The 115,343-nt window shown below is 70.5% G+C and carries 89 protein-coding genes (1 of these 89 running past the window's edge); 47 read left to right on the top strand and 42 right to left on the bottom strand.

The features are described from left to right. Positions 1 to 202, top strand: the 3' portion of a protein-coding gene (gene hutU, locus ACI3EY_RS13375; protein ID WP_405040720.1) for a urocanate hydratase. The gene continues 1,457 nt to the left of window position 1, outside the view; the window shows 202 of its 1,659 coding nt (coding positions 1,458-1,659); the start codon falls outside the window, past its left edge; the stop codon is at positions 200 to 202. A 1-nt stretch (position 203) separates the two neighbouring features. Then, positions 204 to 1,556, top strand: coding sequence for a YjiH family protein (locus ACI3EY_RS13370; protein WP_405040719.1), 1,353 nt, complete (start codon positions 204 to 206; stop codon positions 1,554 to 1,556). 79 nt (positions 1,557 to 1,635) lie between these two features. Here the strand turns inward: ACI3EY_RS13370 and ACI3EY_RS13365 are convergent, their stop codons facing one another. After that, the gene (locus ACI3EY_RS13365; RefSeq protein WP_405040718.1) at positions 1,636 to 2,130 is read right to left on the bottom strand and encodes an aminoacyl-tRNA deacylase; all 495 of its coding nucleotides are present in this window, start codon (positions 2,128 to 2,130) and stop codon (positions 1,636 to 1,638) included. A 177-nt stretch (positions 2,131 to 2,307) separates the two neighbouring features. After that, positions 2,308 to 3,252, bottom strand: coding sequence for a helix-turn-helix transcriptional regulator (locus ACI3EY_RS13360; RefSeq protein WP_405040717.1), 945 nt, complete (start codon positions 3,250 to 3,252; stop codon positions 2,308 to 2,310). A 106-nt stretch (positions 3,253 to 3,358) separates the two neighbouring features. Here ACI3EY_RS13360 and ACI3EY_RS13355 point away from each other — a divergent pair, with 106 nt between their 5' ends. The 7 genes from ACI3EY_RS13355 (at position 3,359) to ACI3EY_RS13325 (ending at position 11,592) form a co-directional block, all read left to right on the top strand. Continuing rightward, on the top strand, positions 3,359 to 4,375 hold the full coding sequence (locus ACI3EY_RS13355) for an ATP-binding cassette domain-containing protein (protein ID WP_405040716.1): 1,017 nt from the start codon (positions 3,359 to 3,361) through the stop codon (positions 4,373 to 4,375). Next, on the top strand, positions 4,372 to 5,208 hold the full coding sequence (locus ACI3EY_RS13350) for an ABC transporter permease (protein WP_405040715.1): 837 nt from the start codon (positions 4,372 to 4,374) through the stop codon (positions 5,206 to 5,208). The genes ACI3EY_RS13355 and ACI3EY_RS13350 overlap by 4 nt, the downstream gene beginning before the upstream one ends. A 256-nt stretch (positions 5,209 to 5,464) precedes the next feature. Next, on the top strand, positions 5,465 to 6,880 hold the full coding sequence (locus ACI3EY_RS13345) for an allantoate amidohydrolase (RefSeq protein ID WP_405040714.1): 1,416 nt from the start codon (positions 5,465 to 5,467) through the stop codon (positions 6,878 to 6,880). After that, positions 6,877 to 8,271, top strand: coding sequence for a formimidoylglutamate deiminase (locus ACI3EY_RS13340; protein WP_405040713.1), 1,395 nt, complete (start codon positions 6,877 to 6,879; stop codon positions 8,269 to 8,271). The genes ACI3EY_RS13345 and ACI3EY_RS13340 overlap by 4 nt, the downstream gene beginning before the upstream one ends. Then, a complete protein-coding gene (hutI, locus tag ACI3EY_RS13335; RefSeq protein ID WP_405040712.1) occupies positions 8,268 to 9,494 on the top strand; it encodes an imidazolonepropionase in 1,227 nt (408 codons plus the stop codon). Before ACI3EY_RS13340 ends, hutI begins: the two co-directional genes overlap by 4 nt. Before the next feature lie 77 nt (positions 9,495 to 9,571). Continuing rightward, entirely contained in the window at positions 9,572 to 10,882 is a 1,311-nt protein-coding gene (locus tag ACI3EY_RS13330) for a sensor histidine kinase (protein ID WP_405040711.1), read from the top strand. Beyond that, positions 10,879 to 11,592 (top strand): response regulator transcription factor, encoded by a 714-nt coding sequence (locus ACI3EY_RS13325; protein ID WP_405036700.1) that lies wholly within the window; start codon positions 10,879 to 10,881, stop codon positions 11,590 to 11,592. Before ACI3EY_RS13330 ends, ACI3EY_RS13325 begins: the two co-directional genes overlap by 4 nt. A 3-nt stretch (positions 11,593 to 11,595) precedes the next feature. Here the strand turns inward: ACI3EY_RS13325 and ACI3EY_RS13320 are convergent, their stop codons facing one another. Further along, entirely contained in the window at positions 11,596 to 12,441 is an 846-nt protein-coding gene (locus tag ACI3EY_RS13320) for a hypothetical protein (protein WP_405040710.1), read from the bottom strand. A gap of 145 nt (positions 12,442 to 12,586) precedes the next feature. Between ACI3EY_RS13320 and ACI3EY_RS13315 the strand changes: the two genes are divergently transcribed. The 5 genes from ACI3EY_RS13315 to ACI3EY_RS13295 all read left to right on the top strand — a co-directional run bounded on the left by ACI3EY_RS13315 (position 12,587) and on the right by ACI3EY_RS13295 (position 18,795). Further along, positions 12,587 to 13,360: an ABC transporter ATP-binding protein gene (locus tag ACI3EY_RS13315; protein ID WP_405040709.1), complete on the top strand. Its 774-nt coding sequence runs from the start codon at positions 12,587 to 12,589 to the stop codon at positions 13,358 to 13,360. Next, entirely contained in the window at positions 13,360 to 15,843 is a 2,484-nt protein-coding gene (locus ACI3EY_RS13310) for an ABC transporter permease (protein ID WP_405040708.1), read from the top strand. The genes ACI3EY_RS13315 and ACI3EY_RS13310 overlap by 1 nt, the downstream gene beginning before the upstream one ends. A gap of 243 nt (positions 15,844 to 16,086) precedes the next feature. Next, positions 16,087 to 16,554, top strand: a complete 468-nt coding sequence (locus tag ACI3EY_RS13305; protein ID WP_405040707.1) for a YqeB family protein — start codon at positions 16,087 to 16,089, stop codon at positions 16,552 to 16,554. 576 nt (positions 16,555 to 17,130) lie between these two features. Then, positions 17,131 to 18,006, top strand: a complete 876-nt coding sequence (locus ACI3EY_RS13300) for a methylenetetrahydrofolate reductase (protein WP_405040706.1) — start codon at positions 17,131 to 17,133, stop codon at positions 18,004 to 18,006. Between the two features lie 9 nt (positions 18,007 to 18,015). Beyond that, positions 18,016 to 18,795: an IclR family transcriptional regulator gene (locus tag ACI3EY_RS13295; protein ID WP_405040705.1), complete on the top strand. Its 780-nt coding sequence runs from the start codon at positions 18,016 to 18,018 to the stop codon at positions 18,793 to 18,795. A 9-nt stretch (positions 18,796 to 18,804) separates the two neighbouring features. Here ACI3EY_RS13295 and ACI3EY_RS13290 read toward each other — a convergent pair whose 3' ends face one another. Then, positions 18,805 to 20,181 (bottom strand): aminomethyltransferase family protein, encoded by a 1,377-nt coding sequence (locus tag ACI3EY_RS13290; protein WP_405040704.1) that lies wholly within the window; start codon positions 20,179 to 20,181, stop codon positions 18,805 to 18,807. 147 nt (positions 20,182 to 20,328) lie between these two features. On the opposite strand from ACI3EY_RS13290, the gene ACI3EY_RS13285 reads away from it, so the two are divergent. The 4 genes from ACI3EY_RS13285 to ACI3EY_RS13270 all read left to right on the top strand — a co-directional run bounded on the left by ACI3EY_RS13285 (position 20,329) and on the right by ACI3EY_RS13270 (position 25,538). Continuing rightward, complete coding sequence (locus ACI3EY_RS13285; protein WP_405040703.1) at positions 20,329 to 21,147, top strand: IclR family transcriptional regulator; 819 nt, start codon at positions 20,329 to 20,331, stop codon at positions 21,145 to 21,147. A gap of 80 nt (positions 21,148 to 21,227) precedes the next feature. After that, a complete protein-coding gene (locus ACI3EY_RS13280; protein ID WP_405040702.1) occupies positions 21,228 to 23,771 on the top strand; it encodes a GcvT family protein in 2,544 nt (847 codons plus the stop codon). 1 nt (position 23,772) lies between these two features. Then, positions 23,773 to 24,549 carry an electron transfer flavoprotein subunit beta/FixA family protein gene (locus ACI3EY_RS13275; RefSeq protein WP_405036690.1) on the top strand — a complete coding sequence of 259 codons (777 nt, stop codon included), beginning with the start codon at positions 23,773 to 23,775 and terminating at the stop codon, positions 24,547 to 24,549. Beyond that, a complete protein-coding gene (locus ACI3EY_RS13270) occupies positions 24,546 to 25,538 on the top strand; it encodes an electron transfer flavoprotein subunit alpha/FixB family protein (protein ID WP_405040701.1) in 993 nt (330 codons plus the stop codon). The genes ACI3EY_RS13275 and ACI3EY_RS13270 overlap by 4 nt, the downstream gene beginning before the upstream one ends. Here ACI3EY_RS13270 and ACI3EY_RS13265 read toward each other — a convergent pair. From ACI3EY_RS13265 to pdhA, 11 genes are all read right to left on the bottom strand, one after another. Then, positions 25,535 to 26,296, bottom strand: coding sequence for a class I SAM-dependent methyltransferase (locus ACI3EY_RS13265; protein WP_405040700.1), 762 nt, complete (start codon positions 26,294 to 26,296; stop codon positions 25,535 to 25,537). The two genes, ACI3EY_RS13270 and ACI3EY_RS13265, sit on opposite strands and share 4 nt — an antisense overlap. Further along, a complete protein-coding gene (gene recD / locus ACI3EY_RS13260; protein ID WP_405040699.1) occupies positions 26,296 to 28,188 on the bottom strand; it encodes an exodeoxyribonuclease V subunit alpha in 1,893 nt (630 codons plus the stop codon). The genes ACI3EY_RS13265 and recD overlap by 1 nt, the downstream gene beginning before the upstream one ends. Further along, positions 28,185 to 31,652, bottom strand: a complete 3,468-nt coding sequence (locus ACI3EY_RS13255; protein ID WP_405040698.1) for a UvrD-helicase domain-containing protein — start codon at positions 31,650 to 31,652, stop codon at positions 28,185 to 28,187. The genes recD and ACI3EY_RS13255 overlap by 4 nt, the downstream gene beginning before the upstream one ends. Continuing rightward, on the bottom strand, positions 31,652 to 35,170 hold the full coding sequence (gene recC, locus ACI3EY_RS13250; RefSeq protein ID WP_405040697.1) for an exodeoxyribonuclease V subunit gamma: 3,519 nt from the start codon (positions 35,168 to 35,170) through the stop codon (positions 31,652 to 31,654). The genes ACI3EY_RS13255 and recC overlap by 1 nt, the downstream gene beginning before the upstream one ends. 164 nt (positions 35,171 to 35,334) lie before the next feature. Then, positions 35,335 to 35,553, bottom strand: a complete 219-nt coding sequence (locus ACI3EY_RS13245; protein WP_405040696.1) for a hypothetical protein — start codon at positions 35,551 to 35,553, stop codon at positions 35,335 to 35,337. A 13-nt stretch (positions 35,554 to 35,566) separates the two neighbouring features. After that, a complete protein-coding gene (locus ACI3EY_RS13240; RefSeq protein ID WP_405040695.1) occupies positions 35,567 to 35,959 on the bottom strand; it encodes a hypothetical protein in 393 nt (130 codons plus the stop codon). A gap of 42 nt (positions 35,960 to 36,001) precedes the next feature. Beyond that, positions 36,002 to 36,466, bottom strand: coding sequence for a YbaK/EbsC family protein (locus tag ACI3EY_RS13235; RefSeq protein WP_405040694.1), 465 nt, complete (start codon positions 36,464 to 36,466; stop codon positions 36,002 to 36,004). Positions 36,467 to 36,582: 116 nt separating this feature from the next. Continuing rightward, on the bottom strand, positions 36,583 to 37,515 hold the full coding sequence (locus ACI3EY_RS13230; protein WP_405040693.1) for an aminoglycoside phosphotransferase family protein: 933 nt from the start codon (positions 37,513 to 37,515) through the stop codon (positions 36,583 to 36,585). A 12-nt stretch (positions 37,516 to 37,527) separates the two neighbouring features. Next, a complete protein-coding gene (locus tag ACI3EY_RS13225; protein WP_405040692.1) occupies positions 37,528 to 38,916 on the bottom strand; it encodes a dihydrolipoamide acetyltransferase family protein in 1,389 nt (462 codons plus the stop codon). Beyond that, positions 38,913 to 39,980 carry an alpha-ketoacid dehydrogenase subunit beta gene (locus ACI3EY_RS13220; RefSeq protein ID WP_405040691.1) on the bottom strand — a complete coding sequence of 356 codons (1,068 nt, stop codon included), beginning with the start codon at positions 39,978 to 39,980 and terminating at the stop codon, positions 38,913 to 38,915. Before ACI3EY_RS13220 ends, ACI3EY_RS13225 begins: the two co-directional genes overlap by 4 nt. Then, positions 39,977 to 41,107 carry a pyruvate dehydrogenase (acetyl-transferring) E1 component subunit alpha gene (gene pdhA, locus ACI3EY_RS13215; RefSeq protein ID WP_405040690.1) on the bottom strand — a complete coding sequence of 377 codons (1,131 nt, stop codon included), beginning with the start codon at positions 41,105 to 41,107 and terminating at the stop codon, positions 39,977 to 39,979. Before pdhA ends, ACI3EY_RS13220 begins: the two co-directional genes overlap by 4 nt. Before the next feature lie 101 nt (positions 41,108 to 41,208). Here pdhA and ACI3EY_RS13210 point away from each other — a divergent pair, with 101 nt between their 5' ends. Both ACI3EY_RS13210 and ACI3EY_RS13205 read left to right on the top strand, forming a co-directional pair. Continuing rightward, positions 41,209 to 41,712: an Lrp/AsnC family transcriptional regulator gene (locus ACI3EY_RS13210; RefSeq protein ID WP_405040689.1), complete on the top strand. Its 504-nt coding sequence runs from the start codon at positions 41,209 to 41,211 to the stop codon at positions 41,710 to 41,712. A 60-nt stretch (positions 41,713 to 41,772) separates the two neighbouring features. Further along, positions 41,773 to 42,300 (top strand): GNAT family N-acetyltransferase, encoded by a 528-nt coding sequence (locus tag ACI3EY_RS13205; protein ID WP_405040688.1) that lies wholly within the window; start codon positions 41,773 to 41,775, stop codon positions 42,298 to 42,300. Between the two features lie 134 nt (positions 42,301 to 42,434). Here the strand turns inward: ACI3EY_RS13205 and ACI3EY_RS13200 are convergent, their stop codons facing one another. From ACI3EY_RS13200 to ACI3EY_RS13165, 8 genes are all read right to left on the bottom strand, one after another. Continuing rightward, the gene (locus tag ACI3EY_RS13200; RefSeq protein WP_405040687.1) at positions 42,435 to 43,631 is read right to left on the bottom strand and encodes a type III PLP-dependent enzyme domain-containing protein; all 1,197 of its coding nucleotides are present in this window, start codon (positions 43,629 to 43,631) and stop codon (positions 42,435 to 42,437) included. Continuing rightward, entirely contained in the window at positions 43,628 to 44,761 is a 1,134-nt protein-coding gene (locus tag ACI3EY_RS13195; RefSeq protein ID WP_405040686.1) for a pyridoxal phosphate-dependent aminotransferase, read from the bottom strand. Before ACI3EY_RS13195 ends, ACI3EY_RS13200 begins: the two co-directional genes overlap by 4 nt. After that, positions 44,758 to 45,570, bottom strand: a complete 813-nt coding sequence (locus tag ACI3EY_RS13190; protein ID WP_405040685.1) for a 2,3,4,5-tetrahydropyridine-2,6-dicarboxylate N-succinyltransferase — start codon at positions 45,568 to 45,570, stop codon at positions 44,758 to 44,760. Before ACI3EY_RS13190 ends, ACI3EY_RS13195 begins: the two co-directional genes overlap by 4 nt. Beyond that, positions 45,567 to 46,577, bottom strand: coding sequence for a 4-hydroxy-tetrahydrodipicolinate synthase (gene dapA / locus ACI3EY_RS13185; RefSeq protein ID WP_405040684.1), 1,011 nt, complete (start codon positions 46,575 to 46,577; stop codon positions 45,567 to 45,569). Before dapA ends, ACI3EY_RS13190 begins: the two co-directional genes overlap by 4 nt. Beyond that, entirely contained in the window at positions 46,574 to 47,290 is a 717-nt protein-coding gene (locus ACI3EY_RS13180; protein WP_405040683.1) for a 4-hydroxy-tetrahydrodipicolinate reductase, read from the bottom strand. The genes dapA and ACI3EY_RS13180 overlap by 4 nt, the downstream gene beginning before the upstream one ends. A gap of 156 nt (positions 47,291 to 47,446) precedes the next feature. Further along, positions 47,447 to 48,112, bottom strand: a complete 666-nt coding sequence (locus ACI3EY_RS13175) for a response regulator (RefSeq protein WP_405040682.1) — start codon at positions 48,110 to 48,112, stop codon at positions 47,447 to 47,449. Beyond that, positions 48,109 to 49,377, bottom strand: a complete 1,269-nt coding sequence (locus ACI3EY_RS13170) for a sensor histidine kinase (RefSeq protein WP_405040681.1) — start codon at positions 49,375 to 49,377, stop codon at positions 48,109 to 48,111. The genes ACI3EY_RS13175 and ACI3EY_RS13170 overlap by 4 nt, the downstream gene beginning before the upstream one ends. 52 nt (positions 49,378 to 49,429) lie before the next feature. Then, positions 49,430 to 49,834, bottom strand: coding sequence for a hypothetical protein (locus tag ACI3EY_RS13165; protein ID WP_405036670.1), 405 nt, complete (start codon positions 49,832 to 49,834; stop codon positions 49,430 to 49,432). Positions 49,835 to 50,001: 167 nt separating this feature from the next. Here ACI3EY_RS13165 and ACI3EY_RS13160 point away from each other — a divergent pair, with 167 nt between their 5' ends. Continuing rightward, complete coding sequence (locus ACI3EY_RS13160) at positions 50,002 to 50,745, top strand: esterase family protein (protein ID WP_405040680.1); 744 nt, start codon at positions 50,002 to 50,004, stop codon at positions 50,743 to 50,745. A 177-nt stretch (positions 50,746 to 50,922) separates the two neighbouring features. Here the strand turns inward: ACI3EY_RS13160 and ACI3EY_RS13155 are convergent, their stop codons facing one another. Both ACI3EY_RS13155 and ACI3EY_RS13150 read right to left on the bottom strand, forming a co-directional pair. Next, the gene (locus ACI3EY_RS13155; protein ID WP_405040679.1) at positions 50,923 to 51,864 is read right to left on the bottom strand and encodes a DUF559 domain-containing protein; all 942 of its coding nucleotides are present in this window, start codon (positions 51,862 to 51,864) and stop codon (positions 50,923 to 50,925) included. 233 nt (positions 51,865 to 52,097) lie between these two features. After that, positions 52,098 to 52,556, bottom strand: a complete 459-nt coding sequence (locus ACI3EY_RS13150; protein ID WP_405040678.1) for a DUF3817 domain-containing protein — start codon at positions 52,554 to 52,556, stop codon at positions 52,098 to 52,100. A 158-nt stretch (positions 52,557 to 52,714) separates the two neighbouring features. Between ACI3EY_RS13150 and ACI3EY_RS13145 the strand changes: the two genes are divergently transcribed. Further along, complete coding sequence (locus tag ACI3EY_RS13145) at positions 52,715 to 53,965, top strand: ATP-grasp domain-containing protein (protein WP_405040677.1); 1,251 nt, start codon at positions 52,715 to 52,717, stop codon at positions 53,963 to 53,965. A gap of 101 nt (positions 53,966 to 54,066) precedes the next feature. Then, entirely contained in the window at positions 54,067 to 54,747 is a 681-nt protein-coding gene (locus ACI3EY_RS13140) for a hypothetical protein (protein WP_405040676.1), read from the top strand. On the opposite strand, the gene ACI3EY_RS13135 is transcribed toward ACI3EY_RS13140, so the two are convergent. The 5 genes from ACI3EY_RS13135 to ACI3EY_RS13115 all read right to left on the bottom strand — a co-directional run bounded on the left by ACI3EY_RS13135 (position 54,744) and on the right by ACI3EY_RS13115 (position 61,319). Further along, on the bottom strand, positions 54,744 to 56,783 hold the full coding sequence (locus ACI3EY_RS13135; RefSeq protein WP_405040675.1) for an acyltransferase family protein: 2,040 nt from the start codon (positions 56,781 to 56,783) through the stop codon (positions 54,744 to 54,746). The two genes, ACI3EY_RS13140 and ACI3EY_RS13135, sit on opposite strands and share 4 nt — an antisense overlap. 238 nt (positions 56,784 to 57,021) lie before the next feature. Beyond that, on the bottom strand, positions 57,022 to 58,590 hold the full coding sequence (locus tag ACI3EY_RS13130) for a lipopolysaccharide biosynthesis protein (protein ID WP_405040674.1): 1,569 nt from the start codon (positions 58,588 to 58,590) through the stop codon (positions 57,022 to 57,024). Next, positions 58,587 to 59,801 (bottom strand): glycosyltransferase family 4 protein, encoded by a 1,215-nt coding sequence (locus ACI3EY_RS13125; RefSeq protein ID WP_405040673.1) that lies wholly within the window; start codon positions 59,799 to 59,801, stop codon positions 58,587 to 58,589. The genes ACI3EY_RS13130 and ACI3EY_RS13125 overlap by 4 nt, the downstream gene beginning before the upstream one ends. A 70-nt stretch (positions 59,802 to 59,871) precedes the next feature. Next, positions 59,872 to 60,738 (bottom strand): glycosyltransferase family 2 protein, encoded by an 867-nt coding sequence (locus ACI3EY_RS13120; protein ID WP_405040672.1) that lies wholly within the window; start codon positions 60,736 to 60,738, stop codon positions 59,872 to 59,874. Next, positions 60,735 to 61,319 carry an acyltransferase gene (locus ACI3EY_RS13115; RefSeq protein WP_405040671.1) on the bottom strand — a complete coding sequence of 195 codons (585 nt, stop codon included), beginning with the start codon at positions 61,317 to 61,319 and terminating at the stop codon, positions 60,735 to 60,737. The genes ACI3EY_RS13120 and ACI3EY_RS13115 overlap by 4 nt, the downstream gene beginning before the upstream one ends. Before the next feature lie 324 nt (positions 61,320 to 61,643). Between ACI3EY_RS13115 and ACI3EY_RS13110 the strand changes: the two genes are divergently transcribed. The 6 genes from ACI3EY_RS13110 (at position 61,644) to ACI3EY_RS13085 (ending at position 68,066) form a co-directional block, all read left to right on the top strand. Further along, positions 61,644 to 62,462, top strand: coding sequence for a hypothetical protein (locus tag ACI3EY_RS13110; RefSeq protein WP_405040670.1), 819 nt, complete (start codon positions 61,644 to 61,646; stop codon positions 62,460 to 62,462). Positions 62,463 to 62,520: 58 nt separating this feature from the next. Beyond that, on the top strand, positions 62,521 to 63,783 hold the full coding sequence (locus tag ACI3EY_RS13105; protein WP_405040669.1) for an O-antigen ligase family protein: 1,263 nt from the start codon (positions 62,521 to 62,523) through the stop codon (positions 63,781 to 63,783). Continuing rightward, positions 63,783 to 64,817, top strand: a complete 1,035-nt coding sequence (locus tag ACI3EY_RS13100; RefSeq protein ID WP_405040668.1) for a glycosyltransferase family 2 protein — start codon at positions 63,783 to 63,785, stop codon at positions 64,815 to 64,817. The genes ACI3EY_RS13105 and ACI3EY_RS13100 overlap by 1 nt, the downstream gene beginning before the upstream one ends. Further along, positions 64,817 to 65,689: a glycosyltransferase gene (locus ACI3EY_RS13095; protein WP_405040667.1), complete on the top strand. Its 873-nt coding sequence runs from the start codon at positions 64,817 to 64,819 to the stop codon at positions 65,687 to 65,689. The genes ACI3EY_RS13100 and ACI3EY_RS13095 overlap by 1 nt, the downstream gene beginning before the upstream one ends. 95 nt (positions 65,690 to 65,784) lie before the next feature. Next, complete coding sequence (locus ACI3EY_RS13090) at positions 65,785 to 66,804, top strand: hypothetical protein (RefSeq protein ID WP_405040666.1); 1,020 nt, start codon at positions 65,785 to 65,787, stop codon at positions 66,802 to 66,804. Then, positions 66,801 to 68,066, top strand: a complete 1,266-nt coding sequence (locus ACI3EY_RS13085; protein ID WP_405040665.1) for a hypothetical protein — start codon at positions 66,801 to 66,803, stop codon at positions 68,064 to 68,066. Before ACI3EY_RS13090 ends, ACI3EY_RS13085 begins: the two co-directional genes overlap by 4 nt. A gap of 22 nt (positions 68,067 to 68,088) precedes the next feature. On the opposite strand, the gene ACI3EY_RS13080 is transcribed toward ACI3EY_RS13085, so the two are convergent. Together ACI3EY_RS13080 and ACI3EY_RS13075 are read right to left on the bottom strand one after the other, a co-directional pair. After that, the gene (locus ACI3EY_RS13080) at positions 68,089 to 69,021 is read right to left on the bottom strand and encodes a glycosyltransferase family 2 protein (RefSeq protein WP_405040664.1); all 933 of its coding nucleotides are present in this window, start codon (positions 69,019 to 69,021) and stop codon (positions 68,089 to 68,091) included. Between the two features lie 9 nt (positions 69,022 to 69,030). Next, positions 69,031 to 70,014, bottom strand: coding sequence for a glycosyltransferase (locus tag ACI3EY_RS13075; RefSeq protein WP_405040663.1), 984 nt, complete (start codon positions 70,012 to 70,014; stop codon positions 69,031 to 69,033). 238 nt (positions 70,015 to 70,252) lie between these two features. On the opposite strand from ACI3EY_RS13075, the gene rfbF reads away from it, so the two are divergent. Genes rfbF through lhgO form a run of 5 tightly spaced genes read left to right on the top strand, consistent with a single transcriptional unit; the run spans position 70,253 to position 75,111 of the window. Further along, positions 70,253 to 71,026, top strand: a complete 774-nt coding sequence (rfbF, locus tag ACI3EY_RS13070; protein WP_405040662.1) for a glucose-1-phosphate cytidylyltransferase — start codon at positions 70,253 to 70,255, stop codon at positions 71,024 to 71,026. A 5-nt stretch (positions 71,027 to 71,031) separates the two neighbouring features. Next, positions 71,032 to 72,060 (top strand): NAD-dependent epimerase/dehydratase family protein, encoded by a 1,029-nt coding sequence (locus ACI3EY_RS13065; RefSeq protein ID WP_405040793.1) that lies wholly within the window; start codon positions 71,032 to 71,034, stop codon positions 72,058 to 72,060. Beyond that, complete coding sequence (gene rfbC, locus ACI3EY_RS13060) at positions 72,057 to 72,599, top strand: dTDP-4-dehydrorhamnose 3,5-epimerase (RefSeq protein ID WP_405040661.1); 543 nt, start codon at positions 72,057 to 72,059, stop codon at positions 72,597 to 72,599. Before ACI3EY_RS13065 ends, rfbC begins: the two co-directional genes overlap by 4 nt. Further along, a complete protein-coding gene (locus tag ACI3EY_RS13055; protein WP_405040660.1) occupies positions 72,596 to 73,900 on the top strand; it encodes an NAD(P)H-dependent oxidoreductase in 1,305 nt (434 codons plus the stop codon). Before rfbC ends, ACI3EY_RS13055 begins: the two co-directional genes overlap by 4 nt. Beyond that, positions 73,897 to 75,111 (top strand): L-2-hydroxyglutarate oxidase, encoded by a 1,215-nt coding sequence (lhgO, locus tag ACI3EY_RS13050; protein WP_405040659.1) that lies wholly within the window; start codon positions 73,897 to 73,899, stop codon positions 75,109 to 75,111. The genes ACI3EY_RS13055 and lhgO overlap by 4 nt, the downstream gene beginning before the upstream one ends. 10 nt (positions 75,112 to 75,121) lie before the next feature. On the opposite strand, the gene rfbA is transcribed toward lhgO, so the two are convergent. The 5 genes from rfbA to cysC are packed head-to-tail and all read right to left on the bottom strand — an operon-like array spanning position 75,122 to position 80,279. Continuing rightward, positions 75,122 to 75,985 carry a glucose-1-phosphate thymidylyltransferase RfbA gene (rfbA, locus tag ACI3EY_RS13045; protein WP_405040658.1) on the bottom strand — a complete coding sequence of 288 codons (864 nt, stop codon included), beginning with the start codon at positions 75,983 to 75,985 and terminating at the stop codon, positions 75,122 to 75,124. 8 nt (positions 75,986 to 75,993) lie between these two features. After that, positions 75,994 to 77,382 (bottom strand): sugar nucleotide-binding protein, encoded by a 1,389-nt coding sequence (locus ACI3EY_RS13040; RefSeq protein WP_405040657.1) that lies wholly within the window; start codon positions 77,380 to 77,382, stop codon positions 75,994 to 75,996. Positions 77,383 to 77,384: 2 nt separating this feature from the next. After that, positions 77,385 to 78,395 (bottom strand): dTDP-glucose 4,6-dehydratase, encoded by a 1,011-nt coding sequence (rfbB, locus tag ACI3EY_RS13035; protein WP_405040656.1) that lies wholly within the window; start codon positions 78,393 to 78,395, stop codon positions 77,385 to 77,387. 25 nt (positions 78,396 to 78,420) lie between these two features. Continuing rightward, positions 78,421 to 79,191 (bottom strand): 3'(2'),5'-bisphosphate nucleotidase CysQ, encoded by a 771-nt coding sequence (locus ACI3EY_RS13030; RefSeq protein ID WP_405040655.1) that lies wholly within the window; start codon positions 79,189 to 79,191, stop codon positions 78,421 to 78,423. Continuing rightward, positions 79,188 to 80,279 carry an adenylyl-sulfate kinase gene (gene cysC, locus ACI3EY_RS13025; protein ID WP_405040654.1) on the bottom strand — a complete coding sequence of 364 codons (1,092 nt, stop codon included), beginning with the start codon at positions 80,277 to 80,279 and terminating at the stop codon, positions 79,188 to 79,190. Before cysC ends, ACI3EY_RS13030 begins: the two co-directional genes overlap by 4 nt. A gap of 110 nt (positions 80,280 to 80,389) precedes the next feature. Here cysC and cysD point away from each other — a divergent pair, with 110 nt between their 5' ends. The 13 genes from cysD (at position 80,390) to ACI3EY_RS12960 (ending at position 107,949) form a co-directional block, all read left to right on the top strand. Then, positions 80,390 to 81,292, top strand: coding sequence for a sulfate adenylyltransferase subunit CysD (gene cysD, locus ACI3EY_RS13020; protein WP_405040792.1), 903 nt, complete (start codon positions 80,390 to 80,392; stop codon positions 81,290 to 81,292). Between the two features lie 14 nt (positions 81,293 to 81,306). Then, on the top strand, positions 81,307 to 82,551 hold the full coding sequence (locus ACI3EY_RS13015) for a sulfate adenylyltransferase subunit 1 (protein ID WP_405040791.1): 1,245 nt from the start codon (positions 81,307 to 81,309) through the stop codon (positions 82,549 to 82,551). A gap of 46 nt (positions 82,552 to 82,597) precedes the next feature. Then, entirely contained in the window at positions 82,598 to 84,067 is a 1,470-nt protein-coding gene (locus ACI3EY_RS13010) for an APC family permease (protein WP_405040653.1), read from the top strand. Between the two features lie 581 nt (positions 84,068 to 84,648). Next, a complete protein-coding gene (locus ACI3EY_RS13005; RefSeq protein ID WP_405040652.1) occupies positions 84,649 to 93,408 on the top strand; it encodes a LamG-like jellyroll fold domain-containing protein in 8,760 nt (2,919 codons plus the stop codon). A gap of 110 nt (positions 93,409 to 93,518) precedes the next feature. Next, positions 93,519 to 94,343 (top strand): hypothetical protein, encoded by an 825-nt coding sequence (locus tag ACI3EY_RS13000; protein ID WP_405040651.1) that lies wholly within the window; start codon positions 93,519 to 93,521, stop codon positions 94,341 to 94,343. Then, on the top strand, positions 94,340 to 96,658 hold the full coding sequence (locus tag ACI3EY_RS12995) for a glycosyltransferase family protein (protein ID WP_405040650.1): 2,319 nt from the start codon (positions 94,340 to 94,342) through the stop codon (positions 96,656 to 96,658). The genes ACI3EY_RS13000 and ACI3EY_RS12995 overlap by 4 nt, the downstream gene beginning before the upstream one ends. A gap of 2 nt (positions 96,659 to 96,660) precedes the next feature. Further along, a complete protein-coding gene (locus tag ACI3EY_RS12990) occupies positions 96,661 to 97,329 on the top strand; it encodes a class I SAM-dependent methyltransferase (protein WP_405040649.1) in 669 nt (222 codons plus the stop codon). 233 nt (positions 97,330 to 97,562) lie between these two features. Continuing rightward, positions 97,563 to 99,263 (top strand): glycosyltransferase family protein, encoded by a 1,701-nt coding sequence (locus tag ACI3EY_RS12985; protein WP_405040648.1) that lies wholly within the window; start codon positions 97,563 to 97,565, stop codon positions 99,261 to 99,263. Between the two features lie 71 nt (positions 99,264 to 99,334). Beyond that, positions 99,335 to 100,588, top strand: a complete 1,254-nt coding sequence (wecC, locus tag ACI3EY_RS12980) for a UDP-N-acetyl-D-mannosamine dehydrogenase (protein WP_405040647.1) — start codon at positions 99,335 to 99,337, stop codon at positions 100,586 to 100,588. Continuing rightward, positions 100,585 to 102,705: a glycosyltransferase family 4 protein gene (locus ACI3EY_RS12975; protein WP_405040646.1), complete on the top strand. Its 2,121-nt coding sequence runs from the start codon at positions 100,585 to 100,587 to the stop codon at positions 102,703 to 102,705. Before wecC ends, ACI3EY_RS12975 begins: the two co-directional genes overlap by 4 nt. Next, positions 102,674 to 104,233, top strand: coding sequence for an asparagine synthase-related protein (locus ACI3EY_RS12970; protein WP_405040645.1), 1,560 nt, complete (start codon positions 102,674 to 102,676; stop codon positions 104,231 to 104,233). Before ACI3EY_RS12975 ends, ACI3EY_RS12970 begins: the two co-directional genes overlap by 32 nt. Before the next feature lie 43 nt (positions 104,234 to 104,276). Further along, positions 104,277 to 105,866 (top strand): hypothetical protein, encoded by a 1,590-nt coding sequence (locus tag ACI3EY_RS12965; protein WP_405040644.1) that lies wholly within the window; start codon positions 104,277 to 104,279, stop codon positions 105,864 to 105,866. A gap of 898 nt (positions 105,867 to 106,764) precedes the next feature. Then, a complete protein-coding gene (locus tag ACI3EY_RS12960) occupies positions 106,765 to 107,949 on the top strand; it encodes a hypothetical protein (protein WP_405040643.1) in 1,185 nt (394 codons plus the stop codon). A 90-nt stretch (positions 107,950 to 108,039) separates the two neighbouring features. Here the strand turns inward: ACI3EY_RS12960 and ACI3EY_RS12955 are convergent, their stop codons facing one another. The 5 genes from ACI3EY_RS12955 to ACI3EY_RS12935 are packed head-to-tail and all read right to left on the bottom strand — an operon-like array spanning position 108,040 to position 114,723. Further along, positions 108,040 to 109,101: a hypothetical protein gene (locus tag ACI3EY_RS12955; protein WP_405040642.1), complete on the bottom strand. Its 1,062-nt coding sequence runs from the start codon at positions 109,099 to 109,101 to the stop codon at positions 108,040 to 108,042. 13 nt (positions 109,102 to 109,114) lie between these two features. Then, positions 109,115 to 111,985, bottom strand: coding sequence for a DUF6270 domain-containing protein (locus tag ACI3EY_RS12950; protein ID WP_405040641.1), 2,871 nt, complete (start codon positions 111,983 to 111,985; stop codon positions 109,115 to 109,117). Between the two features lie 5 nt (positions 111,986 to 111,990). Next, positions 111,991 to 113,142 (bottom strand): non-hydrolyzing UDP-N-acetylglucosamine 2-epimerase, encoded by a 1,152-nt coding sequence (wecB, locus tag ACI3EY_RS12945; protein WP_405040640.1) that lies wholly within the window; start codon positions 113,140 to 113,142, stop codon positions 111,991 to 111,993. Then, the gene (locus ACI3EY_RS12940; RefSeq protein ID WP_405040639.1) at positions 113,139 to 114,032 is read right to left on the bottom strand and encodes an ABC transporter ATP-binding protein; all 894 of its coding nucleotides are present in this window, start codon (positions 114,030 to 114,032) and stop codon (positions 113,139 to 113,141) included. Before ACI3EY_RS12940 ends, wecB begins: the two co-directional genes overlap by 4 nt. Beyond that, on the bottom strand, positions 114,019 to 114,723 hold the full coding sequence (locus ACI3EY_RS12935) for an ABC transporter permease (protein WP_405040638.1): 705 nt from the start codon (positions 114,721 to 114,723) through the stop codon (positions 114,019 to 114,021). The genes ACI3EY_RS12940 and ACI3EY_RS12935 overlap by 14 nt, the downstream gene beginning before the upstream one ends. Positions 114,724 to 115,343: the final 620 nt, after the last annotated feature.

The following is a 115,343-nucleotide window of genomic DNA, read 5'->3' as shown; positions in this document are numbered from 1 at the left end:
CGGGGTCGGGATCGGGCGCTCGCTGCACGCCGGGCAGGTGTCCGTCGCGGACGGCACCGACCTGGCCCGGCAGAAGCTGGAGCGGGTGCTCACCAACGACCCGGGGATGGGCGTGATCCGGCACGTGGACGCCGGGTACGACCGGGCCGACGAGGTCGCCGCCGAGCGCGGCGTGCGGGTCCCCATGCGCGAGGGGGACTGAGATGAGCACCTCGGGCGGGCCGGGCGGACCGGCCCAGCCGACGACGGTGACATCGACGGACGAGCCGGTCGCGGCGCCGATGTGGAAGTTCTTCGTCTACTCGGCGATCGGCGTGGTCATGTTCTTCGTGCCGGTCACGATCGGCGGGACCAGCACCATCGGGCTGGACCACATCGTCACCTGGGTGCGCGGGGCGGTCCCGGCGGCGCTGCCCTGGTATGCCCTCGCACTCATCGTCGCCGGCGCCATCCACCCCTGGGTGACCGGGTCGTGGCGGCGCAGCACCACCGACCTGGTGTTCTCGATCGCCCGGGCGGTGGGGCTGGTGGTCGGGGTGATGCTGGTCTTCGAGGTGGGCCCGGCCTGGCTGTTCGCCGAGGGGATGGGGCCGTTCCTGATGAACGCCCTGGTCATCCCGGTGGGGCTGCTCGTCCCGATCGGTGCGGTCTTCCTGGCGCTGCTCGTCGGCTACGGCCTGATGGAGTTCATCGGGGTGCTGGCCAGGCCGGTGATGCGACCGATCTTCCGGACCCCGGGCCGGTCGGCGATCGACGCGGTGGCCAGCTTCGTCGGGTCCTACTCGCTGGCGCTGCTCATCACCAACCGGGTCTACCTGCAGGGCAAGTACACCCAGCGGGAGGCGATGGTGATCGCCACCGGCTTCTCGACGGTCTCGGCGACCTTCATGATCGTCGTCGCCAACGCCCTCGACCTGATGAGCCACTGGAGCCTCTACTTCTGGTCCACCCTGCTGATCACCTTCCTGGTCACCGCCGTCACCGTCCGGATCCCGCCGCTGTCCCGGATCCCGGACGAGACGGCCCCCGGGGTGGAGTACGCGCCGGAGGCCCCGGTCACCGGCGGACGGGTGGCGACCGCGTGGCGGGAGGCCCGGCATACCGTGGCCGCCGACCCCGGGGTCGGGCGCGTCATCCTCTCCACCTTCCGGGACGGGGTGACGATGGCGATGGCGATCCTGCCGAGCATCCTGTCGATCGGGCTGCTGGGGCTGGTGCTGGCCGAGTTCACCCCGCTCTTCGACTGGCTGGGGTACCTCTTCTACCCGATCACCTGGGCGCTGCAGATCCCGGAGCCGCTGCTTGTCGCCAAGGCCGCGGCGCTCGGGGTCTCGGAGATGTTCCTGCCGGCGGCGCTGGTCACCGAGTCCGCGATGTCCGTCCGGTATGTCGTCGCGGTCGTCTGCGTCAGCCAGATCATCTTCTTCTCGGCGATGGTGCCCTCGCTGGTGGGGACACGGATCCCGGTGTCCATCCCGCGGCTGCTGATCATCTGGTTCGAGCGGGTGGTGCTCAGCCTGGTGCTGGCGATCCCGGTGGGCCTGCTGCTGTTCTAGGTCATCCGACGGGGGCGGTGCTGCGGCGCGCTGCGACTCATGGCGCCTTATGGGCCTGATGTCGCGGTGCAGCAGTGCGTCAGGACAACGAAGCGCTATGAGTGGGCGTGCTGGTCACATCGGCGACCTGGGCGTCCAGGTAGGCCAGGGTCTGCTCGGCGTTGAGGGTCGCGGCCACCCCGTGCGCGCCCGCTCCCAAGGAGATGGTGCGTGCGGGGTCGCCGGTCAACGAGGCATCGGCGACGACCGGGAGCGCGGAGAGGGAGCCGAACGGGGTGATCGTGCCACGGGCATACCCGGTGACCTGCTGGGCGGTGGCGGCGTCCGGCATCGAGAGCCGGCTGACACCGAGCAGCTCGCGCAGCTTGGGCCAGGCGATCTCGCGGTCGCCGGGGACCAGGACGAAGAGGTGGTCGCCCTCGGCCCGGCGCACCACCAGGGTCTTCACGATGTCGCGCGGTTCAACGCCTCGGGCGGCCGCGGCCTCCTCGAGACTGGCGACACGACCGTGCTCGGTGACGGTGTGCTCCAGCCCGGAGGCCTCGATCGCGGCCCTGGCCCGCTCAGCGCTCATCCCCGCAGGCTATCCCTGTCTCTCTTCCCTCCCACCCCCAACCCCGACCGGGCGAGCGTTGTGTTCCGACCGGGCGAGCGTTGTGCTGCCACGGCACGACGAGACGTTCGGTCGGGCAACCCGAGACGTTCGGATGGGCAACCCGAGACGGCCGGATAGGCAACCCGAGACGCCCGGTCAGCGGAGTCGGCCTGCCACCTGCTGTGCGGCCTCCCGCAGCTCCGGCGGGTCGAGCACCTCCAGGTCGACCTCGAAGAGGAGCAGGTAGGCGATGATCGCGCCGTAGGACCAGGCCCCCATCTCCACCCGGCAGGTGCTCTCGTCCAGGGCCGTCACGACGCCCTGGTCCTCGCGCACCCAGCGCGCGATCGCCTCGGCGGGGGCGTGCATCAGCACCGTGCCCCGGGCCGGCCAGGCCGCGACGCCCGGGGCGGGCTGTAGCAGGCCCGCGACCTGGGTCTCGCTCAGCGGCCGCGGGCTGAACCGCGGCCCGACGGGGATCCGCGGCGTCATCCGGTCGACCCGGAACGTGCGCCAGTCCGCGCGGTCGAGATCCCAGACGACGGCATACCAGCGACCACCCCGGCTCAGCAGGCGGTGCGGCTCGGTGCGCCGCAGGGAGGCGGTGCCGTCACGGGCCACGTAGTCGAACCGCAGCTGCTGGTGGTCGCGGCAGCAGACACCGACCTGCAGCAGCACCTCCGGGTCGAGCGCCGAGCGGTCGAGGGACCCCCGGGTCGGGACCGCCGTGACCTGCAGGGCGTCCACCCGGTGCCGCAACCGGGAGGGCAGCACCTGCCGGATCGTCGCCAGCGCCCGCAGCGCCGCATCCTGCACGCCGCTGACCCCGGTGGTGGCGGTCTGCAGCGCCACCGCGATCGCGACGGCCTGCTCGTCGTCGAAGAGCAGCGGCGGCAGGTCGGCACCGGGGGAGAGCCGGTACCCGCCCGCCGGGCCGCGGGTGGTCTGCACCGGGTAACCGAGCTCGCGCAGCCGGTCCACGTCGCGCCGCACCGTGCGAGGGCTGACGTCCAGGCGCCCGGACAGCTCGTCGCCGGACCAGTCCCGTCGGGTCTGCAGCAGCGACAGCAGGGTGAGGATGCGTCCGGATGGATGGGCCATGGCCTCACTCTGCCAGCAGTAGCGGCCAGCACCTGACCACAACTCTCTCTAGCGTGGGTCGTGCGCCGGGCACTCCGCGCATCCGCCACAGCACAGGAGTCAGATCGTGATCGAGGCCAGAGGGCTGACCAAGGACTTCGTCGTCGGCCGCACCGGAAAAGTGCACGCCGTCCGCGCCGTCGACCTGCACGTGGACCGGGGGGAGACGGTCGCGATCCTCGGCCCCAACGGCGCCGGCAAGACCACCACGATGCGGATGCTCACCACACTGCTGACGCCCACCGCGGGGTCCGTGCGGGTGGCGGGCTTCGACGTGGCCCGCGAGCCGCAGCAGGTGCGCCACTGGCTCGGGTACGTCGGCCAGGGCAACGGGGCCGGGCACGGCCAGCGGGCCGCGGACGAGCTGGTCTGCCAAGGCGTCACCTTCGGTATGTCCCGGGCCGCGGCGCGCGGCCGGGCCGCCGAGCTGATGGGCGGGTTGGACCTGGCCGGCAAGGAGCGGGCCAAGGTCTCCGAGCTCTCCGGGGGTCAGCGCCGCCGCCTCGACGTGGCGATGGGGTTGATGCACGCCCCGGAGCTGCTGGTGCTGGACGAGCCGTCCACGGGTCTCGACCCGCACAACCGGGCCAACCTGTGGGAGCACATCCGCGCCCTCCGGGAGCAGCGCCGGATGACGTTGCTGCTCACCACCCACTACCTGGACGAGGCGGACGCGATGGCCGAACGGGTGGTCATCGTCGATCACGGCCAGGTCATCGCCGACGACTCCCCGGAACGGCTCAAGAGCCTGCACGCCGGCGACCGGATGACGGTGACCACCACGACCCCGGAGCAGGCGGACCGCCTGATGCGGCACCTGCAGGGCTGGGCCGCGGGGGAACCGGATGCGGCGGCCCGCCCGGAGGTATGCCGGTCCGTCCGGCCGGACGGGTCGCCCGTCGTGCACGCCACCCTGAGCCACGGCTCGCAGCGGGTGACCGAGCTGGTCCGGGTCGCCGACGCGGACGGCATACAGATCCAGGACGTGCAGGTCCGACGACCCACCCTGGACGACGTCTTCCTGAACCTCACCGGCCGCAGCCTGCGCGCCGGCGACGCCCCCACCGAGGAGAACGCAGCATGAGCACCCGGACCATCACCCTCCCTGAGACCCCCGACAGCTCTCACAGTCCCTCGACCTCGCGGCCGCCCTCACGCTCCCTGCCGCGGGACACCTGGATCGTGCTCACCCGGGAGCTGCGACCCACCCTGCACGACCCCTTCTCGGTGATCTTCTCGCTGGTCCAGCCGCTGTTCTTCCTGGCGCTGTTCGGGCCGCTGCTGGCCGGCAACCTGGGAGGCGGCCTGCCCGGTGGCGACGTCTGGCAGTGGTTCGTTCCGGCGATCCTGGTGATGATCTCGCTGTTCGGCTCCAGCACCGTCGGCTCGAACCTGCTCTTCGAGATGCAGACGGGTGCTCACGAACGGATGCTCGTGACCCCGCTGGCGCGCTCCAGCCTGCTGCTCGGTCGCGCCCTCAAGGAGATCGTCACGCTGGTCGCCCAGGCCGCGGTGATCGTTCTCGTCATGCTGCCCTTCGGGTTCACGCTGCACCCGCTCGGCGCCGTGCTCGGGCTGGCGCTGCTGGCCGTCCTCGGCGTCGGGATCAGCTCGTTGAGCTATGCGCTCGCGATCGCGGTCCGCAAGCAGGACTGGATGTTCTGGGTGGTGCAGCAGACCTTCCTGTTCCCGCTGATGATCCTGTCCGGGATGCTGCTGCCGCTGGACGGTGGCCCCGGATGGATGCAGGCCCTGGCCCGGGCGAACCCGCTGACCTACGTGGTCGACGCCGAGCGCGCGCTGTTCTCCGGTCAGGTCCTCAGCACGGAGGTGGGGACGGGCTTCGCGGCAGCCCTGGTGACCGCGGCGGTGGGGCTGGCCGTGGGGATCAGGTCGATGCGTGGGAGTGCCGGCTGACCGCCGCTCCCCCCTGTTCCGACCGGGCGAGCGTTGCGTTCCGACCGGGCGGGCGTTGTGTTCTGACCGGGCGAGCGCTGTGCTTCCGCGGCACTCCGAGACGCCCGGTCGGGCACTCCGAGACGCTCGGATGGGCATGTCGGGACGCCCGGTCGGGCACTCCGAGACGCTCGGATGGGCTCCTGTCTGATATCTCAGACACTCCGAGACGCCCGGCAGGTGCCCTGGCGCCCTGGTCCGCCCTAGGGTCGAGGTCGTGAGCACCCACAGCAGCACGGCCACCTTCGACCGGATGTGGGCCGACCTGGAATCGGTCGGCCGGGCCGCGAGCGGTGGCTACCGACGCTTCGCCTTGAAGGCGCAGGACGCCGTGCTCCGTGAGTGGTTCGCAGGGGAAGCAACCTCCCGGGGTCTCGACCTCGTCGAGGATCGCGTCGGCAACCAGTGGGCCTGGTGGTGGGATGGTCCCGGCACGGTGGACGAGGCGGCCCGCGCGGGCCGCAAGGGCGTCGTCATCGGATCGCACCTGGACTCGGTCCCCGACGGCGGCGCCTTCGACGGGCCGCTCGGCGTGGTGAGCTCATTCGCCGCCGTCGACACGCTGCGCGCGCAGGGGGTATGCCCGGACGTCCCGGTGGCGGTGACCAACTTCGTCGACGAGGAGGGCGCCCGCTTCGGCATCGCCTGCGCGGGCTCCCGGGTGCTCACCGGCGCCCTGACCGCCGACCGGGCGCTGGCCCTGACCGACGCCGAGGGCACCACCTACGCCGAGGCGCTCGTCGCCATCGGCCGGGACCCCCACCACCTCGGGCCCGACCCGGAGACGCTGGCCAGGGTGGGGTGCTTCGTCGAGCTGCACGTCGAGCAGGGCCGTGCGCTGGTCGACCTCGACGTCCCGGTCGCGGTGGCCAGCGACATCTGGCCGCACGGCCGCTGGCGGTTCGACTTCCCCGGCGAAGCCAACCACGCCGGCACTACTGCGCTGGCCGACCGTCGCGACGCCATGCTGGGGTATGCCGAGCTGGTGCTGGCGGCACGTCAGGTCGCCGGCGACCGTGGCTGCGTGGCGACCGTCGGCAAGGTGCGGGTCACACCCGGCGGGGTGAACGCCATACCGTCGCACGTCACCGGTTGGCTCGATGCGCGCGGCGCCGACGAGGGGCAGGTGCGGGTGATGGTCGAGGAGCTGACCGACCGGTCTGCCGGGGCGGGGGCCACCGTCACCCAGGAGTCGTGGACCCCGACCACCCGATTCCACGGCGAGCTGAGTGACCGCCTGGTCCGCGTCCTGTCCGCCGGTGGCGACACAACGCTCGCCCGGTCGGAGCAGAACGCGCGCCCGGTGGGTGCACAACGCGCGCCCGGTCGGGACACAACGCTCGCCCGGTCGGAGCAGAACGCGCGCCCGGTGGGTGCACAACGCGCGCCCGGTCGGGACTCAGCGCCGGCGAAGGTGAGCGTGCCGGTGCTCGGGACCGGGGCCGGGCACGACGCCGGCATCCTGGCGGGGGCGGGCATACCCTCCGCGATGCTCTTCGTGCGCAACCCCACCGGGGTCTCGCACAGCCCGGCCGAGCACGCCGAGGCCGACGACTGCCACGCCGGCGTCGCCGCGCTCGCGGCCTGCGTCGCCGACCTCACCGGCCCCGCCAACCCGGTCCCCGTGCCGTGACCACCACCGGCGCCACCGGCAGCACCACCCTGCACGCCGGCCACGCCCACCTCCCGGACGGACTCGCCCGCGACGTGCGCATCACCATCGCGGGTGGCCGCTTCACCGAGGTCATCCCGGGCGCCCCGGCACAGGACGGGGACACCCGACTGCCCGGGGTCGTCTTCCCCGGCCTCGCGAACGCCCACAGCCACGCCTTCCACCGGGCGCTGCGCGGGCGCACCCACGACGACGGCGGCACCTTCTGGACCTGGCGGGAGCGGATGTATGCCGTCGCCGCCCACCTCGAGCCGGACAGCTACCTGGCGCTGGCCCGGGCCACCTACGCCGAGATGGCGCTGGCCGGGATCACCGCGGTGGGGGAGTTCCACTACCTGCACCATGGCCCGGGCGGACGGCGCTACATGGACCCCAACGCCATGGGGCGGGCCCTCGTCCGGGCGGCGGCCGACGCCGGGGTCCGGCTCACCCTGCTCGACACCTGCTACCTGGTCGGTGGCCTGACCGCGGCCGGGCACACCCCGCTGGAGGGGACCCAGCTGCGCTTCGGCGACGGGGACGCCTCCACCTGGTCGCTGCGGGTCGACGACCTGCGCGACCACACCGACGGCGGCCCCGCCCACCTGCGGGTCGGCGCCGCGATCCACTCGGTGCGCGCGGTGCCCCGCGACCAGCTGCGCCCGGTCGCCGCCTGGGCCCGCCGCACGGGTCGACCCCTGCACCTGCACCTGTCCGAGCAGCCCGCCGAGAACCAGGCGTGCCTGGACCACCACGGGCTCACCCCGACCGGGCTGCTCGAGGCCGAGGGGGTGCTCGGCCCCGACCTCACCGCGGTGCACGCCACCCACCTCACCGACGACGACATCGCCCTGCTCGGCGCCCACCACACCTGGGCCTGCTTCTGCCCCACCACCGAACGGGACCTCGCCGACGGCATCGGCCCCGCCCGGGCCCTGCGCGACGCCGGCGCCCGGCTGTCCCTCGGCTCGGACCAGCACGCCGTCGTGGACCTGCTGGAGGAGGCCCGCGCCCTCGAGATGCACGAACGGCTCGCCACCCTGGAGCGTGGACGTCTCAGCCCGGACGCGCTGCTGGCCGCCGCCACCGCGCACGAGAGCATCGGCTGGCCCGACGCCGGCCGGATCCAGGTCGGCGCCCGCGCCGACCTCGTCGCCGTCCGCACCGACACCGTGCGCACCGCCGGGAGCGACCCCGCCCAGCTGCTGCTGAGCGCCACCGCGGCGGACGTGGACACCGTCGTCGTCGACGGTGAGACGGTGGTCGCCGGTGGGCGGCACCGGCTCGGCGACGTCGGGGCCCTGCTGCACGAGGCCATCACCCCGCTGTGGCAGCAGCCGCCGCGGGACGAGCGAGAGGACACGCGATCATGAGCATGCTCATCACCGGCATCAGCGAGCTGGTCACCTGCGACGACACCGTCGAGGACCGCCGCGGGGGCGCCGACGCGTCGCTCGCCGAGGGCCTGGGTGTCCTCACCGACGCGGCCGTGGTCATCGGCGGGGGCGGCGAGGACACCACGCCGGTCGTCGAGTGGGTCGGCCCGGCGGCCGATGCGCCGCAGGCCGACTGGGCCGTCGACCTGGGCGGCAAGGCCGTGATCCCCGGTTTCGTCGACAGCCACGCCCACCTCGTCTTCGCCGGCGACCGGTCGGCCGAGTTCGCCGCCCGGATGACCGGCCAGGCCTACGACGGCGGAGGCATCGCGCTGACCATGGAGGCGACCCGCGGCGCCTCCGATAGCGAGCTGCGGGCCCTGCTCCAGCACCGGGTCTCCGAGATGCGCGCCCAGGGCACCACCACCGTGGAGATCAAGAGCGGCTACGGCCTCGACGTCGAGCACGAGGTGCGCGCGCTGCGTCTGGCCCGCGAGGTCACCCCCGAGACCACCTTCCTGGGCGCCCACGTGGTGCCGCCGGGGATGCGCGGGGAGGCGGGCCCGGGCTCCCCCGGGCGGGAGGCCTACCTGGACCTGGTCTGCGGGGAGATGCTCACCGCCTGCGCCCCGTACGCCCGCTGGGTCGACGTCTTCTGCGAGCCGGCCAGCCCGCACGCCTTCGACGAGCAGGAGTCACGCCGGGTGCTGGAGGCCGGGCGCGCCGCCGGACTGGAGCTGCGGGTGCACGGCAACCAGCTCGGCCACGGTCCCGGGGTGCGGCTGGCGGTGGAGCTGGGCGCGGCCAGCGTCGACCACTGCACCTACCTGTCGGAGGACGACGTGGACGCGCTGGCCGGCAGCGACACCGTCGCCACCCTGCTGCCCGGTGTCGAGTTCTCCACCCGGCAGCCCTATCCGGACGCGCGGGGCCTGCTCGAGGCGGGGGTCTCGCTGGCGCTCGCGACCGACTGCAACCCGGGCACCTGCTACTCCTCCTCGATGCCGCTGATGATCGCGCTCGCGGTGCGGGAGATGGGGATGACCCCGGCGCAGGCGCTGCGCGCGGCCACCGTCGGCGGGGCCCGGGCCCTGCGCCGTCCGGACCTGGGGCGGGTGCGCGTCGGCGGCCCGGCCGACCTGGCCGTGGTCGACGCCCCCAGCTGGCTGCACATCCCCTACCGGGTCGGCACGCCGGTGGTCCGCGCCCTGGAGGTCTGAGGCTGCGACCCCGGTCGCACCAGGACGCCACCCTGGTATGACGCGGGGTCGGGTGGCTCTCGCCTACGCTCGTGGGCGTGAAGGAGACGATGCAGGCGGTCCGCGACTCGGTGGGGTCCGCCTGGCGCGTGCTCGGGGGCCGGACCCGGCTCGTCGACGTGACGCTGGTGGTCGTGCTGCTGCTCTGGGTGCTGGGCTCCAGCGGCCCCAACGGTGCGGAGCCCTTCGTGCTCGGCGTCCTGCAGGTGGTGCCGCTGCTGTGGCGCCGCTCGCACCCGCTCCCGGTGGCGCTCGCGGTCGCCGCGGCCTGCCTGCTCCAGGTGTTCCTGAACACCGGGCCGCTGGCCTCGAACATCACGGTCCCGATCGTGGTCTACAGCGCCGCCGCCTTCGGCAGCCGCCGCCACTCCCAGGTGGTCCTCGGGATGGGGATCATCGGTGCGGTGGTGGCGGCCCTGGCCTGGTCGAGGATCCCCTACGACCCCGCCCAGTACTTCACCCTGGTCGTCTTCCAGTTCGCCTTCATGGCGGTCTTCGTCGGGGTGTCCTGGGTCCTCGGTGACGTGGTCCGCCGCCGCACCGCGGTGATCGCGCGGCTCACCGAGCAGAACCGGGCCCTGGCCCGGGACCAGGCCCAGCGCACCCGGCTGGCCGCCCAGGACGAGCGCGCCAGCATCGCCCGCGAGATGCACGACGTGGTCGCGCACTCCCTCGCCGTGGTGGTGGTCCAGGCCGACGGCGGGTTGTACGCCGCCCGCCAGGCGCTGGAGCGGGAGCCGGGGATGGCTGCGGACCGGGCGGCGCTGGAGCGCGCTGCCGCCACCCTCTCGACGCTCGCCGAGACCGCCCGCACCTCGCTGGCCGACACCCGCACCCTGGTCGGGGTGCTGCGCGAGCCCGGCAGCGGGGCCGACTACTCCCCGCTGCAGGGGATCGCCCACCTGGACGACCTGGTGCAACGGGTCCGGGACTCGGGGGTGCCCGTCGAGGCGCACGTGCGCGGCACCGTGGACGACCTGCCCCAGGCGGTGGACCTGGCCGCCTACCGGGTGGTGCAGGAGTCGCTGACCAACGCGATGAAGCACGCCGGCCCGTCGGCCAGCGTCGACGTCGACCTGCTGCGCACCCCCGCGGTGCTGCTGGTGCGGGTCACCGACGACGGGCTGGGCGCGGCCAGCGCCACCGACGACGACGCCGGCCACGGGATCATCGGTATGGCGGAACGGGTCGAGGTGCTCGGCGGTAGCGTGCATACCGGGCCGCGCCGCACGGGGGGCTGGGAGGTCGTCGCCACCATCCCGGTGTCCGGGCAGGGCACGGGCCACGACAGCAGCAGCCCGGTCGACCGCACGGCGACCGGCACCAGGACCACGGGAGAACAGCAGTGAGCGAGACCACCGGCCCGATCAGGCTCTTCCTCGTCGACGACCAGGAGCTGGTCAGGGCCGGGTTCCGGATGGTGCTGGACGCGCAGCCGGACATGACCGTCGTCGGGGAGGCGGCCGACGGCCTCGCCGCCCTGGACGCCGTCGAGGCCACCCGTCCCGACGTGGTGCTGATGGACATCCGGATGCCGCGGCTAGACGGGGTGGAGACCACCCGACGGCTGCTCGCCGAGGGCTCACCCAGCCAGGACGCCAAGGTGCTGGTGCTGACCACCTTCGACCTGGACGAGTACGTCTTCGCCGCCCTCAAGGCCGGCGCCGCCGGTTTCCTGCTCAAGGACGCCGGCCCGGCCGAGCTGCTCTCCGCGATCCGCGCCGTGCACGCCGGTGACGCGGCGATGGCGCCCTCGACCACCCGGCGGCTGCTGGAACGTTTCGTGCCCGACCTTCCGGAGGCCGACTCCGCCGGGCAGGCCGCCGCGCGACGACGGGCCGCCACCAGCCGGCTGGAGCCGCTCACCGAACGGGAGCGTGAGGTGCTCGAGACGGTGGGGCGCGGGCTGACCAACAGCGAGATCGCCGCCGAGCTGTTCCTGGCCGAGGCCACGGTGAAGACCCACATCGGCCGGGTCCTGCACAAGCTCTCGCTGCGGGACCGGGTGCAGATGGTCATCACCGCCTACGAGACCGGGCTGGTCGGACGCCCCGAGTAGGACTCAGGCCGGACGCAGACCCTCGTCGGTCTCCGCGACCATGGTAGGCCGGTCAGGGTCGGGCCACCCGTCGAAGGACCCGTCCATCAGCACCGTCTGCTCGACCGGGTCGGCGTCCTCGATCAGCGGCAGCACGCTCAGATGGGTGAGGTGGCCCTCGTCGATCCAGACGGACGCCTCGACCTCCTGGCCGTTCCCGACGGTCCACCGGGCCCGCACCGGCCACTGCTGGCGGTGCGGCACCACCCGCGGGCTCGACCCCGGGACCACCAGGGGGAGGTCGGGCACGGGCTGTGTTTCCCAGGGTGTCGATCGTGCTCCGTGAAGCTGGGAGAGCAGCACGTCCGAGCCGGGCAGCGACCGGGCGGCCAGCATCCGTCGCAGGAGCTCGTGCTGCTCGGGCGTGAGTGGCACCGCCGGGGGCTCGGCGTCGGTGAGCCCGGCGCCGTCGGCACTCGCCGCTGCGTCTCGTCGCTCGGCCCAGACCCCGAGGGCGGCGCCACCCGCCGTGAGCAGAGCCAACCAGACGCGTGGCTGTGGCACCCTGCGCCGGTCCAGGGCCGCCACCATCCGGGCGTCCAGCTTCTCGTTGAGCGGGGCCGCGGCGGCGGTGAGCAACGCGAGCCCGGTGGCACCTGCCCACTCTCCCGGTACGAGGAGCGGGCCGGTGCGGCGCACGATCGCCGCGCCCCAGAAGCCGGCGAAGGCCGCTCCAGCCACCCGGGAGAGGTACCTGCTCGCGGGACCGGCATGCGGGTCCGGCAGTGCGGCGGCCGCCGCGCCGAGGAGGCTCGCGACGGCGAACCGGGGTGAGGTCACGTCCAGGACGGACCTGGTCTGCTGCTCCATAGGTGCTCCTCGGCGACTCGGCCCCCGAAGGGGGTGACCAGTATGCCTGTCGTGAGCGACCTCATACCTGGGGTGGACGGTGGTCGGAGCACGTGGGCCCACCGGTGGATGTGGGCGGCGACCTGGGGTTCATACCGTCAGGAGCATGACGAAGACAGCACCGACGCAGACCGCACCGCGACAGGGGAACGCGCTCGCCGCCAGCGCCCTCGACCTGACCAAGACCTACGGCCGCGGGGAGACCGTCGTGACCGCCCTGGACGGGGTGTCCGTGGGCATCGAGGCGGGCAGGTTCACCGCGATCATGGGGCCGAGCGGCTCGGGAAAGTCGACCCTGATGCACCTGCTCGCCGGCCTGGACACCCCGACCGGGGGCCGCACCTACCTGGGTGAGCACGAGCTGACCTCGCTGTCCGACGCCCAGCTGACCCGGCTGCGCCGGCAGTCGGTCGGGTTCGTCTTCCAGGCGTTCAACCTGCTGCCCACGCTCACCGCCCGGCAGAACATCCGGCTCCCGCTCGACCTGGCCGGACGCACGGCCGACGCGGGCTGGGAGCAGACGGTCATCGAGGCCCTCGGCCTGGGCGGGCGGCTGGACCACCGGCCCGGTGAGCTCTCCGGCGGACAGCAGCAGCGGGTCGCCCTGGCCCGCGCCCTGGTGACCCGCCCGGAGGTCATCTTCGCCGACGAGCCGACCGGCGCCCTGGACAGCACCACCGGTGCCGAGGTGCTCGCCCTGCTGCGGCGCTCGGTCGACGAGTGGAAGCAGACGGTGGTCATGGTCACCCACGACCCGAGCGCCGCAGCGGTCGCCGACCGGGTGCTGCTGCTCGCCGACGGCCGGATCGCCGGCGAGATCATCGACCCGGACGCCGACGCCGTGCTGGCCGGCATCCGGGACGTCGGGAAGGTCGCCTGATGGCGGCCGGGTGGATGACCGCCGGCCTTGCCTCGCGCGGTCGCCGGCTGGTCTCGGCCGCGGTGGCGATCCTCATCGGGGTCGGCTTCCTGACCACCAGCCTGGTGGTCGTCTCCACCGCCCAGACCGGGCTCGAGGAGGCGGTCGCCGGGGGCCTGCGCGACGCCGACCTGGTCGTGACCGGGGAGGACAGCACCTGGCTGGGCGCCGAGGACGTGGACCGCGTCGCCGCGGTGGACGGCGTGGACGAGGTCGTCGCGGATACGACGGTGGGTGTCGACCGGGGCAACAGCTTCCTGGTGGGCACCTCCGTGCCGGCCGGGGGGATGACCTTGCTGGAGGGTCGGATGCCGGCGGCCGACGGCGAGGCCACGGTCAACCAGGCCCTGGCCGGGGAGGTGTCCGTCGGGGACGAGCTCACGCTCACCACGCGCACCGCCGAGGGCAGCCCCGGTGACCGGCTCGGGTTGACCGTGGTGGGGGTCGTCGACCCCGGAGACGTGCACTCGCTCAGCTACAACGAGGGGTTCCTGGCCACCGACGCCACGCTGCGCGAGCTGGACCCGCTGCTCTCCTACGAGTCCGCCCAGGTGACGGTGGCCGGTTCGGCGACCGTGGACGAGGTGCGCGACGCCCTGGCCCAGGTGCTGCCGGGCACCGTCCTGCAGACCGGGCCGGAGGCCGCCGCCGACCGGGTCGCGGCGCTGACCGGACAGACCCTGGTGCTCGGCTCGATCCTGCTCGGTTTCGGCGCGGTGGCGCTGGCCACCGCCGCGATCGTCATCGCCAACACCTTCACCATCACGCTGGCCCAGCGGACCGGGGAGCTGGCGCTGCTGCGCTGCGTCGGGGCCACCCGGGCGCAGGTGCGGCGCTCGGTCCTCATCGAGGCGGTGGTGCTCGGAACGCTGGCCTCCGTGGTCGGTGTCGTCGGCGGGGTCGGGCTCGCGCAGCTGCTGCTGACCCTGGGCCGCAACGCCGACATCGGTATACCGCTGGGCACCGGCCTCGAGGTCGGCTGGCTCAGCCTGGTGGTCCCGGTCGTGGTGGGCGTGGCGATCACCATGCTCGCGTCCTGGTGGCCGGCGGCCCGGGCCACCCGGGTGTCGCCGCTGGCGGCGCTGCGCCCGAGCGGCGAGCCGGCCGCGTCCTCGCGGGTGAACCCGGTGCGGGTCCTGCTCGCGGTGCTGCTGGTCGCCGGGGGCACCGGCCTCATGGTGCTCGGTGCCGCCCAGCGGCAGGTGCTGCTCGGCGTCGCCGGCGGGCTGGTCTCCTTCGTCGGTGTGCTGCTGGCCGCGGTGGTCGTGGTGCCTGCCCTGGTGCGCCTGCTGGGCCTCGCCGCCCGACCGGCCGGGGTGCCGGGACGGCTCGCGGTCGCCGGTGCGGTGCGCAACCCGGGCCGGGCGGCCGCGACCAGCGCCGCGCTCCTGGTCGGCGTCACCCTGATCACGATGACCTCGGTGGGTGCCGCCTCGGGCGAGCGCACCGCCCTGGGCGAGATCGACCAGGCCTACGCCATCGACCTGGTGGCCCAGACCGAGCCCGGGTTGGACGATGACACGCCGCGGCCCACGGCCGTCGACGTCGCCCTGGTCGACCGGCTGGCCGGGGTGGACGGGGTCCGCGCCGCGCAGGTGGTGGACACGGCATACCTCGAGGTCGGTGACAGGGGCCCCGGCCCGGCCGCCGCGCTGGACCCGGCCACCGCGGAGCAGGTGCTGCGCAGCGAGGACCTGGTGGCCGCCCTGGCCCCGGGCACCGTCGGGCTGGGCTCCTTCGACCGAGCCGTCCAGGGCGTCGAGGCGGGCGACACCCTCACTGTCACCGGACCCGGAGGGAGCCAGGACCTCACGGTCATCGAGCTCGGCCTGGGCGGTGCCGGGATGGCGCTGCAGCCGGAGGACCTGGAGTCGCTGTCCGGGGGCGGGGACAACCTGCAGCCCGGCGCGGTCCTCATCCGGCTGGACGACGACGCCGACGTGGGGGCCACCATGACCACCATCAACGACCTCACCGCGGACGCCGGGATGACCGTCCAGGGCGCCGCGGCGGAGCGTGCGCTGATCACCCAGATCCTGGACGTGATGGTGCTCATCGCCACCGCCCTGCTCGGGGTCGCGGTGCTGATCGCGGTGGTCGGGATCGCCAACACGCTGTCGCTGTCAGTGATCGAGCGGCACCGCGAGCACGCCCTGCTGCGCGGCCTCGGGCTCACCCGTGGCCAGATGCGCGGAATGCTGCTGACCGAGGGCGTGCTGCTGGCCCTGGTCAGCGCCGGCCTGGGCCTCGCGCTCGGGATCGGGTATGCCGCGCTGGGCATCCAGACGATCCTCCCGGAAGGCACCCCGCTGTCGCTGGCGGTGCCCTGGGGCCGGGTCGGGATCATCGTCGGCGTGGCGCTGCTGGCCGGGGTGCTGGCCAGCGTGCTGCCGGCCCGCCGCGCGGCACGGGTCACCCCCGCACAGGGGTTGGCCGCCGCTTGAGGACCAGTCGGGCGGTGCTGGCAGGGACACCACACCGTCACGGCTCGAGGGGCCTCCCCGCGCAGGGACGCGGGTCGCAGGCCCCCGGGGCCGGCCGGGAAGGGACGCCCGGCCGGCCCCACACCCTCCACCGCGGTGGACGGGGTTCTGCCGGCCAGACCGCACGCGGGCCCAGACCAAAGTCGGCGAAGGCCTCGACCTTCGTCGGATGTGCCCCACCGGCGACCGCCCTAGCGTGGTGGTATGCACTCCTCCCTGGGTCTGACGGGCGCCGACAAGGCGTGGACCTACGCGCTGCTCGGCGGGGGCGGGCTGGCGCTCTTCGCGGCGTCGCCATGGTTGGCACGGTGGCTCGCCGAGGTCCCGTTCGTGCCGTTCGGCGGCGCGCTCGACTGGGTCGGGGGCCTGGACCAGGGGTGGCTGCTGGTGGTCCGTCCCCTGGTGGGGCTGCTGCTCGGCCTGGTGGCCGCGATGGTCGTCATCGCTGATGAGTACGGGCTGGAGGTGCACGACGACGCGGTCGTCGTCGTGCACGGCGAGGACCGCCGGACCGTCCCGCGGGCCGACATCGTCGGCATCCACCGCGACGGCAAGACGGTGCACATCGACGGCCAGGGCGGCCGCGTCATCTTCGCGAAGTCGGTCGATGCCGGCCGGGACGCGGTGCGTGAGGCCTTCGTCTCCCGCGGCTACCCGTACGAGTCGAGCTGAGGGCGCCGACACCACCGACCAGCCGTGCGGTGCTGGCAGGGACACCACACCGCCACGGCTCGAGGGCGCTCCCCGCGCATCGACGCGCGGGTCGAGGCCCCACGGGCCGGCCGGGTCAAGAGACCCGGCCGGCCCGGCATACCGCCGCGGGACGGGACCAAGGTCACCCCGCATCCAGGACTTTTGGCCCCTGCACGCGGGGTGTGGCCGCCCTAGGGTTGTTGCCACGTTCTCGCCCGTGTCATCTCGTCGGCGGGTCATCGGAGCAGGAGCCCCATCCCCGGCGCCCCCGCTCCGGTCCGTCCACGTCCTGACCGCCCTGTCGAGGACGGTCGTGCGGCTCGGATGAGGACCAGGCCGCCACGGCTCAGGGGCCTCCCCGCTCAGGGACACGCGGGTGGAGGCCCTTCGGGCCGGCCGGGAGGGGACACCCGGCCGGCTCGAGGGCCGGGTCGGCATCCGGGCAGCACGCGGGCGGGCAACCACGGGCGACGCTCGGTGGGGTGCAGGGCAACCACGGGCGACGCTCGGCGGGGAGGGGGTGCGGATGGTGCGCAGGGCGAGTATGATTGCGCCATGAGCAACAGGCGTGCCCCCCGGGCGTTGGCGCCGTTGCTCCGGGGCGCCCGCCTGGAGGTCTTCCCGTCGGCCGGCATCGTCGACCAGGTGCACGAGCACGTGCCGGCCGGCCGCACCGTCACCGTCACCGCGTCGCCGACCACCGGGCTGGACGCCACGCTGGCGGTGGTCGAGCGACTGGCCCCGCGCTACCGGGTGGTGCCGCACCTGGCGGCCCGGATGGTCACCCGCGACGCGCTGCCCGAGCTGGTCTCGCGGCTGCAGGGCCTGGGTGTCACCGAGGTCTTCGTCCCGGGCGGGGACGCGGCCGGCACCGCCGAGACCTTCGACGGTGCCCTCGAGCTGCTGCTCGCCCTCGACGAACTGGGCCGGCCCTTCGAGCACGTCGGCATCACCGGCTACCCGGAGTCCCACCCCGGTATCCCGGACGAGGTCCTGGTGCAGTCCATGTGGGACAAGCGCCGGCACGCCACCTCGCTCGTCTCCAACATGACCTTCGACGACGCGGCGCTGGCCGCCTGGCTGCGGTGGGTGCGCGAGCGCGGCGTGACCCTGCCCGTGCACGTCGGCGTGCCCGGCCCGGTCGACCCCGCCCGGCTGCTCCGGATGGCGACCACGATCGGGGTCGGCGACTCGGTCCGGTTCCTGCGCAAGCAGCGCGGGGTGCTCGCCCGGATCGCCCTGCCCGGCTTCTCCAGCACCGGTTTCGTGCGCAGGGTCGCGGCCCTGGCGGCGGACGAGGGCCTCGGGATCTGTGGCCTGCACCTCTACACCTTCAACCAGGTGGAGCGGGTCGAGGCCTGGCGCCGGCAGCAGCTGGATGCGCTCGAGCCTCTCCACCCCGGCCGTGGGGCCCGGGCCACCGGCCCCTAGCATCGCCTCATGGCCGATGAGGAGACCGACGCCGGCGACCGGTCCCCGGTGCAGTCCGTGGACCGCGCCCTGACCATCCTCGAGATCCTGGCCCGTACCGGAGACGCCGGCCTGGGGGAGATCGCCGACGAGCTCGGGGTCCACAAGAGCACCGTCAGCCGGACGGTCGCCGCCCTCGCCGCCCACGACCTGGTCGAGCAGACGGAGGCCCGGGGCCCGCTGCGGCTGGGGGCCGGGATCCTGCGGCTAGCCGGGGCGACCACCGCCCGGCTCGACCTGGTCCAGGAGGCGCGTCCGGTATGCCGGGTGCTGGCCGAGCAGACCGGTGAGACCGTGAACGTGGCGGTGATGGCCGGGCACACCGCGCTCTACGTCGACCAGGCGCTGGGCCCCTCGACGATCACCTCCTACAACTGGGTGGGTCAGCACATCCCGCTGCACGCCACCTCCAACGGCCGGGTGCTGCTCGGTGGCCTCGCCCCGGCCGAGCGTCCGGAGGCCTGGGGTGAGCTGACCGCCTTCACCCCGCACACGGTGACCCGGCCCGCGGAGCTGGAGCGGCTGGTGACGCTCGCCAAGGAGCGGGGCTACGCGGTGGTGCGCGACGAGCTCGACATCGGGCTCACCGCCATGGCGGCCCCGGTCCACAACGCGCACGGCGAGCTGATCGCCTCGATCAGCCTGTCCGGTCCCTCGTTCCGGATGGACCCGGAGCGGGAACGGGAGCTGCTGGCCCCGCTGCGCACCGCCGCGACCGACGTGTCGGCCCGGCTCGGCTGGCACGGCTGAGCGGGCCCCTCAGAGGAACTGCTTGCCCTCGTCCTTGAGCAGCTCCCGGGTGTTCGGGTTGACCGAGGGGCGGAAGGGCACCTGCACGACCACCGCGTCGACCGGCTCCCCGGGGGTGTCGGCATACTCGTCGGGCAGCCACACCCGCAGCTGGGTCCCGGGCTGGCTCAGCCCCACCGGGACGTAACCCAGGGCGATGTTGGTGCCGAGCTCGGGGGAGTACCACGGCGAGGTGAGATAGCCGACCGGGTCGTCCTGCCCGACCATGCCGACCAGCCAGAAGTCGGGGGCGTAGTCGGTGATCGGCCGTCCGCCGAGCGTCATCCCGACCAGCATCTGGCTGAACGGCGGGGTGCCGGCCTCGAGCTGGGCGCGCTGGGCCTCCAGCGCCGCCTTGCCGATGTAGTCCTGCTCCTTCATCCGCGGCACCTGGTAGGCCAGGTTGGTCTGCAGCGGTGAGGTCTCGGCGTCCATGTCCTGGCCCCAGGACAGGATGCCGGCCTGGACGCGCCGTGGGTGGGCGGGGGCGATGACCCGCAGGTGGTGGGCGGCGCCGGCCTCCAGCACCGCGTTCCACATCTCCTCGGCGTGCAGGGTGGCGTCGAAGAGGTAGATCTCGTAGCCCTTCTCCCCGGTGAAACCGGTCTGCGAGACGATCACCGGCAGCCCGGCCACCTCGGCGCGGGCGAGGCCGTAGTTCGGGATGTCGGAGACCGCGGGGCCGATGAGGTCCCGCATCAGCGCCTCCGAGCGTGGCCCCTGGATCTGCACCGGGCAGACGTCGATCTCCTGGATGCGTACGTCGTACCCCTTGCCGACGTTCACCCCCTGCAGCCACAGCATCAGGTCCGAGTCGGACACGCTGAACCAGAACTCGTCCTCGGACAGCCGGAGCAGCACCGGGTCGTTGAGGATGCCGCCGGCCTCGTTGCAGAGGATGACGTAGCGCGCGTGCATCGGGGAGATCTTGGTGGCCTGCCGGGTGATGACGTAGTTGACGAAGGCCTCGGCGTCCGGGCCGACGACCTGGATCTGCCGCTCCACCGCGACGTTCCACATGGTCACGTCGTTCACCACGGACTCGTGCTCGGCGAGCGGCCCGCCCTCGTCCATCGAGAGGTAGCCGCGCGGGTGGTAGACGCGGTTGTAGACCTCGGCGCGCCAGACCCCGGCGGCCACCGACAGGTGCCAGTAGGGCGACTTGCGGATCCGCGTCGAGATCAGCAGCTCGACCGGGGTCGGGCCGGTCTGTCGCAGGTTGACCGGGACGGTCCGGCCCTGCTCCACGCTCGGGTGGTTGTGCTGCGTGCTCGGCGGTGAGGCCGCCTGGGAGGCGGCGTGCTCGGCGTTGTCCGGGTGGGTCGCGGTGCTCGGCTCGAGAGTCATCGGCGCCCTCCTTGCGGTGCGGGGTCGGCCTGTGCGGTCCGACCGGAGCGGTGGGCTGTGGTCCAGCGTGCCCTCGACGCTACCGCAGGTGACGCGGAGGGTGCAACGGTCATCGCCATACGCAACAGCGCGCCGTAGTGTTGCCTCATGCGCACCGAGCGGGCGGAGGGTTCAGGGGTCGTGCAGTCGGTGCACCGGGCGTTGACGATCCTGGGGCTGCTGGCCCGGGACGGGGAGCTCGGTGTGAGCGAGCTGGCGTCCGCGCTGGGCGTGCACAGGTCGACCGCGAGCCGGCTGGTCGCGGCCCTGGCCGAGCACGAGATGGTGCAGCAGCCGGAGGTGCGCGGGCGGGTGCGGCTGGGACCGGGGGTGCTGCGGCTGGCGGGCGCGGCGAACGCACGGCTGGACCTGGTGCAGGAGGCGCGTCCGGTATGCCGGGTGCTGGCGGCGCGGACCAACGAGACGGTGAACGTCGCGGTGCTGGCCGACCGGTCCGCGCTGTACGTGGACCAGGTGATCGGGTCCTCCACCATCACCGCGTACAACTGGGTAGGCCAGCACGTCCCGCTGCACGCGACCGCCAACGGTCGGATCCTGGTCAGCGAGCTGCCGCCGTCGGTGCGGCTCGGGGCGTGGGGTTCCGCCCCGGCCGGCTACACCGAGCACACCGTCACCGACCCCGCGACGCTGGAGGAGCTGGTGCTCCGGGCCCGGGCGCAGGGGTATGCGCTCGTCCGGGACGAGCTGGACGTGGGCCTCACCGCCCTCGCCGCGCCGGTGCGCAATGCGCACGGGGAGCTCTGCGCGTCGATCAGCGTCTCCGGTCCGACGTTCCGGATCGGGCCGGCGCGGGTGGGGGAGCTGGTGCCGCTGCTGCTGCGGGCCGCCGAGGACGTCTCCGCCCGGTTGGGCTGGCACGGCACGTCGTCGGTCTCCGGTGCCGGCCGTCCCGCCGCAAGCCCTTGACAGGCCGGACCGCAGCAACGCACGATAGTTGCGTCATATGCGCCTAGTTGCGCATTACGCACTGCGAAGGGTCTGTGTCGATGAGCACCTCCGCCCTCCCGGATCGTTGCGACGTGCTGGTCATCGGGGCCGGCATCGTCGGGAACGCGCTGGTCCACCACCTGGCCCGGCTGGGCTGGACCGACATCGTCCAGATCGACAAGGGACCGCTGCCCAACCCCGGCGGCTCCACCGGGCACGCCTCCAACTTCATCTTCCCGGTGGACCACAGCCGGGAGATCACCGACCTGACGCTGGACTCCGTGCGCCAGTACCGCGAGCTGGGCGTCTTCACCGAGTCCGGCGGCATCGAGGTCGCGCGCACCGAGGAGCGGATGGAGGAGCTGCGCCGCCGGATGTCCTCGGCCCGGGCCTGGGGGATCGAGTCCCGGCTGGTCACCCCCGCCGAGATCGTGGAGCTGGTGCCCTTCGTGGACCCCGACGTCGTGGTCGGCGGCTTCTACACCCCCTCGGTAGGGGTGGTCGACTCGCTGCGCGCCGGCACCCTCATGCGGGAGGCGGCCCAGGCCACCGGCGCGCTGGCGACCGTGCCCAACGTCGAGGTCACCGGGATGAGCGTGGAGCGCGGCCGGATCCGCGCGGTGGAGACCGACCGGGGGACGATCGAGGCCCCGGTGGTGGTGATCGCCTGCGGCGTGTGGAGCCCCAAGCTCGCCCGGATGGCCGGTGCCCACATCCCGCTGACCCCGGCCGTGCACCAGATGATCTCGGTCGGCCCCTGCGCCCCGCTCGCCGCGACGGACGGGGAGATCAGCGTCCCGATCGTCCGCGACATGGACACCTTCTGCTACGAGCGCCAGCACGGCTCGGACATGGAGGTCGGCTCCTACGCCCACCGCGCGATCCTGCACGAGCCGGAGGAGATCCCCTCGATCGCCCAGGCCAAGCTCTCCCCGACCGAGATGCCCTTCACCGAGGACGACTTCGACCCGCAGCTGGAGCAGGCGCTCGAGCTGATGCCCGAGCTGCTCGGCGACGAGCGCGCGGAGATCCGGTATGCCATCAACGGCCTGCTCTCGCTCACCCCGGACGGGGCACCGGTGCTGGGCGAGACCCCCGAGGTCGGCGGCCTGTGGTCGTGCGCCGCGGTCTGGATCAAGGAGGGCCCCGGCGTCGGCCGGGCGGTGGCCGAGTGGATGACCCACGGGCACCCGGAGATCGACCTCGGGCACAGCGACATCGCCCGCTTCTACCCCCACCAGCGCACCCGCGCGCACATCCGCGCCCGCACCGGCGAGGCCTTCAACAAGACCTACGGCATCGTGCACCCCGCCGAGCAGTGGAGCAGCTCCCGGTCGATCCGGCTCTCGCCCATGCACGCCAGCCAGCGCGAGCTCGGCGCCGTGTTCCACGAGGCCGCCGGGTGGGAGCGCCCGCAGTGGTATGCCTCCAACGAGCCGCTGCTCGAGGAGTTCGGCGAGGCCGTGATGCCCCGCGAGCACGAGTGGGACGCCCGCTGGTGGAGCCCGATCATCAACGCCGAGCACCTGGCCATGCGGGCCCGCGGCGGCATCGTCGACCTCACCGCCTTCGCGATCTTCGACGTCCTCGGCCCGGCCGCGCTGGAGGGGATCCAGCGGATCGTCGTGGCCCAGGCCGACGTGGCGATCGGGCGGGTGGTCTACACCCCCGTGCTGGACGAGACCGGGGGCTTCCGCTCCGACCTCACGGTGATGCGGCTCGGGCACGACCACTTCCGGGTCGTCACCGGGGGCGCCCACGGCATGGTGGACAAGAAGTGGTTCGCCGACCACCTGCCCGAGGGTGCCTCGTTGGTCGACCTGACCTCGGCATACTCCACGATCGGGGTGTGGGGCCCACGCGCCTCGGAGGTCCTCGCCGGGCTCGTCGATCGTCCCGACGACCTGTCCCCGGAGACCCTCCGCTTCGGCACCTGCCGGCTCATCGAGGTGGGCGACCTGTCGGTGCTGGCGTCGCGCATCTCCTACGTCGGTGAGTTCGGGTGGGAGCTCTACGTGCCCATCGAGACCGGCGCCCAGCTGTGGGAGCGGCTCATCGAGGCGGGGCGTCCGCACGGGGTCGTCCCCGTCGGCATCGGGGTCTACACCGCCACCGGGCGGATCGAGAAGGGCTACCGCGCCTACGGAGCCGAGCTGGACGCCGAGCGCACCCTCTCCGAGACCGGCATGGAGCGGCCCAGGATAAAGGACGCCGACTTCATCGGCAAGGAGGCGGTGCTGGCCCAGGCCGGGCAGCCACCGAAGGCGGTGCTGTGCACGCTGACGGTGGACGACCACACCTCGGCCAGCAGGGTCAAGCGATACATGCTCGGCGGTGAACCCGTCCTCGGGCCCGACGGCGAGCAGCTCACCGACGGCCACGGGCACCACCCCTATGTCACCTCCGCGGCGTCGGCGCCGAGCCTCGGCAAGCACGTGCTGATGGCCTTCCTGCCGCCGGAGCAGGCCGTCGTCGGCACCGGGCTCACCGTGTCCTACATGGAGGAGCTCTACCCGGTGACCGTCGCCGGCGTCGACGCGACCCCGCTGCTCGACCCGGAGAACCTGCGGGTCAAGGGCCGGTATGCCGAGGAAGGCGCCTGAGATGACCGACGTCCTGGTCTGCGTGAAGCGGGTGCCCGACAGCACCGGTGAGGTCGTCCTGACAGCCGACGGTGGGGGTGTCGACGGGCGCTACGCCGGCTACACCATGAGCAGCCACGAGGAGTGCGCCGTCGAGATCGCGGTCACCGTCGCCGCGGACACCGGCGGCTCGGTCACCGTCCTCACCCTCGGCGGCGACGACAGCGTCGAGCAGCTGCGCGCCGCGCTCGCCGTGGGGGCCGACGAGGCGGTCCGGATCGACGCCTCCGCCGACGACTACGGGCCGGCCGACGTCGCGGCCGCGATCGCCGAGGTCGTCCGGGCCCGAGAGGGCGAGGGGCGGCCGTTCGACCTGGTGCTCGTCGGCAACGACGCCGCGGACACCGGCGACCACCAGGTCGGGATCCGGCTGGCGCACCTGCTGGACCGGCCTGTCGTGGCGGGTGCGCAGAACGCTGCGGTCGCCGTCTCCGGCGACCGGCTGGACGTGCGCTCCAGCGTGTCCGGCCCGACGGAGGTCTTCGAGGTCCCGTTGCCGGCCGTGCTCACCGTGTGGGAGGGCGGGGTCGAGCCGCGCTACCCCAACATCAGCGGACGGATGAAGGCGAAGAAGGCGCGCGTCGAGGTGCTGGAGCCCTCCGGCGCCCCGCAGGGCAGCGGACGGCTGGGGCTGCGGGTGCTGCCGCCGCCGGCCAACGACGTCGAGGTGCTCGGTGAGGGGAAGGCCGGCGCGTCGCGGCTGGTCGATGTGCTGCGAGAGCTGGGAGTCGTGCGATGAGCGTGCTGGTCGTGGTGGAGCCGGAGGACCTCGGCGACGAGGGCGCGGGCCTGTCGGTGGTGTCCCAGGAAGTCCTCACCTTCGCCCGGTCGCTGCCGGGGGAGGACGTCGACGCCGTGCTCGTCGGCCTACCCTGCGCCGGTGCGCCGCCCGAGGCGGTGCTCGCGCACTGCCGCGAGCAGGGCGTGCGGACGGTGCACGTCACCGGCGAGCCGCGGTTGGAGCGGTATGCCGCCCGGGCCTGGGCGCGGGTCGTCGACGCCGCCGCCGAGGCGGGAGGAGCGGCATACCTCGTGGCGGGTGGGACCGCCCGCGGCAACGAGGTGCTGGCCCACGTCGCTGCCGTGCGCGGCGTGCCGATGCCGTGCAACGTCGTCGCGGTCGTGCAGGACGAGCCGCTCGAGGTGGAGCGGCAGGTCGTCGGCGGCGCCGTCCTGGAGAGGGTCGCGCTACGGGCCGAGGATGGCCTCGCGGTCGCCTCGGTCGCCGGGCACGCCGTCGCCCCGGAGCCGTCACCGAGCCCTGGCCCGGCCCGGGTCGGCGAGGTCGCGGTGGAGCTGAGCGAGACCGACCTGGCCGCGCAGGTCGTGCGCGTCGAGGAGCGTGCGGGCGGGGACACCTCGGCGCTGACCGGCGCCGACGTCGTGGTGGGTGTCGGCCGCGGGGTCGGCGGCGCGGACCGGTTCGCCGACGTGGAGGCCCTCGCGGCGCGGCTCGGCGGCGCGGTCGGTGTCTCCCGGGTGGTGACCAGCCTGGGGTGGCGCCCGCACCACGAGCAGGTCGGCCAGACCGGGAGCCGGATCAGCCCCGACCTGTACCTGGCGTGCGGGATCAGCGGCGCGATCCAGCACTGGGCCGGCTGCAGCTCGTCCAGGACGATCATCGCGGTCAACACCGACGGGGAGGCGCCGATGGTGACCAAGGCGCGGTATGCCGTCATCGGCGACATGCACGAGGTGCTGCCGGCCGTGCTGGAGGAGCTCGGCTAACCGCCGGGGCGGACGGCATCGACGAGGTGCCGGGTCGAGTGGGCCACGACCGGGTCACCGGCGCGCATCCGCTCGTCCAGACGCCGCAGCTGAGGCAGATAGGTCGCCACCGAGAAGTCCGGCACCCACCAGACGCACTTGCGCAGGATCCAGACGACGGCACCGATGTCGTGGAACTCCATCCGGCACCGGGCGGTGCGCAGGTCGACCACCTCCAGCCCGGACCGCTCGGCGGCCGCGGCCTCGGCGGCGGGGTCCCGTGCCGAACGGGTCGACGCGGGCAGCGGCCCGAGGAACTGCTCGATGAGCTCGAAGGCCGAGGCCGGGCCGACGTGCTGGGCCAGGTAGCTGCCGCCGGGACGGAGGACCCGATGGGCCTGGACCCAGTCCGGGGCCACCGGGTGGCGGGCGCTGACCAGGTCCACGCTCGCGTCCGACACCGGCAGCGGCTCCCCGGGACGGACCTCCAGCACCTGCACCCCGCGGGGGCCGAGCAGCGCGCGGGCACGGGCCGCGTTCGGCGGCCATCCCTCCGTCACCATCATCCTGCGGGGCAGCGCCGGGGCCTCGGCGACGACCTCGCCACCGCCGGTGTCCAGGTCCAGCGCGGAGTCGACGCGGGCGAGCCGGGAGGCGAGCAGCCGGGCATACCCCCACGGGGGTCGTTCCTCGGTGGCGCGTCCCTTCAGCCAGCCGAAGCCCCACCCGGTCACGTCGGCCCGCTCGGCCTCGTCGACGAGCTTCTCGAACGGTCGCATCAGGGGCCGGACTCCGTGCTGGTGCCGGTCGTCGTCGCCGTGTCCGTGTCCGCCGCAGCGCCGGTGGCGAGCCGGCGACGCAGCCCGCTGGCCCGGACCACCCGGCGTTCGACGGCCGCCCGCACCACCTCCTCGGAGCCCACCACCCGCACCGACCGGCGGGCCCGGGTGACCGCGGTGTAGAAGAGCTCGCGGGTGAGCAGCGGGCTGTCCAGCTCGGGCAGCAGCACGGTGATCTCGTCCGCCTGGCTGCCCTGCGCCTTGTGGATGGTCATCGCGTGCATCGTCTCCACGTCGCCGAGCCGGCCGGGCGCGAACCGGTGCCGGCCGCCGGCCCCGTCGATGACGGCCATCCGGACCGGGACGCCCTCGCTGGTCCGGGACGCCACGACCACGCCGGTGTCCCCGTTGAGCACGCCGGTGGCGTAGTCGTTGGCGGTCACCAGCAGCGGCCGCCCGAGGTACATCGGCTCGTAGAAGGTCAGCCCGGTCTCCTCACCCAGCCAGGTCTCGGTGAGGTGGTTCCAGTGGCGGACACCCCGCTCACCCTCCCGGTGCGCGCACAGCAGCCGGTGGCCGGCCAACGCGGTCAGGGCGCTCTCGGCGTCGCCACCCCGGGCGGCCGCCAGCACCGCCCGGGCCCGCCGGGTGAGCAGCGGTCGCAGGTATGCCTGCGGGTCCGGGTCGGCGAGCCACTGCACCGCGCCCTCCGGATGCGCCGCCGACAGGGACGCCACCACCGCGTCCGCGTCGCCGGTGCGCAGGGCCAGGGCCAGCGCGCCGATGGTCTCGCCGAAGCGGTGCACCGTCTCCAGCCGGGCCACCGCCACCACCGGGACGTCCGGCTGCTCGCCCGCGGCGGCACCGGCCACCAGGTCGGCCAGCACCGCTCCGGCGTCCACCGAGGACAGCTGGTCCGGGTCGCCGACCAGGATCAGCCGGGCCTGCGGGCGCAGCGCCTCCAGCAGGCGTGCCATCTGGGTCAGCGAGACCATCGACGCCTCATCCACCAGCACCACGTCGTGCGGCAGCCGGTTGCCCCGGTGGTGCCGGAACCGGCTGCGGCTGCCCGGCTGCCAGCCCAAGAGCCGGTGCAGGGTGCGGGCCTCCAGCCCGTGCAGGCGTTCCACGACCTCCCGGGACCGGGGGTCCTGGGTCCGGTCCAGGATCTCCGCGAGCGCCCCGTCGAGGGCGTCCTTCACCCGGGCCGCGGCCTTGCCGGTCGGGGCGGCGAGCCCCACGCGCAGCGGGCGCTGCCCGGCGGCCGCGGCCTGCTCGGCCAGCAGGGTGAGCACTCCGGCCACGGTGGTGGTTTTCCCGGTGCCTGGCCCCCCGGTGATGATGCTGGTGCGGGAGCGGGCGGCGACCTGCGCGGCGGCGCGCTGCTCGGCATACCCGGTGCCGGGGAAGATGCGCTCCAGCCCGGCGGCCAGGGTGTCCTCCGCGATGTCGGGCGGCGGCAGGGCGGCCCGGGCCTGCAGGTCTGCGACCACCTGGCTCTCCTGGTGGTGGTAGCGCTGCAGGTAGAGCAGCCCGTGCTCCAGGACCAGGGCGCCCTCGGCCACCAGCCGGCTCCCGGCGACCGTGTCCGCCCAGCTGTCCGGCTCCGGCCACGGCAGGTCGGGCAGGGCCTGCGCCCCGGCGTCGGAGAGGGCCCGCAGGTCGAGGGCCACCGACCCGGAGCGCACCGCGCGGGTGGCCATCGCCGCGGCCAGCACCACATCGGGGTCCCGCTCCCCGACGGCCCGGGCCAGGGCCTGCGCGACGTGCACGTCGGCGGCCGTCAGCACCCCGGCACGGTTCAGCTCGCCGAGCGCACCGGTCGCGGCCAGCGCCAACCGACGGTCGTGCTCGCCGGCGGGCTCGAAGAGCTCCATCAGGGCGGTGCTCACCGGTCCACCCCCTGGCCGCGGCCGTCGAGGAGGTCCGAGACGCCGGTCACCAACCGCACCGGGGGCCGCCACGAGAAGACCCCGCACGGGTGCCCGTCGACGTCCGGGGTGTCGGGGCCGCACATGCCCCGCAGGTAGAGGTAGAGCACCCCGCCCAGGTGTCGGGCCGGGTCGTAGCCGGGCAGTCGCCAGCGCAGGAACCGGTGCGCGACCACGGCGTAGAGCAGGGCCTGCAACGGGTAGGAGGAGTGGCCCATCGCCTCGTGCAGCCGCTCCGGCAGGTAGTCCGCGGCGGTCAGCGGCTGGTCCGGCTGGCCGAGCCAGTTCGTCTTGTAGTCCACCACCAGGTAGCGGCCGCCGGTGCGCAGGACCACGTCGACGGACCCGGTGAGGTAGCCGCGCAGCTGCTGCCCGGCCAGGTCCGGGGTCTCGTCCAGCACGTCCGCCCAGCCGCGGACCGGGTCACCGGCCGGCAGGTGCGCGCGCAGCAGCGGGGCCAGGTCCCCGAGCAGCGGGGCGGGCACTTGCTCGCCCCGGCCACGTCGCAGGTCGCCCCCGGCCAGCGGCAGCTCGAAGTCCAGCTCGCAGAGCCGGTCCGATCGCCCGATCCCGCGCAGTGTGGCCCCGTCGGCCAGCGGCCCCAGCGGGCTGTCGCAGACCGCCACCAGGGCGTCGGCCAGCAGCTCGTGTCCGCCCTCGTCGAGGTCGACCGGCCAGGACACCCGCTGCTCGGTGATGTGCCGCAGCAGCTCGGCGCGCAGGTCCGGTGCCTGCAGGTCGGCCTCCTCCAGGACGGCGTGCACCAGGGACCCGAAGGTGGCACCGACCGGCAGATCGGCCATCGGCGAGGGCACCGCGCCGCCGACCGGGGCGACCAGCCCGGGCAGCGCCGGGCTGGTCTCGGTCACCGGGTCGGGCGCGTCCGGCTCGTCCTCCCGGGCCGTCAGGCCGGTCTCCGGCTCGCTGCCGACCCCGGCGCCGCGGTCCGTGCCGGACTCGGCGGGGCTGGACAGCGCGGTGTACGACGTGCGCCGCCACTGGGCGTCGACGCTCCGGGTCCACCGTCCCAGGCCCATCGTGCCCGGGCCCGGGATAGGGGTGGCGGGCACGACGGGGGTCGGGTCGGCACGTTCCAGGCTGAAGGCCCCCTCCTGCGCCCACCGGCCCAGCAGCTCGCCGGCCAGCTCGTCGCGGCGTTGCACCGGGACCGACGCGGGCACGGCACCTCCGCCCGGTGCCCGACCGAAGAGCAGGCGGTGCAGCGCGGAGCTGGTGGCGTTGTTGACCGGCGCCCACCAGGTCACCACCTGGGACTGGGCCCGGGTCATCGCGACGTAGAGCAGCCGCAGCGACTCCCCGGCGTCCTCCTCCTTGTGCGCCCGCACCGAGTCGGCCCAGCCGGGGTTGGCGGGGTGCTCACCGCCCACGTCCAGGCACCGGGTCCGCTCCGGAGGCTCGTCGTGGAACAGGGGGATCCTCGGCGCGTCGCTGACCCAGCGGTCGGCGAGGCTGGGCAGGTAGACCACGGGGTACTGCAGCCCCTTGCTGCCGTGGATGGTGGCCAGCTGCACCGCGGCGGCGTCGCTGTCCAGCCGCCGGGTCCGCGCCCCGGCCGACTGCGGCCCGTCGGTCGCCATCTGCGAGCGGAGCCAGTCCAGCAGCGCCACCAGGCCCAGCTCGTCCCGCCGGGCGACCTCGTGCAGCAGCTGGGCGACGTGCCGCAGGTCGGTGAGGATCCGCTCGCCGCCGACCTGGGCCAGCACCCGGCCCGGCAGGCCGCGTGCGGTCAGCACCTCCAGCACCGCCGCCAGCCCCTGCCGCGCGTAGACGGCAGCGAGGTCACGGCATACCTGACCGAGCGCGTCGTCCAGCTCGTCCTCGGCGCGTTGGTCGCCACGGGCGAGCTCCCCGGGGGTGCGGCCGACCAGGTCGGTGAGGGCGGCGGCGCGGGTGAGCACCGCGCGGTGCGGGGCCACCATCGCCTCCAGCAGCGTCAGCCAGTCCTCGGCGGCCCGGCTCTGCAGCACCGAGGACCCGCCGGTGCTCACCGCGGGGATGCCGACCTCCTGCAGCGCCCGCTGCGCCTCCTGCAGATCCTTGGCCCGGTGCGCCAGCACCGCGACGTCCCGGGCCTGCAGCGGCCGGCCCTCGAAGGTGGCGTCCGAGGCGAGCAGGGCGGCGATGTCCTGGGCCAGGTCGCGGGCGATGTAGGGCCGCACCGTGGGCATCCGGGTGTCCCTGCCCAGGTGGTCGGTGAGCAGCACCTGACGCAGCCGCACCGGGGCGTCGTGCGGGGCCCCCTGCAGGCGGGAGGCGGTGTGGTTGGCGCGCACCGGGTGCACGACGATCTGCTCGTCCCCCAGCTCGGCGCCCCCGAGCAGGGTGCCGAGCGCGTCGACCACCCCGGGGTCGGAGCGGAAGTTGCGCGGGAGCGTCCGTCGGTCGGTCGCGGTGTCGGCGGCGGACAGGTAGGTGACGACGTCACCGCCGCGGAAGGCGTAGATGGCCTGCTTCGGGTCGCCGATGAGGACCATCGCGCGAGCGTGCCCGGCGAACGCGCGCTCCAGCACCTGCCACTGCACCGGGTCGGTGTCCTGGAACTCGTCGACCAGGACCACCTGCCAGCGCTGCCGCATCCGGGCCCTGGCCGGGGAGCCGGGCTCGGCGAGGGCGTCGGCGAGCTGGGTGAGCAGGTCGTTGTAGTGCATCACCTGCAGGCGCTGCTTGCGGGCGTCCAGCTCGGCCCGGACGGCGTGCGCGAAACGGACCCTGCGGCCCGGCTCGGAGTCGGGCAGGGCGCCGGTCGGGACCGGGGTGGCGTGCACGTCGTCGACGACCGTGCGGGCCAGCGCCAGGGCGTCGGCGCGGGTGAAGAACGGGGCCTCGTCGCGCTGGGCGAAGGCGCGCAGGTAGAGGTCGTCGACGACCTCGACGAGCAGGTCGTCCAGGTCCTCCACCAGGACGGCGGAGGCGTCTGCGGTGCCGGCCGTGCCCAGGCTGCGCAGCACCTGCTGGCAGAACTGGTGGGTGGTGGCGATGGTCGCCGCGTCGAACTCCGAGAGGGCGGTCCGCAGCCGGCGGCGGCGCGCCGACAGCTCGTCGGGGGAGCCGGTCAGCAGCAGGTCCAGCAGGTCGTCCCGGGGGGCGTCCGGTATGCCGGTGGTCGCGATGGCGTCGGCCGCGTCGTCGGCGGGCGTGCTCGCGTCGGTGGTGCCTGAATCGGTTGTGCCTGCGTCGGCGAGTGCCCGCTCGGCGCTGACCAGCTGCTCACGGACCCGGGCCCTCAGCTCCTGGCTGGCGGCCCGCCCGAAGGTGACCACCAGCATCTCCGGCAGCCGGACGTGCCCCTCGGCGACGAAGCGGGTGACCAGTGCGGCGATGGTCCAGGTCTTGCCGGTGCCGGCGCTGGCCTCGAGCAGCACGGTGCCGGAGGGCAGCTCGTCGGTGATGGAGAACTCGCGCATCAGCCGGCCCGCTCCGTCCGCTCGGCGTCCCCGGTGAGGACCGGTCGCCAGACCCGCAGCGCCAGCTGTCCGAGACGGTGGTCGACGCCGGGCTCCCAGCGCTCGTCGTCCCGGGGGGTGCCGAGGATCTGGACCAGCGGCAGCTGGCCCCCGTGCACGTAGAGCTGGCTCGGGTCGTCCTGCTCCTTCGGGAAGCCGTGGTCACCGTCCGGGCTCTGCCACTCGCGGTTGGCGTCCAGGGTGGCGGCGGCCGGGTCGCCGGGTCCGCCCAGGTAGCTCTGTGCCCACTTCGCGGAGGTCGCGACCGGCAGCGGGATCGGCTCGTGCAGGCCGCGGTCCCGGACGTCGACCAGCTGGTCCAGCAGCTCCAGCGCCCTGGCCGGGTCGTGCGGCCCGTGGGTGTGGTGGACACCGCCCTTGGCGCGGCCCCACTGCTTCTGGCCGACGAGGTGGCTGCGGCTCTCCGGTCCCAGCGCCCCGGCCAGCGCCAGCGAGGTGATCCAGGAGCGCAGCCGCTGCTTGGCGCGGACGGTGGAGTAGGTCGCCGTGAGTGCGTGCGGGCCGACCATCCCGGGGACCGACCCGGTGAGGCGCCTGCCGCTGGGCAGCGTCAGCTCCACGTCGGCGACCTCGCGGACCAGGGGGATGCCCCAGCCGCCCTGGCCGACGGCGTGCCAGGTGGCCCCGGCGACCAGCTGGACCCGTCCTTTGACCTCGCGCAGCACCTCGGCGCCGAGCGAGCGGGGCGGCAGGTCCCCCCGCCACAGCTCGGCGTCCTCGATGGTGCCGGCGTCACGTCCGTCCAGGACGGCGGCGAGCATGCGTTCGCCGATCGCCCACTTCTGCAGGCCGTCCAGCTCGATCGGTATGCCCTCGGTCCGCTCCTCGGGCACCTGCGGCAGGCGCAGCCCCAGGCGGGTGCGCAGGAAGGCGCGGGCGGGGTTGTCGAAGAAGCGCAGCAGCTCCTCCAGGTCGACGTCCGCCGCCGGGTCGGTGGGTCCGCCGGCGCCCTGGGCGTCCGGTGCGGGCAGCACCGCGGTGGCCGGGGTGGTGCGCTCGACCCGCTCGCTGTGCGCGCTGCGTGCGCCCTCCAGCGCGGACGGGTCGTAGCTGAAAGGCCGGTCCCCCGGCAGCAGCGGCGGCTGCCCAGCACCGGTGGCGCCGAGGTTGCGGGCGTCGTAGGGCTGCAGCGGGTGCGGGGTCACCAACGGGTGCAGCCGGGGTGAGTCGGGGGAGAGCGTGCCCCGGAGCGCGTCCAGCAGCTCACCCAACGGCACCGCCGGCGGCCGGGGCAGGCCGGTGTGCTCGTCGAAGCCGGTGTAGGTGACGACCAGGGTGTCGGTGGCCGCCATCACGGCGTCCAGCAGCAGCTGCCGGTCCTCGCTGCGCGGGTCGCGTTCCCCGGTGACCGGGCGGCGGGCGGTGGCGTCGTCACCGTCCGGGGTGGAGCTGCGGGGGAAGACGCCGTCGTCGAGGCCGACCAGGCATACCACCCGGTGCGGGACCGAGCGCATCGGGACCATCGTGCAGACGGTGAGGGTGCCGGTCCGGAAGTTGGAGCGGGTGGGGCGTCCGGCGGAGGCCTCGGCGAGCAGGGCGCGGACGTCGGACACCGACAGGCTCACCGGGTGGTCGGCCTGCGCGGCGGCCGCCAGCTGGTCCAGCTCGCGGTGCAGCTGGGTGACCTGCCAGGCGTCCCGGGGCGGGGTGCTGGCCAGGCCGAGCACGCTCTCCCGGAGGGCGGACACCCACTCGTCCGCGGTGCCGGCGGTGCGCAGCGCGGTCAGGCTCTCGCCCAGCCGCGCCACCAGCTCGGCCCAGCGGCCTGCCAGGTCGAGGTCGCCGCTGTCGAGGTCGTCCAGGGCCAGGGTGGTGCCCAGGTGGTCGGTGTCGCGACCGTCCACGCCGGCCCCCACCAGGATCCGGTCCAGCCCGGAGCGCCAGGTGTTCTGCGACAGGTGCGGCAGCTGATAGGCGGCGCGGTGCTCGTCGTCCAGTCCCCACCGGATCCCGGCGCCGGTGGTCCAGTCCCCGAGCCGCTCCAGGTCGGTGTCCTCCAGCCCGAACCGGTGGCGGACCGGGGCCGACCTCGCCAGGTCGAGGACCTCGCTCGCGGTGAGCCGGCTGCCGGCCAGCTCGACCAGGTGCGCGGCGAGGCGCAGCAGGGGGTTGGCGTGCAGCGGTGCACGGTCGGCCAGCCGCACCCGCAGACCGTGCGCGGGGTGGGTGGGGGCCTCGTCCGGGGTTGACCCGGTGTCCGTCGCAACCGGCCGGGGGAGCGCCTCGGCAAGACCGAAGCCGGCGTGCAGCAGCGGGGCGTAGGCGTCGATGTCGGGGCACATCACCAGGATGTCCCGCGGCTCCAGGTCGGGGTCCTGCTCGAGCAGGTCGGCGAGCACGTCGCGCAGCACCTCGACCTGGCGGGACTGCCCGTGGCAGGCGTGCACCTGGACGCTGCGGTCCTCGGCACCGACCCGGCGGTCCGCCCGCTCGGCCCCGGTGGGGACGTGGTCACCGGCCAGGTCCTCCTGGAGCAGGGAGAGCAGGGAGGGGGGCGTGGGGGAGCCACCGGCCCCGGTGGTCGGGGTGCGCTCGACCGGGCGGTCCTCGGCCCCGACCAGCGCGAGGGTGCGTTGCAGCTCACGCGCGTCCCGACCCAGGCTGGCCAGCAGCGGGTTCGACAGCAGCAGGGCGGACCCGTCGGTGTCCCGGGGGACCGGGCCCTCCGCGGAGATTCCGGCCAGGGTGTCCCAGGCCGCCGGGGAGGACTGGGGCAGCCACAGGTGCACGTCCCGGTGCTCGCCGAGGGCGGCGATCACCTCGATCTCGCTCCGGGCGATCCGGGTGTGCCCGAAGAGGGACAGGCGCCCCGGGAGCTCCAGGTCCTCCATCCGCCCCTGGGCCAGGGCCTGGACGACGGCGCTCTGGCGGACGTCCGGGGGCTCGGCGTCGACCAGGTCCAGCACCCGTCGCCAGAGCTCGGGCTGCCAGGCCAGGTCCGGCTCGACCTGCCCACCGACGCCGTCACCGGAATCCCCGGCACGCCAGTCGGCGACCATCGCCGGACGCTGCGCCGCATAGGTGGCGAACAGTCCGGCCAGGCGGCGGGCCACGGCATACCGGCGGCCGCGGCGCAGCTCGCCCTCGGTGCCCTCGACCCGGTGCCCGAGGTGGGTGGCCAGGGTCGCGGCCCATTCCTCGTCGAGGCTCGCGTCGACCGCCCGCAGGACCGGCCAGGCGAGGCGGTCGGGGTGCCACGGGTCGTCCCGCTCGACGCCGAGGACCAGGGAGACCAGGGAGTGCGGGTTGAGGAAGCGGATCCCGGCGCAGACGCCGTCGTCGGAGGTTCCGGCCCCGAGGGTGTGCGACAGGCGTTGCGCAAGCCAGCGTTCGACACCTTTGGCGGGCACCGCGACGACCTCCTGCGCGAACGGGTCCGCCAGCGGCGTCGCGAGGAGCTCGGCCAGCCCGGCAGCCAGGACGGCGGTGTCCCGGGCGCGGTGCACGAAGAGCGTCACACAACGACCCTAACCAGCGGCGACGACAACCCCCACCCACCCATCGACCCACCCCAGACCGACCGGGCGAGCGTTGTGCTCTGACCGGGCGTGCGTTGTGTCGCGACCGGGCGAGCGTCGTGCTCTGACCGGGCGAGCATTGTGCTGCGACCGGGGCAGCGTCCCTAGTCCCGGAGGAGGTGGACGACGTCGTCGCCGAACCTGGCGCCGAGGTCCTGCCACGACCGGGACGTCATCGACGCCGGGCCCCCGACTGCTGCGGCCGATCCCTGCTGCTGCGCGTCGACGATCCAGAAGTGTCCTTTGCTGCAGGCGAAGAGCAGCTGGTCGTCCGCCGCGAAGACACTGAGCTCCCCGTCGTCCTCGGTATGCCGCATCACCATGTCCGACGTCCTCTCACCGCTTCTCGAACGCCTGCGGGTAGTTCTTCCGTGCCTGTGTCAGCAGGTGCGGCACCGAGGAGCTGTCCACGACGGCGGTCAGGGCTGCGTTGGCCTGGGTGGCCTCCTTCTCGGCCTCCACCGCCTTTGCCTCGGCCTCGGTCTTCCCCTGGGCGCCGAACCAGTAGCCCAGCGCCGTGGTGGTGAGTGGCAGCACCACGAGAAGGATGTCCTTGGTGCGCTGGAACTCGTCGAGGACGACGTTCCCTGCGTCATCGGTTCGCGGCTCCAGCCCGAGGCGCAGCGCGACCAGCGCCAGCCACCACACGGAGAGGCCCAGCAACAGGATGGTCAGCAGCGGACGGAACCACGAACCGGGCCCGGCGGTCTGCGTGGCGGGGGGCGTCATGGCCCATTCTTGCGCCACCCGGACACGCTGTCCAGGGTCGCTTCAGCGGACGGTGGTGGGGGTACCGCCGGTGAGCCTGAGCAACGCCTCGTAGGTCAGCGGCATCACCGTGTCGGGCGTGCCCCCGGCGGTCCAGACCTCGTCGAAGCGCGCCAGCTCGACGTCCACGAGGGTGCGCAGGGGCGCGGGATGTCCGGTCGGTGCCACGCCTCCGATGGCCTGGCCCGTCGCTCGCCGGACGAAGGCGGCGTCGGCTCTCCCGACCCGCTCGGCGCCGAGCGTGCGCGCGATGAGGTCGGTGTCGACCTTCGCCGCCCCGCTGGCCATGACGAGCAGCGGCTCCCCGTCACACTCGAAGATCAGGCTGTTCGCGATGGCGGCGACGTCGCAGCCGATCTGCGCAGCGGCGAGGGCCGCCGTGCGCGCGTGCTCGTCGAGCCAGACCAGCCTCGGGGCGATGCCGGCCGCCGCGACGGCGTCGTGGACGACCTGGTTCGTGGGGTGCATACCGCGGGAGTCTGCCGTATGCCGCCGCGCCGGCACGGGGAGACGCCCGGTCCGGCAATCCGGGACGCCCGGTTAGGCAACCCGAGACGCTCGGTCAGGCAATTCGAGACGCCCGGTCAGGAGGTGGTGAGGAGGTCGGCGCTCGCGAGCCAGTGCTCCGCCTCGTCCTCGAACCCCAGCCGGTGCAGCCAGATCCCGGTGCACACTCGCTCGGTGAAGGCCCACGCGGACACCCGGTCGGCGTCGACGTCCAGCCGCCCGGACACCCTCGTCACCTGCGCCTCGTGCCACCGGCGGGCGGACGCGCCGCCCTCGGTGCGGCCCAGGGTGTCGATCTCGGTCATCAGGTCCCGCAGCACGACCCCCACGTCGTACTCGCGCTCGCAGAGGAACCCGTCGGGGTCGATGAACGCGTGCCCGGTGCCGCGTCGCAGGGCATTGAGGCTGTGCGGGTCGCCGTGCGCGACGACCACGTCGGTCCCCGGGTCGGCGACCAGGTCGCTGGCCAGGCCGGCTGCCCGGTCGAGGGAGGCCCGGTGCCGGTGCACCCACCCACCCTCGGCGACCTCGGTCTCGACGTTGGCCAGCAGCTGCTCGGCCTTCTCCCCAGGCCGGTCCTGGCTGGCCACCGCCAACGGCAGCTCCCACGCCTGCTCCAGCAACCCGACCAGCACGTCGACCTGCTCCACCCCGTCGGGCGTGGTCTGCGCCAACGAGGGGCCCAGCCGTTCCAGCAGCGCCGCACCGAGGTCGTCCGCGTGGTCGAGCACCCGGGCGTACCCCCGTCCCTGGGCCGCGGACATCACCCGCACCTGCTGCGGCAGGTCGGTGCCGGCGTCGTCGAACTTCACCACCGCGGGCTCGTCACCGCGGCGTACCTCGAGCACGGGCAGGCCGACCCCGTCGGTGTGCGCCCGCTCGATGACCAGGCCCCACCTGTCGACGGTGCGGGCCAGCACCTCCGGGAACGCCGCCAGCAGGTCGACGGCCCAGTCCTGGCCGGACCACGGCCGTTGCCGCGCCAGCTCCACCACCTCGGGCTGCTCCACCCGGTGATGGTCTCAGACGTCGGCGAGGAGCCCGGCCGGGTGCTCCACCAGGTCGGCGACATGACGCAGGAACCCGCCCGCGACGCCGCCGTCGCAGACCCGGTGGTCGAAGGTGAAGGACAGCTGGGTCAACTTGCGGACCTTCACCTTCCCCCGGTGCGCCCACGGCTTGTCGACGATCCGCCCCACCCCGAGCATCGCCGCCTCGGGGTGGTTGATGATCGGGGTGGAGCCGTCGACCCCGAACACGCCGTAGTTGTTGAGGGTGAAGGTGCCGCCGGTGAGGTCGGTGGGGGTGAGCCGTCCCTCCCGGGCGGCGGTGGTCAGCTCGCGCAGCGCGGCGGCCAGCTCGGTCGTCGTCATCGCATCCGCTCCGCGCACCACGGGCACCACCAGGCCGCGCGGGCTCTGGGCGGCGAACCCCAGGTTGACCGCCCCGTGGTGGACGATCTCCCCGGCGTCGGTGTCGACCGAGGAGTTCAGCGCCGGGTAGGCGCCCAGCCCGGCGACGACCATCCGCGCCAGCAGCGGAAGCACGCCGATCCCGGCGTCCGGGTGGGTCGTCCTCAGCTGGTCCTTGACCTTCATCAAGCGGGTCGCATCGACGTCCACCCAGGTGGTGGCGTCGGGGATCTCGCGGCGGGACGTGGTCAGCCGCTCGACCATGATCCGCTGCACGCCCTGGATCGGGATCCGCCGCTCCCGCTTCTCCGCGTCCGGGGTGGGGCTGGTGGCGTGCGTGGGGTCCGGACGGTGCTGCGTCTGCTGCCGGTATGCCTCCAGGTCGGCCCGGCGGATCACGCCGGTCGGTCCGGGGCGCACCGCGGCGAGGTCGACGGCATACTCCTTGGCCAGCTGGCGCACCAGGGGTGAGATCACCCGGGGTGCCTGGCCACCACGGGCGACGCTCGGTCGAGTAGAGGTCTGCGCCTGGGTCGGCACGGTGGGGCTCGTCGCGGACGGGGTATGCCGCCGCGCAACGCGGCGTCGTCGCGCCGGTGTCTCCCCGGCCCCGTACCCGATGAGCGGGCGTTCGGGCTGTTCCTCACCGTCGGCGGGGGAGGCCGTCCCGGCCCGTTCCTCCGTCCGGTACTGCTCACCCCCGGCGCCTGCGGCACCACCGGCAGCCCCCGACGCACCGGCGCCGGGCTCAGTGCCCCGCTCTGTGCCCCCGATCGTGATCAGCGGCTCGCCCACCGGCAGGACCTCGCCGGCCTGCGCGTGCACGGCGGTGACGGTGCCGGCATACGGGCAGGGGACCGCGACGGCGGCCTTGGCCGTCTCGACGGTGACCACCTCCTGGTCGACCACCACCTCGTCGCCGACCGACACGGACCATTCCACGACCTCGGCCTCGGTCAGTCCCTCGCCGAGGTCCGGCAGCCGGAACACCTGGCTCATGCCCGGGCCCCCTGTCCGGCATCCGCGTCCGCGCTCGCGTCGGCGGCTGCGTCCGTTCCCGCACCCGCGTGGGTCAGGTCCGGCTCGTCGTCCCACTGCAGCCGCGCGATGGTGTCCAGGATCCGGTCCACCCCGGGCAGGTGCGTGTGCTCCAGCTTCGGCGGCGGGTAGGGGATGTCCAGCCCGGTCACCCGCAGCACCGGCGCGGCCAGGCTGTGGAAGCAGCGTTCTTGCACGCGGGCAGCGATCTCGGCGCCCATCCCGGCGAAACCCTGGGCCTCGGCGAGCACCACCGCGCGCCCGGTCCGGCGCACGGAGGCCTCCACGGCGGCGTCGTCGAAGGGCACCAGGGTGCGCAGGTCGATGACCTCGACGTCCCAGTCCTCCTCGGCGGCGGCGACCTCGGCGGCCTTCAGCGCCCCGGGCAGCTGCGGGCCGTAGGTGATCAGGGTGACGTCGCTGCCCTCCCGGCGCACGGCGGCCGTCCCGATCGGCTCGGTGCGGGTGGCCGTGTCGACCTCGCCCTTGCTCCAGTAGAGCGGCTTGGGCTCCATGAAGACGACCGGGTCGTCGGAGGCGATCGCCTCGCGCAGCAGCGAGTAGGCGTCGGCCGGGGTCGCCGGCGTCACCACGTGCAGCCCGGGGGTGTGCACGTAGTAGCCCTCGGAGGAGTCGCAGTGGTGCTCGACCCCGCCGATCCCACCGGCATACGGGATGCGGATGACCATCGGCAGGGTGACCTTGCCGGCGGTCCGGTTCCGCATCTTGGCGATGTGCGAGACGACCTGCTCGAAGGCGGGGTAGCCGAAGGCGTCGAACTGCATCTCGATGACCGGGCGGAAGCCCTGCAGGCACAGCCCGACCGCGAAGCCGGCGATCCCGGCCTCGGCCAGCGGGGTGTCCACGCAGCGGTCCTCGCCGAAGTCACGGGTGAGCCCGTCGGTGATCCGGAAGACCCCGCCGAGCGCGCCGACGTCCTCACCGAGGACGAGCACGTCCGGGTCTTCGGTCATCGCGTCGCGCAGCGCGGTGTTGAGCGCCTTGGCGTAGGTGAGGGTGGTCACGGGCGGGCCTCCGTCGGCTCGAGGGTATGCGCGCTCTCGCTGATCTCCCGGCGCACCATCTCGCGCTGCTCGACCAGCTGCGGGGTGGGCTCGGCGTACACGTGGTCGAAGAGCGAGAGCGGCTCCACGACGGACTCCGCGTTCATCCGGGTGCGCAGGTCGGCGGCCAGCTCCTCGGCCTCGGCACGCACCTGCTCGATCCGGGCCTCGTCCAGGTGCCCCTGCTCGACGAGGTAGGTCTGCAGCCGGACGATCGGGTCCTGGCCGGTCCAGCCGTCGACCTCGTCCGCGGTGCGGTAGCGGGTGGCGTCGTCGGCGTTGGTGTGCGCCTCCATCCGGTAGGTGTGCGCCTCCACCAGGACCGGGCCGCCGCCGGAGCGGGCGTGCTCGTAGGCGGCACGCATCACCGCGAGCACGGCGGCCGGGTCGTTGCCGTCCACCTGCTCGCTGCGCACCCCGTAGCCGACGCCCTTGTAGGCCAGCGCCGGGGCCTTCGTCTGCTTGGCCAGCGGCACCGAGATCGCGTACTTGTTGTTCTGCACCAGGAAGACGGCCGGGGCCTCGAAGACGGCGGCGAAGTTCAGGCCCTCGTGGAAGTCGCCCTCGCTGGTCGCGCCGTCCCCGATGAGGCAGAGCGCGATGCCGTCGCTGCCACGGCGGGTCAGCCCGTGCGCGGTGCCGGAGGCGTGCACGGCCTGGGTGGCCAGCGGGGTGCACTGCGGGGCGGTCCGGGTGACCTGCGGGTCGTAGCCGCAGTGCCAGTCGCCGCGGAGCAGGGTCAGCACCTGCATCGGGTCGATGCCGTGGGTGACCAGCGCCATCGAGTCCCGGTAGGTGGGGAAGAGCCAGTCCTGCTCGGCCAGCGCCAGGATCGGTGCCACCTGGCAGGCGTCCTGGCCGCGGGAGCTGGGGTAGACCGCGAGCCGACCCTGTTTGGTCAGCGCGGTGGCCTGGGCGTCGAAGCGCCGGCCGAGGACCATGTGCCGCCACACCTCGAGCAGCGCCTCGGGCTCGGGCATGGCGTAGCCGCGGGCGGTGGCCAGCTCGCCCGGCTCGACTTGGGTGCCGTCGGGGGCCAGCAGCTGCACCGGCTCCGGGCAGGGGAGCAGCGCGGAGATGTCGCTCATCGGTGAGTCCTCCAGGTAGACGTCTGGGGCTCATCGTCGCGCGGTAGGGCCCATCCGCTCTACAGAAGTCCGGATCTCCAGGCATATGGCACGCTGAGGCCATGACGGAGAGCCAGGAGTCCGGTGCGGGGCAGGGTGGTCGAGGTCCGTCCGGACAGGTGGCTGTGGCCCTGGACGACACCGACCGGGAGATCGTCGCCGAGCTGCGCCGCGACGGCCGGCTCTCGGTCCGGGCGCTCGCGGAGCGGCTGCACGTGAGCCGGGCGACGGCATACTCGCGGCTGGAGCGGTTGCACCGGGACCGGGTGATCACCGGGTACGCCGCCCAGGTCGACCCGGACAAGCTCGGGCTGACCACGGCGGCCAACGTCTCGGTGTCGATCGAGCAGGGGGTCTGGCGGGAGGTGCTGGACGCGCTGGCGCAGCTGCCGGGCGTGCAGCGGGTGGCGATGGTGGGCGCCGACTTCGACATGCTGGTGGAGGTGCGCGTCCGGGACAACCAGGAGCTGCGCGACGTCGTCCTGAGCCGGATCCAGGCGGTGCCGGGGGTGCGCGCCACCCGGACCTGGCTGATCTTCGAGGAGTGGAGGGGGACGCCGGGCTGACAGGTGCGGTCGGCTCACCCATCGCCTCGCCCTGGCCAGGCGGGCACCTACCGTGGGGGCATGCAGCCGATGACCTCGACGTATGCCCTGCGCCCGGTCGTCCCGGAGGACGCCGCTGCCGTGCTGGACGCGTTCACCTCGGCTCCCGACATGGATCGGCAGGGTCCCGTGGTGGACGAGGCGAGTGCGGGGGAGTACGTCTCCTGGCTGCTGGAGGAGTCGCGGCGCTCCGTCGCGGTGACCCACCGGGACGTGATGGTCGGGCTGGTCGCGGCCACCGTGGACATGGCCAACCGCAGCGCATGGGTCTTCTACTGGATGCACGGGCAGCACCGGGGCCGGGGGGTGACGGCCCGGGCGGTGGCCACGGTGGCCGACCACCTGCTCGGTTCTGGCCTTGAGCGGCTCGAGCTGGGTCACCGGGTGAACAACCCGGCCTCGGGCGCGGTCGCCGAGGCCGCCGGCTTCGTGCAGGAGGGGCGGGAGCGAGGGAAGTTCCTCGTCGACGGGGAGCGGGTGGACGTGCTCACCTACGGGCGGCTGGTTGACGACCCGTGGCCGCAGGTGGAGCCGCTGCCGGGCTTGTAGCCATTGATGTGCAGGAACGGTGTGTCACATCCGTCGTCGGGGCAGCGGATGTGACACACCGTTCCTGCACAGGCATGGGTTCATGACCCACCACGACGGTCGAGGAGGCTACCGCCAGGGCGGCCGGAGGGTCCTCACCCCACCCAGACCTCGTCCGGCACCGGGTGCGAGAGGAAGTTGCTCATCGCCTGGGTGACGGCATACGCCCCGGTCTGCCCGAAGACGACGGTGTCACCGGCGCGCAGGTCCAGCGGCAGGTCCCCGGTGCCGACCCGGTCCAGCGAGGTGCACAGCGGCCCGGCCAGCGTGGTCGGGGAGTGCTCCCCACCCACCACCCCGACGCCGGGTCGGACGACCAGGGTCGGGAACGACTGGCCGGTGAGCAGCGGACGGAGGAGGTGGTTGATGCCCCCCTCGAGCATCGCGAAACGCTCCCCGCGGGACTCCTTGGTCCGCACCACCCGCGCGCCGTAGACGCCGGTCGGCCCGGAGAGCCAGCGGCCGGGCTCGAGCAGCAGCTCACCGGTGAACCAGGGGTTCTCGGTGAGGATCCGACCCAGCCCGGCACCGACCGCCCGGACGTCCAGGCTCGGCTCGTCCAGGGCGTACCGGATGCCGAGACCGCCGCCGATGTCGATCAGCTCGAGGTCGCGGCCGAGCCGCTCCTGCAGGTGGTGCCCGATCCGCAGCGCCGTGCGGTGGTTGGTGAGCAGCCGTCCCGCGTCGAGCTCGTTGCTGGCGGAGAAGACCTGCAACCCGGTGATCGAGACGCGGTCGTAGCGCGCCGCCTCGTCCACGAAGTCGTCCAGCACCTCCTCGTCCACACCGAACGCGCTCGGCCCACCACCACCGATGATGGTGGCGGCCTCCGACACACCCCCCAACGGGTTCACCCGCACGCTCACCTTCAGGGGTCGCTCCCCGGTGTGCAGGGTATGCAGCCGGGCCACGTCCTCGATCCCGTCCACCTGGACCCGGGCACCGGCGAACAGGGCCGCCTGCAGGTCCCGCTCGGACTTGGCCGGGCCGGCGAAGACCATGCCTGCGCCGGTGCCCCCCGCCGCCAGTGCCGTCGACACCTCACCGGCGCTCGCGCAGTCGAACCACGCACCCTCGGCGGCGAAGGCCTCGAGCAGGGGCAGCCCCGGGTTGGACTTCACCGCGTAGGCGAGCCGCACCCGGGCGGGCAGCGCGGTCCGCAGCAGCCGGTAGCGCTCACGGGCCGTGCCCAGGTGGTAGCCGAAGAACGGGCTCGGGTGCTCCGTCGCGAGCCGCTCCAGGGCGGGCTCGTCGAAGGCGAACAGGTCGGTCGTCGCAGCGGTCAAGATCATGCCTTCCACCAGGGCGCCAGGCGCCGCAGTCCTTCCTCGAGGTCATCCGTAGGCCCGCCCAGGCTCACGCGCAGGAAGCCTGCCCCGCGCGCACCGAAGGCGGTCCCCGGGATCGTCGTCACGCCACCCTCGTCGCGCAGCCGCAGGGCGAACGCCTCGGTCTCCCCGGGGTCCACCCCCGCCGGCACCGGCAGCCACAGGTAGAGCCCCGCCCGCACGGGACGTCCGGGCAGGCCCGGGGCAAGCTGCCCGACGGTCCCGGCACGCCGACGCAACTGCTCGCGGGCCGCGGGGAGCACCTCCCCGGCGGCCTCCAGCAGCGCGTGCGCCGCCACCTGCGAGGGGCGCGCGGGGGCGGTGGTCATCGCGTTGTGCACGAGCCGGGCCGGGGCCAGCACCTGCTCGGTGCCGACCGCCCAGCCGACGCGCAGGCCGGGGGCGGCGAACGCCTTGCTGACCGAGCCGAGCACGACCCCGGCCTCCGGGCCAGCCGCGTCGTGCAACGAGGCGGGGGCGTCCTGCAGCCACAGCTCGGCATACACCTCGTCGCTGACCAGCAGCACGTCCCGCCGGACGCAGGCCTGCGCGACCCGCTCCAGCGCGGCGGGGCCGGCCAGGCCGCCGGTCGGGTTGGACGGGTGGTTGAGCACCACCATCGAGGTATGCGGGTGCTCGCCCAGCACCCGCACCAGCGCGTCCGCGTCGAGGTCGCCGTCTTCGTCCAGCGGGTAGCCGACCGGCCGGGCGCCGCACAGCCGGGCGAGGGTCGGGTAGGCCACGAAGCCCGGGTCGGGCACGAGGACCACGGTGCCGGGGTCGACATACGCGCTGAAGAGCGCGAAGAGCGCCGCCTGCGAGCCGGAGGTCACCATCACCTCCGCCGGCGCCGTCCGGCCGGTGAAGGTGCCGATCGCCTCGACGAGGCCCGGGTCGGAGGTGTTGGGGCCGTAGGGCAACGGCTCCTGGGACCGGTCGTCGGTGCCAAGCCCCGCCAGCGCCCGTCGGGCCGGCGCGGGCAGTGCCCACCCGGGCTCCCCGAGGCCCAGGTCGACCGTGCCCGCAGGAGCGCCCACGGACATGCGTCGGATCGGTGACAGGCCCTGGCCCGCCACCCTGGCGGCGGGGTTCACCGCAGCGACTCCTCGAGCGCCGTGGCGGCGTCGGTGGACGCGTCCCGGTACTTGACGATCACCGGGGCGTAGAGCGAGAGACCGAGCCCGGCCGCGTACTCGCCGCGCGCCGGCCGCGACCCGGGGACCACGACGGCGTTCTCCGGGATCTCCCCGCGCAGCTCCCGCTCCTGCACCAGGTCGTAGACGGTGGTGCCGGAGGTGAGCACCACCCCGGGGGCGAGGACGGCACCTCGGCGCACCACGACCCCCTCGTAGAGCCCGCACTGGGCCCCGACGAAGACGTCGTCCTCGACCACGACGGGCCGTGCCCCGACCGGCTCCAGCACCCCGCCGAGCTGCACCGCGGTGGACAGGTGCACCCCGGTCCCGACCTGCGCGCAGGAGCCGACCAGCACGTGGCTGTCGATCATCGACCCGGCGCCGACGTGGGCGCCGACGTTGACGTAGCTGGGGGGCATCACCACCACCCCGGGGGCCAGGTGGGCGCCCCGCCGCACCGAGGTCCCGCCGGGCACCAGGCGGACGCCGTCGTCAGCGACGATCCGGCGCGCCGGCACCAGCGACTTGTCGACCGCCCCGCCGGGCCAGTCCATCTCGACGGTCCCGCTCAGCCGGAAGGCTGCCAGGATCCCGCGCTTCACCCACGGGTGCGCCTCCCAGGCGCCGTCCTCACCCCGGGTGGCGGCCCGGGCGGTGCCGTCCTCGAGGGCGATGAGCAGCTGCTCGACGTCCTCGGCCGTGACCGGGGTGTCGGCGCCCTCGGCGAAGACCTGCTCCAACGAGGTGGTCGTCTGCACGCTGCTCACGAGGCGAGCGCCGCGGCGTCGTCGGGGACGGTCGCGACCGGCAGGGCGGCCAGGCCGCCACGGCGGGCGGACTGCAGCTGGGCCAGCGCGGTCTGCACCTGGGTCCAGGTCTGCGGCTCGGCGGGGGACAGCGGCAGCCGGACGTGGGCGGTGCCCAGCCCGAGGCAGGCCAGCGCCGCCTTGACCGGGACAGGGTTCGTCTCGACGAACATCGCCTCCATCAGCGGCGCCAGCAGCCCGGCGGCGGAGCGTGCCGCGCGCAGGTCCCCGGCCAGGGCGGCGCGCACCAGGCGGGCCGTCTCGACCGGTGCCACGTTGGCGCACACCGAGACCAGGCCCTGCGCGCCGACCGCGACCGCGGCCAGCGCGAGGTCGTCGTCACCGGCCAGCACGGCGCGGCCCTCCGGCGCCTCCTGGCACATCCGGGCCACCTGGCGCAGGTCGCCGGAGCTCTCCTTCACGGCCACGACCTGGTCGATGGACCAGAGCCGGCGCATCGCGTCCGGGGTGATGTTGCAGCCGGTGCGCCCGGGCACGTTGTAGGCGATGACGGGCAGCCCGTCGGCGGCCTCAGCGACCGCACGATAGTGCGCCACCAGGCCGCTGACCTGCGGCTTGTTGTAGAACGGGGTCACCACCAGGACGGCGTCGGCGCCGGTTGCCGCGGCCTGGGCGGCCAGCTCGCAGGTGCGGACCGTGTCGTTGTGGCCGATCCCGACGACCACCGGCACCGGCCGGTCGGCGCGGGCGGACAGCTCGACCGCCTGGCGCACCAGGGCGTGCCGCTCGCTGTCGTCGACGGTGGCGGCCTCGCCGGTGGAGCCGAGCACCACCAGCCAGTCCACGCCCTTGCCGTCGGCCAGCGTGTGGGTGACCAGGCGGGCGAAGGCTGCGTGGTCGACCGCGGGCTTGTGCGCCCCCCCGACGGCGTCGGTGCCGGTGGAGAACGGGGTCGCCAGGGCGACGCCGAGACCGGCGAACGGGGCAGCGCTGAGGGTGGTGCTCATCGTGACTCCTTCTGTGGGGGGTCGAGCAGGGTGCGCAGGTGGGTCTGCGCCAGGTCGTCGAGGGTGTAGGTGCCCGGCGCGGGCCGGGCGGCCAGCCACAGCGCCGCGTCCAGGGCGCCATGGGCGAAGAGGTCGCGGTCGTGCGCGGTGTGCCGCACCGAGATGGTCTCCAGTGCCGAGGTCGCACTGACCTCGTGGTCACCGACCACCTCACCCAGGCGCAGGCTGGTGGTCTGCACCCTGTCTGGCTGCTGACCGGCGCCGTGCGCCACGGCGTCGCGCAGCGCGAGCGCGGTGCCACTGGGGGAGTCCACCTTGTGCCGGTGGTGGGTCTCGGTGACGGCGAGGTCGGTGGGGATGCCGGTGGTGTCGGCATACCCGCCGAGCGCCCGGACCAGCGCGCTCACCAGCGCGACGCCGAGGGAGAAGTTCGGGGCCACCAGGACCCTGATGCCGGTCTCGGGCGCGCTGAGCAGGTCGGTGTCCCAGCCGGTGGTGCCGATCACGAGGTCGGTGCCGGTGCGGCGGGCCCAGTCCAGGTGGCCGGCCACGGCCTGCGCAGTGCTGACGTCGATGGCGACGTCGACCGGCGTCTGCGGGACGGGTCCGCGACCGACCGCCCAGGCGACCTGGACGTCGTCGCGGTCGTCGGCGAGGCGCCGGACGGCCGTTCCCAGGCGTCCGGTGCCGAGCAGTCCGATGGAGGTGGGCACCCGTCGAGTATGCCGCCGTCCGACGGGTCCTTCAAACGGTGTTTTCGCAGGTCAGACGGCATTTCCGGTGAGATGTCCGAATGACCGGACGATCTCCGGCAGGCCCTGGTGGGGCGCCCGGGTCCTCCCGCTGACCCTCGCCAAGTCGGTATGCCCTCAGGGCCGGACGAGGCCCGACTTGTAGGCCAACGCCACCAGCTGGGAGCGCTCCGCGGAGCCGGTCTTCATCAGCAGCCGGGAGATGTGCGTCTTCACCGTCGACTCGGACACGCACAGCATCGAGGCGAGGTCGGTGTTGGAGGGGGCCTCACCCATCAGGGTCAGCACCTCGAGCTCCCGCTTGGACAGGACGGTGAGGTCGGGCAGGCCGGCGGCGTCCTTGGGCGCCGTCCGGCGCAGCGTGTCGATGACCTTGCCGGCCACCCCCGGGTCGATCCAGGACCCGCCGTCGGCGACCCGGCGGATCGCGTCCGGCAGCCTGCTGGGCGCCGCGTCCTTGAGCATGTAGCCGGAGGCGCCGGCCCGCAGCGCCCCGTAGAGCGCGTCGTCGTGGTCGAAGGTGGTGAGCACCAGCACGGTGGTCACCTCGTCGTCGCCGTCCCGTTCCTGCACGATGCGTCGGGTGGCCTCGATCCCGTCGACGCCGGGCATCCGGATGTCCATGACGACCACGTCCGGGCGTTCCCGCGCCGCGAGCTCGCAGGCTCGTGCCCCGTCCTCGGCGAGGCCGACGACCTCGAGGTCGTCCTCGGCCGAGAGCAGCATGGACAGCCCGTGGCGCACCTCGCGCTGGTCGTCGGCGATCACCACCCGCACGCTCATCGGGTGCCGCCCGGGTGCACCGGCAGGACGGCGGTGGTGACGAACTCCTCGCCGCCCCACCCGGCGTGGAAGCTGCCGCCGACCAGGCCCACCCGCTCGTGCAGGCCGCGCAGCCCTGCGCCGCTGTTGGGGGTGCCCGGTCGGCGCGCGTCCTGCATACCGCGCGAGCGCACCTGCACCTGCAGGTCCTTGCCCTGCCAGGACAGGTAGATGTCGACCACCGCGCCGCGGCCGGCGTGCTTGAGCGCGTTGGTCAGCGACTCCTGCACCACCCGGTATGCCGTCCCGCCGACCGAGGGGTCCACCGTCTGCCGCACCCCGGAGTGGTGCACCTCGATGATGAGCCCGCTCTGCCGCGGCACCTCGATCAGGTCCTCCAGGTCAGCGAGTCCGGGCTGGGTGCTGGAGGTCCGGTCGCGGGCCAGGTCCAGCGCGCCGTCCTCGTCGACGGGCCCGTCCCGCAGCACCCCCAGCAGCCGGTGCAGCTCGCGCATGCTCTGCGCGCCCGTGTTCTCGATGGTGCCCAGCGCCTCCTCCACGGTGGTCAGCCGCCCGTCCTCGGGGACGTCGCGGGCCACCGACCGGGTCATCGCCCTCGCCCCGGCCGCCTGCATCATCATCGCGCTCACCGAGTGGGCGACGATGTCGTGCAGCTCGCGGGCGATGCGTTGCCGTTCCGCAGCCGCGGCCTGCTCGCCGCGCACCACCAGCTCGTCCCGCAGGTCCGCGGTGCGGTTGCGGTAGACCCAGTCACGCCGGCCCAGGGCCCAGATGACGATCATGAGGAAGGTGAAGCCGACGGCGGGGAACAACCACTCCCCGGGCCCGATCGGCTCGTCGTAGAAGCGGATGATCGACCACATGATCATCCCGACGTAGGCCACGGAGATCGGCAGCGTGGCCAGGCTCTGGGTGCGGGTGCCGCGGGACGCGGCCGAGTAGAGCGCGACCAGGACGCAGAAGACCGGCTGGGCCGGCGCGACCACGGCGATCAGCAGCGAGCTCAGCGCGACCTCGGCCAGGAAGACCACCATCGGGTACCGCCGACGCAGCAGGAGCAGCCCGGCCATCAGCGCCACCACCGCGACGACGAGCCATCGGGGCACGAGAGCCTCGGCGTCGACGGTGGACGGGGTTGCCCCGAGGCCGGCCCCGGAGGTGAAGACCTCCAGCGCGAAGGCGACCAGCACCACCGCCGGGTCCCGGCCGCGGAGCCGGAGGCCGGGGCGGGAGGGAGCGGCAGCGAGAACCTGCGTCCTGCTCATGGGTGCTGCCCTCGTCTCGTCGTCGGTCCGGGTCCGTGGCGTGAGGTCGAACCTAACGGCAGAACTGTGGGAACACCTTGCAGTACCAGGGGTTGTCCTTGGCGTGCACCCCGCCGCCGGCCTCGGCGACGCGGCCGATGTGCTTGCTGCTCATGGACAGCGTGGTGACGGAGGAGCTCCCGTCCGCGGCGGGCAGAGGACGCCCGAGCCGCAGGGCCACGCAGGAGATCTCGCCGTCGGGCAGGATCACCTCGGCCACCGGGATGTGCTCGTCCCTGCCACCCCCTGCAGCGGCAGGGACGAGCACCGCGTGCAGCGGAAGCGTGGGGATGGGCTCCCTGTCGCCCAACCTCATGACGACCACATCGGAGGAGATGACCTCGGCCAGACCTAGGGTCCGACCACTGGTCCCGTCGTCACCGCCTACGACGATGTGGACGTGTCTGCTCGACTGCACGGGTGCCAGTCTGCTGGGTCCCGTGCAGTCGGCGCGTCATCCTGCAGGACGATTTCCGTGCCCCCCGCATCCGCACACAGGGGGACAGTCGAGACCGGTGGGCGCACGTCTCTTGTGGCAGGCTTGCCCCCACGTCGGCCGCACGACGTCGTCCCGAGAGGAACATCATGGAGCGCGAGCAGATCGACCTCGACACGCAGGACGTGGGCCGGGGAAGCGTCATCCGGTACGGGCACTGGGGCCGTCCGGTGCTGGTCTTCCCCTCCGAGGCGGGCCGGGCCTGGGACTTCGAGAACAACGGGATGCTCGAGGGGATCGCCGACCTCATCGAGGGGGGACGGGTCAAGCTCTACTGCGTGGACTCGATGGACCACCTGACCTGGAGCGACAACAGCCTGCCGACGGAGGAGCGCGCGCGTCGGCACGGCGGCTACGAGCACTGGGTCCTCGACACGGTGGTGCCGCTCATCGACGCCGACTCACCGGGGCACCGGGGGATCGTCACCGTCGGTGCCAGCATGGGCGGCTTCCACGCGGTGAACTTCGCGCTCAAACGGCCCGACCTCTTCCCGGTGGGGATCAGCCTGTCCGGCAACTTCGATCCCAGCTCGTGGCACGGGTGGGGCGAGATGGGGGAGGCCACCTACTTCGCCAACCCGACCGCCTACGTGTCCGGGATGGAGGGCGAGCACCTCGACTGGGTCCGGTCCCGGGCGAACGTGCTGCTGGTGGCCGGCCAGGGCGCGTTCGAGGTGCACCCGACCCGGTCCCTGCCCGGGGCGCAGCGGATGGCCGAGATCCTGGCGTCCAAGGGCATACCGCACGAGCTGGACCTGTGGGGCCACGACAGCGCGCACGACTGGCCGTGGTGGCGCAAGCAGCTGGCGCACCACCTGCCGCGCTTCTGCTGACCGTCCCTCGCCCGTGGGCCACCGCGGTGGGTAGGTGTTGTCATGGCGACCTTTTGCCACCGCGGTCAGGTCGCCCCTTGGGCCCACCGCGGTAGGTAGGTGTTGCCATGGCGACCTCTTGCCACCGCGGTGAGGCCGATCCCCGGCGCGAGGTCGATCGGCGAGAGTGAGGGCCGGTCAGCCGACCTCAGCGAACCGCGGGTCCGACCCCACGGCGCAGGTATGCCCGCAGGGCCGCGGTGAGCCCGTCCAGCCGCGTGCCTGCTGGGCGGCGGCGACATCGGCGGCGAGCCGGCAGGGGTGGCTGACCACCTCGACCCATCCCGCCCGGAGGACCACTCCGCCCTGCCCGGCGACCTCCCGGTCGCGACGGCGGTCGACCAGCTGGCGCTCCCGGTGCCACAGCGCACCGTCGATCTCGACGGCCAGCCGCCGTGCCGTGTCGCGGAAGTCCAGGCGGCGCACCCCGGCCCGGCCGTCCTCACGGTCCAACGGGCTCTGCCGTTGCATCCGCGGCAGCCCGTGCGCCTCCTCGACGTCGCGGGCGTACCTGACCTCGGCTGGACTGCCCAGGCCTTCCTCAGCTGCGGTCAGGGCCTCGCGCAGCAGGTCACCGGCCGGGTGGCGCGGGTGGTGCACCAGCTCGGCCCTGAGCTGCGCGACGGTGACCTTGCGGGACGAGACCGCCCGCGTGATCAGCGCCATCGACCCATCCACGTCCTGGGGGCGCAGGGCGATCACATCGAGCACGGTCTGGGGGAGTGTCGTCACCGGTATGCCGTAGCGCCGGGCCACCGTCAGCCGCCGGCGTCGGCGGGTCCTCACGCCGTCCAGCGATGAGCTGCGGTGGGTGTCGAAGTGCTCCGCCAGGGTGATGATGCTCGGCTGCTCGGGGTGCAGACCCCACAGGTGCAGTGCGCATCGCAGGCTGACCACGGCAGCGACGCCACGGGAGAGTGTGGCTGCCTCGACCCGCTCCAGCCAGGTGACCTCGCCGGTATGCCGGACGTAGGTCGCTCGGAAGACCTGCTGCCAGTCGCCACGGTCGACCCGATAGCGGAGAGCACCGATGGAGGTGCCCTCCGCGAGCGCCTGACGGCGGGAGATGACCGAGCTCATGGCGCCAGCGTGCCGCGGCATGGCCGCCCCGCGCTGGCGGTATCCACAGGAGGGCGCTCAGCACGGCATACCGCGGTGGGTACGTGCTGCCCTGGCTACCCCCTGCCACCGCGGTGAGGGTGGGGGCCGCATGCACCGCGGTAGGTAGGGGTTGCCCTGGCTACCTGTAGCCACCGCGGTGGCCGCCAGCGGGGAGGGCTGGGCCGCCAGCGGCGACCGGGACGGGCGACCGGTCAGCCGACCGGTGGCCCGAGCGCCAGCAGGCCCGCGAAGACGGCGCTGACGAGCACCAGGGCGACCAGTGCCGAGGCCCCGGGACGGCGCAGTACGAGGGCCAGGGCGCGCTCGGGGGCGGTGGTCGCGGCCTCCGGTGAGCGGAGCCGCCACTGCCCGCCGACCAGGTCGTTGCGGCGCACCCACTTCTCGAACGGGATGGTCACGAACGGCGGGATCGCGCTCAGCAGCCCCAGCAGGACGGTTCTTCCGCCCCACCTCTGGTCGATGCCGACGACGACCGTGACCACGCAGTAGGCCAGGAACACGAAGCCGTGAATCGGCCCGGCGATGCTCACGCCCAGGTCGGTGGTGTCGGTGACGTACTTGAGCACCATCCCGGTCAGCAGCAGCGCCCAGGTCACCGCCTCGGCATCGGCGAGGACACGGAGCAGCCGGCCAGGTCCAGGAGGGGTCATGCACCGATTCTCCCGCACCGTCCCGCCGGGCCACGACGGCCCTCCCACGGCCGACGGACGGGTATGCCGCTCCCTCAGTCGTCCTGCTGCCGCGCCCGCCGCCGACTCGTCCGGACCAACCGCTGACGCGCGGGCGACGAGGCGATAACGTTCCGGTCATGGCCAATGACGTGCGCACCCACCTGATCGGTCTGCTGCTCGGTGCCGAGGAGGACTGGCCCCGGGCCTTCGAGTCCGTGCTCGCCCAGGTGGGCGGCATCGACGTCGGGGGGACGACGCATACCCTCACCAGCGAGCGAGTCAGGATCCACCCCTTCGACCTGACCGACCCGGTCCGCCACGAGCTCGTCATCGACCGGCTCGCGTACTGGTACTACCACCCGCGCGAGTGGCTGAAGAAGACCTCGCTGATGAACGACACCTACCTGCTCAACAGCCCCTTCACCTTCCAGTCGATGGAGAAGCACAGCGCCTACGTGGCGATGCTGCGGCTCGGGATGAAGATCCCCAAGACCGTCCTGGTGCCCTACAAGAACCCGGTCGACAACACCCGTTGGGCCTACACCGCGGCCAAGTACAACGACCCCTTCGACCTGGAGGCGATCGCCGAGGAGGTGGGCTACCCGCTCTTCATGAAGCCCTTCGACGGCGGCGGCTGGCGCGGTGTCTCCCGCGTCGACGACGTCGAGACGCTGCACAAGGCCTACGACGAGTCCGGCAACATGCTCATGCACCTGCAGGCCACGGTCGACTACGACCACTTCGCCCGGGCGCTGACCATCGGGCCGGAGACGATGGTGATGGACTTCCGTCCGGAGCAGCCGATGCACAACCGGTATGCCGTCAGCCACGACTTCCTCTCCCCGCAGGCCGGCTGGGAGGCCGAGACGGTCAGCAAGGTCGTCAACGCCTTCTTCGGCTGGGAGTTCAACTCCGCGGAGATGCTCGTCGCCGGCGACGAGGTGCACCCGATCGACTACGCCAACGCCTGCCCGGACGTCGCGATCACCTCGCTGCACTACTACTTCCCGTGGGCGATCACCGCCCTCGTGCGCTGGTCGGCGTACTGCCTGGTGACCGGGCGCAAGTCGGCGATCGGTGTCCGCAACCCGCGCAGCTACTTCGAGATCGCGGACGACCCGGACCGCAGCTACCTGGAGAAGATGCAGGCCTACCGGACGCTCGCGGACGACGAGTTCGAGACCGAGCAGTACTGGCAGTGGTGCGAGCAGCACCTGCCGCACCTGCCCGAGCGGGTGCTGGAGTGGGCCACCTCCTCCGACTTCGATGACCTGCTGGTGGACACCGTGCGCGGGCACTACCCGCCGCACGAGCACGAGAAGTTCATCGAGCACTTCCGGGGGCTGACCGGGATGTGGGCCACCGACCAGCGGAGCCTGGAAGGGTAGGCAGGGCCGGGCAGCCCATCTCGGTACCATGGTGCATGAGAAACAGCCCTGACTCACCGTGGCGTCGATTGCCCGCAGCACCCCGTGTTCTCCTGCTGGTCGTGTCTCCGGCCGTGGTGTTGCTCGGCGCCGGGGTGGTCTACCTCGCCCATCTCGACGGCTACCTCTGGGGGACGGGTGAGGACGGGGTGGTGGAGTGGGCGACGGTGATCGGCTACCTGCTCGCTCTCGGGGTCGCGGCTACGCTCGTGCCACGGTTGTGGCGGAACCTCCGGTTGACTGCAGTGGCGTATGTCGTGCTCTGCATGGGGTTCTTCTTCATCGCGGGGGAGGAGGTCAGCTGGGGCCAGCGTCTCCTCGGCTTCGAAGGGCCACCTGCGCTCGTCGAAGCCAACCTGCAGGACGAGGCCAACCTGCACAACCTTCTCGACCGGTATGCACTGCACGCCCTTTACATCCTGATCGGTCTGTGGGGCGTGGGTGTGGGTCGCTGGGTCGTCCGTCACGTGCGGTGGCTGCGCCCGGGGTATGCCTACGCGCCGTCGCGTGAGGTGGTGTGGTGGTTCCTCCCGGTCCTGGCGTACTACGTGTACATCGACTACGCCGTGCCCGCCCTCGGTCTGCTCGGGCTCGAGGCGGGGGAGGGTCCACCACGGTTCCAGGAAGTGGTCGAGCTGCTCCTGGCAGTCGGCTTCCTGCTGTTCGTGGTGGAGGCCCGACTGCGGTTCGTGGGGTCCACCCGCCCCACGGGGGAGCAGGTTCCTGCGGGACGACCTTCCTAGCCCGCCGGTCCGTCCGGCGCGGCGTCCCAGGACCCGCCGACCTGCGGCCCCAGCGTCCGCATGTAGGCCTGTGAGACGTGGTCGTGGTCGACGTAGACCACGACGTTGCCTGCCGCCGCCGGGCAGGTGCCGTCAGCGCAGAACAGGTGCCGTACCGGAACGAGGTCGACCGGCAGGTCGTCGGCCACCATGCGTCGCGCGGCGGCGTGGAGCGGGCTCGGGCGCGGCTGATCAGCGTCCGCCTCAGGTCGTCCGCACGACGCCGCAGGGTGTTGGGACAGGCATTCGAGCACGTCGGGACGAGGCAGCGGCGTCTCCTCCATCACGACCACCCGTTTGCCGGAGTCCACCCACCGTGTCCATGCCTGCACGTAGCCGTCGGTGCCGGTCTCGTACGGGGACGATCCTGAGTCGGGAACCCAGGTGACGGTGTTCAGGGCGGCCGTCATGACGAGGTCGATCTCGGGGTCGGCCGCGATGTCGTCGATGACAGCCTCGGACCAGTCTTCGCACAGTTCTTGCTCTCCGGGGACGTAGCGTTCGGTGACGGCCGCGTTGACCGGGCAGGCTCCCCTGAGGTAGGTCACGAGGCGCCAGCCCCGCTGCTCTGCCGCGACCTGCGCAGCGGGTAGCCATCCGAGCCCGTGGGAGTCACCCGCCAGAGCGACGGTGGTCTCGGACGTGGGATCGCCGAACTCGCACCGGAGGATGGCAGAGCGGGTGACGACCTGCATGCACTGCTCGTTCTCGGGCGATTGCGTGAACTCGCTCAGCGCCATGGCGAGCGTCGGGATGAGCTCGTCGCCGAAGGGCGGACCACACCCGGGATCGGTCACTGCGCCGGAGCCGTAGCAGTCCAGGCCCTGCGAGAGGGCGCGCTCCTCGAGGTCGGCGGCTCGACCCGCGGCTAGTCCGATGATGCTCAGCTGCACCACGCACCCTGTGACGACGAGCAACGGTAGAGCCGTGCTTGCCAGCAGCGCCGGCCGAGGCACCCCGGGTGCCCGACGGCCGTCCTTCGGCCCACCCCCACGGAAGCGGTCCTCGACATGGATCTTGGTGAGCCATGCCAGCGCCAGACACAGGACCAGCAGCATCAGCTGGGTGGCGTGGCCTGGTTCGGCACCGACCGCCCAGGGCGCCAGAACGATGACGGGCCAGTGCCAGAGGTAGAGCGAGTAGGAGATGTCGCCCAGCCACTGCACAGGTGCCGACATCGTGAGCCGGCTGAGCCCGAGTCGGCCGGTGCCGAATCCGCCCCACAGGCACATCGCTGTCGCGAGGACCGGCACCGCGGCGATCCATCCCGGGAAGGGCCAGGTCCCCTGGTAGACGAAGAGACACGCAGCGAGGATGAGAGCCCCGCACCATCCGGCGACTGCGTGCCAGGCGCCACGGCTCAGGCCCGGTGTCATGACCAGAGCCAGCAGGGCACCCACGCCGAACTCCCAGGCGCGCACATGCGTGGCGTAGAACGAGAGCTGCCAGTTGTCGGGGGTGGTCACGACCGAGGCGATGAAGGACACCAGCGTGACCAGCCCCAGCCCCACGATGATCCCGCTGCGTGCACTGCCCCGACGGCGCCCCACCCATGCCGCCATCACGATGATCATCGGCCACAGGAGATAGAACTGCTCCTCGACCGAGAGTGACCAGTAGTGCTGGGCGAGAGAGGGAGTGCCCGCGAAGTAGTCGTCACCCCTCTGCACCAGCAACCAGTTCTGGACGTAGAGGGTCGATGCGAGCAGCTCGGAGAAGGTGCCCCACCAGAGGCTGACCGGCTGGATGAACCACGCGACCACCCCGGACACGAGTGCTACCAGCGCCGCGGCCGGGATCAGTCGGCGGACCCGGCGGACGTAGAACTGACGGAAGGAGAAGGTGCCTCGGTCGACCTGCCGGACGATCCCGTTCGTGATCAAGAACCCTGAGATGACGAAGAAGATGTCGACGCCCAGGAAGCCACCGGGCAAGGCCTGCGGCCAGAAGTGGAATAGCACGACGGCGCCCACGGCAAGGGCCCTCAGTGCCTGCACGTGGGAAAGGCGGGGGGCAGAACCTGCACGTGGACTCAATGTCGCCGTCGCTCGAGGCTCACTATCCGGTGTCACGTCGATCCCGCGCCGCTGTCGGAGAGGGGGGTACCTGCATTCGTCCGCGTCATCGGTGCGTCAAGGCACCGGCATCACGACGAGCAGATCTTGCCGAGACAGATACATGAGTCGATCGGTCGGTCACTGTGCGTGTTCTACCACACCAGCCTTGCGGCCGGTCTCAGCGCAGACGAGACCGCAGGAAGCGTTGAACCGTGCCGGGGCCCCAGGTGAGCACGACGAACAGGAGCAGCGCGGGACCGGCCGCCGCTCCGCACAGGAGCAACCCCAGACCGCCGGAGGGCAGCGGACCATCCTGAATGAGCATCTGCATCACCCATACGGCCGCTGCGCTGCAGGAACCGGCGACCACGGCCTGCCACCACGGCACCGCCGACCACGCGGACGGCACCGGCACCTCCAGCCGTCGGGAGATCCAGAGCAGCAGCATCAGACCACCGAACTGACCCACGACGGCACCCACGGCGGCTCCGATGGCACCGACCTGCGGCACCAGGATCAAGGACACCACGGCCAGGAGGAGGACCGTCAGCGCACTGCTCCACATCTCGTACTGGGCGCGTCCCAGGAGCAGCAGCCACTGGAGCAGGACCTGCGGCAGCAGGGCGAGCCATTGCGCGACGAGCATGATGGCCGCGACCTGCCCGGCCAGCTCCCCCTCGAGGGGTAGCCACACGTTGACGCCGACGTAGGCAGCGGGTGCTCCCACCACCACCCAGCCGGTGACGGCACGGACCCAGATGCGTTGCACGTGCGTCATCTCCGGGGCCGCCGCCGCCGGCCCGATGCTGCCGACACTGCGTCCCAGCATGGCCTGGATCGGAGCGACGCCGTTCATCGGGATCAACCGGAGCTGTTGCGCAAAGGTGTTGCCGGGCCCGAAGTCGGGTACCTGGCCAGGTCGCAACCGCCCGACGATGAGCAGCACCCCCTGCATGGAGGCGATGGTCAGCAGCCCCGAGACCTGGACCCGCCAGGAGACCTTTCCCACCTCCAGCAGCCGTGCCCACGACACGAAGCCGACGCCTCGCCATGACAGGTGGCGCAGTGACGGGGGAACGATGGTGAGGGTGGCCACCACCTGCTGGGCGATGAACGCATACGCGACACCACGTAGACCCATGCCGGCAGAGAGGACCCAGAGCATGCCCGCGGCATACACCGCGTAGCTCAGGAGAGAGGAGACCGACGAGATGGCGAAGCGTTCGTAGGCGTGCAGCGCCGCAGCGAAGAGGTTCCGCAGCAGCCCCGCGGCAACCAGCACCAGGAGGACCCGGAGGAGGAAGGTGGTGTCATCGAGAAGCTCTGGGGGAGCTTGGAAGAAGCGCGCGATGTCCGCCGCCAGGATGAAGGCAGGGACGAGGAACAACCCGCTGACTGCTATCGCGGCGACGGACAGCGTGACGAGCAGCCGGGTGATGCTCCGTCGGTCGTCGGTTCCGGCGTGCAGTGCGAAGTAGTACTGCGCGCTCCTGCCGATCCCCCCGTCGAACGTTGCGATCAGCTGCGTGACGGTGCTGGTCACCAGCCACAGGCCGTAGCCCGTGCGGCCCAGGGTGGTGATGACGAACGGGGTCAGTGCCAGGTTGACGAACAGCGGCATGATCTGGGCGAGGATCCGCCAGCTGCTGCCACGGATGAGGCGACCCGCGAGACTCGGTTGCGGTGTGACCGCGGCCGTCTCCTCCTGCGGTCCGTCCGGTCCCGCCGCGTGGGGTGGCCCGGTCATGAGGGCCCGGCGTCGGCCGGTACTGCTCGCTCCAGGAAGTCGGCCATGGCAGGGCCAGTGCTCCGGGGGGTGAACTCCGTCAGCACACTCTCCCGGCCGGCTGCGCCCAACCGATGCCTCAGATCCGGGTCCGCGGCCAGTTCTCCGATGGCGTCGGCGAGCAGGTCGGCCCTGGCCATCCGGACGAGCAACCCGTTGTGCCGGTCCCGCACCAGCTCGGGGATGGCCGAGAGCTCGGTGGCCACCGCAGGGAGTTCGGTCGCCATAGCCTCCATGAGGACGACCGGGAGCCCCTCCATGAAGGAGGTCATGAGGTAGATGTCCGCCCAGTGGTAGTGGGCGAGGATGTCGTCCTGGCCGACCGGACCGACCAGATGGATCTGTTCCTCCAGCCCGGTCCGCGCGAGATGCTCCCGGAGGACACCTTCGTCAGGTCCCTGCCCGACGATGCGCACCTCCACCGTGACTCCGTTGTCCCGCAGGCGGGCGCACGCGTCGATGAGGACATGGAAGCCCTTCAGGGTCACCAGACGCCCCACGGCCAAGGCGCGCAGCGGACCGGTATGCCCACGAGGTTCGGCAGGTGGGCGGTACTGATCGGGGTCCACCGACATCCTGACCACCTCGATCTTGTCCCAGTGCGTGTGGTCGACGAACCGCATCAGCTGTCCTCTGGTGAAGTCGCTGATACAGGCGATGGCCCGCGCCTGCCGGATCTTCGCAGCCACGTCCCACTGCGTGACGTTCTCGAACTCGGCGGATCCGTGAACCGTCAGGGACCACGTCCAGGTCCCGGGGCCGTCGATGGTGTCTCCGAGCCGGCAGACGAGCCTGGCCACATCGGCCGAGACGTTGGCGTGATGCACGTGGACGTGCCGCAGCCCGCGAGCACGCATCTGGTCGTGCAGCACCACCGCCTCCCCGTAGTAGAACGTCTGCCACACCCTGGCCCGGGGCGTGGCGTCACCGCTGCGCATCGCCGTCCACAGGGTCCGGGCAGCGGCGATCGGGGTGCGACCCAGCGTCGACCGGTGCGCCCTCACCCAGGGTGCGGGGTCACCACCGAGCAGGACGAAGGTCTGGGCCGCCTCCTGTCGCATGGTCCGGGAGCGGAGGTCCGCAGCCGGTGAGGCCCTGATGGAGAAGGTGTCCACAGCGATGCCTTGATCCCGCACGGCCGCGATCTCGCGCTCGATGAAGGTGTGCGACAACGCCGGATAGTGGCTGTTGAGATAGGCCAGGCGGCGCCGGGGGGGCGCTGGCGCGGCAGCTGCCGATCGTTCACCGCGTGGAGTCGTCACGCTGCCACGTCCTGTGATCGGTGCGGTGGGCCCGGGCGATGAGGGTGAGTGACGCGTAGGTGACTGCAGACGGCAGCCGGGAGGGTCGCTGACGCACCAGGCGGATGAGGGCACGGACCGTCGAGCCGGTGGTCGGGGCGAAGTCATGGGTTCGGGCAAGCGTGCCCAGCTGGCCGCTGCGGTCCTTGGCCAAGCGGGCGTTCCCCTGGGCCACCCGACTGCGCACCTTGACGAGCGTGGTCCACCGGCGAGGCGTGCGCACCGTGGAGGTACCGCGGGTCAGCACGGTCTCGCTGGGAGTGAACAACCGGTTGACGAACAGGTCGTCGCCCTGCACGGGAGGAAACGTGTCGAAGCGTGCCCGACCGGCACAGGAGAGGCCGTAGACCCCGCGCCCGACCGCAGTGCCGGCGGAGGAGGGCAGGAGCCGGTACATGGCGTAGAAGTGGCGCACCAGCACGTCCGCTCCCGCGGTGTCGTGCCTCACTCCTGGTGCGGCCAGTCGAGGCTCGGAGGTGGTCAAGGCCTCGACGAGGCCGTGGATCGCCTCTCGGTCCAGGCAGACGTCGGCATCGAGGTAGAACCGGGGGAAACAGCTGGCAACCTGGTCGGCCGCGTTCATCGCACCCGTCTTCGACGGCTCGGGCACCTCCAGCACCGTCACCCCCGAGAAGTGTCGTGCCACCGCAGCGGTGTCGTCCGTGCACCCGTTGGCGGCGACGACGATCTCCAGGGGCAGCCCTGATGCCTCGGAGACAAGGGGAGCGAGACAGGCAGCGATGCTGCGGCCCTCGTTGTGGGCCGGGATGACGACGCTGGCAACAGGGGAAAAGTCCCGCGAGGTCACGATCCGCCCTCGGAGGAGGCTCGAGGAGGAGCCATGCCTTCGGGCAGTCGGCTGCGCAGCACCACGGCCGGGACGCCACCGACGATGCTGTAGGCGGGGACGTCACGGGTCACGACCGCTCCCGCAGCCAGGACCGAGCCCGTGCCCACCCGGACCCCCGGCATGATGGTGACATTCGCGCCGATCCACACATCATCCTCGATGGCCACCGGCTGATACTCCTCGAACCCCTGGCTGCTCATGGGGCTGTGGACGTCGTCGATCCGGTGGTTCCGGGTGAGGATGGTGCAGCGGGGGCCCATCATCACGTCGTTGCCGATGGTCACCGGCCCGTGGACGTCGGCGTCGACTCCCAGACCGGACCTGTGGCCCAGCCGCAGTTCCCGTCCTGATCCGAAGACTGCGCCGGCCTCGATGTTGACGTCGTCGCCGGCGTGCTGGATCAACGATCCCGCTGTGGCCCGTCGCAGACGGCGAGCAAGGTGACCTCCGGGCGAGTAGCTGCGGGGAAGCCGAGCAGCCACGCCGTAGTACAACGTGTAGCACGCCCCGTTGATCACGGTACGGACCAGCGATGGCATGAGACCTCCTCGTGCGGTCCTGGATGGCACCCTGACCGGCCCACGGGAAGAGTATCCCAGGCCAACCACAGAATGCCGTGGTGTGATTCACCTGGCCATTTACCATACTGCGTGATGGGCTGACATACTGACCCGAGCCCGTCGGGCCCCGCCGTTGAAGTACCGAGGTGGACGCAGCAGTCATACTGCACGATCAGGTCCACGGCGTGATGACCCACCGTCCGGGGCGGCGGCATGTTCTTGAGGAGACAGATGACCATCCACCGCTCCCCCGACCATCGGGGCCGTTCAGCCTGGGTGTCGTACCGGAGGTACTGGCCGCTGGTGGCTATCGTCACCGCCGCATTCGTGCTGATCGCCGTGCTGGCCTCCTTCCTGCGTCCGGTCGTGCACACCGCCGAGGCCCGTCTGGCGGTGGGTAGCGGCCAGATGACGGCGCTGAACATCCCAGGTTTTCCGAGCGCGTCGGAAGAGATGGCGTCGAACTACGCGCGGTGGGTGTCGCACCAGGGGGTGCAAGGACGCTGGGCGCCAGAGGGGACGCTGTCCTTGTCCGCATCACCGATCGTCGAGTCCAACGTGCTGCGGATCGAGGCCACCTCCCACGACGAGGACATCGCGGTCGAGGCGGCCCAGCAGGCATCGGACAACCTCATCGAGACGGTCAACGAGGTTGCCTCAGGAAACGACCCTGATGCGTTGCTGCAGGACATCGAGAGCAACGTGCGACCGCTCACCGAGGCGCGGATCGAGACCCAGCGCATCCAGGACGTGTACGAAGAGGGCCTGGAGGATGGACAGCCCCAGATCGAGGTGGAGCGCCGGTTCGAGGCCTTCGTCACCGCCGAGGCCGCTCTCACGGTGATGGAGCTGGAGCAGGATGCGAGGCGTGACCGGTACCGGAGCCTGGTCGCCAGCCGCAGCACCGAGGCGGAGCTGGTGGACGTGTCGCCGGCGCAGATCGTCTCCGACGATCGCTTCTCGGTCATCCAGCGCAACGGCCTGCTGGGACTACTGGTCGGGCTGGGTGCCTCGACGGTGCTGGTCCTGCTGCGGGAGCGCCGTCGCCTTCGCGGCGATACCGACACCGCAGTGGAGACGGTCCGCGACGAGGCGCAGGACGATGCCCCCGGCCACGGCTGAGATCACAGCGCCCCACCGGCCTGCGTCGCAGCGGCTGACGGACCTCCTTCCTCGGTGGGTGCACACCCAGCCGGTGTACGTCTGGCTCTTCCTGCTGGGCGTGGCCAGCAACGTCCTCTCGGGCCACAGCCACCGGTTGTTCCTCCCGATCTCGCCCGACCGCGTGCTGATCCCGTTGGCGATCGTGCTGCTGTTGCGCGATCCCACGAGGCCACGACTGCGCCCGGGACTCGTGCACGCTCTCATGGTGGCTTTCGTCCTGTGGACGGTCGTGTCGATGATCTGGCACGGGAATCTGCTGGAGAGTGTCCACCTGTACGCGTTGCTGGATCGGACGGTGCTGCCGTTCCTGATGTTCGTCCTGGCACCGTTGATCTTCACGGATGTCGCTCGGCGCGACCTGCTGCTGAAGATGTTGACCGTGCTGGGCCTGTACCTCGCGGTCACCGCCGTGCTCGAGATCGTCGCCCCACAACTCGTGTTCCCTCGCTACATCATGGACGAGGAGGTAGGACTGCACTTCGGACGGGCTCGCGGACCGTTCGCGGGTGCAGAGGCGATGGCGATGGCGCTGGCGGTCACAGCGGGAGCAGCCGGGCTGTTGGCCACCCGGAGGCTGCGCCGTTGGACCAGCCTGGGTGCTCTGGTCATGCTGCTCAGCCTCTTCGGGGTCGTCCTCACCACGACACGGTCGGTCTGGGTCGGACTGGCCGTCGCCCTGGTCGTCCTGCTCGTGCTGGTCCCCACGCTGCGGTCCTGGATCCCGGCCATGGCGGGGGCCGGGATGCTCGGGCTGGGCGCTGTGGCACTGCTGATGCCGAGCCTGGTGGAGGACATCACCGAACGGTCCGCGTCGGCCGGACCCATCTACGACCGCTTGAGCAGCAACGCTGCGGCCTTGCGGCTTCTGGGGGAGATGCCTCTCACGGGCATCGGTTGGCGACGCTTCTATCCTGACGGGGCCGAGTGGGCCAGGCAGTCCGACTCCTTTCCGATGAACAACGCGACCATCGAGGTCCACAACGTGATCCTCTCCCGCGGCGCTGAGCTGGGGATCCCGGCCATGCTGGTGTTCGTGGCGATCATCGTGCTGGGGCCGGTGCGCTGGGCGCTCGCGCGGCTCCCGGTCGACGCCGCCCCGGACCTCCGTGGTTGGTCGGTGCTCTCCGCCGTCATCGTCACCGTCTGGCTGGTGGCGGGGTCCTTCGGCCCGATGTCGAACCCGTTCCCCAACTATGCGGTCTGGTTGATCGCCGGCATACCGGCGTGGCGGTATGCCGTCCCGCATCTACCGTGCGCAAGCAGTGGGGAGGTGAGGTGATGGGTGCTGCGGTGAAGAACGAGGGAGTGCCACTGGTGACGGTGGTCATGCCGGCCTACAACGCTGAGACGACGATCGGGGCCAGTCTCTCCGGCGTCCTGACCCAGACCCACCCCAGTGTGGAGGTGGTGGTCGTGGACGACGGTTCGACCGACCGTACCGGCGACATCTGTCAGGCCCACGGGGACGCGGTGCGTTACCTGCGTCAGGAGAACGCCGGCAGCTCGGTGGCGCGCAACGCCGCACTGGAGCAGGCACGGGGAGACTTCATCGCCTTCTGCGACGCCGACGACGTGCTCTTGCCTGCCTACCTCGAGAAGGCTCTCGCCCGCTACCACGACGCAGGCGGTGGACGACGAGTCGTGATGTGTGAGGCGCTGCAGCTGACGTCCACGGGGCTGGCCCACGGGCGTCGGTTGATCGGTCCGCACTTCCCCCAGGACCGTCAGCGACTGGCCATCCTGCAGAAGAACTTCGTCCCTATCCTGAGTCTCTTCCCACGGCAGCTGCTCGACGAGGTGCCCGGTTTCGCCGAGGACCTGCTCTACTGCGAGGACTGGGAGTTCTGGATCCGGACTGTGCTCAGCGGGTGGGAGGTGGTCTTCCAGCCGGAACCCCACGCGCTGTACCGGCTGACGCCCGACGCCAAGTCTGCTGATGAGCGACGACACGCGGCCGAGGACGTGATCGTCAGGAGGGTCAAGGACGAGCACTGGGACGGTCTGGGTCGACACGAGCGGGAGTTCCTCACCCTCCGGCTGGGCACCGAGGCGCCGCGCCTGCTGGACCTGCGGGCAGGGGAGGACCTGAGGGCGAGGCGGTGGAGCCAGGCACGCGGGCGCTACCGCAGCCTGGCCGGCCTCAGCTCGCAGGATCGCCGGGTCCAACTCAGGTCCCTGGTGTTCGGATACGTCCCAGGTGCGCTGCGGATCGGCCGATGGCGCCAGCTCCTGATCGATCGCCGTACGGGTGGCCGAATCGCCGCCACGGTGCCTGACAAGAGCCGCTCGACCCCCTCCCAGGAAAGGAACTGATGGCCGCCTCGACCGTCGTCCCGCACGTCTTCCTCACCCGGTTCAACCTCCCGGCGAACCGGGTGGAGCGCTCGATCTTCTCCGACGAGTGGCTGACGGCCCGGATGGAGTTGTTCGAGAAGTACACCGTGCCGTCGGTGCGGGCGCAGCTGACCGTCGGTGAGGTGGTCTGGATCATCTACCTGGGTGACAGCACCCCGGACTGGCTGCGCCAGCGCATGTCGGAGCTCGCGGACGAGCTGCCCGTGCTCCCTATCTACCTGGGCGGCCCGTTGGATCCGACGGAGCTGCGCGGACACGTCCGGGAGGCAGTGGGGAAGGCAGACGGTCCGGTGGTGACGTCGAACCTCGACAACGACGACGGCTTGGCCAAGGACTACGTCCGGCGGGTGCGGGAGCTGACGCCGGAGTCCCGGCCCGGCGCCGTCTACCTGACCATGGGGCTGATCCGACGGGAAGGGGACGTCTATCTGCGACGCGACGAGGTCAATGCGTTCGTCGCCGTCGTCGACGACCTGGGCTCGGACGACTTCCGGACGTGCTGGGCGGGTTTCCACAACCAGCTCGAAGAGCAGATGCCGGTCGTGCGGGATGCAGGGACGCCCGCCTGGCTGCAGGTGGTGCACGGCCGCAATGTCTCCAACCGAGTGGGTGGACGTCTGACGCCGGCGAGCAACCATGCTTCGCTGTACGCCGGTCTGCTGGAAGACGTACCCGCTCCCAGCGTCGGCGCGCGCGCGAGGGACCTCCTCTCGCAGCCGGCCCGGACGGCGCGGGACAGGGTCGTGCGTCCCACCGCCGTGGTGCTTCGCCGACTGATCGGACTCGAGCGGTACGAGTCGCTCAAGATGGCGGTGCAGCGGCGGCACTGAGCCGATCGTGGCACGAGCCCGATGCTAGGCTCAGCAGTCAGGCTACGTTCCCGTGACGACGTGCCTGTATGCCGCATACCTGTAGGGGAAGACGCATGTCCGTCCTTGGGCGTTACTGGAACAGCCGCTTCGCGACCTGGGGCCCTCGGCGTCCTCAGGAGGCCGGCTACTCCGTGCTGGTGCCGGTCCCCGGAGATCTGCCGGTCTTCCTCGAGCTGGCCTTGGCCGTCGTGGCCACCCAACGGGCGGAGGGCCGGGTCGAGACCTTGGTGCTGCCGGATGTGCTGACCCCTGAGGTGAAGCGGATCGTGGAGCGCAGCGCGACGTCCTGGGACGGTCCGTTGACGCTGGCGCCCCTTCCGTACCCGGAGCGCGTGGTGCTCCCACGCATGCGCAACCCCTCGCGCAACCACGGGGTCCAGCTCATCACCGGGGTGGCGTCGGCTCGCAGCGAGTTCGTGGTGCTGCACGATGCCGACCTCTTCCTGATGCATCCCTCGCTCCTGGATGACCGCGTGGTCATGGCTGGACGCGAGGACCTGGACGTGCTGGGGGTCGACCCGGTCTGGGACCAGTGGTTCGTCGAGCAGGGTGTCGCGCTGGCTGCCACCTGGGATGTCATCGCGAGGACGGACTGGGCCCGCAGTTTCCCACCGAGCATGCACATGGGGCACCGGGGCGAGCTCCTGGGCCAGCAGCACACCTTCGACACGACCTTGCATCCGCAAGCGGTCAGCGACCCTGCGCGTCGCCGGGTCCTTCCCAGCGATGACGTGGTGCATTTCAACTACGTGATCTCCACCTACCGCCACCTTCAACGGTCGGGCGACGGATTCGTCGACGACCGGTTCCGCATCCTGCTGATCAGGCTGTTCATCGACCTCTTCGCTCGCGAGCCCTTCACCTATCGGGTGCCGACCCTGGAGGTCCTGGCCAAAGGTATGCGCGGCGAGTGGTCACCGGTGCGCTACCCGCCCCCCGTAGCAGAGGTCTGTCAACTCTACGCCGACTTCCGACGCAAGGTGGACCGCATCCTGTCCGGTCCCTGGGCGCCCCCCGAGGCGACCCAGGACCTCGCGTCGCGCCTGATGCCGTTCGACGAGTACTACTCGTGAGCCCCACTCGGACGACGGTGGTCGGGGTAGTCCTGGCGGTACTGGTGGCGCCTGCGCTTGCCGGTGCCGGACTGGCCGAGGAGCCACAGCTGTCGACCACGGCCGAGGGGGTCTTCCATCCCGACTCCCCGTTCTACCGTCCGCTCCCGGAGGAGACCCCTGTGGCGGACAACTCGCAGGAGCTGGTCGCCAGCCTCTACCGGCAAGGTGAGGAGAACTTCGGGAGCCCGGGCAGTCCCAACATCACGATCAACACGGACAACTACACCGCGCCGCTGATCGTCGCGACCGCCTCGGACCCGGAGTACGACATCGGGCTGTGGAACTGCCAGGACAAGGACCCGGGGTGGGACGTGGAGCTGCGTGAGGCGCTACGCGGTACCCACCTGCCCGAGGATCTCGAGCCCGACGCCTCCAGTGACGGCAACGTCTCCATCTACAACCGCGACACCGGCAGGTTGGTGGAGCTGTGGCAGACCCGTCAAACCGTTGACGGCGGGTGGGAGGCGTGCTGGGGCGGCGTGATCGAGGATGCTTCCATGTCGGAGGGATCCTTCCCCGTCCCCTATGGCGCGGCCGCGGGCGGGCTGGCGATGTGGGGGTACACGATCCGGCAGCAGGAGCTGCTTGACGGTCGTATCGACCATGTCATCGGTGTCGGTATCCCCAGGGTCAAACAGGGGGTCATCTCTTGGCCTGCAGTGCGTTCGGACGGGCGCAACGAGGGCGACGAGCTGGCGATGGGCCAACGACTGAGACTGCCTGCGGACCTGGACCTCGATGAGTTCAACCTGTCCCCGACCGCCCGTACCGTGGCCCAGGCCGCACAGGAGTACGGGTTCATCGTCACCGACACGTCCGGTGCCATCGCGCTGGCGGGTGAGCACGTTCTCGGGCTCGAGGAGGACCGGTACGAGGAGATCTTCCGGGGTCGCTACAGCTCCCAGGAGATGGCCGGGGACCCCGCGCGCGGTGAGGACCCGTTCCCCCTTGAGCTGCTGGTGGCTCTCCCTGTCGACTACGGCCAGCACGCCGAGCCGTTGGCCCCGGAAGAGGCGGGGCCCGAGACCGCTACCGCCACCGAGGAACCGGAGACGGCAGAGGCCGACGAGGCCGTCCCCACGGAGGCTGCCGGCAGCGACGCACCCGTTCAGGCGAGCGAGTCAGAGGGCCCTGCTGTCGGAAGGGTCGTCGCGGCCGGGGCGGTCGCCGTCGCCACCGCTGCGCTGCTGACGATCGTCGTGCTGCGCCGCCGCACCTGACCGGCCAGAGCGGGTCGGCCGCTCACCCTCGGCGTGACAGAAGTGCCAGGGCTTTCGTCGGTGCCAGGGTGGCGGCCAGCAACTGTAGGCTCTCGCGCCCGGGCGCCAGACGCGCCGCGCGAAGGGCGAGCGACCTGGCGCCGGCTCGGTCGCCCTCATGCCGGGCGACGCGGCCCGCGACGAGGGAGGCTACGCCCAGGCGGCGACGGAGCGAGGCGGTGTCGGTGTGCCTCCCGCTCTCGAGGGCACGTTCCATCACCCGGCACGCGCCTAGTGCCTGCGGCCCCAGATGACGTGCGGTGTCGGCCTCGGGGTGCAGACGGTAGGCGATCACCGGAGCCGGCGTGAACCAGGCCGGCCGGCCGTCAGCGACAGCTGCCAGGGCCAGATACACGTCGTAGGCAGTCGCCACCTCATCGGGAACGGCGAGCCAGTCGACGACGTCGGCCTTCAGCACACCCCCGGCGAGCTGGACGGCACCCGAGGCGACCAGCCGCGTGCCGTCCGGGTGCAGGCCCTCGAGAAGCCGCGCGCGCCCGCTCGTCCGGTTCAGCTCGTCCGTCGCCTCGGGAAGGTCGTCGGTGTGTTCGTCGACCAGGTCGACACCGCCGAAACAGAGGTGCAGATCAGGGTGGTCGGCGAACGGGTGGACCAGCCGTGCCAGCGCGCCGGGTCGCAGGGTGTCGTCGTCGTCCAGCTTCATCACCAGGGGCGACGATGCGGCGGCGAAACCGAGCATGGCGTTCCGGAGCATGCCGAGGTTCTGCGGTCGCGGCACGTAGACGAACCGCGGGTCGTCGAGCTCTCGCACGACCTGCTCCGTGACGGCGTCGGCCGCGTTGTCGCAGACCAGCACCTCGAGGTCCGTGAACGTCTGAGCACGTACCGAGGCGAGTGCCTGCGCGAGGAAGTGCGGCCGTCGGAAGGTCGGGACGATGATCGAGATGGCGGGCATGGTGCAGTCTCAGTCCGGCCGGGATCCGTCGGCAAGGGTGAAGGGCGACGTCTGGTCGTCTCTGGACACCTCGGAAGCCATGGCCTTCAGCAGATGATCATGTCGGAGTGCGTCGGGGTCGACGATGACGGCGAGCCCACGGGACTGGAGCTCGTCAGCGATGAGCTGCTGGTGGTCGTCGATGTGCTCGCCGTGCTCCTGCGAACGGGGCAGCAGGACCGGGACGCGGCCGGCGTCGAGGATCTGCAGGGACGAGCCTGTGCCGGCATGGGCGATGACGAGGTCGGCCTGACGGATAGCCGCGCGCAGGTCGTCAGCGGGGACACTCGAATGAACATCCCCGGGAAGGGCATACCCGGTGACCTCCCCGACCTGCCACAGGAAGTGGGTGTCCGGCCCGGTGACCTCGGGCAGGACTCGCTCCAGTGCGGCCACTGCGCGGTCGAAGGGATACTGGCTCATCGTGCCCAGGGTGACCACGACGCGACCTGCATGAGTCTTCGGGTCCGTCGATGCCTGCACCGAGTAGCCGTCGAAGACCGACCCCTCGTACCGCCATTCGGCGTCGGCCCACCGGCGGTACTGTGCGTAGAGATGCACCCCCGGGACCCGCCGCAGGATCCGCCCGGTGACGCTCGGCCCCGAGGTGCGAGCGGCGCTCTCGATGTAGTGCGCCCGTCGGCCCAGCAGCCGGGCGGCCACGAGATAGGGAACGGCGATGGCAGATCCGGTCGAGATCACGTCGGTGGCCCGGGAACGGCGCAGCGTGCGGAGGGCCGGGACGAAGCCCCTCGCGGCGCCGACCAACCCTCGGGGCGGAACCCGACGCGCGTAGCGGACCCGGCGCCCGGCGAGAAGGGTCTTCGACTGGTCGGACTCGGACGTGACGTAGGTCGCCTCGTCGAACGCGGGGCGTAGTCGCCTCTCCAGGCGGGTCAGCTGTTCGAGATGCCCTCCGCTCTCGGCCACCAGCAGCGCTGCGCGACGACTCATGAGGCGTTCTCCTCGTTCAGGATCGATGGAAGGGCTAGGATGCACGAGGACCGGGCACCGGTCGAACTTCCTGGGCCGCGGCCCCACGGTCTCACGCCATCCATTGGGTGGCTAGCCTGACCGAAGGTGCGGGGGAAAGCAAAGATGCATACTTCTTTCCCGCTACAACGTCGCACGGGCTAGGATTCTGACGCCCGCCGAACCGTGAAGGCGGCACCGGACAAGAGGTCGTGAAATTGTGAAAGCAGTCATACTTGCGGGAGGACTGGGCACGCGTCTCAGCGAGGAGACCGCGCTGAGACCGAAGCCCATGGTGGAGATCGGGGGCCTGCCTGTTCTCTGGCACATCATGAAGACGTATGCCGCGCACGGGATCGACGACTTCGTCGTGTGCTGCGGCTACAAGGGGACCGTCATCAAGGACTGGTTCGTCAACTACCGCAGGCGGATGTCCGACCTCACGGTGGACCTGGGGCGCGACGAGGTGACCGTGCACACGCCCCACGACGAACCCTGGCGGGTGACCCTGGTGGACACGGGCGCCGAGACCATGACCGGTGGACGCCTGGCGCGGGTACGCGAGCACATCGGCGACGAGACCTTCTGCCTCACCTACGGCGACGGGGTGGCCGACGTCGACCTGACCGCCGAGATCGACTTCCATCGCCAGCAGGGAGGACTGGCCACGATGCTGGCCGTCCAGCCCCCCGGTCGGTTCGGCGCCCTCGTGCTGGGTCCCGACGAGACGCGGGTGGACCAGTTCCAGGAGAAGCCGGACGGGGACGGCGCCTGGATCAACGGTGGGTACTTCGTGCTCGAACCCGCTGCCATCGACACCATCACGGGCGACGACACGGTGTGGGAGCAGGGCCCGCTCCGGGACCTGGCCCACCGCGGTGAGCTCAGCGCCTTCCGCCACACCGGCTTCTGGCAGCCGATGGACACGTTGCGGGACAAGAACCTGTTGGAGAACTTGTGGGCTGCCGGCGAGGCGCCCTGGAAGGTGTGGTGAGCGGCATGCGCATCCTGGTGACCGGCACCGAGGGGTACCTCGGCTGCCTGCTGGCCCCGACCCTCGTCGAGCAGGGGCACGAGGTGATCGGCCTGGACACCGGCTTCTACAAGAACGGATGGCTGTACCACGGGCAGTCGACCGCTCCCTACACCTTGGCCAAGGACATGCGGGACCTGAGCGTGGACGACCTCGACGGGGTCGACGCGGTCGTGGCCATGGCCGAGCTGTCCAACGACCCGACCGGCGACCTGGTGGGCCCGATCACCTACGACATCAACCACCGGGGTTCCGCCCACGTGGCCAGGGTGGCGAAGGAGGCGGGTGTCTCCCGCTTCGTCTACATGAGCAGCTGCTCGGTCTACGGGGTCGCCGACGGGTGGGTCGACGAGACCTCGCCGGTGGACCCGCAGACCGCCTATGCCGAGTGCAAGGCGCTGACCGAGGACGACCTGCACGAGCTGGCGGACGACTCGTTCCACCCGACCATGCTGCGGAACGCCACCGCCTTCGGCGCCAGCCCCCGGCAGCGGTTCGACATCGTGCTGAACAACTTGTCCGGTCTCGCGTGGGTGGAGCGCACCATCGCGATGACCTCGGACGGGACCCCGTGGCGGCCGATGGTGCACGGGCTGGACATCGCCAAGGCCATCCGGATGGTGCTCGACGCACCCGTCGAGACGGTGCACGACCAGGTGCTCAACGTCGGCAGCAACGACCAGAACTACACCGTCCGGGAGATCGCGGAGACGGTGGCGCGCGAGTTCGACGGCTGCGAGCTCAGCTTCGGTCCCCCCAGTGCGGACAACCGCTCCTACCGGGTCAACTTCGACCGCATCCACGACACGCTGGGGTTCTCGTGCGACTGGGACCTGGCGCGCGGGGCGCGGCAGCTGCACGAGCTCTTCCGCGGCATCGGCCTGGACGCGGACACCTTCTACGGTCGGGGGCATACCCGGCTCAAGCAGATCGAGCACCTGCTCGGCACCGGGCAGGTCGACCGGGAGCTGTTCTGGAAGGAGCTGGCGGTATGAGGTTCACGCCCACCGAGGTGCAGGGATGCGTCGTCGTCGACCTGCAGGAGCACAGTGACGACCGGGGCTTCTTCGCCCGTGCCTTCTGCACGACCGAGTTCGCCGAGCAGGGTCTGGACACCATGGTGGTGCAGGCCAACCTCTCCTTCAACCACCGCGCCGGGACGCTGCGCGGTATGCACCGACAGATCCCTCCGCACGCCGAGGGCAAGCTCGTGCGGTGCATCCGGGGCGCCATCGTGGACGTGGCCCTGGATCTCCGCGAGGACAGTCCCACCTTCGGCGCGCACACGATGGTGGAGCTCACCGCAGACAACCGCCGAGCGCTGTGGGTCCCGCCCTACGTGGCGCACGGTTACCAGACGCTGGCCGACAGCACCGAGGTGCTCTACCAGGTCTCCGGTCCCTATGCCCCCGAGGGGGAGCGGGGACAGCGCTACGACGACCCGGCCTTCGGGATCACCTGGCCGCACGAGGTGACGGTGGTGTCGGACAAGGACGCCGGCTGGCCCGACTGGGACGGGCGGCCGCTGCCGTGATCCTGACGGACACCCTCCTGGCCGCCCGGGCGGCGGAAGGGAACCCGCTGCGGGTGGGCGTGGCCGGGGCAGGCTTCATGGCTGCCGGGCTGGTCAACCACATCGTCAACACGGTGCCCGGCATGGAGGTCGCGGCGATCTACGCGCGTCGACCCGAGCAGGCGCGAGAGGTCCTCGCCGGAGCGGGGCTCACCGAGGACCAGGTCAAGGAGGCCGGCTCGGCGGCGGCCGTGGACCGGGTGGTGACCGCAGGCGGCACCGCCGTCACCGACGACCTGCACGCGCTCACCGCGGCCGATGGTGTCGACGTCGTCGTGGACTGCACCGGTGCCGTCGAGTTCGGCGCTCACCTGGCCCTCTCCGCGGTGGACGACGGCAAGCACCTGGTGCTGATGAACGCCGAGGTGGACGCCACCATCGGTCCCGTTCTCAGCGCGCGGTTCGAGCGGGCCGGCCTGGTCTACACCGGCTGCGACGGGGACCAGCCCGGCGTGCAGATGAACCTGGTGCGTTTCGTCCGAGGGCTGGGGCTACGACCCCTGGTCGCCGGGAACGTCAAGGGCCTGCAGGACCCGTACCGGACGCCCACCACGCAGGAGGGTTTCGCCCGCAAGTGGGGTCAGGACCCGCACATGGTGACCAGCTTCGCGGACGGCACCAAGGTCTCCGTCGAGCAGGCGCTGGTCGCGAACGCTGCCGGCTTCTCGGTGCACCGCCGCGGCATGCTGCAACGAGAACACCGTGGACACGTGGACGAGCTGACGACCATGTACGACGTGGAGGAGCTGCGCAGCCTGGGCGGCGCGGTCGACTACGTCGTCGGCTCCCAGCCCGGTCCGGGTGTGTACGTGCTCGCGGAGCACGACGACCCGCGTCAGCGGCACTATCTCAACCTGTACAAGCTGGGTGAGGGGCCGTTGTACAGCTTCTACACCCCCTACCACCTGTGCCACTTCGAGGTGCCCACCACCGTGGCGCGCGCAGCCCTGCTGGGCGACGCGACGATCAGGCCCCTGCCCGGAGCGCCGCGTGTCGACGTGGTCACCGTCGCGAAGCGCGACCTGAAGGCGGGCGAGACGCTGGACGCCCTGGGTGGCTACACCTACTACGGCGAGTGCGAGAGGGCCGAGGTCGGTGCTCGCGACCGGCTGCTGCCCGTCGGGCTCGCGCAGGACTGCGTGCTCACCCGTGACGTGCCCCAGGACGCGGTCATCACCTATGCCGACGTCACCGTCCCTACCGGGCGGTTGAGCGATGAGCTCCGGGCCGAGCAGGACGCCCTGCACGGCGTGTCGCCATGACGCGGCACGACCTCGTCGTGGTGGGCGGTGGGATCGTGGGGTTGGCCACCGCGTTGACCCTGCTGCAGCGGCGACCGGGAGCGGACCTGCTGGTGCTCGAGAAGGAGCAGGTGCTGGCCCGCCATCAGACCGGTCACAACAGCGGTGTCATCCACGCCGGGGTGTACTACGCACCAGGGTCCCTCAAGGCACGGTTGTGCATCGAGGGGGCGCGTCGTACGCGGGAGTTCTGCGACGAGCACGGCGTGCCCTACCGGGACACCGGGAAGCTCATCGTCGCCACGGACGCGGCCGAGCTCGTGCGGATGGAGGCGCTGCGGCAGCGGGCGTCCAGCAACGGTCTGACCCTGGAACGTCTGGACGGAGCCGAGCTGGGAGCCCGGGAGCCGAGGGTGGCAGGTGTGGGTGCCCTGTACTCCCCTGGGACGGGCATCGTCGACTACGGGGCGGTGTGCCGGGCGATGGCCGACCGGATCACCGAGCTGGGGGGGCGCATCGAGCTGGGGGTGCAGGTCACGGGCATCTCCGAGAACAGCGACGAGGTGACGTTGTCGACCCGCCGGGCCGGCCAGCCTGGTGACGAGGTCCGGACCAGCAGGCTGGTGGCCTGTGGCGGGATCCAGGCCGACCGGCTGGCCCGCGCCGCCGGGGTGCGCACCGACGTCCGCATGGTCCCGTTCCGGGGCGAGTACTACCGGTTGCCTGCGTCGCGCAACGACATCGTCAGCACCCTGATCTACCCGGTGCCGGACCCGGCTCTGCCCTTCCTCGGGGTGCACCTGACCTTGATGATGGACGGTGGGGTGACCGTGGGTCCCAACGCCGTCCTGGGTCTCGCGCGCGAGAAGTACCCCAAGCTGTCCGTCGACCCGGCTGACGCGGCGGACGTGCTCCGGTTCCCAGGTTTCTGGCGGCTCGCCCGACGGCAGCTGCGGACGGGCGCGGTCGAGCAGTGGAACTCCCTCTACCGTCCGGGCTACCTCGCGCTGGTGCGGAAGTACTGCCCCGAGCTGACGGTGGCCGACCTCGGCCCCCAGGAGGCCGGGATCAGGGCGCAGGCTCTTCGCCCGGACGGTTCCATGGTCGAGGACTTCCTGGTGCTCGGCACCGACCGGACCGTGCACGTCCTGAACGCACCGTCGCCGGCCGCCACCTCGGCGCTGCCGATCGCGGACCTGATCACCGACCAGGTGCTGGAGGCTGCAGCATGAGCCGACGGTCTCAGACGTCCAGCAACTCCAGGAGGTAGGCGCCGTAGCCGGACTTCCGTAGCCGCTCGGCGCGGGACCGGAGACCGTCGTCGTCGATGTACCCCATCCGCCAGGCGACCTCCTCCGGTGCACCGATCTTGTAGCCCTGCCGGGCCTCCAGGGTGCGGACGAAGTTCGAGGCGTCGTTGAGCGAGTCGAACGTGCCCGTGTCCAGCCACGCCGTCCCGCGGGGGAGCACCTCGACCTGCAGCTCCCCGTCGTCGAGGTAGCGACGGTTGAGGTCGGTGATCTCGAGCTCCCCGCGGTCCGAGGGCCGCAGGTCCCGGGCGTAGTCGACGACCCGGTTGTCGTAGAAGTAGAGGCCGGGCACCGCGTACGAGCTGCGTGGTGCTGCAGGCTTCTCCTCCAGCGAGATGGCCTGGCCGTGGGCGTCGAACTCGACCACCCCGTATGCCGTGGGGTCGCTCACCCGGTAGCCGAAGACGGCGGCGCCCGTCAGTCCCTGGAACCGGCGGAGCTGGTCCCCCAGTCCCTGTCCGTAGAAGATGTTGTCCCCGAGCACGAGGGCGACGTCGCTCGTCCCGATGTGGTCGGCCCCGATGAGGAAGGCCTGGGCGAGGCCGTCGGGGGACGGCTGCGTGGCATACGTGATGGAGATCCCGAACTGCTCGCCGTCGCCGAGCAGCCGCCGGAACTGGCCGGCCTCGTGCTCGGTGGTGATCACCAGCACGTCCTGGACGCCGGCCAGCATCAGCGTCGTCAGCGGGTAGTAGATCATCGGCTTGTCGTAGACCGGCACCAGCTGCTTGCTGATGCCCAAGGTGATCGGGTGCAGGCGCGATCCGGTGCCGCCTGCCAGGATGATGCCGCGCATGGGAAGCCTCAGTTCGTCGGGTGGAGGTAGCGAGCGAGCCCGTCGAGTTGTGGCTCGGGGGTGAACCCGCTGGCGGTGACCTTGTCGAGCCGCAGGACCGAGGATGCCGGCCGGGGGGAGACCGCCCGGTCTGCGCCCGCTGTGTAGTCGACCGTGGAGGTCGGCGTCACCTGCTCGGGGGAGGCCCCCTCGGCGAGGAAGACCTCGCGAGCCAGGTCGGCCCAGCTCAGGGGGTCGCCGGAGCCGGTGACGTTGTACGTGCCGAACGCGGCCTGCGTGGTCAGGAGATGAGCCGTGGCCGCGGCCAGTTCGGTGGTGAAGGTGAGCCTGCCGACCTGGTCGTCCACCACCCGGGGACTGCTGCCCTGCTGCGCGAGCTGCTGCATGACCCGCACGAAGTTCCGGCCCTCGCCGATGACCCAGGACGTGCGGAGCAGGTAGTGCCGCGGGGTGACCGAGACCGTGAGGTCACCGGCCGCCTTGGACTGGCCGTAGACACCCAGGGGCGAGAGCGGGTCGTCTTCCCCGTAGGAGGCCCGGGTGCCGTCGAAGACGTAGTCGCTCGAGTAGTGCACCAGGATGAATCGATGGCGCACGGAGGCCCGTGCCAGAGCGGCCACGGCGGCAGCGTTGATCGCCCACGCCTTGCGGCGTCCCTCAGGGCTCTCGGCCTCGTCGACCGAGGTGAAGGCGGCTGCGTTGATGACGGTGCCCACGCCGGAGAAGTCGAACATGTCCACAGCACCGGGGTCCTCGAGGTCCAGCGCTTCGCGGGTGACCGGCTCGGCGCCGGGTACGACGCCCAGCAGCGCCCGACCGAGCTGTCCGCCGGCCCCCAGGACGAGGGTGCGCCGTGGGCGCACCGGGGAGACCTGCCCCAGGGGTGGGTGGTGGAGGTCCTTGTCCGAGATGGTGGCGTCGTCCAAGGGGATGGGCCAGGAGATGGCGACCGTCGGGTCGGCGAGGTCAAGCATGGTGTATGCCGCCGTAGGGCTCCAGTGCTCGTTCACCAGGTAGGAGTAGACCGTGTCCTCGACGAGCGTCTGGTAGGAGTTGCCGACACCTCGAGGCACGAAGACCGCGGTGTGCTCGTCCAGCATCTCCGTGTGCACCGTCCCGAAGGTCGGGCCCTCACGCAGGTCGACCCAGGCGCCGAAGGCACGTCCGTGCACGATCGACACCATTTTGTCCCAGGGCTCGGCATGGACCCCACGGGTGACCCCCGCCGGTCCGTTGTGGGCCACGGAGTGCTGCACCGGACCGAAGTCGGGTAACCCCAGCTCGAGCATCTTGGCGCGTTGCCAGTTCTCCTTGAACCATCCGCGCGGGTCCCCGTGGACCTGGAGGTCGACGACGAGCAGGCCGGGGACGGCCGTCGTCCGGACGCCTGGTGCCACTTCTACTGCCCCTTCGCGGCGTAGGCGGTCTCGACGGTCGCCTTCTTCGGCTCCCACCACAGCCGGTGCTCGCGGTACCAGTCGATGGTCGCGGCCAGGCCTTCGTGCAGGTCACGGTGAGCGGGCCGCCAGCCCAGCTCGTCGCGCAGCTTGCCCGAGTCGATGGCGTACCGCAGGTCGTGACCGGGCCGGTCGGTCACGTGGTCGAAGTCGTCGGCCTGATGGCCCAGGAGGGTGAGCAGCGTCCGCACCACATCCAGGTTGGACCTCTCCCCGTCAGCACCGATCAGGTACGTCTCGCCGATCCGGCCCCGGTCGAGGATCGCGAGGACCGCACTCGAGTGGTCCTCGGCGTGGATCCAGTCGCGCACGTTCTCACCGGAGCCGTACAGCTTGACCCGCCCGCCGGCGAGGAGGTTGGTGATCTGCCGGGGGATGAACTTCTCCACGTGCTGCCACGGGCCGTAGTTGTTCGAGCAGTTGGAGATCGTGGCGCGCACGCCGAACGAGCGCACCCAGGCGCGGACCAAGTGGTCGGCGGAGGCTTTCGATGACGAGTACGGGCTGGAGGGGCGGTAGGGGGTCGCCTCGGTGAACCTCTCCGGGGCATCGAGCTCCAGGTCTCCGTACACCTCGTCGGTCGAGATGTGGTGGAGACGTACCTCGTGACGGCGCACGGCCTCGAGCAAGACGAAGGTCCCGACGATGTTCGTCTGGATGAACGGGCTGGGATCGTGCAACGAGTTGTCGTTGTGCGACTCCGCTGCGAAGTGGACGACCGCGTCCTCGGGGCCGGTCAGGCGGCTCACCAGGGTGTCCACGAGGCTCTCGTCCGTGACGTCGCCGGTCACCAGTTCGACACGTCCGGGGGGCAGCCCCTCCAGGGCCTCGGGGGAGGACGCGTAGGTGAGCTTGTCGAGAACGACGACAGCGGCCTCGGTCTGTTCGACGACATGTCGCACGAAGTTCGCCCCGATGAAGCCGGCACCGCCGGTGACAAGTAGCCTTTGCACGTCTCGCAGGCTACCAAGGCGTGGCTCAGCCCCCGATCTTCAGTGCGGCCAGTCCGTTCAGCAGCTCATCCGCCACCTCGGGGCTGCAGACGACCAGGTCAGGCATCCACGGACTCTCGCTGTTGTACACCAACGGGCTGCCGTCGACCCGGCTGCAGTGCAGCCCGTAGGCCTGGGCGACCGCGACCGGTGCCGCGGAGTCCCACTCGTACTGTCCGCCGGCGTGCACGTAGGCGTCCGCCGTGCCCTCCACCACCGCCATCGCCTTCACCCCGGCCGAGCCCATCGGCACCAGGGCGGCGCCGAGCCGTTCCGCGAGGGCGGTGACCAGCGCCGGGGGGCGTGACCGGCTGACCGCCAGACGCAGCGGCCCGGACCTCGGCCGGCCCGGGAGCGCGCCGACCTCGCCAGTGCTGAAGACCTGCCCCCGGGCCGGTAGCGCGACCGCTCCGGCCACGAGGTGCCCACGCTCCCACAGGGCGACGTGCACGGCCCAGTCGTCGCGAGGACGCTCGCTGAACTCCCGGGTGCCGTCCAACGGGTCGATGATCCACACCCGATCGGATCTCAGTCGTGCGTGGTCGTCCGGGGCTTCCTCGCTCAGGACGGCGTCGTCGGGGGCCAACGCCCTCAGAGCGATGGAGAGCACCTCCTGGGCCGCCGCATCCCCGATCGACTTGAGCCGGTCACCGGGCATGGACGGAGGCGATGCCGCCCTGACCTCGAGCAGTCGTTCCCCGGCGCGCACGGCCAGGGTCCGGGCGAGCCCGTGGTCGTCGGGGGGGCCGGAGGTCACCGGTTCGTCTCCGCCGTCGCGGTCAGGGACGGTGCGGCGGACAGGATCTCGTCCACGAGTGTCGGGACGGGGCGTCCGGTGGTGTCCAGCCGCAGCGTGGGTGATGTCGGCTCCTCGTAGGGCGACGAGATGCCGGTGAAGTCGGCGATCTCACCGGCCCGGGCGCGGGCATACAGACCCTTGCGGTCGCGTCGTTCGCACTCCTCCAGCGGGGTGGCCACGTGCACGAGCACGAACTGTCCACCCTGCGCCTCGACCATCCGTCGCATCTCGTCCCGGCTGGCTGCGAACGGCGCGATCGGGCTGGCGATGGCCGTTCCACCGTGCCGCGCGACCTCGGCAGCGACCCAGCCGATACGGCGCACGTTCGTCTCCCGGTCCGCCCTGCCGAAGCCCAGCCCGGCGGACAGGTGGCGTCGCACGACGTCACCGTCGAGCAGGGTGACCGGTCGTGGCGAGCTCTCCACGAGGCGGTTGCGCAGTGCCCGGGCGAGCGTCGACTTCCCCGACCCGGACAGTCCGGTCAGCAGCACCACGACCCCCTGTGTCGTCGGCCCCGGGTATGCCGGGGGCAGGGTCGTCAGGTCGTGCACGAGGTCTGCCGCGCCGACCCGTCTCCCGATCTCCTCGACCTTGGACCGCCACCCCGGTGAGTCGGCCCGCAACGGCACGATCCGCAGCTCGGCCCCGGCCGCAACAGCGGCGTCGACGGCCTGCCGGGCGAGCGCGATGGCGTGGTCGCTGTCCTCACCGTCGGTCGAGGCGAGCAGCAGCACCGTTCGCGTCCCTGCCGGTATCGCGCCCAGCCCTTCCGCGTCGGCCACCAGGACGGTCGGCGGCTCGATGCTCGGATCGCCCTCGTGCACGTGCCACGCCTCGAAGGGGCGAGCGGACCGTTCCGCGCGCCACGCCACCTCTCCACCTTGACCCGTCACCGCCACCGTGACCCCCTCGGCGTCCACGACCGTGGCGGGAGTGGTCACGGTGAGCGCGGTGCGGGGCAGCAGCCCCAGCCGCACCAGCTCCAGGTCGTCGAGCGTCGCGGTGCCGGGGAAGACCTCAGGATGAGCCGCCGATGTGTTGTCCACGCGGGGCAGTCTGCCAGGCACTGCAACACACTGAATGATGGGATCCAGTAGAGATGCTTATAGTCTGCTGCCTGCCCCCGTCCCAGCAGGAAGGCATCGCGTTGCCCGTCATCCCCAGCTACCACCTCACCCAGCTCGACGAGCTGGAGGCGGAGTCGATCCACATCTTCCGCGAGGTCGTCTCCGAGTTCGAGAAGCCGGTCCTGATGTTCTCCGGCGGCAAGGACTCCATCGTGATGCTCCGCCTGGCGGAGAAGGCGTTCTACCCGGCGAGGGTGCCGTTCCCGATGTTGCAGGTCGACACCGGCTACGACTTCCCCGAGGTGCTCGCCACCCGCGACCGCTGGGTCGACCGGTTGGGGGTGCGGATGCACGTGGCTTCGGTCGAGGACGCCATCAAAGACGGCATCGTCGTCGACGACGGCAAGACCTCCCGCAACCGGCTGCAGATCGGGACGCTGCTCAACGCCATCGAGGAGGAGGGCTACACCGCCGCCTTCGGTGGCGGCCGGCGCGACGAGGAGAAGGCCCGCGCCAAGGAGCGCGTCTACTCGCACCGGGACGAGTTCGGGCAGTGGGACCCCAAGAACCAGCGCCCCGAGGTGTGGTCGCTCTACAACGGCCGCCTGCACGAGGGCGAGCACATGCGGATCTTCCCGCTCAGCAACTGGACCGAGCTGGACATCTGGGACTACATCCGGCGCGAGGAGATCGACATCCCCTCGATCTACTTCTCGCACCGACGCCGGGTGTTCGAGCGGGGCGGGATGCTCTTCAGCGAGACCGACTTCAACCCGTGCCGGCCCGGCGAGGAGGTCACCGAGCGCACCGTGCGGTTCCGCACCGTCGGCGACCTGACCCTCACCGGGTGCCTGGAGTCCGAGGCCGACACCCTGGACAAGATCATCGAGGAGGTCGCCGCGTCCCGGATCACCGAGCGTGGGGCCACCCGCGGCGACGACAAGTTCTCCGAGGCCGCCATGGAGGACCGCAAGAAGGAAGGCTACTTCTGATGAGCGATGCCCCCATGGACCTGCTCCGGTTCGCGACCGCCGGCTCGGTGGACGACGGCAAGTCGACCCTGATCGGGCGGTTGCTGCTGGACAGCAAGGCGATCTTCGAGGACCAGCTGGAGTCGGTGGAGAAAACCTCCAAGGACAAGGGCTTCGACTACACCGACCTGGCGCTGCTCACCGACGGCCTGCGCAGCGAGCGTGAGCAGGGCATCACCATCGACGTCGCCTACCGCTACTTCGCAACCCCGCGGCGCAAGTTCATCATCGCCGACACCCCGGGCCACGTGCAGTACACCCGCAACATGGTCACCGGTGCCTCCACCGCCGACCTGGGGCTGGTGCTGGTCGACGCCCGCCACGGCATGACCGAGCAGTCCCGTCGGCACGCGGTGATCCTGTCGATGCTGCGGGTGCCGCACCTGGTGCTGGCGGTCAACAAGATGGACCTCGTCGACTTCTCCGAGGACGTCTTCCGCGGGATCGAGGAGGAGTTCACCTCCTTCGTGCGCAAGCTGGACATCCCGGACCTGACGGTGATCCCGATCTCCGCGCTGGCCGGCGACAACGTCGTGACCCGCAGCGAGCACATGCCCTGGTACGAGGGCAGCAGCCTCATGCACCACCTGGAGAACGTCTACATCGGCTCCGACCGGGAGATGCGCGACGTGCGCTTCCCGGTGCAGTACGTCGTGCGTCCGAAGTCGGACGAGTTCCACGACTACCGCGGGTATGCCGGTCAGGTCGCCGGTGGGGTGCTCAAGCCGGGCGACGAGGTCATCGTGCTGCCCAGCGGGATGACCACGACCATCGAGGCGATCGACCTCTTCGACCAGCCGGTGGACCAGGCGTTCCCGCCGATGTCGGTGACGGTCCGGCTGGCTGACGACGTCGACGTCAGCCGCGGCGACATGATCGCCCGCGTCAACAACCAGCCGACGGTCACCCAGGACCTGGACGCGATGATCTGTTGGATGTCACCGGCCGCGCTGAAGCCGCGCGCCAAGCTGCTCGTCAAGCACACCACCCGGGTGGCCAAGGCCGTGGTCCGGGACATCGACTACCGGCTCGACGTGAACAGCCTGCACCGCGACCAGGAGGCCGGCGAGCTCGGTCTCAACGAGCTCGGTCGTGTCACCCTGCGGGTGCAGCAGCCGCTGATGGTGGACCTCTACGAGCAGAACAGGGTCACCGGCTCCTTCATCCTGATCGACCCGGCCAGTGGTGTGACCGTCGGCGCGGGGATGATCCGGGGCTGATGCGCCTCACTCTCGTCCTCCGTCCCGGCCTCTAGACTCGCGCCTCATGACTGAGCAGGCGGGCGCTACCGCAGACCGGCAAGAGCTGCGCAAGACCCTCAAGCCCCAGTGGGTATGGGCGGTGGCTCTGGGTTCGGCGATCGGCTGGGGCGCGTTCGTGCTGCCGCAGGATCTGCTTGCCCAGGCCGGCCCGCTGGGCGCCGCCTTGGGGCTGGTGATCGGTGGGGCGTTGATGTGCGTGATTGCGGTGAGCTACGGGCTGCTGATCCGCCACTTCCCGGTGAGCGGTGGTGAGTATGCCTACGCGTACACCTTCTTCGGTCGCACGCACGCCTTCATCGCCGGCTGGGCGCTGGTGCTGGGCTATGTCTCGATCATCGCGCTGAACGCCTCGGCGCTGGCGCTGCTGTTCCGTCGGCTGCTGCCGGTGGTCGTGGAGTGGGTGCCGTTGTGGGAGGTCGCCGGGTGGCAGGTCTACCTCGGGGAGGTGGTGGTCGCGTTGGCGGCGTTGGTGCTCTTCGCCTTCCTCAACGCCCGTGGGGGCACGCTCTCGGGACGGGTGCAGTATGCCTTCTGTCTGGTGATGCTGGCGGCTGTCGCCTGCATCCTGCTCGCGACGTGGCTGCATCCGGACACCCCCTTGTCCAACCTGGAGCCTGGTTTCCCCGAGGGGGTGTCGCCGCTCTCGGCGGTGCTCGTGATCGTCGCCATCGCGCCGTGGGCCTATGTGGGGTTCGACAACGTGCCGCAGGCGGCCGAGGAGTTCGACTTCTCCCCGACCAAGGCCTTCGGTCTCATCATCTTGGCCATCGTGGCGGCTGCGGGGATCTACGTCGCCATGCTCCTCGCCACCGCGGTAGCCCAGCCCTGGACGCAGATGGTCGCCGATGCCCCGGCGTGGGGCACCGCCGACGGGCTGGAGTCCCTCTTCGGGCCCCTGGGGCTGGTGCTGCTCGCGATCGCCGTGGTGATGGGCGTCTCCACCGGACTCAACGGTTTCTACGTCTCCGCCAGCCGGCTGCTCTTCGCCATGGGCCGGGCCCGCGTGCTGCCGCCGTTCTTCGCCAAGGTCAACGACGCGGGGGCGCCCGGCCGGGCCGTGTGGTTCGCCGCCGCCCTGTGCCTCATCGCTCCGCTCTTCGGCCGGGAGGCGCTCCTGTGGGTGGTCGACATGACCTCGGTCGGTGTCACCATCGCCTACACCTACACCTGCCTCGCGGCCTACACGTTGTGGCAGTGGTCCGGCAGCAACCAGGGTGACCCGGAGATCCGCTCCAGCGGTCGCAAGGTGCTCAGCGGCCTTGGTGCCCTCACCGGTGTGCTCTTCCTGGGCTTGTTGCTGCTGCCGGGCTCGCCAGCCCAGCTGAGCACTCCCTCGTGGATCGCGCTGGGCGTATGGGTCGTGCTCGGCGTCATCTTCTACGTCGTTCGGCAGCGCTCCAGCCACCAGATCGACGACGACGAGATGCGGCACCTGGTGCTCGGGGAGCACGCCGGAAGGCGTCCCTCGCCCTGAGCGTGTTGCCGAACCCTGGACAAAGATTGACCTAGGCATGGGCAAACCTTGACCTGAGGCATACCTTCGGCGAAGGTTGCCGCACCCCCGCAGGTGCGGCAGTTGCCGGTTCCGAAACGAGCTCGTACGTCCAGAATTCGGCGTGCTTCCGGGCTTTCCGGGGTGACCGCGCCGCGGTGATGGCCGGCCTTTCTGGTCTGCGGTGGGTGGCGGGTACGCCTCGGTAGCCGGGGCTCGCCAGACTCGACTTGACCAAATCTTTAGAAACTCTTTACTTGTTCCATACCTTGTGCTGAGATGTGTCTCGAGTCACACGCTGACTCGGCACAGGCGCCGAGCGGCCGCACCGTCCCGGGTGTGACGACGCTCGAAGGGGAGTTCATGCACGTGGTCGCCATCTCTGCCCGCCCTCCGTCCCGGTCCGTCCGGACGGCCGGGTGCCACGGCATGACCGGGGTCTCCCCGTGCTGAGGCACTGGTCCGACGAGCAGTCGGACGCAGTTGAACCTTCAACCCGAGCCTCGGTACCGGGCTCTACCGCACCACAGACTCATCGAAACCTGCAGAGCAAAGGGAATCTCGTGAACGCTCAGAACGCCCTCGGGCGCAACCTCCTCGCCGTGCTGTCCGTCTTCGCCCTCCTGCTGGCGTACCTGGTGACGGTGGCGACGCCGGCCCAGTCGCTCGAGGAGCCGGAGGTGACTCTGGGTCAGTCGGTGGGGTTCTCGGGTGATGATGATGTGCTGGTGCCGGGGGTTGCCTCGGAGCTGGCGGGGGACTCGACCTGGGAGGTGTGGGTCAAGCCGGAGAACTTCTCGGATCGTCGGGTGCTGCTGGGCAAGGCGTATGCCGGTGAGGGTGTGCTGACGCTGGAGACGACGGGGCGGGTGTACTTCTTCCAGGGTTCTGCTGGGGGTCAGGGTTCGCCGTTCGAGGTGGCCCGCTCAGACGCGCCGTTGGTGCTGGGGGAGTGGAACCACGTGGTCGTGACGCGTGAGGGTGCTGACGTGTCGTTGTTCCTGAACGGCGAGCTGGATCGCACGGTGACGATGTCGGTGGGGGCCTCGGCCTCGACGTTGCCGTTGCGCATCGGTGGGGGTTACCTGCGTTCGGTCGTGGGTGATGTGGATGAGGCTGCGGTGTACGCCCGGGCGCTGAGCGCGGACGAGGTCGCTGGCCACTACGCCGAGATCGCTGATGGTGACCAGGAGGGCTACGGGTCGCTCGTTGCCGACCACGGTCCGTTGGGGCACTGGCGTCTGGATGAGAACGAGGGCGATGTCGCGCTCGATGAGACCGGGACGTTCGCGGGTCAGTACCGCGGCACCCCGACCTACGCCCAGACCGGCGCCACCGCCACCGCCACGGTGGACCCGGACGAGACGGCTCCGGAGGCTCCGGTCGGGGTGAATGCGACTGCTGGTGATGGTGAGGTCGAGCTGACCTGGGACGCCAACGGCGAGGAGGACTTGGCCGGGTACAACGTGTACCGGTCGGAGTCCACGGGTGTGGACGCGGAGGGCACGCCGGTCAACGGTGAGCTGGTCGCGGCAGGCACCGAGTCCTTCGTCGACACCGACGTGGTCAACGGCACCGAGTACTTCTACGTGCTGACCGCGGTCGACACGTCGGACAACAAGTCGGAGGTCTCCGACGAGGTCTCCGCCACCCCGGACGCGGAGCCGGTGGCGGGATGCTCGCAGATCTCCACCCTGCCGTGCGCCGACGTGGTGCCCGAGGCACCGGTGGAGCTGTCCTTCGACGGCACCGACGGTGGCCTGGAGGACCAGGCCGGCACCGGCATCGGCTTCACCATGGTGGACCCGCCCTCGGCCCGCCTCGCGGCCGACGGCGAGCCGGCGTTCGCCGAGGCCCCCGGGTACGAGCCGCAGTGGCTGGAGGTCGCCGACGGCGGTCTCACCATCGAGGCCACCCGCGGCATCCAGTACGCGGACAACGTCCAGACCACCAGCACCAACTCGCTGATCAACGGCCTCGGGGTGGGTGTCGAGGCCTCCGGTGAGCTGACCACGGTCAGCACCACCGTGGTCGCCCCCGACTTCGACGGCACCGCCAACTCGGAGAAGGGCGGACTGTGGTTCGGCCTGGACGAGGACAACCTGGTGAACCTCACAGTGCAGAACCAGACCGGCACCGGTGTGCGGGTCCAGCTGCAGCGGGAGGTCGGTGGCAAGGTCATCACCGCTACCGACGAGGTGAACAGTCCGGTCTTCCCCGAAGGCACCGATGTGGTGCTGACGATGGTGCTGGACGACGAGACCGACACGGCGACCGGCAGCTACCAGGTCGGCACCGCGGCGGCCGTCGAGCTCGGTGAGTTCACCGTGCCGCAGTCCTTCTTCGACGGCGAGCTGCTCGCCGACGAGGAGACCGGCCCGGCCAGCTACGCCGGGGTCTTCGCCACCAAGCGGGCCGAGACGACCAACAACCTCTTCCTCACCTTCGGTGACTTCGCGGTGACCCAGGGTGTCGAGGCCGACACCACGGCTCCGGACGCCCCGGCGGCGCCGACTGCGACCGCTGGTGATGGTGAGGTCGAGCTGACCTGGGACGCCAACGGCGAGGAGGACTTGGCCGGGTACAACGTGTACCGGTCGGAGTCCACGGGTGTGGACGCGGAGGGCACGCCGGTCAACGGCGAGCTGGTCGCGGCAGGCACCGAGTCCTTCGTCGACACCGACGTGGTCAACGGCACCGAGTACTTCTACGTGCTGACCGCGGTCGACACGTCGGACAACGAGTCGGAGGTCTCCGACGAGGTCTCCGCCACCCCGGAGGCGGCCGCTCCGTCCGAGCCGTGCAGCCCGATCTCCACGCTGGTGTGCGCCGACGTGGTGCCCGAGGCACCGGTGGAGCTGTCCTTCGACGGCACCGACGGTGGCCTGGAGGACCAGGCCGGCACCGGCATCGGCTTCACCATGGTGGACCCGCCCTCGACCCGCCTCGCCGCTGACGGTGAGCCGACCAACGAGCAGGTCCCCGGCTACGAGCCCGGTCTGCTGGAGATCACCGAGGACGGCCTGACGATCGAGGCCACCCAGGGCATCCAGTACCAGAAGGCCCCGACCGCGAACACCAACTCCCTGCTCAACGGGCTGGGCGTCGGTGTCGAGGCCTCCGGCACCACGACGACCGTCAGCACGACGATGGTGGCACCGGACTTCGACGGCACCGCGAACGCCGAGAAGGGCGGACTGTGGTTCGGCCTGGACGAGGACAACCTGGTGAACCTCACCGTGCAGAACCAGGCCGGCACGAACGTGCGGGTCCAGTTCCAGCGGGAGATCGACGGGGTGGCCAGCGGCACCACGAACGAGCTCAACAGCCCGGCCTTCCCGGAGGGCACCGATGTGGTGCTGACGATGGTGCTGGACGACGAGACCGACACGGCGACCGGTAGCTACCAGGTCGGCTCCGCGGCGGCCGTCGAGCTCGGTGAGTTCACCGTGCCGCAGTCCTTCTTCGACGGCGAGCTGCTCGCCGACGAGGAGACCGGCCCGGCCAGCTACGCCGGGGTCTTCGCCACCGAGCGCAACGAGACGACCAACAACCTCTTCCTCACCTTCGGTGACTTCACGGTCACGACCGACGGTGGCGGCGAGCCGGGAGAGAACACCGCTCCCGAGGTCCTGCTGACCGGTGACCGCACCCTGTTCGAGGGACAGGAGATCGCCATCCCGGTCGGCACGTTCGACGAGGACGGCGACGACGTCTCGGTGACGGTCACCGGCCTCCCTGCCGGTCTGTCCTACGCCGGGGGCTCCATCTCCGGCACCCTCGCCCAGGACACCGCGGACGACAGCCCGTTCACCGTCGTGGTCACGGGTGACGACGGTACCGACACCGACTCCGGGTCCTTCGAGATCGAGGTCGTGGACGACGTCGCGGTCGACGTCAACTTCCAGCTGCCCACCGCTTCCACCCCCGCCGGCTACCTGGCCGATGGTGGTGCCGCCTACGGCGACCGCGGCAACGGGCTCAGCTACGGCTGGGTCGAGCAGGGCACCGACACGCCCCTGAACATGTCCGGCAACGGACGCGACCGCAACCGTGCCGGCATCGACCAGTTGCTCGACACCTTCATCCACATGCAGTACAACGACATCAGCGAGGTGTACGGAGGCACCGCCAACTGCAGCACCAACCAGTGCACCGAGGGTGCCTGGGAGATCGCCCTGCCGGACGGGTTGTACGAGGTGACACTGGCGGTGGGTGACCAGCCCAGCAACGGCGTCTACGACTCCCTGCACGCCATCAACGTCGAGACCGGCGTGGCCATCCGCGAGTTCCAGGCCACCGGGGCCGACGAGTACCTGGAGGCCACCGCCTACGCGGGGGTCCAGGACGGCCGGCTGACCATCGACGCGGTCGGTGGTGCCAACTCCAAGATCAGCTACGTGGAGATCCGCAGCGTCGGGACGCAGCCGTTCGTCACGAACACCATCCCCGCGAACCGGGCCACCGACGTCGCGCTGGACACCTCCGTCTCGGCTTCGGTCTCGGTGCCCGGCACCGGCATCGGGGTGGACCCCTCGCGGTCCACGTCCCTCACGGACGAGGCGGTGAAGCTCTTCGAGGTCACCGATGGCGGTGACGTCGAGGTCGCCGGCAACCGTGGCTCCACCGGTGGTAACGACACCATCGCGTTCAGCCCGACGGCGCCGCTGAAGGCCGACACGACCTACCGCTACGTCATCGACGGGGCACTGGACGAGGCCGGCAACACATTCGGCGCCTACGAGTCCGTCTTCACCACCGGTTCAGCGGGCGGGGGTGGCGTCGAGACTCCCGTCGAGGATGTCGAGTTCGACAAGGTGCTGCTGCCCACCGCCTCCGGTGCAGCCAACGGCAAGTACTTCGCCTCTCTCGTGGTGCACGACGGCCACCTGTGGGCAACCACCATCGGCCAGGGCATGTTCCGCTACGAGATCCTCGGGGACGGCACCCTGGGCCCGGCCCAGGATCTCGGGGTCTTCGGTGGGCGGGCCTCGGTCGGTCTGGTCTTCGACGAGGAGGACCCGGACCTGGCCTGGGTGACCCATGCCACTGCCAACCTGGGCAACGAGAGCGCACGGATCGGGTCCAAGGTCTCCGTGGTCGACTTCAGTGACGTGGACAACCCCGTCGTCACCGACGTCATCACCAACCTGCCCCGGTCCCAGAAGGACCACCTGTCCAACTCGCTCGCCTACGGTCCCTCCGGCGACGGCGGTGACCCCTGGATGTACTTCCTGCAGGGGTCCAACCAGGCCGCCGGTGACGTGGACGGTGCCTGGGGCAACAGGGGCGAGACGCAGCTGACCGCGGCACTCCTGCGGTTCGACCCGCAGGAGGCCCTGGCCACGGCTCTGGCCGACGGGCCGATCGACGTGGCCACCGAGGAGGTCGGCGGCGACTACGACCCGTTCGCCCAGGACGCCCCGCTGGAGATCTACGCCACCGGTATCCGCAACGCCTACGACCTGATCTGGCACTCCAACGGCAGCATCTACGTGCCCACCAACGGCACCGCCGGTGGCGCCAACAGCCCCGGTGTCACGGTCAACGGCAACACGATGACCATGACGACCACCCAGCAGACCGGTCAGAACGGCTACGGCAACGGCACCGACGTCACCGAGCAGTGCAACACCCGCCGGATCGACGGCGAGCCCTACACCGGAGGCTCGGTGCCGGCGATCACCAACCACAGCACCCAGCGGGACTTCCTCTACGAGGTCGAGGAGGACGGCTACTACGGACACCCGAACCCCACCCGGTGCGAGTGGGTGCTCGGCTTCGGTGGTGACTCCGAGGGCGCCGGATCGGGTGGCACGAAGTACCCGGCCAGCATCGACCCCGACCCCAACTTCCGTGGGGTGGCCTACGACTTCGAGTTCAACAAGTCCCCCAACGGGGTCATCGAGTACAAGTCCAACACCTTCGACGGTCAGCTCCAGGGTCGGATGATGGTCGTCCGCTTCAGCGGCAACGACGACATCCTCACCATGCAGGTAGACGACGACGGCACCGTCCTGGGTGCTCAGCCCGGCACCGACATCCCCGGGTTCACCGGGTATGCCGACCCGCTGGACGTCATCGAGGACACCTCCGTCAACGAGGGCAACCTCTACATCAACCAGTACAACCGCGGCGGCCAGCCGCAGGAGCTGTACCTGCTGCGCGTCCCCGAGGATCAGGGCGCATCGTCGATCTCCACCGACACCGACGAGCTGGTCATGTCGGCCACGCTGAACAACCAGCAGCCGACCGACACCGCGCAGGTGACGGTGACCAACAACGGCAGCGAGCCGGTGGAGATCACCGCCGCGGTCGAGGGCACCCACAGCGGTCAGTTCTCGGCCCCGTCCCCGGGGACTCTTGCCCCGGGGGAGGACATCGAGGTCACGGTGACCTTCGACCCCAGCGGGAGCGTGCAGGTCAAGTCCGCCCAGCTCGTGTTCACCACCGAAGACGGTGACAGCGAGACGGTTGATCTGCAGGCCCTGGCGTTCCAGGGTCAGGAGGGTGGCAACGAGCCTCCTCTGCAGCTGGTTCTCGACACCTTCCGCTACGGCATCACGGCGGGCTGGACGAACCTGGCCGGCGGGATGGACCCGGCAGCCAAGGGCGACGAGGTGCTGGAGCCGCTGTTCCAGCGGGCCGGTGACGGTCCGGTCACGATGACCCCTGTGGCGGCGTTCGCACCGCAGGAGAACCTGCCCTTCGGCTGGTATGCCGCGGCCGAGGGCGACGTCAGCCTGAACCAGGTCGGGTCGATCGCCAACGGTCAGCTGCAGACGCTCAACCCGTCCCTGGGTTCGGGGGGCACCAGCTTCGACCCCGGCACGGACGCGTTCGGTCTCTACTACGACTCGAACACCTTCGACCGGGTCGGCTACACCGAGGACGGTCGCAACGACGGCGGTGGACTGCACCGGGCACGGATCTACCCCCTCACGGGTGACAGCTTCATCGTGGCCTTCGAGGACGCGTCCAACGGCGACTACCAGGACTACGTCTTCCTGGTCGACAACGTGGTCCCCGCCGGTGACGTGGTCGAGCCGCCGCCCGCCGACGACGCCCTGAAGTTCAACTTCCAGTCCGAGACGGCCCCGGTGCCGGACGGTTACCTGCGCGACTACGGCCAGGCATACGGACCGCGCTCGGGCGCCGACCAGGGCGACGGCCTGACCTACGGCTGGGTCGACAACACCGAGTTCGAGCCGCTGGCGCTCGTCGGGAACGGCCGAGACCGCGGCAGCAACGACGACCAGCGTCTGGACACGCTCATGCACATGGACCTGCCGCCGGACGCGGAGGGTGGTGTCGAGCTGGCCGGGACCTGGCAGCTCGAGGTCGAGAACGGTGCCTACACCGTGACCGTGGGTGTCGGTGATGCCACCAACGGCGGCGCCGCCGAGTCGCACACCATCAACGTCGAGGGAGTGAACGCCATCTCCGGCTTCCCGAAGTCGACGGCTCCCGCCGGGTCCGACACCCGGCACGAGGTGGCGACGGTCCCGGTGGAGGTGCTGGACGGCGTTCTCACCGTGGACCAGGTGGGTGGCACCAACACCAAGATCAACTACCTGGAGATCGCACCCACCGACGGGCCTGTGGTCCAGACCGTGGCGCAGGTGAACTTCCAGACCGCGGGCGCGACGACTCCGCAGAACTGGGTCGCCGACACCGGCGCTCTGTTCACCGAGGACCGTGGCTACGGCTGGGTGCGCACCGAGGGCGGCGCGGCCAAGACCGCGGACACCCGCAACCGGACGTCGGAGTCGGACGTGCTGACGGCGACGACCATCCTGATGGACGACGACGAGGTCCCCGCGGTCGTCACCGGTGAGTGGGAGTACGCCCTGGCCGACGGCGAGTACACGGTGGAGGTCTCCGTCGGTGACGCCGACTTCAGCGACTCCGTGCACGGCATCACCGCCGAAGGGGAGAGCGTCATCGACGGCTTCGTCCCCAGCGGACTGGGTGACTACGGCACGGGTAGCGCCACGGTGGAGGTGTCCGACGGTGCGCTCACGCTCGCCTCGGACGGCACGAACACCAAGCTGCAGTGGGTGAAGATCACCAGCACCGCCGCGGGTGACGTCGTGCCGCCGCAGGTTGCGGTCTCGCTGGACGGCGAGGGCGAGGGCGGCACCTACACCGGTCCTGTCACCGTCACGGTGACGGCGACCGACCGGACGTTGGAGTTCGTCGAGTACAGCATCGACGGAGCACCGGAGGTCAACTACACGGCTCCGTTCGAGGTGTCGGGAGCCGGCAACCACGAGGTAGTGGTGACCGCCGTCGACGGTGCCGGCAACACCACCACCCGCACGGTGGCGTTCACCATCGTCGAGCTCGCCGACGGCGATCTCACCCTGACGAACCCGGAGGCCGCACCGTTCCACGACCGTCTGGTCATGAGCCGGATCCAGTCGACGTCGAGCAACCCGGCGAACGCCGACACGGCGTTGGTCAACCTGGGCAACAACGGCAGTGAGCCGGTGGTCATCTCGGCCCTCGATATCGCCGACCCGGGTGATTTCGAGCTCGTCAACGCTCCCACCCTGCCGGCGACGATCGCGGTGGGTGCCACGCTCCCGGTGACGGTCCGGTTCATCGGGGTCGGCTCCGGGCAGAACACCAACTTCGAGTCCGCGATGCTGGTGCGCCACAACGGCAGCGACGGACCGACCACCACGGTCGAGCTCGGAGCGATCTGGCAGTCCCAGAGCGAGGGCGGCAACGAGCCGGACGTGGTCGAGATCATCGAGGCCTTCGGTCCCGGCACCACGATCGTCGGTCCGGGTCAGCAGCTCAACAACCAGGGACGGCTGGAAGCCATCGGTGATGAGGTGCTCTCCGCCACCTGGAAGCGGTTGGACACCACGAAGCCCGCCACCGTGCGTCAGCTGGCGGCATACCACACCTGCTGCAGCAACACGGCGACCTTCGGTACCCACCCGGTCGGCGTCAGGAACACGTGGCAGAACCAGCTGACGCACAACGGCCAGTGGGCCCAGACCCTCCGGCCGCGGATCCAGGGTTCGTCGACCAACCCGGCCTACCGGACCTTCACGCCCTCCCAGTCGACCTTCAGCTGGAGGATCGACCCGGAGTCGAGTGACTGGACGCTGAACAACACTGATCCGGACAGCTGCGGTTCAGGCAACGCGGGTTGCCAGCTCGGACACCACGTCCGCATCTGGCCGGTCGAGGACCGGGACGGCACGGCCATCCCCGGGTCGTACTTCGTGGTGATGGACTACTCCGGCATCAACTACGACTTCAACGACAACGTCTACCTGGTCACCAACGTCGCCCCGGCCGACTGAACCTCCGCCGACCCGCCTCTACCCCTGTGGAGGCGGGTCGGCGGCGGGCTGCCACCGACATTCCGGTCCATGGAGCACCGGAGCACACGACGTAGGGAATCAGGTGAAGCATGAGCACGTCCACCAGGGTCGCCACCCCTCGATTCATCGATGCCCGTTCGCACGCGATCAATACCTTCGCCTCCCTGGAGTCGTTCCTGGAGAGTCCAGACGTGAGGCCAGGGGTCCTCACCATCACGCACCACGAGCTGCCCCTGGACGTCCTGTTCGCCCCGCACCCCACGGCCACGGCCACCATCGTCATCTTCCACGGGGCGATGAGCGACACCATCATGTTGCCGTGGCTCTCCGGCCAGTCCGTCACCCAGGACCTGCCGCTGCACCGGATCTTCATCTCCGACCCGAGTCTCTACCTCTCAGAGGAGATGCGGTTGGCATGGTTCGCCGGTAGCCGGCACCAACCCCGGCTGCAGGCGGATCTGCTGTCCGTCATCAGGCACCTGCACGCCGCGGTCGACGGGGAGCAGCTCCTGCTGCTGGGTGGCTCAGGCGGAGGGTTCGCTGCCCTGCTCTACGGGCACGGGATCCCGGACTCGATCGCCATCGCGATGAACCCGCAGACCGACCTGTCGGCCAACCACACGAACGCGTACGCCGACTATCTCCGGCTGGCCTGGGATGCGACGTCCGGGACCGAGCTCCCCGACACGGTGACGACCGACCTGTGCGGCCGCTACGCCGCCGGTATGGACAACCGCGTCGTCTACATGCAGAACACGACCGACGAGCACCACGTCACCAGGCACATGCAGCCGTTCCTGGAGCGGCTGACGCGACCCTCGGCCGTGGACCTCCATCTCGACAACTGGGGGCCGGGACATATCCCGCCGCCCCGAGCCGTCATCCGCGAAGTGATTGGGCACTACATCTCATGAAGACGACAGACCCTCGGGCGCGCCGCCGCCGGAAGATCCGCAAGGTCCGCAGGGCCGCGCGCAGACTGATCCTGCCGTCGCGATGGCGGAACGTCGTCGGCCGACAGCCGACCAGCTGGGTCTCGTTGCTGTTGAGCGTGCTGCTGGGCGTCGGCGCCTTCGTCGTCCTCGTCGCGAACGGGTATGCCACGGCCGGCCTGGTCGTCGCGGTGCTGACGGTCGCCGTGCTGCCGGTCCTGCTCGTCGTCAGCAAGATGTACCGCGGGGTCGGCATGCTCCTGGAGCAGCAGCGGGAGCTCACCAGGGTGGTCGCTGCGCAGCACGCCGTGATCCGGCCACGACTCGTGAAGATCGACAACATCGCCGGGAGCACCGGACGGCTCGCACCCCTGGTCCGCGACCTGCAGTCCGGACAGCACGAGCTGCGAACCGTCTTGGACGAAGCCGTGGCCGAGCGGGCCTGCTCGGCCCCAGCCGCTGTGGCGCTGAAGGAAGCCCCTCGGCCGGTGATGGTGGCTGCGGGCGGTGTGACATCCCCGCCAGCACCCTCCCCGAAGGCCGCAGACGAGGGCCCGTCCACGGCCCACATCCCCACGGTGCCGTTCAAGGAGCCGGCCCCCACGTTCGCCGAGGTCACGGTCCTCATGGTGGCGGACGAGTTCACCCTCAGCGCCTTCTCGCACGAGTGGACGGTCCTGAGGCCGTCACCCACCGACTGGGAGTCCGTGCTCGACCGGGAGCCGATCGACCTGCTCTTCGTGGAGTCGGCATGGGCCGCCAACGACGGGTCGTGGCTGTACCACCTGGTCGGTGCCAGTGCGCCGCGCCAGCCCATCGTCGACCTGGTGGCCGCGTGCCGGGCTCGCGGTATCCCCACCCTGTTCTGGAACAAGGAGGACCCGGCCCACTACAGCGACTTCCTGCCGACTGCCCGTCTGTTCGACTGGGTCGCGACCACCGACGCGGACCTGATCGACACCTACATCGGTGCGCTGGGTCACCCGAACGTCTTCTTCCTGCCGTTCGCCGCGCAGCACGTCATCCACAACCCCGCCCGGGCCTACCCGGGGATCAAGCGGGACCGAGGGGCTGTCTTCGGCGGCATGTACTTCCGCGACAAGTACCCGGAGCGCCGGGCCCAGATGGACGAGCTCCTCGGTGCGGCCGACCGGCTCGACCTGGACATCTACGCCCGGCACGAGGCCGGACCGCAGTACGCCTTCCCGGACTCCCTGCGGAAGAACATCAGGGGGAGCCTCACCTATGCGCAGATGGTCATGGCGTACCGGTTGTACAAGGTCGTGATCAACGTCAACTCCGTGGTCAGCTCGAGCACCATGTGCGCCCGCCGCATCTACGAGGCCGCGGCCTGCGGCGCCGTCGTGGTGACCAAGCCGACGCTGGCGATCGGCAAGGCGTTCGAGGACGACGAGATCGTCTCGGTGCACGACTCCGACGAGGCATTCCAGGCCATGAGGCTTCTGCTCTCCTCCGCCGACGAACGTGACGCCATCGCTCACCGGGCCCAACGCCGGGTGTGGCGCGACCACACCTACACCTCCCGTGCAGTCACGGTCATGCGTACCGTCCTGCCGGGGAACGACGGCCGGTCGTACGACACGTCGGTGACGACGGCCGTGCTGGTCGCGACCAACAGACCCGACCAGTTCACCACCATCGTGGACAACATCGCGCGACAGCAGGTCATCCTGGATGAGGTGCTGATCCTGCTGGACGGGTTCAGCGTCTCCGAGGACGAGGTGGACCTGCTCCGTGCTCTGCCCAACGTGCGGTCGTTCCGGCTCCTCGCCGGGGACCCCGAGCAGGCCCTCGGCGTCAAGCTGCAGGAGCTCGTCACGGCCAGCACCAGCGGCTTCCTGCTGCGCATGGACGACGACGACTACTACGGCCCGAACTATGTCGAGGATCTTCGCAACGCCTGGAGGTTCTCGGGCGCCGACCTGGTCGGCAAGGAAGCGTCCTACCTGTTCTTCGAGGCGCGCGGCGCCACCTACCTGACGATCCCTCACCGGGAGCACATCTACACCGACTTCGTGAGAGGTGCCACCTTCGCCGGACCTCGCGAGACCTTCGAGCGGGTCGGGTACGCCGCGCGCACCCAGGGCGAGGACTCCGACTTCCTCCGGCGGGTCAAGGAGCACGGGGGCACGGTCTATGCCGCTGACCGCTTCAACTTCGTCGCCAACCGGGCAGCGGACAAGAGCCGGCACACGTGGGGCGCCTCCGACCTGCACCTGGCCTCGACCGGCGTCATGAAGTTCTACGGCGACGGGCGAGATCAGGTCGGGGTCTGACCGTGGCGGACGGCGAGGGTGACGGTGAGCACGTCACCAGAGGATTCGTGCGCGGTGAGGTCGACCAGCTGATGCGGGACCTGGCCGCACACAGGTACCTGTCCGATCAGCTGGCGGACGGACGGTTCATGCCGGCCGGGCGCGGGTGGGCCGCCCGGGACGAGGCGGTGGCGGTGATGGTGGACACCCTCCTGCACTCCACCCGGGCGGGGAACGTCCTCGAGGTCGGTGGGGGCCAGTCGACCGTGTGGTTGTCGCTGGCATTGGCCAGGAGGGGCAGCGGAACGCTGTTCTCGGTGGAGCACGACCTCACCTACCTGCGGCGCACCCAGGATCTGGTGAACAGGCTCGGGGACCGGCAGGTGGTGTCCTGGTGCCTCGCTGCGCTCGAGAGTCAGGGCACGGCACCGCCCTGGTACGCACTCGACAACGTGAGCCTGTTCCGGGATGTGGAGCTGCTGTTCGTGGACGGGCCGCCGGCACATGTCGGTCCGAAGTCCAGGGCCCCCGCGTTGTCACGGTTGCGCTCCACGTTGATGCGCGGAGCGACAGTCGTGCTGGACGACACGACCAGGGTGGAGGAGCGAGAGATCTCACGGGAGTGGGAGGACGCCGGGTTGCACAAGACACTCGAGCTCGGCAACGCGCACGTCTTCGTCTACGACCCCTGAGTGGACCGGCCCCTCGTCGGCGAGGGGCCGATCGAGCAGGCGCGCCATCGCCTAGGGTCGGCCTGGTGAAGGTGAGGTCGATCCGTACCCAGCTGTGGCACCTCCGGCATGGGGGAGTGCAGGCCTGGCGTCGGCATCGAGCCCGGAGGCACCTTCCTCGCTCGCCGGAGCAGGACAGGTCTCTGCGAGGCGCGGCCACGGTCGGTGGGCCACCCGAGGTGCGAGAGTGGCCTTTGCCGGACAGGCCACCCAGGCGCGACCTGAAGGTCGGCCTCATCGCCGACGAGTTCACCGAGCTGTGCCTGCGGTGGGAGTGGCAGCACACCCTTCTCACCCCACACGACTGGCAGGGCCAGGTCGAGGGACTGGAGTTGCTGTTCGTCGAGTCCGCCTGGAACGGCAACGGCGGCGCCTGGAAGTACCAGCTGACCGGTTCGAAGGCGCCCAGTGCATCGCTGCGCGAACTGGTTGCCCACTGCCGGGAGCGCGGGATCCCCACGGTCTTCTGGAACAAGGAGGACCCGGTCCACCTCGAGGACTTCTTCGATACCGCCGCGTTGTTCGACTGGGTGCTCACCAGCGACGCCGAGACGGTCCCGGTGTATGTCGAGCGTCTGGGGCATGATCGTGTCGCACCGATGGCGTTCGCCGCGGCGTCGTGGATCCACAACCCGGTCCGGCCTCGGGGTCCCGCGATCCGGGACATCGCCTTCGCCGGGATGTACTACACGCACCGCTTCCCGGAGCGACGTGCGCAGATGGACCTGCTGCTGGGGGCGGCCGCCGCCGTGTCCCACCGGATGGGCCGGGGGTTGGAGATCTTCTCGCGCTTCCACGGTGGCGATGAGCGATACCAGTTCCCGGCTGCGTTCGCGGAGCGCGTCGTGGGCTCGCTCAGCTATCCGCAGATGCTCTCTGCCTACCGCGACTTCAAGGTGTTCCTCAACGTCAGCTCGGTCCCGGAGAGCAGCACCATGTGCCCGCGCCGGATCTTCGAGATCAGCGCCTGCGGCACACCCGTCGTCTCGACCCCGACCCCGGCGATCGAGGCCTACTTCGACCCGGACGAGATGGTCACCGTCCGGGAGCCGCAAGAGGCCCAGTTCCAGCTCCGTGCTCTGGTGGGTAACGACGAGTGGCGGGAACGGCTCGGGCACCGCGCGGCTCGCAAGGTCCTGAGTGAGCACACGTATGCCCACCGCGTCGACGAGGTGCTGGAGCGAGTGGGACTGGAGGGGTACCACCGCCCTACGCCGAGTGTGAGCGTCATCTGCTCCACCCACCGTCCGGGGCAGCTCGACCACGTCCTGGCCACCGTGTCGGCCCAGCGCGGGGTGGACCCGCAGCTGGTCGTGGTCACCCACGGGTTCGAGCCTTCCACCCACCTGGTGAATCAGGCGCGGGAGCTCGGCCTCCGGTCCCCGATCGTCGTGCCCGCTGCACGTGACCAGAGCCTGGGTGAATGCCTCAATGTGGCCGTCGCTCACGCCGACGGTGACGTCATCGCGAAGATGGACGACGACGACCTCTATGGGCCGGACTACCTGGCCGACCAGCTGCGTGCCCTGGACTTCTCCGGTGCCGACGTCGTCGGCAAACGCGCGCACCATGTGCTCCTGACCGGACACGATGTCCTGCTGGTGCGGTTCGGCTACTACGAGCACCGCTTCACCGACCTGGTGATGGGGCCCACGCTGGTCGCACGCCGCGACCTCTTCCACGAGCTTCCCTTCGCCGACCGAGGCACCGGTGAGGACACCGACTTCCTGCACCGGGTGCTGGCCCGACGCGGCAGCATCTACGCCAGCGACCGGTACAACTTCATCCAGGTCAGGAAGGGAGAGGGCCATACATGGCAAGCCTCGGACGCCGAGCTGCTCGCCAACGGGCGAGTGGTGGCGTTCGGTGCCGGAGTTGACCACGTCTTTACCTGAACACCGGCCCGGTCGCCCAGTGCTTGGGTAGAGTCGGACGGTCTCCAACACCACTGAGAGGTTCTCCCTACATGTCGCAGCGCGTCGCTGTCATCGGCCTCGGCTATATCGGTCTCCCCACAGCAGCCATCCTTGCCAGTCACGGCTACCAGGTGCTCGGTGTCGATGTCAGCGACAAGCACGTCAATGCGGTGAATGCCGGGCAGATCCCCTTTGTGGAGCCGGACCTGGGCACCCATGTCGCGGGCGCGGTGAGCCAGGGCCTGTTGACGGCGCAGAAGGACACCCCGAAGGCTGATATCTACATCATCGCGGTGCCGACCCCCTTCGCCGAGGGGTATCAGGCGGACCTCAGCTACATCGACGCCGCGACCGACGCGCTGCTGCCCCAGCTGCAGGGTGGCGAGCTGGTGATCCTGGAGTCCACGTCACCCCCGGGTGCGACGCAGCACCTTGCTGACCGCATCACTGCCGCTCGTCCTGAGCTGACCACCGACCAGGCCGGCGGTGAGCGCAACGTCGATGTGGCGCACTGCCCGGAACGGGTGCTGCCGGGCCGCGTCATGGTCGAGCTGGTGGAGAACGACCGGATCGTGGGGGGACTGACGCCCAGGGCGGCCGAGCGCGCAAAGGAGCTGTACAGCAGCTTCTGCCGCGGGGAGATCTTCCTCACCGACGCCGTGACCGCCGAGATGGCCAAGTTGACCGAGAACTCGTTCCGCGACGTGAACATCGCCTTCGCGAACGAACTGTCGATCATCGCGGAGAAGGTCGGGATCGATGTCTTCGAGCTCATCGAGCTCGCCAACAAGCACCCGCGGGTGAACATCCTGCAGCCCGGTCCCGGCGTCGGTGGCCACTGCATCGCCGTCGACCCGTGGTTCATCGTCTCGGCGGTGCCGGAGCATGCCCGCCTGATCCGTACGGCCCGAGAGGTCAACGACAGCAAGCCTGAGTACGTGATCAGCAAGGTGTTGGGACATATCGAGGGCAAGGATGCCCCCGTCATTGCCGCCCTGGGGCTGGCGTTCAAACCTGATATCGACGACATGCGGGAGTCGCCGGCGCTGGAGATCGCCAAATCTCTCGCGGAGCGCGCCCCCGGCGCCACGGTGCTGGCAGTGGAGCCGAACATCGAGGAACTCCCTGCCCGACTTCACGGCACCTCCAACCTGAGGCTCGCCACCATCGAGGAGGCGTTGACCGACGCGGACGTCGTCGCCTTGCTGGTCGACCACCGGGAGTTCAAGGCCGTGGCCGCGGACCAGCTCGGCTCCACGCCGGTCGTGGACACCCGTGGCGTCTGGAGGTCAGAAGCCAAGTGAGGGACCTCGAGGACCCGGAGGCACGAAAGGCGGCCCGGGACGAGGCAACGTCTCTGTGGGAGCAGGGTCGAAAGGTCGATTCCCTCGAGAGGCTTCGCCGGGCGCGGGTCGAGCACGGCGCCGATTCGTGGATGTGCTTCGCCTACGGCACAAGAGCCATGGCGATGGGGCAGGGATGGGCGGCACGCGAGGCTCTGCATGACGCGGTGGACCTCGATCCCACCAACCTCGATGCTCTGGAGTTCTATCTGGAGGTGGAGAACAAGCACCCTGGCCCCTCAGGTGTGGTCACGGCCGCGTTGTTGGCGCTGAGTGACTGCCTGCCCGCTCGCCCGGAGGTAGACGCTGACGCGCTGGCGTTCCTCGTGCCGAGCATGAGCAGGAAGCCTGAGTACGTCGAGCGAGTCCGGCGGTTGGGGGCCAGCCAGGACGAGGTCGCCCGCGTGGCGAGTCGCCTGGTCTTCGAGGAGCCGTCAGCCTGGCCGGACCTCTGCGCGGGAGCCAGTGAGGAGGTGGCCATGAGGGCCCAGCTCACAGCCTCTCTCGCGCGTGGGTCGTATGCCGCGGCATACGACTTGCTCGAGCGAGCCGACCCCGGCATGGTCCCGAGTCGTTCACTGCGACTCGCGATCAGGCGTGAGCTGCGGCGAGGGCGGACGGTGCAGGCAGTGAAGCTGCTGAGGCACTACCGCGCAGTGAAGCCCGAGGACTCGTGGTCCCGGAACAAGCTGCGGGACCTCACCACCGTGAAGCCCCTGTCGCACTATCAGTTGGCCACGAAGGGTTTTCCGTTCGACAGGGCAAGTGCTGGACCGGCCTACGAACCGGAGGCGACGCGTGCGCTCTACTGTCTGCACAACTCGCTGCCCCACCATTCGGCCGGATACGCCACACGCACGCACGGATTGTTGAGGGGCATCCGTGCGGCGGGCTGGGATGTGCACGGGGTCACCAGGTTGGGCTACCCCTACGATATGCCCGGGCACGAGAGTCTGGGCGAGATCGACTCGCGGGTGACCGTTGACGACGTCCCTTACCACCGGCTTAGCACGCGACCGGGGATCGAGAAGAAGAATCCGATCCAACCTTATGTTGCTCGATACTCCGAAGCGTTGATGACGCTGGCGCGGCGTGAAAGGCCGTTCGTGCTGCACGCCGCATCGAACCACTGGAACGGCCTGAGCGTCGTCCAGGCCGGTCGTAGACTGGGCATCCCGACGGTGTACGAGGTACGCGGCCTGTGGGAGGTCACGCGTGGCTCCCGCGATCCAGAGTGGATGGGCGGTGGGATGTTCCGCTACATGGCTCGGATGGAGGCCGACGCCGCCGCCGGGGCCACCCGGGTGATCGCCATCACAGGCGCCTTGCGGGACGAGCTGATCGCTCGCGGCGTCGACAGCGAGAAGATCATCGTCGTCCCTAACGGGGTGGACACCTCCCGGTTCGGTCCCCGACCCCGGAACGAGGAACTCGCCCAGCGATTGGGGGTCAGTGGCAAGACGGTCGTGGGGTACGTAGGCTCGATCCTCGACTACGAAGGCCTGGATCTGTTGATCGATGCGGCCGCGACACTGAAGCAGGAGCGTTCCGACATCGCGTTTCTCTTCGTCGGTGACGGGGCAGAGCTGGCGCAGTTCCGCGAACGGGTAGAGCATCTTGGCCTCCAGGACACGGTGATGTTCACCGGTCGGGTTCCGCACCACGAGGTGGAGGACTACTACTCCCTCATCGACATCTGCCCGTTCCCGCGGTTGCCGTTGCCCGTGTGCGAGATGGTGTCGCCCCTCAAGCCGTTCGAGGCGATGGCCATGGGCAAGGCCGTCATCTCCTCGGACGTCGCCGCTCTCGCCGAGATCGTGACGCCAGGGATGAACGGTCTTCTGCACGAGAAGGGAAGTGCGGAGTCGCTGACTCATGGGTTGCGCAGGCTGGTCGACGACCGTGAGCTGCGGGACCGGTTAGGTGCGCAGGCGTTGGACTGGGTACGTCGCGAGCGCGACTGGGACTCCCTGGCCACTCAGGTATCTCACGTCTACAGCTCTCTCGGGGGCTCGCGGAGCCATGCAGGTCCTGACACAGAACTGCGTGAAGGCGGCCACGTCGACCATGTTGGCTGAGTCCTACGGGTCAGCCGAACCGCTCCTGTTCGCCCGGGGTTTTCTCCTCTGGGACAACACCTCCTTGAGGCGTCCGACCATCCTCGACCGGCTCCGCTGGCAGGAGCACTCGGATCTGCCCGGGGGGTGGATGCTGGCGCACGCGCCTCGCATGGAGATGGCCACCGCCCGATACCACGACGGCACCGTGCTGATCCTGGGCGAAGGAGTCGCCTCCGACATCGACTCGTCCGAGCCGGGCGACCTCGCCACGTGGGTCGCGGCAGCGGAGTCCGACGAACAGTTCCAGCAGAGGGTGGACGCCATCTCGGGACGCTTCGCTGTCTTTCGGATCAACGATCAGCAGATGCGTGTGCAGAACGACGTCCAAGGTCTCCGGGCGGTCTTCCACACCGACGTCACTCACCCGTGCGTGCTCGGCTCCCACGTCGATCTTGTCGGCGAGGTGGTCCGTGCACCGGACACCGCCTTTGCGAGCCCCACCTACCACCAGCGGACCAACCTACGGACCCCGCCGGGCAGGCATACCACCCGGCACGGTGTCCTTGCGCTTCTGCCGAACACCGAGCTCGTGATGCCCTCCCGACAGGTGCGCCGGATCTATCCCAGGACGCCACGGGAGCAGCGGTCGACCGCCGAGGTCGTGCTGATGGTGGAGCGCGAGCTGACCACCACGCTGGCACTGCTCCTCGCTGCCGGGCCCCCGGTGGTGACCTCCCTGTCCGCAGGTCTGGACTCGCGGCTCACCCTGGCTCTGCTGCGTCAGCACCTGGATCATGTCAGCTTCTTCACGTACGACGTGGCCAACGTCAACAACAGGGCGAACCAGCACGACACCGGCGATGCCCTCGCGCTGGTGGCTCGCTTCGGCCTCGCCCACAACCTGATCAACGTCGAAGGAAGCGCACCCGCGGAGATCCGCAAGGTTCTGGCGGCCAACAGGCATCGAGCCCATTCTCCTGGTCTGGCCGTCGCCTACCAGCAGGCGTTTCCTAGGAACGCCGTCCACCTTCGGTCGAACGGGAACGGCACCCTGACCGCGTGGTACCAGCGGGGAGACTGGCCGGAGCAGGCGGTCACCGCTGAGTACCGGATGCAGCTTGCTTCCCAGGCCAAATGTCACGACCTCGGCGTCTTGGACGCCTTCACGGATGCGTGGAGGGCGACCGAGGCGCGCAAGGTCGAAGCGCTCGGCCACAGCGGTCTGGACTTCGCCTACGCCGAGGACCGCATGGGTGTGTGGCATCAGAACATCGTCCAAGAGAGTGACATCGCCTTCGAGACACGGGTGCCCTTCGGGTCGCGTCGCCTGGTCGACCTCATGCTCAGTGCTCCCCTGGAAGATCGGATGAGCGGGCGGATCCTGGTCGATCTCATCCGCCGGCAATGGCCCGATGTCCTGAGCGTGCCGATCAACGGCGTCGAGGTGCCTGTGGATGGGGCAGGCGGCTTGTGGGAAGCGACGAAGACGCGAAGTGAGCAGCGAACGGTGCTCACACGTGCGCAGATCATGGAGCGTTCGCGATGAGCATCATGCTCCTGACCCGACGTCTGATGGGCTAGGCAGCGCCGTGTTCGCACACTTCGAGCCGGTCGTTCTCGCCTCCGACGAACCGTGGCGGGACGACGTGTTCACCGGGTACGCCTTCGAGGGATCCAGTCTGATCATCGGGGAGGACGGATATCGAGACTGGAGCCAGGCGCGCGATCGAGCTCTCGCGTCTCACGAGGACGGCTGTTACCTGCACGTTCGACAGACGGAGGGTCGGCTCGAGGTCTCCGGGGACTTCAAGGGCTACTGCAAGGTCTTCGTCTACCAGTCGGGGGATCGGTGGGCGGTCTCCAACTCCTTCGTCCAGCTGGTCGATGCTGCGAAGTCGCGCGGATGGCCGGTCACCCCGAACGAGCACGTGCTGGCAATGTGGTCGAGAACGGCGTCGTTCTGGCAGCAGCTCGCGACGTTCCAGACCGCAGCAGCCCCGATCTCTCTTCTGCCTCGCCAGAACGTCTTGGTGATCGACCGCGAAGGTCGGATCACGCAGCGGGAAGGGGCACAAAGTCACCCCGAGGCCAGGCAGGGGCCTTATGAACTGGCGTTGTCGCGATTCCTCAACGTGTGGATCGGAAGAGTGGGGACCTGTCTCCGCGGTGGTGGCGGCCACCTGAGTACCGAGCTCTCAGGAGGCCTCGACTCCCGGGTGACCCTGTCGTTGATCCTGGGGTTGCGGCAGTATTTCCCGATCGACCTGAGTCGTGACTTCTCGGTGCGGTCGTCGCCCCTGTTCCCCGTGGACCTCGAGTGCGCTCAACGGATCGCTGATGTCTACCGGCTGCCCTTCAACAAGAGGCCCGACCGGGAGGGGGCAGGGCTCGTGTATGTCGACCCCTACGAGAGGTGGCGCGACTTCTCCCTGGGGAGCTACGCACCGCACTACTGGCCGGCGCGCAGCCATCCGCAAGGGTATTTCAAGGTCGGCGGACACGGCGGGGAGGGCCACCGTGCCTACTGGCCGTACCCGTCGCCGCATGCCGTGCTGGAGCGAGCAGCGGGGGGTTTCGCTTCCGGGCAGGTGTTGGACAGGGCGAAGGACTCCTTCGACCAGACCCGCGACATCCTGGAGCGGAGCTACCCAGGACTTCCCCCGACCGTCGCGCACTACCAGGAGTTCCGGGACCGCCTCCACAGCGGCCTCCATGCCCAGAACACGATCCGGCTCCAACCGTTGTCGAGTCGACACCTGTACCGCGTAGCGCAGCACTCCGGGGCCGCCGCCCTCGACCGAGGGCAGATGCTCTACGACATCATGTTCCAGGTTGCGCCGGGTCTGGCGGCGATGCCCTACGACAAGGAATCCAAACGCCCAGGCGCCGAGGTGATCAGGAACGCTCCTGGTCCCCTCGCGCTGAACCCCATGAGAGGTCGCGTGTTCGGGCTGAGTCATGACTCCTATGGGCCCCGACGCCTGGAGGTATCGCCGTGGGCGCGGCTTCGAGCGACCTACGAGGAGGCGCTGAACCGGCTTCCGCACGGCCTCGTTTCCGAGGACGTCGTCGAGAAGGCGCAACGAGTCTGGCGAGATATCGACGATGGCCGACTGAAGCATTCACGGGACGGTGCCGCCATCCAGCACGTCGTGCTTGCAGACGTGGTGGCCGGGTAGCTGTTTCCTCCGCCCGGCGGAGTCGACGGGGCACCCGCGGGCGGGGAGGCTTCTGGCGCGGTCGTCCAGCAGTACCGGCTTGTGGATCCGGTCGCGTTCAAGTTCTTGGCTGTCATGAGGTCGGCGATGGTGGACTTCCTTCACCGACGACGCTGGCTGGTCTGCGTCGTGACCCTGGCCGCCCGGCGTTGGGTTTGACGACCACGGTTCCGAGCCGCTCGGCCCATGATCACGCCGTCGTAGCGTGACCGGGAAGGGACAGATGTGATTCGGCGGCCCTGATCCCGAGTCCCTTTGGGTAGTCGAAGTTGCCCTCTGCTATTGCAGTCACCTCATACATTCACTGATCGAGTAGTGATTTTGCCCTTCCGCTTATCGGGAAGTTCGAACCGTGCGGGGGCGTCGACGGCGTCTGGACGTCGGCAGAGTTGTGATGTCATGACCCATAGCGGTCTGGTTCGGAGTGCCAGTCGCCTGGGGGAGTGGAGCACGGACACGATGGTCTTAGTCATGTCCCAGCGTCCTTCTGCGTCTGGCCCAGAGAACGGCCCGTCTCGGTTCCGCCGTCTCGTCGGTCCCCTCGACGAACCGGGGGTTCCCATCCGTACGGCACTACTCCGCGTCTCGCGAACGTGCAGGTCGAGAGGGCGTGGTCTCGGGAATGGAGGCTCTCGGGACCCGGTCAGGTACGGTGGTTGTGTCCCGCTACCGCTCGAGAGAAGACGTCAAACCTGTTTGGTCGGCATGCCCAGGAATCCCGTCCAGGGCACATGTCGGTTCTGCAAGCGTACATCTCCACCCCAGGGCTTCACTCCGTCTTGCTCTTGCCACCTCGCCGAGCAGGCTTTGACGTCTCACTCCCCAGCAATATCGATTGAAGGGTAGAAGTGAGCACACCATGACCACACTGAAACGACGCACTTTCCTGCAGGCGTTCGGCTTTGCGCCCCTCGTTCTGCCAGAGCACCACCCCGGAAACGCTAATGGTTCAAGGCTCTCCGACCTCGTGCCCTCCCCCGACGACCCCCTTCCGTCGACGTACTCATTGACAGGGCTGCCGCGACGGGTCTTCGCCGAGGGCGGCCTGGACTGGTGGTACGCGCCGCTCCCCACCGACGCAGCGCTCGACCCGGCGTCGCCGCAGAAGCTCGACTTTCTCATCCAGACCGGTATCAGCTCGTGGGGTTCGGTGCCCATGGGCTACCCCTCGTGGGCGGTGAACAACTACAACAACACCCCCAGCGTCCTCGTCATCGAACCTGGCGACGCCACCGTGCCCCTCGTGCTGCGGCACCCGCCGGGCGGCCCGTTCGGGGAGCACCTCATCGATATGTTCTCCGACGCCAAGGTGCCCGCCGACGCCGTCATCCTCGCTGGTGGAACGGATGGCTTCGTTGTCGTCTACGAACAAGCCACCGACACGTACTGGGAAGGGTGGCAGGTCAGGTGGAACGCACCTGGATACCCAGGGTGGTCCGTCTTCCGGGGTCAGCGCATCCAGAACGCCTCCACGAAACTCGGCCGTGCCGAGCCCTACCAGAACGGTGCCGGCGCCCCGTTCTTCTACGGAACGAACGCGGCCGGTCTCGCGCAGGAAGCAGGCTTGATCAAGGCCCAGGAACTGCAGGAGGGCTACATCTCGCACGCCATCACCTGCGCGATCCCCGTCCCCTGTGTCGCGGCCCGCGACATCCCCACCCCCAACGCAGGCATCTCCCACCCCGCCGTCCGCTCGGACGGTCAGTCCACGGAGCAGCACGCGATCCACATGGGTCAACGGATGCGTCTGCCGGCGTCGCTGGACATCGATGCGTTGGATCTGCACCCCGTGTGCAAGACGATTGCCAAAGCCTTCCAGGAGTTCGGGTGCTTCGTCGCTGACCGCGCCGGCGATATCTCGTTCTGCGCAGAGAACCTGACAGACCTGCCCGCCGGGATCTACGACGACCTGTTCGCCGGTGCCCAACCGCACGACGTCTGCTGGAATCCACCCAAACCTGGCGGCGGCAACTACCAGCCCTTCCCGTGGGAGCACCTGCAGCTGTTGGAGTTCGAGACCACGCTTGAGGGTCTGCCCAGGTAGTCCGCGGCCGATTCACCTGCACGGCCCTGGTGATGGGACAGCAGCACCGCGAACCGGTGGCTCCTGCGAAACTGAACGGCGCAAACGTCGTCAGTTGCGGCGTTCAGTTTCCCGCGCGCTGACAAGCATCTCCTCGACGATCGCTGCCGCTACCTCGACCGGTTCGCCATAGGCGGGGATGTGGTGGACGGAGATATTAGCCGCAGCGTTGACCTCGAGGACGGCGGCGCTGGAATCATCGGCCGGTACATCGGCGATGAGGTCGACGCCGCCGCAGCCCATCCCGGGAATGGCTCGGGCAGCGGCCACCGCCAGGGCGGCCAGGCTTGGATTGAGGGCATCTGTGATGTCGACGTTCTCGCCGCCCTGGTGGATGTTGGCTGCATCGTTCAGGACCACCACCTGGTCGGCTGGAGGGATCGACTCCATCGTGAGACCGGATCGGCGGAGCCTGGCCGGGTCGGCGACGATGGGCATACGGCTCAGGTAGCCGTTCGTCTCGCGGATGTTCTGCTTGGATCTCACGAGATCCTTCAGACTGGTGGCACCGTCGCCCACCACGAATGGTTGGATGCGGGTGGTGGCAGCGACGACACGTCCTCCGACCACATAGGCGCGGATGTCCACGCCGGCCACCTGCTTCTCGGCGATCAACGGGAAGTTTCGGTCAGCGCGTTGGCGACTCCAGGCTTCCTTGAGGCCGGTGACGTTCGTGATGCCGGTGATGACACCTGATCCGCCTCGTCCACGAGAAGGCTTCAGGACGATGGGACCGCCCTCCATCCGCATGAAGTCAGCTGCTGCTCGGTAGTCGTCAGGACCGGCCACCATCCACGGGGGGGTCGCGACCCGAGCTTCGGACAGCAATGTCTTCGTAGCGATCTTGGATTTCGCGACCTCCGAGGCGACAGACCCGCACAGCGTTGGCACCATGCGGTGGATACCGCCCACACAGACCACCCCGTCGAAGAAATAGAAGCCTTCCTCGACCTCGACCACTCGTAGTCCACGTCTCTTTGCCGCGGTGACCACGAAGGGCGTGTGCGCACCGCGTCGGAGATCGGCGTTGAACGGGAGGCCCGGATCCGTCAGGTAACTGCGGATGAAACCTTCGACCGGGTCCGGGGCCGACCGCGAGGGTGCAATGGTCATGGGTGACGACTCGCTACCCGAGCCGCTGACTGATGGCCTTGAGGAATTGCGCATTGCTGGGAGCCTTGTGTCCGGGACCCCAGTCGACACGTTCTACCGTCACGCGCGCGCCGGGTAGCGAGCGCGCTACTTCTTCGAGGGGGGCGACGTGACGTTCATCATGGCTGTCGCCGGTGTTGGAGATGATGTGCGCGGAGACGGACAATCCGGGAAGAGTCGACCAGTAGTCACCGACGCTGACGTCGACCGGAGACCCCTGCTGATCCGGCGCGACGCCGCGGCAGGCATACAGGGCGCTCTCGACGACCCTCGGTATGTAGCGCCGAAGGTCGGTCTGCGGGTTGAAGGCAAGAGCGTGCGACCGGGGGATGCGAGCGGTGAGATGCAGGGCCGCGAAACCACCGCCGGAACCGCCCACCAGGAGCACGCGGGTGGCGCCGACCGCTTCTCGTACCTCCTCGATGATGCCGCTGACGGCGCCGCGGCCGTCCACGTCAGGAGATCCCAGGTACCACCCGAGCGTCAGCGCCCTGGAACGATCGAGACTCGGGTCCTGGATCAGCAAGAAGGGTTGGGGAGCCTGCACGGAAGAGGTCAGACCCGGAAGGAAAGGAACCCGCGTCCGCGCGCGGTTGATGGCCCCGTGAAGGCGGACCACCAGGGTGTCTCCCTCTCCCGCGCGCCCGACCCACGGGACGAGCAGGTCTCCGCTGACCTGGGCGCCGAAGGCAAGCTCTCCACTCCGCAGGAGATCAACCGCCGCGTCGTGAAGATGTAGGGGCCGTGGGTACCCCGCCACAGCGACAGGCTTGTCATTCGTGGGGAGAGCAGGCAGCCGGTGGGGCAGCACAAGGGCAGGGTCCCAAGCAGCAGGCCGGATCGCCGTACCCACGACATCGATGAGGGCACTGCGCACCGAGTCCTCGTCAGCCGCCGCGCCCTCCGTGATCATCCGGGCCAGTCCTCCGGCAAGGACCCGCCGAGTCTCGAGACGACCGTCGTCCACGACCGCCTGGCGCGCATGGTGAACTGCCTGTGCCGCGGTGTACGCGCCCTCCCAGGGACGTGCGGATCCTACGCCGGACAGTCGGTCGATGATGTCTGGTCCGTGTTTCGCCGCCCCGCTCCTCGGGGGCACGTACGTCAGCTCCACGCCATCCCGACTGATCGTCATGGGGTACTCCTGGTTCCCCACCTGGACGACGAGAGCGTTGCTGCTGGCCGAACCGTGGCTGTGCTTGACCCGGAGGACACCCCTGTCGGCCTGACCCACGACGGTGACGTACCGGAACTCGGTGCCGCCTCGCACCGCTGAGATCTGGAATGCAGGCGTAGGGCGGGCACTGCTGTCCTCGACGACCCACCCTCGTGCTGGGTCGTGCTCTCCTCGGTGCAGGTGGAGGAACGGCCGGACGCCCGCCCAGATGATCCGGGCGGTGCCGTGGGGTCCGGTCAGGGTGAATCCGTCCTCTTCACGATCCGCTCGGACCTGGGACCCCAGCTGCCAGCGTTGAGCTGCTCGGATCCGCGTACGAGAACTGACGTCATCCACGACCACCAGGAACTCACCGCCTCGGTGGAACACGACCCGACGCCTGATGGTGACTCCGTCGTAGGTGTCGTCCTCTATGTGCGTCACGTCAGCGTCGGTGCTCGACAAGGCGTGGACGAAGCGCACCTGCCCGTCTGCCTTCTCCTGCCTGTCGAGGATCTCAAGGCGGTTGTGCGCTGATCGGCTGGCCAGGTACTCCTTCAGTGGTTCGCATCGCGGTCCGGGGTCGACGAGCCAGTCCGTGCCCCTGGAGGTGTAGGTCACCGAACCTGCGTCCCGGTGGTCCGTGGTTCCGCGTGGATTGTCCCCGACAACTGCGTAGAAGGTCTCGTGCTCGAAGTCCTGCTCGAAAGCGCCCCACCCGCTTCGTCCGAAGACGTGCCCGTCCGGGTGATGGACCCATACATCGTCGGGTGGGTCGCCGGACGCGCCTCGCGTGCGGACGTACTGTGCTTCCGGCGTCGATAGTTCGTCCAGCAAGGCAGCCGCAGCGTCACCTGTCGTCTGAACGGATCCGTTCGGACGACATCGATGGATGTCGAGTCCAGGCTGCGTGGTCACCGTCGGGGGCTGCTCTGGAGGCGGCGTCGCGGAATGCCGGAGGATCTCCTCGGTCAGGCGCTCGTAGACGGGCTCGGTGTAGTGGAACGGGGCAACTCCCCAGGGGTGGTCCTCGTCCGCCATGACGTGAGCAGGCGGCAAGCTCACGACAGTGGCACCCGTCACGTATCGGACTGTCGCGTAGTAGTCGTCGTAGAGACGGTTGGCCCGGATCGGTGTCAGACCGAACGACGAAGGGGTCGACGCCCCGGTAGCGGTATGAGTTGCCCAGGCGGGAGCCAGGATCAGGGTCTTGCTCAGGAGACCGAGCGTCCGCAGTTCGTCAGCGAAGGTCCACAGGGAACGCAGGAACAGCAGCCGGTGCTTCCTGGACCCGAAGGGGATCAAGGGGGCGCTCTGGAGCTGCTCGTCCACTCCCGCCCGCATGCCGTCGACCGAGCGGGTCGCCACGGCATACCGCCGCGGTGGGGCGGCGAGTTCGAGACGTCGTAGGCCTAGCCGCTCGTCGCACAGGTCCCAGAGCAGAAGGTCGATGGAGTCGGCGTGCTCACGGAGGAGGGGGAGCAAGGAACCATGCCAGTCTCCTTCCAGCATCTTGCGCTGGAAGTCTGAGGACGTCTCGATATGCGGGGTCGGACGCGAGGTGGGGGGTGCTGTAGCGCTGACCAGGGACTGCCGGGCTACGTACTGCAGCAGCTCGAACTCGTGGGAGGGCAACCTCTCGAAGGTGTCCCGGGAGACGCAACTGCCGTAGATGAAGGTGCGGATCACACGGGTCAGCCTTCGAAATCGGGCAGTCGTTCACCGTGGACGAGCAGGTGCTCCACGGCGGCGATGCTGCGCGCCGCTGCTCTCCCGTCGCCATAGGGGTTCACCGCATTTGCCATCTCGGCGTATGCGGTCTCGTCGGTGAGCAAGCGGGTCACCTCGTCGACGATGCGCTCTTCGCCGGTGCCGATCAGCCGAACCGTGCCGGCGTCCACCGCCTCGGGACGCTCGGTGTTCTCGCGCATCACCAGGACGGGCTTGCCGAGCGAGGGGGCCTCCTCCTGGACGCCGCCCGAGTCCGTCAGCACGACGGTGGATGCCGCCATCACTCGCGTGAACTCGCCGTAGCCGAGCGGCTCGGTGACGATGACGTTGCCGAGCCCCTCGAGGTGGGGCAGGACCGCCTCCCTGACGATGGGATTGCGGTGGACGGGCAGCACGGTCGTGACGTCGGGGAACTCTAGGGCCAGACGACGCAAGGCGCGCCCGACACCCTCCATCGCCCCACCCCAGTTCTCGCGACGGTGGCTGGTCACCAGCAGAAGTCGCTCTTGGCCTGCGACGAGCTCGGACAGTCTGGGTTCGCTGATCGGCAGACCCTGCTCGACGGTGTGCAACAGCGCGTCGATCACGGTGTTCCCGGTGACGACCACGGTGGACTCATCGATGGCTTCGCGGAGCAGGTTCTGCTTCGAGGTGGGGGTCGGTGCGAGATGCAGCGCACTGACCTGGGAGGTGAGCTTGCGGTTTGCTTCCTCAGGGAAGGGCGAGTGGATGTTGCCGCTGCGCAGACCCGCCTCCACGTGGACCACCGGAATCTGCCGGTAGAACGCGGCGATCGAGGCGGCCGCGACGGTGGAGGTGTCTCCTTGAACGATCAGTGCATCTGGCCTCTCCTGCTCGAGGACCGGGTCCAGTCGTTCGAACACCTTGGACATGAGCGCGTTCAGTCCTTGGCCGTGTGCAAAGACGTTCAGGTCATGGTCCGGGACGATCCCGAAGATCTCGTTCACCTGGTCGAGCATCTCGCGATGCTGGCCGGTGACCACGGTGATGGACTCGAGACGCGGGTTGTTCTCGAGCGCACGGATGACGGGGGCCACCTTGATGGCTTCGGGGCGGGTCCCGTAGACGGTCATGACGCGCGCGGTCGAACTCATGGGTGCTTGCTCTCCTGGGTATGGGGTCGCAGACTTTCGACTTCCTGCTCAGCCTCGGACACGCCACGTCGCGAGTCGAGAGCCTTCTCCATCAGGCTATCCGCGATCTGGGTCTCACCCTTGGCGACATTCCAGGCCCACCATCGATAGGCCTCGGCCGTCTCCTCCGCTGGGCCGTCTTGGACCAGGGTGCCGTTGTGCAGCCACAGGGCACGAGTACAGGTCTCCTGGATCGTCTTCGCGGCGTGTGACACCAGGAAGACGGTGCCCGCGCGCTCACGGACCTCGGCCATCCGCTCCTCGGCGCGTTGCACCGAGGCCGCGTCGCCGGTGGATAGGATCTCGTCCAGCAGGAGTATCTCTGGCTCCGCCGCGGCCGCGATCGCGAACCGGAGGCGGGACGACATGCCGGAGGAGTAGGTGCGGATCGGGCGGTAGATCGCATCTCCGATGCCGGCGATCTCCAGGACCCTGGGGATGGTCAGCTCCACCCGGTCAGGCGTGAAACCCAGGGCCAACAACCCGAGCCTGGTGTTGGTGATGCCCGGCAGGTCCTGCTGCAGCGCAGCGCCCACGCCCAACAGCATGGGCTGTGATGTCGCGACGACTTCTCCGCGACTCGGCATGTCAAGACCGGCGATGAGCCCCAGCAGCGTGCTCTTGCCAGAGCCGTTCGTCCCGACGATGCCGATGGCTTCCCCGGAGTGCGCCACGAAGGACACGTTGCGCAGCGCATGCACGGTCATCTTCGAGCGCGGACGAGCCGAAGAGACAAGGCGACGCAACCGGCTGCTGCCCACCCTCACGCGCGGAAGGTCGGCCGCCACCTCGAACTTGCGGCTGACTCGGTCCACCACAACGGTAGGGTGCGGGGCGTCAGAGGTGGCCATAGCTCTCCTCACCCTGCCAGAAGTACCAGAAGCCCATGACGGGCGTGATGACGGCCCAGACCGACAGGATCAACCACGACCCCGTCTCCGGGACGGTGTCGTAGAGGAGCAGGTCCCGGGACATGTCCAGGACGAGGTACATGGGGTTGCCCTGGAAGATCGCCAGCCAGATGCCCTCGCTCACGAATCTCTCGATGGAGAAGAAGACCCCGGAGGAGTAGAACCAGAACCGCGCCAGGAAGTTCATCACGTGCTTGAAGTCTGGGACGGCTGCGCCCAGTCGCGCCATGTAGAAGACGACCCCGGCGTTGAACGACACCTGCAGCGCGAAGACCACGGGGAAGAGCAGCCAGGTGGGCGTGACCTGCGTGCCCGGCGGGATGACGAGCAGGAGGACCACCATGGTCGCCAGGACCGGCGCCATCGAGAGTGTCTGGCGCACCACCACGGAGATGGGGATGGCCGCACGAGGGAAGGAGAACGCCGAGGTGAGTCCTCGACTCGCCGCCATGACGCCCACCCCTTGGTTGAGGCAGGCAGCAGTAAAACGGAACAAGAAGATCCCTACGATGAGGAAGCCAGGAAAATTCTCGATACCCCTCGTGGTCTGAAGGATGAGCCCGAAGATGATGAAGTAGACGAGACCCTGGAGCAGGGGTACGCCGATCAGCCAGACATTTCCGAGGAGCATGTCGCGGTGACCCGAAAATGCTTTGGTGCGTGAGTCGGCGTAGATGAAGTGACGTCGGGCCCACAGCTGCCCGAGGTAGGTACTAAGGTCGGGACGCCCCCCCACTGGCCGGAGTTCTGGAGTCTCCGAACGTGGCTCCTGCGGTGACGTGACACTCACAGGCCCATCATCGCTGATAGACACGCACACGCCGAACCGGACCCTGCGCTGGATAGTCTGGAGCGGCCCGGTAGCGAGCAACCCAGGAAGGTCGCACCTTGAGTCGTCCCGCAGCCCGCTGGTCCCTGTTGTCCGCGTCGTTGGCCATCTGTGCGGCGGCCGCGCTGGCGATGTTTGTGTTGGCCCTCGCAACCGGGGCATGGCCCTGGGCTGCAGGGGCTGCGGGTCTGGTCGGCGTGACGGGTGTGCTCGGTGCTTCCCTGGCCCTTCGCCTCGTGGCGTGGCAGCGAGAACGCTTCAACGCCCTCTCTACCCGCATCTCCAACGTTCAGCACAGGGCAGACGAGGCTCGGGCGAGGACCGAGCCTCTCCGTGTGGGAATGGTGGAACTGGGCGAGGCGAGGGCGCGACCTTTGGAGGAGCTCGGTGACATCCGCCAACAGGTCGCAGAGCTCGAGTCT

The sequence above is a fragment of the Serinicoccus shuyuelongi genome (genome assembly GCF_045032955.1).
Taxonomy (GTDB): Bacteria; Actinomycetota; Actinomycetes; order Actinomycetales; family Dermatophilaceae; genus Ornithinicoccus.
This window is presented reverse-complemented; position numbering and strand designations above follow the sequence as displayed.

Excerpts from the sequence above, each read along its gene's own strand:
- ACI3EY_RS13370 (WP_405040719.1), top strand. The coding sequence starts at position 204 with ATGAGCACCTCGGGCGGGCCGGGCGGACCGGCCCAGCCGACGACGGTG.
- ACI3EY_RS13365 (WP_405040718.1), bottom strand. The coding sequence starts at position 2,130 with ATGAGCGCTGAGCGGGCCAGGGCCGCGATCGAGGCCTCCGGGCTGGAG.
- ACI3EY_RS13360 (WP_405040717.1), bottom strand. The coding sequence starts at position 3,252 with ATGGCCCATCCATCCGGACGCATCCTCACCCTGCTGTCGCTGCTGCAG.
- ACI3EY_RS13350 (WP_405040715.1), top strand. The coding sequence starts at position 4,372 with ATGAGCACCCGGACCATCACCCTCCCTGAGACCCCCGACAGCTCTCAC.
- hutI (WP_405040712.1), top strand. The coding sequence starts at position 8,268 with ATGAGCATGCTCATCACCGGCATCAGCGAGCTGGTCACCTGCGACGAC.
- ACI3EY_RS13320 (WP_405040710.1), bottom strand. The coding sequence starts at position 12,441 with ATGGAGCAGCAGACCAGGTCCGTCCTGGACGTGACCTCACCCCGGTTC.
- ACI3EY_RS13315 (WP_405040709.1), top strand. The coding sequence starts at position 12,587 with ATGACGAAGACAGCACCGACGCAGACCGCACCGCGACAGGGGAACGCG.
- ACI3EY_RS13310 (WP_405040708.1), top strand. The coding sequence starts at position 13,360 with ATGGCGGCCGGGTGGATGACCGCCGGCCTTGCCTCGCGCGGTCGCCGG.
- ACI3EY_RS13305 (WP_405040707.1), top strand. The coding sequence starts at position 16,087 with ATGCACTCCTCCCTGGGTCTGACGGGCGCCGACAAGGCGTGGACCTAC.
- ACI3EY_RS13300 (WP_405040706.1), top strand. The coding sequence starts at position 17,131 with ATGAGCAACAGGCGTGCCCCCCGGGCGTTGGCGCCGTTGCTCCGGGGC.
- ACI3EY_RS13295 (WP_405040705.1), top strand. The coding sequence starts at position 18,016 with ATGGCCGATGAGGAGACCGACGCCGGCGACCGGTCCCCGGTGCAGTCC.
- ACI3EY_RS13290 (WP_405040704.1), bottom strand. The coding sequence starts at position 20,181 with ATGACTCTCGAGCCGAGCACCGCGACCCACCCGGACAACGCCGAGCAC.
- ACI3EY_RS13285 (WP_405040703.1), top strand. The coding sequence starts at position 20,329 with ATGCGCACCGAGCGGGCGGAGGGTTCAGGGGTCGTGCAGTCGGTGCAC.
- ACI3EY_RS13280 (WP_405040702.1), top strand. The coding sequence starts at position 21,228 with ATGAGCACCTCCGCCCTCCCGGATCGTTGCGACGTGCTGGTCATCGGG.
- ACI3EY_RS13275 (WP_405036690.1), top strand. The coding sequence starts at position 23,773 with ATGACCGACGTCCTGGTCTGCGTGAAGCGGGTGCCCGACAGCACCGGT.
- ACI3EY_RS13270 (WP_405040701.1), top strand. The coding sequence starts at position 24,546 with ATGAGCGTGCTGGTCGTGGTGGAGCCGGAGGACCTCGGCGACGAGGGC.
- ACI3EY_RS13265 (WP_405040700.1), bottom strand. The coding sequence starts at position 26,296 with ATGCGACCGTTCGAGAAGCTCGTCGACGAGGCCGAGCGGGCCGACGTG.
- ACI3EY_RS13255 (WP_405040698.1), bottom strand. The coding sequence starts at position 31,652 with ATGCGCGAGTTCTCCATCACCGACGAGCTGCCCTCCGGCACCGTGCTG.
- ACI3EY_RS13245 (WP_405040696.1), bottom strand. The coding sequence starts at position 35,553 with ATGGTGATGCGGCATACCGAGGACGACGGGGAGCTCAGTGTCTTCGCG.
- ACI3EY_RS13240 (WP_405040695.1), bottom strand. The coding sequence starts at position 35,959 with ATGACGCCCCCCGCCACGCAGACCGCCGGGCCCGGTTCGTGGTTCCGT.
- ACI3EY_RS13235 (WP_405040694.1), bottom strand. The coding sequence starts at position 36,466 with ATGCACCCCACGAACCAGGTCGTCCACGACGCCGTCGCGGCGGCCGGC.
- ACI3EY_RS13225 (WP_405040692.1), bottom strand. The coding sequence starts at position 38,916 with ATGAGCCAGGTGTTCCGGCTGCCGGACCTCGGCGAGGGACTGACCGAG.
- pdhA (WP_405040690.1), bottom strand. The coding sequence starts at position 41,107 with ATGAGCGACATCTCCGCGCTGCTCCCCTGCCCGGAGCCGGTGCAGCTG.
- ACI3EY_RS13210 (WP_405040689.1), top strand. The coding sequence starts at position 41,209 with ATGACGGAGAGCCAGGAGTCCGGTGCGGGGCAGGGTGGTCGAGGTCCG.
- ACI3EY_RS13205 (WP_405040688.1), top strand. The coding sequence starts at position 41,773 with ATGCAGCCGATGACCTCGACGTATGCCCTGCGCCCGGTCGTCCCGGAG.
- ACI3EY_RS13200 (WP_405040687.1), bottom strand. The coding sequence starts at position 43,631 with ATGATCTTGACCGCTGCGACGACCGACCTGTTCGCCTTCGACGAGCCC.
- dapA (WP_405040684.1), bottom strand. The coding sequence starts at position 46,577 with ATGAGCACCACCCTCAGCGCTGCCCCGTTCGCCGGTCTCGGCGTCGCC.
- ACI3EY_RS13175 (WP_405040682.1), bottom strand. The coding sequence starts at position 48,112 with ATGAGCGTGCGGGTGGTGATCGCCGACGACCAGCGCGAGGTGCGCCAC.
- ACI3EY_RS13170 (WP_405040681.1), bottom strand. The coding sequence starts at position 49,377 with ATGAGCAGGACGCAGGTTCTCGCTGCCGCTCCCTCCCGCCCCGGCCTC.
- ACI3EY_RS13160 (WP_405040680.1), top strand. The coding sequence starts at position 50,002 with ATGGAGCGCGAGCAGATCGACCTCGACACGCAGGACGTGGGCCGGGGA.
- ACI3EY_RS13155 (WP_405040679.1), bottom strand. The coding sequence starts at position 51,864 with ATGAGCTCGGTCATCTCCCGCCGTCAGGCGCTCGCGGAGGGCACCTCC.
- ACI3EY_RS13150 (WP_405040678.1), bottom strand. The coding sequence starts at position 52,556 with ATGACCCCTCCTGGACCTGGCCGGCTGCTCCGTGTCCTCGCCGATGCC.
- ACI3EY_RS13145 (WP_405040677.1), top strand. The coding sequence starts at position 52,715 with ATGGCCAATGACGTGCGCACCCACCTGATCGGTCTGCTGCTCGGTGCC.
- ACI3EY_RS13130 (WP_405040674.1), bottom strand. The coding sequence starts at position 58,590 with ATGACCGGGCCACCCCACGCGGCGGGACCGGACGGACCGCAGGAGGAG.
- ACI3EY_RS13115 (WP_405040671.1), bottom strand. The coding sequence starts at position 61,319 with ATGCCATCGCTGGTCCGTACCGTGATCAACGGGGCGTGCTACACGTTG.
- ACI3EY_RS13100 (WP_405040668.1), top strand. The coding sequence starts at position 63,783 with ATGGGTGCTGCGGTGAAGAACGAGGGAGTGCCACTGGTGACGGTGGTC.
- ACI3EY_RS13095 (WP_405040667.1), top strand. The coding sequence starts at position 64,817 with ATGGCCGCCTCGACCGTCGTCCCGCACGTCTTCCTCACCCGGTTCAAC.
- ACI3EY_RS13090 (WP_405040666.1), top strand. The coding sequence starts at position 65,785 with ATGTCCGTCCTTGGGCGTTACTGGAACAGCCGCTTCGCGACCTGGGGC.
- ACI3EY_RS13080 (WP_405040664.1), bottom strand. The coding sequence starts at position 69,021 with ATGCCCGCCATCTCGATCATCGTCCCGACCTTCCGACGGCCGCACTTC.
- ACI3EY_RS13075 (WP_405040663.1), bottom strand. The coding sequence starts at position 70,014 with ATGAGTCGTCGCGCAGCGCTGCTGGTGGCCGAGAGCGGAGGGCATCTC.
- ACI3EY_RS13065 (WP_405040793.1), top strand. The coding sequence starts at position 71,032 with ATGCGCATCCTGGTGACCGGCACCGAGGGGTACCTCGGCTGCCTGCTG.
- rfbC (WP_405040661.1), top strand. The coding sequence starts at position 72,057 with ATGAGGTTCACGCCCACCGAGGTGCAGGGATGCGTCGTCGTCGACCTG.
- lhgO (WP_405040659.1), top strand. The coding sequence starts at position 73,897 with ATGACGCGGCACGACCTCGTCGTGGTGGGCGGTGGGATCGTGGGGTTG.
- rfbA (WP_405040658.1), bottom strand. The coding sequence starts at position 75,985 with ATGCGCGGCATCATCCTGGCAGGCGGCACCGGATCGCGCCTGCACCCG.
- ACI3EY_RS13015 (WP_405040791.1), top strand. The coding sequence starts at position 81,307 with ATGGACCTGCTCCGGTTCGCGACCGCCGGCTCGGTGGACGACGGCAAG.
- ACI3EY_RS13010 (WP_405040653.1), top strand. The coding sequence starts at position 82,598 with ATGACTGAGCAGGCGGGCGCTACCGCAGACCGGCAAGAGCTGCGCAAG.
- ACI3EY_RS13000 (WP_405040651.1), top strand. The coding sequence starts at position 93,519 with ATGAGCACGTCCACCAGGGTCGCCACCCCTCGATTCATCGATGCCCGT.
- ACI3EY_RS12995 (WP_405040650.1), top strand. The coding sequence starts at position 94,340 with ATGAAGACGACAGACCCTCGGGCGCGCCGCCGCCGGAAGATCCGCAAG.
- wecC (WP_405040647.1), top strand. The coding sequence starts at position 99,335 with ATGTCGCAGCGCGTCGCTGTCATCGGCCTCGGCTATATCGGTCTCCCC.
- ACI3EY_RS12960 (WP_405040643.1), top strand. The coding sequence starts at position 106,765 with ATGACCACACTGAAACGACGCACTTTCCTGCAGGCGTTCGGCTTTGCG.
- ACI3EY_RS12955 (WP_405040642.1), bottom strand. The coding sequence starts at position 109,101 with ATGACCATTGCACCCTCGCGGTCGGCCCCGGACCCGGTCGAAGGTTTC.
- wecB (WP_405040640.1), bottom strand. The coding sequence starts at position 113,142 with ATGAGTTCGACCGCGCGCGTCATGACCGTCTACGGGACCCGCCCCGAA.
- ACI3EY_RS12940 (WP_405040639.1), bottom strand. The coding sequence starts at position 114,032 with ATGGCCACCTCTGACGCCCCGCACCCTACCGTTGTGGTGGACCGAGTC.
- ACI3EY_RS12935 (WP_405040638.1), bottom strand. The coding sequence starts at position 114,723 with ATGCTCCTCGGAAATGTCTGGCTGATCGGCGTACCCCTGCTCCAGGGT.